Source organism: Ochrobactrum sp. MYb379 (assembly GCF_037479515.1).
Classification (GTDB): Bacteria; Pseudomonadota; Alphaproteobacteria; order Rhizobiales; family Rhizobiaceae; genus Brucella.
In genome coordinates this window covers 1-115,343 of sequence record NZ_JBBGYW010000003.1, presented here as the reverse complement: position 1 = coordinate 115,343, position 115,343 = coordinate 1, and the positions used below count along the sequence as shown (strand labels likewise).

Sequence of the window (115,343 nt, the reverse complement as noted above, 5' to 3'; positions counted from 1 at the left end):
GACACTAATATTTAGTGCTCATATCACTCTTCTGACCCCCAAAAGAGGAGTGACTGATATTGATTTGCCCGTTTTGTGGAACCCATATTCGACAAGGCTTTTTTGTTTGCACAGGGTGCGGAGCATCTCGCAGGCAGAATATCAAACATTTTAAGTGGGGCCTGCTTTTTTTCTTATTTATGCCAATCACAGCGATTAATCTTATTCTCGAATGGTTTAAGTCCGAAATTAGCGACAGGAGTCTAATCGTATTTCTTCTCTTTTTCATATGGGGTTTGTGGCAATTCAGGAAATTTTGGGTGAAAAAGTTTTATTGGGTTCGCCGATTTTAATTTGTTTTTATGTATTAAATATCCCATTTAATTTGTCCTCAAGTCGAGTTTAATAGTAACGATAGTTTTTGAATTGAATAAGTATTTGGATGAACGATTTGAAATGTAATGAATTCAGGATGGAAAATTCATAATATTAACTCGGAATGAGGTTATTATGGGTGATCCGTATATGAAATTCGCAGTTTCGTTGCTATTTCAATTAAGTTCATTATCTCCTCTCCGATATCGGCTGACAAAGACATGGTGTAGGTTGGCTCTATTCCCAGAATGGGCGGTACGTTCCATTTTAAACTGCAACATGCCAATAATCATGGGCTTCGTCCATCTCGCATGCACTATGATATGCCTGAAATGAATGCAGGACAGAACCTAGAGTATTGATCAATTCTGGGCCGAATTCACACACGATAATATGTTGATTCTGCCAGTTGTTCTGGCGAGGATGCTGCTGGTCACTTTTCCTGATGCAGTTGTTGGCTTCGAAAGAGTGGCGAAAGCGACCTGCATGATTGAAGTCCCATATGATGGTCGGTCTTGCATTTGCGACTTTCACAATCGTATCGCTTGAGCTTGTGAATGTGCCGGTTTTCGACGATCAGAAAATACGCATGGACCTATCGCGATTTTGGCCATGCAATCGCCGTTATAAAGCTGATTGCAGTTGTAAAAATGGAGTAACTGGTGAGGTTAGAGAGCGGCGATTAATGAGTGCCGCCGCTATCCTTTGGTGATGCAGATTGGCTATTGGGCCAATGCTTGTTCAATCGTGTCTTTTAGTGCGAGTCGTTGTTTGCGAAGGTTTGTTTCCTCTTCCTGACTGACAGGGGATATCTTCGTTTCAGCACGGTGAATCTGGTCGTTAACCGCGTCATACTCTTCCAGAATGCGCGCGAAACGAGGGTCCGCAGCCTTCAGGGCATGAATAGCAACCAGTTGCCCTGGAAACTCTTCACCCAGTGTGTGAGGTGTGTTTGACATATTTTTCTCCTTCCTTTGATAAGCATAGTTTGTCAGCTGAAGGCGCAAGCCTCATTGATCCCGATCAATATTGAGTATTATCAGTACATACCGATTTTGCATGGCTCATATGCAAAGTGATACCTTCAAATAGAAGTTGCATAGCCCCATCTCAAGAGTGCGGACTAATTCAACAATGTGTCCGTGATGGAGATGAAAATGTTTGCCCGTTTAAGTCGTGGTTTTGCGCAATTTGGTAGTGCTGTGCGCGCCTCTGCTGCACTACGTGTTGGTCATCAGCCGATGGCAAAAGATCTTGAGACACTCGGTATCGACGTGGCTCAGTTCCGCAAGATTCATGAGTAAATTAAAGCCCCGGTTTTCCGGGGCTTTTTGTTATTAATCTTCGTCTGTTGCCATCTGCTTAAGCATATCACCTTTGCCACGGCTGCGCATAATCATTGGCACTACAACTGCGGCGATAGCCAAAGTAATTAGTGTGATGGATACCCATGAATTGACGAGCGTCATTGGGTTGCCCTGGCTAATCTGAAGTGCCTGTCGCAGGCTTTTTTCGGCCATTGGTCCGAGGATCAGCCCGACGACAACTGGAGCTATCGGATATGAGAAGCGGCGCAGCACATAGCCTAGCAATCCGAAGGCTAACAGTAAGCCCAACTCAAACGATACAGGCAGACCGAATAACATCGATGTTGACGCATTTGCGCCAATTGTGCCAAGTGTTGCGAACACGAGAATGCCCGCATAGAGCCAGTGACGTGGGATGGTCAGCATTTTAACCCACAGGCCGATCAGCGGCAGGTTAAGAACCAGCAGCATCAGATTGGCAACAAGAAGACTGGCAACAAGCCCCCATACCAATGATGCATTGGTTACAAACAGCAATGGCCCGGGCTGTAATCCGAATTGCTGAAAGCCTGCAAGCATAATCGCAGCAGTTGCAGTGGTTGGCAAGCCGAGCGTCAGCAAAGGTACCAGCGTACCCGCAGCGGATGCATTGTTGGCTGCTTCCGGTCCTGCAACGCCTTCAATTGCGCCTTTGCCGAACTCTTCAGGATGTTTAGAAAACTGCCGCTCTGCTGAATAAGACAGGAAGCTCGAAACATCAGCGCCACCCGCAGGCATCGCACCGATCGGAAAGCCGATCGCCGTGCCGCGCAGCCATGGCATCCACGAGCGTTTCCAATCATTTTTTGTCATCCAAACAGAGCCTTTGACAGCGATGACTTCATCATCAGGGCTGAGCTTCTTGGAAACAACGGCCAGCGTTTCACCAATTGCAAACAGCGCCACTGCCAGCGTGGTAACGTTGATACCGTCAAGCAGGTTCGGTGTGCCCATTACAAGACGCGCTTGTCCGGTCAGTTGATCAATGCCGATAAGACCGAGCGTCAAGCCGATGAAAAGCGAAGTAAGACCGCGTAATGTAGAATCGCCGAAAGCCGCAGAGACGGTCATAAAGGCGAGTAGCATCAGCGCGAAATATTCGGACGGCCCGAAGGAGAGGGCGAATTTTACTACCCACGGTGCTACAAAGGCGAGAGCGAGGGTGGCAATCAGACCCGCGATAAACGAGCCGATGGCAGCGGTTGCGAGCGCTGGCCCACCGCGTCCCGCTCGGGCCATTTTATTGCCTTCCAATGCCGTGACGATTGAGGCACTTTCTCCGGGCGTATTGAGTAGGATTGACGTCGTCGAGCCGCCATACATGCCGCCGTAGTAAATACCGGCAAACATGATGAGCGAACCAGCAGGATCAAGCTTGTAAGTGACGGGTAAAAGAAGCGCTACGGTAAGCGCGGGGCCTATGCCCGGAAGTACGCCAACCGCGGTGCCAAGCGTGACGCCAATTAGCGCATAGATTAGATTAGCGGGTTCGAGTGCTACCAGAAGACCGCTGGCGAGAAGGCTGACTGTATCCATATACTTTCGCCTTAAACAAAGTGTTCAAGCCAGCCCGATGGTAGGGAAAGCTGAAGGCCGCGTGCAAAAATGAACCAGATTACGAATGCGAAGATGATGCCGACAGGTACGCTTATCCAGAATTTGCGATAACCAAATCCGCGAGCCGTTGCAGCAAAGAGCAATCCCGTCGCAATGGAAAAGCCAAGCGTTTTCATTGTTAGCATCTGAATAACGAGACCGCCAACGATCCACGCCATGGGGGCTATTTCCTGATGCTCACGCTCTGGAAATTCGCGTTTAAAAGCACTGATCACCGTCCAAATCGACAGAATGAACAGTCCGCTCGCTATGATGTAGGGAACCGTTTTTGGTCCAACGGGCGAGTATGAGAGAACATTATTGCCATAGGCGGTTGACCACGCGATGGCTACGGCAACCGCGCCTAGAATAAAAGCTATGACAAGAGCTGCGTAATCAGGCGCCGTTCCACTGGAACGGCGCTCTCCCTCTTTTTCAGTAACTGTCATTTTACGAGGCCAATATCCTTGAGGATGGTTCCCGTTGAGGTGACGTCTTTCTTAAGTTGTTCCTTGAAGTCATCGCCCGCAAGATAGGTATCTGCCCAGCCTTTATCTTTGAGTGCTTTCTGCCAGGATTCAGACTTCACCATCTTTTCTATATCGGCATTGATTGCCGCTTCTTGCTCAGCGGTAATGTCAGGTGCTGCACCCACCATGCGCCAATTCTGGATTGAGACATCAACGCCACCTTCCTTGAAGGTTGGTGAATCTATGCCTTCAATACGCTCGTCGCTGGAAATGCCGATAATGCGTAGCGTGCCAGCTTTGATCTGTGGATCAAACTCGCCATAGCCAGAAATGCCGACTGTCACCTGATTGCCGAGGATTGCGGCAAGGGCTTCACCGCCACCGGAAAATGCGATGTAGTTCACTTTTGTAGGGTCAACACCAACGGCTTTTGCAAAAAGTCCGGCTGTAATGTGGTCAGTACCGCCTGCCGAACCGCCGCCCCATGAGACCGAGCCGGGATCTGCTTTGAGCTTTGTAACCAAATCGCCCAAGTTCTGAATATCAGATCCTGCGGGAACAACGATGGCTTCATATTCGCCGGTCAGGCGCGCAATCGGCGTAATAGCATCAAGATTAACGGGGGAGTTGTTGGTCAAGATCGCGCCGACCATAACGTAGCCGCCAACAATAAGCTGGCTTGGATCACCCTTGTTCTGATTAACGAACTGCGCAAGCCCAATAGTACCGCCAGCACCGGGAACGTTGATGACCTGAACACTGCCGGAAATCTTCTCGTCCTGCAACACGCTCTGCATGGTGCGTGCGGTCTGATCCCAGCCGCCGCCCGGTGCCGCAGGTGCCAAAACCTTATAGTCTTCAGCCGATGCTGCACTGGCGATTGCAAGCACTGCCACCGACGAAATGGCCAAAATCCATTTACGCATAAATCCTCCCAGAATGCACTTTGCGTGCATTGTGCTGCTATCTTTTCGATAGCCCTCCTCAAAAGCCTTCACCTCTCCCAAGGTGAAGACTCTTGATCTGGAGATTACAACAGGGATTTACAATACGCTAGCGCGAGACTGATTGAGACGCGGTCCATTAGCATAAAGTCTAAGCAATTTTTAATCGATGATTTAGTGGCTTGCGTCGCTTGACCTTGCTGATACCAGAACGTAATAGAGTTACGACGGTTCCCCGACCGAGAGCGAAGGGGATTAATAGGGAACACGGTGAGGACGACCCAAAAGGGACCGAGACCGTGGCTGCCCCCGCAACTGTAAGCGGATTGCCGTTCATCCCTGTGACGCCCAAAGGCGTCATGCCACTGAGTTTAGCTCGGGAAGGCAGATGAACAGCGAATATTCGTGAGCCAGGAGACCTGCCGTCTAACGTAGTCCATTGTCACGGGCGGGGATGCCCGGTGCAGGAGTTGGTTATGACAGCTATAAACGTCGCAAGGCGTCGCCTCCCTTTGTCATTCATATCCCCGGATATGTCCGTTCTCTATACGCGCCGGATCACGTCCGCCGTTTGATACGGCTTTTCTCACATCATTTCGGGGATTCAAATGAAACTCATCGGCAAGTTGCCGTTTGGCGCAATTGTTGGCGCTGCAAGCCTTTTCGTAACTGGTTTTGCGGCTGAAGCAGCTGAAACGCAGTATCCGCTAACGTTGAAAAATTGCGCGCGCAACGTGACATTTAAACATGCGCCAGAACGTGCGGTGGCCGTTGGTCAGAGCAGCGCAGAAATTCTGTATCTTCTGGGCCTCGGCGATAAAATGGTCGGCACAGCTTTGTGGGTTGGGCCTGTCCTCAAAGGCTACGAAGAAGCCAATGCCAAGGTAAAGCGTCTCGCGGATAATGATCCGAGCTTTGAGAGCATTCTGGCGGAAAAACCTGACCTTGTTGCCAATCAGTTCCAATGGCAGATTGGACCTGAGGGTGTTGTGGCGAAGGCTGAGCAATTCGAAGAACTCGGCGTTCCGGTTTATACATCCCCAGCCGATTGCATCGGAAAAGACAATTCAGACGGCGGTGATGGCGTTCGTCACGACGCCTTCACCATGGATCAGGTCTATCAGGAAATCGACGAACTCGCGCAGATCTTCAATGTGCAGGATCGTGGAGCAAAGGTTGTTGCTGATCTCAAAGCACGCGAAGACGCAGCACGTAAGAAGATCGCATCTGCCGATGGCAAGCTTTCGGCTGTTGTCTGGTTCTCCAGTGCAGAGCTCGATATTGATCCTTATGTTGCGGGCAAGAATGGTGCTCCAGCCTATATTCTGAAAACACTTGGCATCAATAATATCATTGATAGTGAAGAAGAGTGGCCGACTGTTGGCTGGGAAACCATTGCCAAGTCCAATCCGACAATTATCGTCGCGGGCACTATGGATCGTCGTCGTTTCCCTGCTGATGATGTTGCAGTTAAGCGGGAGTTCCTGAAGACTGACCCGGTCGCAAGCCTGATGCCAGCTGTTAAAGATGGTCATGTGTTCGATATGGACGCACAGGCAATGAACCCGACTATCCGCACCATTGAAGGCATTGAAACACTGGCAGATGCCATTGCAGCTTCAGGCCTGAACAAGTGACAACACGCTTAGCCACAGCCGGAATTCTGACTTCGAGAAGCTCAAGCAGCAGGGTGCTTTTTGGCGCACTGGCGCTTGTCTTATTGCTCGGCGCGCTGTGGCTGGGCGCCGCTATTGGTGAAACGTCAATACCTTTGGACGTGGTGGCAAAGACTATTGCCAATCGCATCTGGAATGCTGGTTATCCGCTCGAACCTATCGATGAGGGCATCGTGTGGAGTTATCGCTTAAGCCGTGCGGTAGTCGCGGCTTGCTGTGGCGCAGCTCTTGCAATATCGGGCGTCGTTCTGCAATCACTTCTGCGAAATTCTTTGGCTGATCCTTATATTCTAGGTATCTCAGCCGGGGCGTCGACAGGTGCCGTCGCTGTTGCAATTCTCGGCATCGGCGCTGGTATGCTCTCGCTGTCAGTGGGGGCTTTCATCGGTGCGATCATTGCATTCTCGCTTGTTTCACTGTTGGCACTTCGAGCAGGGCGGGGAAACAGTGCAATCATCCTCGCAGGCATTGCGGGCTCCCAGCTTTTCAACGCGCTAACCTCATTTATTGTCACCAAGGCCGCAAATGCGGAGCAGGCGCGCGGCATCATGTTTTGGTTGCTGGGCAATCTCTCTGGTGTGCGCTGGCCTGATGTGACGCTTGCGTTGCCTGCTTGCATTGTGGGTCTCGCAATTTGCCTATGGTATGCGCGCGCCCTTGATGCCTTCACGTTTGGCTCGGAATCGGCGGCATCGCTCGGCATTCCCGTGCGCCGCGTCTATGCAGTGCTGATCGGCGTTAGTGCCATGATGACGGCGGTGATGGTCTCTATTGTGGGTTCTATCGGGTTTATCGGGCTGGTCATACCCCATGCGGCACGTATGGTCGTTGGTGTGCGTCACGGGCGATTGCTGCCAGCTTCAGCACTCATTGGTGCAATCTTCATGATTGTTGCCGATATCCTCTCTCGCATCATCATTCCGGGGCAGGTTCTGCCAATCGGGGTCATAACGGCTCTGTTCGGTGCGCCGGCTTTTGCATTCCTTCTCGGGCAGAGGAGGGCGCAGTCATGATGCTTTCAACGCATAATGTTTGCTGGTCGGCAGGCGGTGTCGAAATCCTGCGCGACGTATCGCTCGACGTGAAAGAAGGCGAATTTCTGGGTATTATCGGGCCGAACGGCTCTGGTAAGACCAGTTTCTTGTCGCTTCTTTCTGGAGTTCGCCGCAGCCGTTCTGGCGAGGTAAGGCTGGGCGGAATGCCTATTCATAAGCTCAACCGTCGGGAGATTGCGCGCAAGCTCGCATTGGTTGAACAGCAGGCTGGAACGACGGATCGTATTACTGCGCGGCAAGCAGTCGAGCTAGGACGTACCCCTTACCTTGGCGCTCTTTCTCCATGGTCTATGGAAGACGACGTGATCGTGGATCGTGCGCTTGCCAATGTTGATATGACGCATCTCGCAGATCGATACTGGCATACGCTTTCAGGTGGCGAGCGGCAGCGTGTGCACATTGCACGTGCGCTGGCACAAGAGCCGCAAATCTTGTTGTTGGACGAACCGACAAACCATCTTGATATCGGACATCAGATTGGGTTGCTTGACCTTGTTAGTCGACAGAGGCTGACAGTGGTCGCGGCACTGCATGATTTGAACCATGCGGCAATGTTCTGTGATCGCATTGCGGTCATGGATAAAGGGCAGCTTGTTGCTTTAGGAACGCCGCGTGACGTGCTTCGGGCCGAATGTATCCGTAAGGTTTTCGGTGTTGAGGTCGAAGTGGAATATCAGGGCGTGGATGGCTGCCATATCCGTTATCGCGCACCGAGCCATCCGAAGCTTGAACTTAAACAATCCGCATAAACATGATTGGCATGACAATGAGCAAACGATTTTTCCTGGCCGCTACGTTGATGGTTGCTTCTGCATTTCCAGCTTTTGCTGAGACGTTCGAAGTTAAGATGATGAACCGTGGTGAAAAAGGCTCAATGGTTTTCGAGCCGGACTTCTTGAAGTTGGCGCCAGGCGATAAGGTGAAATTCATTGCAACCCATAAGAGCCATAATGCGGCGACGGTTGATGGGATGGTTCCAGAGGGCAATCCGGGCTTTAAGGGCAAGATCAATGAAGAGATCGAAGTGACTTTCGATCAGGCTGGCTTTTATGGCATCAAGTGCTCGCCGCATTACGGCATGGGTATGGTGATGCTGATTAAGGTTGGTGAAGCTGAGCTTCCACCAAGCTATCGTGAGGTGAAATTTCCGGCACGCGCAAAGACGCGTTTTGAAGATTTGTTTGCCGCATCATCCAATTGATTGTATATTTAAATGCTAAATTAAATAAAAGTAATTTAGCATTTAAACTTAATTATTTTACTTATGATATTCACGCGAATGTTAGGGGCTTATTGTTGACACTCTGTTTACATTTTGTTGACGTTTCTGCTATTAGGGCGATGTCATATTGTTAAGCCGTCCATTTTAAATTGTCTTTTTATTGACTTTCTAAAAAATGAATGCGTCGATTATTTTAGTTCAGCTTATTCTTGCATCTAAATAATCGCTGTTTGCTCTATGATAGATGCAGCAGCTTTGCGGCATCTCTTTTATGACCTGAATGTTAGGATAAGCTCAGTCTGAAGAGGGCAGAAACAAATTCAAGAGCTTTCATAGTCATTTTTAATAAGATTATATTTATATTGATAAAGAACGACGGCATCTTTTTTGGATGTCGTCGTTATTTTGTGGTGCATTTCTACATCGTGATTTTAATAGTTTCGATTACGGAATTGGGGGGCTACATTGCAGCTTTTAAGCGATGCTGCGTTAAATCAAGACCGAGTTCTTTTGCGCGAGCAATGACGGGTGCAAAGCGGCGCTGCTTCTTTTCCGCATGGTTTGAAGCAATGTCCGCAATGCGGTGCTTGAGGAACGGGTTAAGGAAGCGCTCGCGGACAGTATTGACATAGGCTTCCGCCTGTTCGCCCAGACCGTCGGCAGCAAAGACCGGCAGAACCTCTTCGCGCCAAAGCGCTTCAAGTTCATTGCGGATCGTTTCATCCTGCATGGCCTCCAGTACAATTTCATCCTTCGGACGATTGCCGTTCAACCATTGCTCAGCAATGAAAGTGTGGCCGAGATTGAGCAGATAGAGTTTGAGGCGCTCATAGCTTGCGAGGTCATCTGTCACGACGATGTCAGGATGCGTGCAGGGAAGTGTGAGCCCGTCTGTCTGTTCAATGGCCCAGATCGCATAATGTTCGGCAATAGCACCGACCGGGTCGATGGGTTCTGATACAATGCGGTCAACAAGGCTGTTGGCAAAGACGCATTTGCTTTCAATCCATTGTGTGAAAACCTTCGGCAAGCTCCAGCTTTCTGCGAGATCAAGCACGATCGAGCGCAGCTTATCGCCATTGCGCGAGATCAGTTCGCACGGAAAAATCGACAGTGCTGCTTCTGGATTAACCTGCCAGCGATGATGCAGCAGCACAAGCAGCTTGGCGGGAAAGCTTTTTGGCAGACGGTCGGCGTCGCTCAGCAGGGAAACATCATCACTTGCATCCAGCTCAAAGCCTTTGTCGCCAGTATTGGACAGGATCACCTGAACCTGTGTGGCAAGTGCGCGGATTGCTTTCCAATTGGTATGGGCGGAATAGGCCACACTTACGCTTCTTGCCTGATGCGTTTCATCAATAGCCTCGCCATTGGTCAGGCCGCGAATGATGACCGGGTAGCCTTCGCCGCTGTTAAGCGCCTCGATGCGGCGCGCACTCTCAGGATTGGTGGTCGTTTGAACGATTGCAACGGTGCCGATAGCGTCGCCTTTAGCTAAAGCTTCAGAAATGAAGAAGTCCACATGCCCGAGCAGAAAACGGCTGGTGCCAAACTGTAGAATCGATGGCTGATCGGTCATGTAGTCCTCCCTGAATTCCCTAAAATAGCTACGCCAGCCGGTAAAATTGGTCAAGCCACTCTTTAAAATCCATCTAAAAGGTGGTGCGACAAAACTGACATAATTGCATATATTCAGCAATTACAATGATATAGCTAATATTGCACTTTTTGCATCTTCAAAATATGGTAAGGCCAATTTGGGAGAGAGCATGAGTGAGCATATTGGCTCCGTGGAACCGCGGAGGCTTTACCAACAGATTGCCGATCGGGTCCGTCATCTGATCCGTGAAGGCCATTTTCCAGCGGGAAGCAGACTTCCAGCCGAGCGTGAACTCGCGCATCAGCTGGGCGTGTCCCGGCCTTCTTTGCGTGAAGCGCTGATTGCGCTTGAAATTGCAGGCAATGTCGAAATCCGCATGGGTTCGGGGATCTATGTTGCAGCTGAGGAAACACGGCTTCCAGCACAAGGCGGTTCGATTGGCGAAAGCCCGCTCGAAATCATGCAGGCGCGCTCGCTTGTTGAAGGCAGTGCGGTGATTATGGCTTGCAGCCAGATTACCAAAGAGGCGCTGGAGCGTCTGCGCGGCAATCTTGATGCGATGCGTTTGCAGATTGAAGCTAAGCGCAAGCCAATAGAGTTGGATCGACAGTTTCATCTGATTATCGCTGAACAATCGGGCAATTCGGTTGTTGCCCGCATCGTGCGTGATTTGTTTGACGAGCGGCATAGTCCGCTGACCGCGCAAATGCGTACCCGATATGAGAATGCCGAAACATGGACATATGCTTTGGCAGAGCACGAGAAGATTTATGCTGCACTGGAGGCGAGGGATCCGCTTCTGGCGCAGGCAGCGATGCGAACGCATCTGGATACATCAAAGCAGCGATGGATGGAGAACGAGCCCAGATAGTTGGGCTCATGTTTAACGCTGTTGCGATCTTGGGAGTGAGGTCAGAAAAATGAACGACAAGGCTGTCTCGGCTGTGACGCCGGTAATCCTTTTGCATCCGTCCGACGATGTGGCGGTTGCGCGTATTTCGGTTCGCGCTGGTGATCCGATTGGGCTTGGTGGTATTACTGCGCACAATCTTATCGGGCGTGGTCACAAGGTTGCTCTGCACGCTATCCCGCAAGGCAAGGAAGTGCATAAATATGGGCAGGTGATTGGTGTTGCCACGCAGGATATTGCCGTGGGTGAACATGTGCATCTGCACAATCTCGCAATGCTGCCTTCCGAGCATGAGCATCAGTTTTCGGTCGATATTGAAGAACGCGGTATGCTGCCGGAAGCGGAGCGCCGCCAGTTCATGGGCTATGATCGCGGTTTCGGTGGCGTCGGTACGCGCAACTATATCGGCGTCATTTCATCGGTAAACTGCTCGGCAACCGTGTCGCGTTACATTGCCGATTATTTCAACCGCATGGGCGGTCTGGATGGTTTTGAAAACGTGGATGGCGTGGTGGCACTCACGCATGGCAGTGGTTGTGCGCTGAACACCAAGTCGGAAGGTTATCGTCTGCTCACCCGTACCATTCAAGGCTATGCCAAGCACCCAAATTTCGGCGGCATTCTGCTAATCGGCCTTGGTTGCGAAACCAATCAGATCGCGCCGATTATGGAACATTATCGCATGGAAGAGGGCGCGCGCCTTCGCACCATGACGATCCAGCAACATGGCGGCACGCGCAAGACCATCGATCACGCGATTGCCGAGATAAAAGAAATGCTGCCGCTGGTGAATTCTGCCAAGCGTACGCCGCAACCGTTGTCGAAGCTGAAATTGGCGCTCGAATGCGGTGGCTCGGATGGTTATTCGGGCATTTCAGCAAACCCGGCTTTGGGCTATGCATCCGATCTGATCGTACGCAATGGAGGCACAACTGTTCTGGCTGAAACACCTGAAATCTATGGCGCTGAACATCTTCTGACACGCCGCGCAGTTACACCTGCGGTTGCAGAAAAGCTGCTTCAGCGCATCGATTGGTGGCGCGATTATACCGCGCGTAACGGCGACGAACTCAACAACAATCCGTCGCACGGAAACAAGCTAGGCGGTCTCACCACTATTCTTGAAAAGTCGCTGGGTGCGGTTGCGAAGGGCGGCTCCATGCCTCTCAAGGCCGTCTATGAATTTGCTGAAACCGTGACCGAACAAGGTTTCACCTTCATGGATACGCCGGGCTATGATCCGGTTGCCGTGACTGGACAGGTGGCGGGCGGTTGTAACGTCATCTGCTTTACGACAGGACGCGGATCGGTGTCGGGCTTCAAGCCTGCGCCTTGCATCAAGATTGCGACCAATTCCGAAATGTATGAACACATGAAGGAAGACATGGATTTCAATTGCGGTGGCATCGTCACAGGCGATGAAACCATCGAAGAGTCCGGCACACGCATTTTCGAGCATATCATCGCGGTTGCTTCAGGTGAGCAGACGCTGAGTGAAATCTACGATTATGGCGATAACGAATTCGTACCGTGGCAGGTCGGCGCAGTAACCTAAGCTGCCTCGAGCAATAAAAATGACAGGAATATTCTGATGGTCAAAGCTCTGCGTATCGAGAGCGAGAACGTAACTCGTTTTGCTGAGATTCCCGAAACACCACTTTTGCCCGGCCATGTCCGGGTGAATGTGAAGCACGTGGGGCTTTGCGGCAGCGATCTGAATACGTTCAAAGGGCTTAACCCGCTGGTGGAACTGCCACGCATTCCCGGTCATGAAATCGGCGGTGAAATCATCGAAGCGGGCGAGGGCGTGAGTGCGGCCTATGCCAAGGGTAAACGCGTTATCGTGCTGCCTTACACCAATTGCGGCCAGTGTTCTTCTTGCCGCAAAGGACGTCTGAACGCGTGTCGTTACAACAAGACGCTCGGCGTGCAACAGAATGGCGGGCTGGCAGAACAGATCGTGCTGCCAGCTGAAAAGCTCATTCTGAACGATACGCTTGCACCACGTCATCTCGCATTGGTCGAGCCGCTATCGGTTGGTTTTCATGCAGTCGAACGTGGCCGCGTTCAGGCTGGTGATACCGTTGCGGTGCTGGGTTGTGGCATGATCGGCATGGGTGTGCTGATTGGTGCGGTTGCGCGTGGTGCAAAGGTTATCGCCATCGATCCGAGTGCTGAAAAGCGTGAACTGGCGCTGAAATTTGGTGCAACACACGCTCTGCCGGGTGGCGAAGATGTTGTCGCGAAGGTGCAGGAACTCACCAATGATGATGGCGTCGATGTCGCCTTTGAAGCGGTCGGGTTGCCGATCACATTCACGCAGGCTGTTGATCTCGCGGGCTTTGCGGGACGTGTGGTCTATGTCGGCTATTCCAAATCGCCAGTGACCTATCAGACCCAGTTCTTCAATCTCAAAGAACTCGACATCATGGGCTCGCGCAATGCGACGCTCACCGATTTTGAGGCTGTCATCGCCCACCTTGAAAAGCTCGGAAACGATGCAGACCTGCTTATCTCGAAGGTGTTTCCATTTGAGGAAGCAGAACAGGCGTTGCCCTATTGGGATGGCGACCGCAACGTTCTGAAAATCATCATTGAACGCAACTGAATTGAAGCAGGTTTCTCTGCCCGGGAAGGACGGGCAGAGAAATTTTGTGGAGGAAACCGGCCTTTTGGCCAATTCTAAGGACCCTAAAGGGAGGAATATCATGAAGAAACTCGTTACCGGCATGATCGCCGCCAGCATGCTATTGGCTGGAAGCATGGCAGCATTGGCCGCAAATGTGTCGATCAAAGTTGCCTATGAAAACAACCCGGGTGAGCCTTTTGATGAGGTGATGCATTACTGGAAAGACGATCTTGCCAAGCGTAGCAATGGCGAAATCACACTGGAGCTTTATCCAAGCTCGCAGCTCGGCTCCAAGAAGGATGTGACGGAGCAGGCCATGATGGGCCTCAATGTCGTGACGATTTCTGACGTTGGCTTTCTGGCCGAATATGACCCGGACCTCGGCGTGCTTTATGGCCCGTTTCTGACTGATGATCCGGCGCAGCTTTTCAAGGTTTATGACGGTCCTTGGTTTAAGGAAAAGAGCGAAGAGCTGAAGAAAAAGGGCATTCACATCGTAATGCCGAACTATCTTTACGGTATTCGCCAGATCATTTCCAAAAAGCCAGTCCGCACGCCGGAAGACCTCAAGGGCATGAAGATCCGCGTTCCGAACAACGTCATGCAGATTAAGACCTTTGAAGCTATGGGTGCTACGCCAACCCCAATGCCGCTGGGCGAAACCTTCCCGGCGCTTGCGCAGGGCGTGATTGATGGCGTCGAAAATCCGATTTCGGTTCTCTATGGCCAGAAATTTCAGGAAGAAGCCAAGTATCTGAGCAAGGTCGGTTATCTGACCAACGTGGCTCTGATCGTCGGTGGCGAAGCCTTCTTCTCGACACTGCCTGAAGAACAGCTCAAGATGATCCATGAGTCCGCATATGATGCGGGTCTCTACAGCCAGAAGCTGACGATCGAAAAAGACAACGAGATGATCGAGAAAATGAAGGAAGCTGGCGTCGAAGTCATCGAAGTTGACCGTGCTCCTTTCAAAGCTTTGGCTGAAAAAGTCTACACCCAGTTCCCTGAATGGTCGCCAGGTCTTTATGAAAAGATTCAGGCTGAGCTGAAGAACTAATCCTCCCTATTCGGATATTGCCATGTCGCGGTTTTCACTGCGGCATGGCACGGTTATGGAAATTAATCCGATGAAATATTTTGATAAACTGGTCGAGTGGTCGGCAGCTTTGCCGCTTTTCGTTTTGCTGGCAATGTTCAATGTCGCTGTTGTCATGCGCTACTGGATGCATCAGCCATTGCAATGGACCGAGGAAATGGCCGGGCTATTGATGATCTGGATCATCATGCTAGGTAGTGTTGCGGCAGAACGCAGCAACCAGCATCTCGCTATTCCGATGCTTGTGGACCTCTTCTCTGAGAAGATTCGTGATGTCATTAATGCAATCATCTCAATTCTCTCGGGATTGTTCCTGCTTTATGTATCCTATGCCGGTTACAAACTGTCGGTCGCAGCGCAGTTCAAAGTCACTGACGTGCTCCGCGTCTCCTATTTCTGGATCGACATCGCAGTCCCCGTCGGCTTCGTGATTATCTCTATTTATATGTTTGCAGGTGCTTTCAAGTCCTTGCGCGCCGTATTTGCGGGAGGCAAGGCATGAACCTGACGACCATCGTTCTTATCATGCTGGCACTGATTGCGCTTAACATGCGCCTGTATGTGGCCATTTTGATTGCTGTCTTTACCTATTTTATCTTCTTCAACCAGATGCCGATTGCTATTGCTGTGCAGCGCTTTATCAGCCCTGCCCAGAACACATCGCTGTTGGCGATCCCGTTCTTCATTATGCTTGGAACGGTCATGTCGCATACGGGTATTGCCGAGCGTCTGATTAAGGTTGCGGATATTCTGGTTGGCCGTATGCGTGGCGGCATGGCGCTGACCAACATCATGGTTTCGACCCTGATGGGTGGCGTGAGCGCCTCCAACCTCGCCGATAGTGCCATGCTGACGCGCATGATGGTGCCGGAAATGGTCAAGCGTGGCTATGATAAGGCATTTTCCTGCGCAGTTACGGCTGCAGGTTCGCTAATCACACCAATCATTCCTCCGGGTATTGCGCTGATCATCTATGGTTTAATCGCTGACGTATCCATCGGCAAGATGTTTATGGCCGGTGTTGTTCCGGGAATTCTCGGCGCCGTTATTCTGATGATTGCAGCCTACATCACTTCGGTAAAACGTGGTTATAAGCCAAGCCGTGAAAAGCGCATGAGCGGTGCCGAAGTTGCATCGACGCTTGCTTCTGCATGGCCTGCTGTGCTGCTGCTGTTCGCGATCATCGGCGGTATCCGTATGAATATCTTCACGCCGACGGAAGCCGGTGCTGTTGCTGTTACGCTGGTGCTGATTATCGGCTTTGTGATCTATCGCGAAATGCGTGTGTCACACGTGGTGGATTCACTTATTGAAACCGCCAAGTCCACAGCTTCGGTGATGCTGGTTATAATGGCGTCGTCTGCACTCGCCTGGGTGTTTTCGCTTGAGCAGGCCGGCCAGTCGCTGATGCAGCTGATTTCATCATTCACCAGCAATCCCTATGCGTTTTTGCTGGCAGTCAACGTAATCCTTCTGATCCTTGGCGCGCTGATCGAAGGCACTGCTCTGATGATCGTTCTGGTGCCATTGCTCATGCCGACGGTTAAAGCGCTTGGCATTGATCCTGTGCATTTCGGTATTATCGTCATCGTCAATCTTTCGATTGGTACACTGACGCCGCCCGTCGGAACAGTGATGTTGATGGTCTGTAATATAGCCAAAGTACGTGTTGCAGATTTCACGCGTCAGGCATTCAGCATGTATATGGGGCTGTTCATCCTGCTTGCATTGATCACATACGTGCCATTCATCTCGACGTTTTTGGCAAACTAATTGATTAAAGGCGCGGGAAAATCCCGCGCCTTTTATTTTACAGCACCGAGTGACAGTCCTTTGATAAGATAGCGCTGCAACCAAACAAACAGGATTGCAACGGGCAACGTCGCAACCAATGTTGCGGCCATCACATAATGCCACTCAACCGTGTAGCGCCCAGCAACCAGTGAGAATACCTGAATAGGTAGCGTGTAACTCTCCTGACTGCGAAGCATCGTCAGCGCTACAACGAACTCATTCCAAGCGTTAATGAAAGTGAATATCGTGGTGACTGCGATTGCGGGAAGGCAAAGCGGCAGGAATACCTTGGCCAGTGTTTTGAAACGACCTGCACCCTCCATCCATGAAGCTTCTTCGAGGTCCTTTGGTATCGTGTCGAAATAGCTTTGCAGCATCCACACCGTGAAGGCGACGTTGAACGCCATATAGACAGCACCCACTGCTGTAACGCTTTCAATCAATCCATAGGCTGCGAGCAGTCGAAACAGGCCCAGCACCAGAACGATGGGCGAAATCATCTGCGAAATGAGCAAGAACTGCCGAAATGCACCATCACCCGCAAAACGAAAGCGGGACATAGCATAAGCGGCAGGGATTGAGAAAACAATCGCGCCCACTGATGCGATCACCGAGACGTAGACCGAGTTGAGGAGTGCTGTGCCGAAGCCTGTACGGACCCACATTTCCGAGAAATTCTGCCAATGAAATTCGCTCGGCCACCATGTTGGTGACAAAACTTCCTGGGGTGGCTTTACAGCTGTGAGGAACATTACTGCGAAGGGAAACAGTGTCAGCACAATGAGCGGAACAAGAGCCGCCCATGCGAGAATTGTCCGTTTTACTTTTGGCTTGTTCATGCCGGTTCCTTCCGCATGGCAAGGCGAATATAAATCGCGGTAAACACAAGAAGAATGGCGAGCATGATAAGCGATACTGCAGAGGCTTCACCGAGTTTTCCGAGACGGAACGCAAGCTTATAAAGATGCGTGACCAGAATATCTGTTGAGTTGGCCGGGCCGCCCTGTGTCATCACCCAGATAATAGGGAAGGAATTGAAAACATAAATCGTGTTCAAAACGATGGCTATATTCACGAAGGGCTTGAGTAGCGGGAAGGTAATTTCACGAAACTGCTGCCAGGGACTGGCACCCTCAAGCGATGATGCTTCGTAAAGATCATCGGGAATGGACGAAAGGCCACCGAGAAAGATCGTGGTTGTAAAGGGCACAGTGACGAGAATGCCGACAAGTATCTGCATCGGAAATGCGGTTGTTGCGCTCGCAAGCCACTGGATATTGCTATCGATCAGCCCGAGATTACGCAGCGCAGAATTGAGCATTCCGCTTTCGCCATTCAGCGCCCAGCGCCAGACGATTGCGGTCATGGTAAGCGATACGGCCCATGGCAGCATGATGATGACACGTGCAATGGACCGGCCGTAAAAGTCCATATTGAGAATGATCGCAACCGGGATCGAAACAAGCAAAGCGCCGCCAACAACGGCAATCGTCCAGAAAGCAGTTCGCCATATCGCATTAATGAAATCGGGTGACGCGAACAGCGCTGAGAAATTGTCGACACCGTTAAAGTCTCGCAATTGCCCGAAGCGGTTCACGTTGTGGGTGGCAATCTCTATGAGGTTCACAACCGGCCAGAAAATCACAACCGCAGCCAGAAGCAGGCTTGGCAGGATCAGGAAATAGGGCAGTGTGCGATTTTGCATCAGCCATAAACCCCATATCTGTTGAATGAAGAAAGCCCGGCAATGCGCTAATGCACTGCCGGGATGACGGAGGCTTATTTCTTCAGGATTGCATCCGCTTTGGCGGCAGCTTCCTTGAGCACAGCGTCTGGTTCACCCTTGCCGAGATAGATTGTCTGCATGGCATTAGACGTGATGTCAGCGATTTCCTCCCAACCCGGAATGATTGGTGCGAAACGTGCATCTGGCAGAAGTGCGGTGAAGGCTGCGAGATCCGCATTATTGACGTAATAATCCATCTTCGCTTCTTCCTTATTTACAGGAAGGAAACCTTCGCCTTGCGTGAACTTGGCGCGCCAATCTGTTTGGAACAGGAAGTCGAGCACTTTCCATGCCTCCTCCTTGTTCTTAGAGTTCTCAAACATAATGACCGAGTCTGTCACGCCATAAGTTCCACGCGCACCCGTTGGACCAGCTGGAATTGCAGTCACGCCGTATTTAAGATTTGGCGCTTCTTCCTTGATCTGGTTTGACAAAAACGGTGCTGTGATCATCATGCCGACTTTGCCCTGCTTGAACAGGTTTTGCACGTCCTCACGCGCATAAGAGGTGACGCCAGGCTGCGTCAGACCATCATCAATCATCGATTTGTAAAGCTTGGCTGCTTCCAGTGCGCCCGGTGAACTCAGGCCCGATGTGCCGTCCTTGTTGAGGATTTCAGCGCCTTGGGACCACATGGCATAATAATAATAAACATCGGTTTCAATTTCTTTGCCCTGAAGGCCGAAACCATAGTTTTCACCGCCCAATGCCTTGATCTTTTCAGCGGCAGCTTTGACTTCATCCCAGTTTGCTGGAGGATTGGCCACACCAGCTTTTTCAAGCAGATCTTTGTTGTAATACATGGCGCGGGCAGAGGCCGCGATTGGCAAGCCGTAAGTTTTATCTTCGAGTACCGAAGGCGACAGGAATGTTTCGATGAAGCGCCCTTTGAAAGCGTCATCCATATAGCCGTCAAGCGGCTCTGCAATACCCTGTTGTACGAAATCAATCAGCCAGCGGGTGCCGATGATGGAAAGATCTGCGTTGGTACCAGCGGAAATATCGGTTGTGAGCTTTTGTAGCAGCACATCCCATGGCACAACTTCGAAATTGAGCGTTATGCCGGGGTTCTCGGCTTCGAAAGCCTTCTTTACTTCATCAAAATATGGTTTGGTTTTGGAACTGTATTCCGCAACTGTCATGCGCACTTCGCCCGCGTGCGCGAATGAGCTCAGTGGCAGAATGCTCAATCCGGCCAGAAGGCCAGCCTTCCATTTTCCTATCGTCATGTTTCCGTTCCCTTTTTTGGCATTGCCTGATGCAATTTCATGCTTATTTTTGTTATTTTCTTACATTATCGGCAAATCAAACGCTTTCAAGTAAAAAGTTTTGTTGCAAACTTACATTTTCACTTTTACGCTAAAGCCAAATAAGGGCGCGAAAAGCGCCGTATAAAGGGGAATAAATTGGAGAATTCAGGCGAGTTTGCCGGAAAATCCGTATTGATAACCGGCGCTGGCGGTGGCTTGGGGACGGCTCTTGTTGAGCTTTTTACCTCTCGCGGTGCGCGCGTTGTCGGTTGCGATCTGACGCTTGAGGCAATGCAGAGCGATTGTATCTCCAGCCGTCACGTTTTTGACCTTGGTGTTCCTGAAACTGTGGAGCACGCGGCTCAAGGCATTATCGCTTCAGATGGTGTGCCCGATATCGTCATTAACAATGCTGGCTGGACCCGCTCGGATAGTTTTGAGGACCTTGAGCAAAGCAAAATCGCAACTGAAATCGATATAAATCTGACGAGTGTTTCAGTGCTTTCTACGGTTCTGGCAAAGGCAATGGCACGCCGGGGAAACGGGGCTTTTGTCTTCATATCCTCCATCAACTCACTCATGCATTTCGGCAATCCAGCCTATGCGGCTGCAAAGGCCGGCATCAATGCTTTTGCTCGCGCCTTGGCCGTTGAATATGGCCCGAAAGGTCTTCGCGCGAATGTGGTTTGTCCGGGCTCTATTCGAACGGCTGCATGGGATCATCGGATAGGTAAAGATCCAACGGTTCTCGACAAGTTGCGCAAGCTTTATCCTCTGGGACGTATTGTCAATGTTGAGGAGGTGGCGGAGGCGGTAGCATTTTTGGCGTCTGATCGAGCCTCCGGCATCACCGGCACGGTTCTGCCGGTTGATGCTGGCCTGATGGCTGGATGCAGGCCTTTTATTGATGATATTTTAGGTGGGAACTAAGCCATGAAGAATGTCTCTTTGCGCGGAATTACCAAGACGTTTGGCCAGCTTAATGTGCTTGATCGTGTTGATCTTGATATTGAAGATGGCGAGTTTCTCGTTCTGGTCGGCCCATCAGGTTGTGGAAAATCTACGCTTTTAAGAATGGTCGCTGGGCTTGAGCCAATTTCCAATGGTGATCTCATTATCGGTGGTGAACGCGCTAATGAATTGTCGCCGCAAAAGCGCAACATCGCGATGGTGTTTCAATCTTATGCGCTGTTTCCGCATATGACTGCGCGTGAAAATATTGGTTTTGGCCCGCGCATTCGCGGTGAAGATAAAGCAGCGACCGCTGCCAAGGTGGATAAGGCCGCAGGCATTCTCAATCTTCACTCCTATCTGGATCGGTACCCGCGCCAGCTTTCCGGTGGTCAGCGCCAGCGCGTGGCTATGGGGCGTGCCATTGTTCGTGAACCGTCTGTATTTCTGTTTGACGAACCACTGTCTAATTTGGATGCACAGCTTCGAGTGCAAATGCGCACTGAAATCAAGGCTTTGCACCAGCGGCTTAAATCAACAGTCATCTATGTTACCCATGATCAGATCGAAGCTATGACGATGGCAGACCGGATTGTCGTGATGAATCAGGGCAAAATCCAACAGATCGGAGCGCCGCTTGATCTCTATGACCGCCCGGCAAATAAATTCGTCGCGGGCTTTATCGGATCACCGTCCATGAGCTTCATTCCAGGGGCCGTTTCTGAGGCTGGAATATTTAGCAGCAGCGATGGTGAGAGTATTGCTGTGCCCGGACGCGGAACGACCAAAGGCTTGGCCGAATTGGGAATACGGCCTGAAAATTTCGTCGTTGATACTGACGGAAAGGGTCTGTCACTCATGGTCGAAGTTGTCGAGCCGACGGGACCGGAAACGCATGTTTACGGAAAAATTGCCGGTTCCGCCGTGCGAGCCGTGTTTCGTGAGCGTATTCATCTTGCGCCCGGAGAGCGAGTCCCTGTAACGGCAAGGCCTGAACATATCCATCTGTTTGATAAGGAAAGCGGACTACCGCTTTAAAAACTGCATGAGTAAAATCGCCGACATCCTATCGCAGCTTCATGCTGTGGCACAGGACGGATCAAAATCCGATAGGAGATTGGCGGCATTGGTGCTTGTGGAGCCTCATTCCATATCAAAAGCTGCAATCTCAGAAATTGCCCAGCGAGCAGGTGTTAGTGAGCCGACTGTTACGCGCTTTTGTAGATCCCTTGGTTGTGATGGTGTTCGTGATTTTAAGTTTTTTCTTGCACAGGCACTCGCTATTGGCGGTCAATATCTGACCGCGGAAGCACCGACGCGTGATGTACGTGAGGCGCGGATCGCGCTTGCGGTTACCGATGGTGCCATTTCCGCAATTCAGCGCGCCTGCGATAACATCGATATGTCGCTGATCATAAATATTGCAGAGCGAATTGCTGTGTCATCGTCTGTGCTTTGCATCGGGTCTGGCGGTATTTCTTCTATGATGGCAACCGAAATGCAAAACCGGCTTTTCCGGCTGGGTATTCCCGTGGTTTCCCATGTAGACGGGCAGTTGCAGCGGATGTATGCGGCCATTGCCGGGCCCGAAATGACGGTTATCGCCTTTTCGATATCAGGCTATGCGCGCTCGGTAATTGAAGCTGTCGAAATTGCTAAGCAATACGGCGCTGATACGATTGCAATTACTACACCGATTTCAGAGCTTGCGGGAACCGCAAACATGGTTGTGCCGTTTCGAGTTAATGAAGATGGAAATCTTTTTAAACCAACGTCTTCGCGCTTTGCTTTGTTGGCAATCGTCGACTTAATCGCAACTGCGACTGCTGAAACACGCGGTCCTGAAGTGCTTGAACGTCTGCGACGCATCAAACAAAGCCTGAATATGCTTAAAGTAGATGATCCAAGTTTGCCGCTGGGAGACTGAATGAATGGGAATACCTAAAACGATTGGCGAGATTGATACGCCTGCTATCCTTATCGATGTTAACCGCGTGCAGGCCAATATTGTTAAGGCGCAGGCACATGCTGATACGATCGGCGTGAAGCTTCGTCCGCATATTAAAACACATAAGCTTCCATATTTTGCGCGGCGGCAGCTTGAGGCTGGAGCTGTTGGCATTACCTGTCAAAAGCTTGGTGAAGCTGAAGTTATGGCGGATGCGGGCATTATCGATATTTTCTTGCCCTATAATATTCTGGGTAAGGAGAAGCTTGATCGGCTTTATGCTCTGCATCAGCGCATTACAATCTCCGTAACGGTTGATAACGCGACAGCTCTTGAGGGGCTGGCAAAGCGCTTCACCAATGCAGGGCGACCGCTTAAGGTTCTTGTGGAATGCGACACCGGCATGGGGCGCTGTGGCGTGCAAACGGCCGAGGAAGCGCTTAAACTTGCCCGGCAGATCAACGAGAGCAAAGGTCTGCACTTTGGTGGCCTGATGACTTATCCAGCGACTGGCAAGGCTGATCAGGCAGAAAACTGGTTGCGTACAGCGCGTGATCTGCTGGCAGAAAATGGCCTTCAATGCGAAACTATCTCAAGCGGCGGCACGCCTGATATGTGGCTTTCGCCAATCGACAGTGTTGTTACTGAATATCGCCCGGGTACTTATATTTATTTCGACCGTTTTCAGATGGCAAAAGGGGCGGCAACGCTTAACGATTGCGCTTTGACTGTATTATCCACAATTGTCAGCCACCCCACACCAGACCGTGCGATTATCGATGCTGGTTCAAAATCGCTTTCCAGCGATACGCTTGGATTGCCCGATTTTGGCGAACTGGCTGGTAGGACAGACGCACGGGTGACGGGTCTGAGCGAAGAGCATGGCACGCTTAAGGGCGATCTCGCTGGCTTAAAGGTTGGTGACAAGGTGCGGGTTATTCCCGATCATGTCTGTGTCGTTTCTAATCTCTTCGACGAAGTGCATCTGATCTCCGGCGACGATATTGTCGATATTTTGCCGGTTGCCGCACGCGGAAAGCTTCAATGATGACGGATAATCCTTTCGCTGGTGACAATGACCGTGAGCAGATTTGGGAAATGCTGGTTCGTCGCGATATCGAGGCTTTTGTTACTCAGACTTGGTCGTTAGTGGCTGATGACTTTGATGAAGCGCGCTTTCTCGGCATTCATGCACACGGTGAAGTAAACCCGGACAAATGGGATGCTGCTTTCCCGACACTTGCTTCCTATCGCGATGAATGGTTGCGGCAGGCAGCAGGGAGTGCTGCAACAGATTATGCCGAATCTCTTGCCGATGGCGTGCATCGCGCAACACGACTCAATGTGATTGATATCAACGGTGATGTCGCAGTTGCGCGTAAAAAATTTAACGGAACTATCGCCAAAGCAGACGGAACACAGGATATTCTGAACTGGCAAACGCTTTATTTCTGTCGTCGCGATGGGGATCGTTGGCGCATCACTGGCTTTGTCGGGTATATGGTTAACGACTGATTTAATCGCGTTAAATAATCTCGCAAATTTGGGCACGGATCGGTTGATCCGCGCTCATTTTTCTGGCAAATGATGCCATATATTGCACAAGTATAATCATACAAATTCACTGTAATTATGCGGAATTATATTCTGCGAATACTAAATTGTCTCATGTCGCAGCCGATTGCATATTTGTCGCAGCTCGCTCCTGTGCAGCCCTTCCAGCGGATTACTATCGTAGGCAGGTTGACCGATTAAATCCGATAACCGGATAGGTTGGTTAACCTTCATATTTCGTCGCGCAGCCCATCAAAAACAATCAAGGGGACGGGCCGTGCAAAGATGAATCCGTGACTGTGGGTGGACATGTCTGGAAATGGCCTATATAAATAGATCACACCAATCGCTAATCATTCCATGTGGGTATGTCATTGCCCGCAAGTTGCGCATGTCCAATTCGCGCATGAATGAAGAAATAAAAATGATAATAAGGAGATTAAACCCACAAGAACAGTGGGGTTAAACATAATGCATGGTATTTTATACAAGGATGAAAGTATGAAGTCGCCAGCTAAGACAAAGATAAGCTTGAATAGCGTGTTTAAAGTCTTCGGCGACGATCCGAAGCTTGCGATGCAGGAATTGCGTGCAGGTAAGTCAAAGGCCCAGATTCACAGCGATCATGGTGCCACAATCGGTGTAGACAACGCGACCTTCGATATTAAAGAAGGCGAAGTATTCGTGATCATGGGCCTCTCTGGTTCAGGTAAATCAACGTTGTTGCGCCTTCTCAATCGCCTCATAGAGCCCACTGAAGGCTCCATCGAAGTTGACGGCCGCGATATTGTGAAAATGTCGAAGCGTGAGCTTATCGATCTTCGTCGTCGCGATATGAGCATGGTGTTCCAGTCATTTGCGCTTCTTCCAAATAGGAACGTAATTGATAATGCTGCGTTCGGCCTTGAAGTGGCCGGGATGGGCGAGGCTGAACGTCACGAAAAAGCGTTAAAAGCGCTGTCTGCAGTCGGTCTTGAACCCTATGCCAATTCGATGCCAGATCAGTTGTCGGGCGGTATGAAGCAGCGCGTTGGTCTTGCAAGAGCGCTGGCAAGCGAACCCACCATCCTGTTGATGGATGAGGCATTCTCGGCGCTTGATCCGTTGATCCGCACGGAAATGCAGGATGAATTGAAGCGTCTTCAGGCGGAAAATAGTCGTACAATTATTTTTGTAAGCCATGATCTTGATGAAGCCATGCGTATTGGTGATCGTATTTGCATCATGCAGCACGGCAAGGTCGTTCAGGTTGGTACACCAAACGAAATCGTCTCAGCGCCTGCCAATGATTATGTCCGTTCGTTCTTCCGCAATGTTGATGTTTCGCGCGTCTTTAAGGCTGCTGATGTCGTACGCGAAGATGAGCTGATCACCTTCGATCAGGCACAAATGTCTTCTGCACTCGAACGTCTTGATGCAAGCGGTAAGTCGTATGGCGTGTTGCTGGATGCTGACCGTGTTTATCGCGGTGTTGTGACACGCGATGCGCTCGCAAGTGGCAGTTTTAAAGCTGAAAATGACCAGCTAGATGGTGCTGCTGCAATTCAGGCTGATGCACCGCTGTCGGGGCTTCTGGTGCGTGTTGCTGAAAGCCCTTGGCCGGTGCCAGTCACCGACCGGAACAATCGCTATCTCGGCGCTATAAGTAAATCGGCATTGCTTGAAACGCTTGGCCGCGCAGGCTGATCTGCGCGCCTCATTTCTCTCAGGCTTTCGGGATTAATCCCGTTTTGGACGCCCGCAAGGGACACACAAGTCCAGCCATAGGTAACTCGATCTGAAATGGACGGTAAACCATGGATTTCAATTTTAGTATTGGCGGTGGGGCAGATGTAGTGGTCAACTACATTCTCGATCATTTCACGCCTGCACTTGATATTATTGCAGCCACTATCGGCTTTGTAACCGATGGTATTCAAAATGCTCTTCTTGCAATCCCACCATATGGTGGCGTTGCTATTCTCACACTGCTAGCTCTCTGGCGGGTAGGCTGGAAATTCGCGATTTTTGCAGTTCTGGCTCTTGCCCTCATTATTCATATGGGGCTTTGGAGCGGCACGATGGAAAGCCTCTCACTTGTGCTGGCTTCTACAATTATCGCTGTTGTGATCGGTATCCCGCTTGGCATTGCGATGGCGCGTAGCGATGCAGTTGCATCGGTTGTTCGTCCTGTGCTTGACCTCATGCAGACAATGCCTGCATTCGTCTATCTTATTCCAGCGGCTATGTTTTTTGGCCTTGGCGCCGTGCCGGGTACGATTGCAACGGTGATCTTCGCAATGCCGCCCGTTGTGCGTTTGACTAATCTTGGTATTCGCCAGGTACACGCGGAATTTGTCGAGGCGGGTCTCGCATTCGGTTGCACATCAAGGCAGTTGCTTTTCAAGGTGCAGCTCCCAAACGCAATGCCGTCCATCATGGCAGGCATGAACCAGACAATCATGCTGTCGCTGTCGATGGTGGTTATCGCCTCCATGATCGGTGCAGGTGGTCTTGGTAATACTGTCCTGACAGGCATTCAGCGTCTTGATGTGGGCAAGGGCTTCGAAGGTGGGCTCGCTGTTGTCATTCTGGCCGTTATTCTCGACCGCATCACCCAGAGCTTTGGCAAGGGAAATTCTGGCGGCGTGTTGGGCTTTTTCAAAAAGCTTTCATTCATGAAGAAGACAGAAGGGGAGCAGTCCTCATCCTCACTTCGCAATCAACAAGCATAAATAAAAAACGGGAACTCTTTCAATTCAAAGGAGAAGTTATGTTAGGTAAACTGACAAAATTCGGTCTTGCGGCGGTTGTTGCAGGTAGCATGAGTGCCGGTGCAGCCTTCGCGCAGGATAGCAAGACGGTAAAAATCGGCTGGGCTCCATGGTCTGATGCAGAGTTTGTAACAAAGCTTGCTGCAAAGCTGATGGAAGATAATCTTGGCCAGAAGGTCGAGCTGGTACAAACCGATGTTGCGCCCCTTTATCAGGGTGTGAGCCGTGGTGATGTGGATGCGATGATGATGGCATGGCTGCCGGAAACGCATGCTGATTACTACAAGCGCGTGGAAGATAAGGTTGAAAACCTTGGACCGCTTTATGAAGGTGCCAAGCTCGGCTGGATCGTACCGGCTTACATTCCGGAAAGCGAAATCAGCTCTATTGAAGATCTGAAGAAGCCGGAAATTCGTGAAAAGCTGAAAGGCGAAATTCAGGGCATTGATCCGGGCGCAGGTCTGACGCGCCTGTCCGAAGAAGCAATCAAGAAATATGGCTTGGACTACAAGCTGAATGTATCGAGTGAAGCGGCAATGCTCACGACAGTTGATCGTGCGATGCGTTCGGACGGTTGGTTTGTGGCTACCTCCTGGAGCCCGCATTGGATGTTTGGCAAATATAAGCTTCGTTATATTGCTGATCCAGAAGGTGCACTGGGCGGCGCGGAACATGTCGATGCGATTGCGCGCAAGGGTTTCAAGGAAGATAACCCCAAAGCGGCAGCGCTTCTGACCAAGATGAGCATCCCTATCGATGAGCTTGAAACTGCGATGTTTAATGCGCAGGAGACTTCTTATGAGAAGGCCGTTGATAAATACATCGCCGATCATCCAGATCGCATTAAGGAATGGCTTGCTGAATAAGCGTAGCGCTTTCGAGAAGACAAAACCCCGGCATCCGCCGGGGTTTTTGTTTGCAGTGATGCGCTTAGAACGCGTTTCGATCTGATTGAATCAGATCGGCGCTCTAATCATTTGTTTTTACGCACATCTTGGTCCGAAAACCGGTTCCCACTTTTCAGGATGTGCTCTAGAGCATATCGCGTTTATTCGTTTGGGTCGGAATATAGTTGCAATTGAAAAGGAGCAGGCTCCTCCCCAAGAACCTGCTCCTTAATGCATCGCCCCCGCCTGCGGATGGTCGATGCTGTATATATAAGCTATTGATTAGTAATAACTAATTAAAGGCCTCTAATCTTATGATCAACTTTAACGCACAATTGTTTTGCAGTGCAACTTGATTCTGATGTTCGCTAAGGGAATTCTGACATTTTTTAATTGTATTGAAAAAGCTGTCAGATTTTGCAGGCATTTACTCTAGCCCGCATGCGCGCAGAAACAGCGTAGAAACTTCTTTTTCGATGCGATCAAGGTCCAGCGGCTCGTCTTTACTAAGCGACATCATGCTGCGGACCTGTGTTTCAAAGTCGGCATAGTGCTGGGTGACAGCCCATATGTGCATCTGGAACAGCAGCGGGTCGACCGGCTTTATACGGCCATCATCAACCCATGACTGAATGAGTTTCACGGCATTATGGGTTGCAGATACGTGCTTCTTCCAATGGCGGCTCAAGAATGGCGCGCCATTAGCGATTTCTGTCGTGAATAGCCGTGAGGCTTTCGGGTTCTTCTGGCTGAATTCAAGCTTGGCGCGAATATATTGCCGGATCAGCGTTGCAGGGTCTTCCTCATTGCTGACGCCGAGAAATATGTCTTCCCACTCATCAAGGATATAAATGAGAATATCCTCGTAGAGTTCTTCCTTACTGGAAATATAATAATGTAGCTGTGGCTTGGTCAGGCCAGCACGTTGTGCAATCCCTTGTGTGGACGCGCCCGCTAGCCCTTTTTCAGCAAATTCATCGATAGCGGCTGTACGAATGGCACCTTGAATGCGACGCCTGCGGCCGAGAACCTTGTCTCGTCCCGTCAGCTCACTATCGTCATTCTGGTTGTCTGTGGTCATTCGTACCAGCCGCTATTAGAATTGCAGGAGGGTTATTGGCCCAATTGCTTCTTGATGTCGAGACCCGCGCCCTTGTTAACAAAAGCATCGGTTGCAACCTTGGTCATGTCCAACTCGTCGCCGCTGACAATGCCGGACTTGCGTGCGAGTTCGTAGAACTCTTTCACGCGGTTCATGTCGATTGCGCCAATGCCTTTTTCGAGCGTGTCGCCACTGTCGATCAGCTTAAGTTCCTTAAGACGCGCGAGCTCCGCATCCAGCGTTTCCTTGCTCATGTCAGCATTGTCCTTGAGGATCAGCTCATAGGCTTTGCTGTTGTCGCCATAAAGGAAGTTGTTCCAGCCTTCGATGGAAGCCGTTACAAAACGCTGAACCAGCTCAGGATTTTCTTCGATCAGCTTTTGGCGGGTTTCGATGGTGTTGGCGTAGGTGTTGAAGCCCTGATCTGCCAGCAGGAATGTCGTTACCTTCGCGCCTTCTTTTTCAGCATAGATCGGCTCGGCAGTGGCATAGGCCTGCTGCACCGTCTTCTTGTCGCTCAGGAACTGCGCAAGGCTATAGCCATAAGGACGAAGCTGCTCATCTTTGAAGCCGAAGTCTTTGACGAGCCATGGCCAGAACGAGAACTGACCATCCTTGGAAATCAGGATGGTTTCTGCATTGGCGAGGTCTTTGAAGTCCTTGTATTCGCCTTCATGCGCCATCAGTGCTTGCGGGTCTTTCTGGTAGAAAGCAGCCACAACCGTGGTGGGCACGCCATTGGCAACATTGTTGAACGACAAAAGCAGATTGCCGGTCAGCAGGAAGTCGAGACGCCCAGCCGCCAGCATCGGACGGTTGTTGACCTGTGGCCCGCCCATTTCGATCTTCACGTCAAGGCCGTGCTTTTCATAGGTTCCATCGGCAACCGCCTGATAGAAGCCGCCATGACCGGCCTGCGCCAGCCAGTTGGTGCCGAGTGTTACTTTATCAAGTGCATAGGCCATCTGTGCAGAAAGGCCAATGGAGAGAGCAGCGAGCGCTGTAACGAGTGTCTTTTTCATTTTAGTTCCCCTTAGTTAGTCCTGTGCTACCATGTCGGCTGTCCAGCCGCGGGTTTTGCCCGGATTGAGCAAGCCGTATGGGTCAGCTTGCTTCTTGAATTCGATCTGTACGCTGTCGATTTCCTTCATGCCGCCGTCTTCGATGGTGTAGGCGTGCGGATCATAAATGTCGCAACCGTCGACTTTTTCGAGTTCTTCGATCAGGCGATACATTTCATCGCGACCTTCAAAGCGCACGAGCGGCAGTGCAAAAATCTGCAATTCACCTTCAAGACGCGCCATTTCGTGATGCATATATTGCGTCTCGCCATAGCGTGCGATCTGGCGTGTCACCACATCGATGTCGAACGGGCGAGGATAGGCAACCTGCAAGTAAGTCCAGCCCGGCTCAGCTTTGAGTGCCTGAAGCGTCGTGTGGTTCCAGCCGCATTCGTAAGCAGGTTGAAGCCCGGCTTTGTGCAACTCATCAAGCGTCATCGAGAAGGTAACCTTGCCGCCGAATTCGATTGCCAAAGCCTCAAAACGCGCCACTTCTTCCGGTGCGATCATCGCAAAAACTGCATTTTTATCGGACGGGAAAAGATCACCAAACTTTGTGTAAAAACGCGCAAAGCGACGATCAACGGTAGTCAGCAGATAGCAATCGAGGTTTTCTTCAAGTGCTTTGAGACAGAATTTCAGTGTTGCCTCGTAGCTGTCGAAGAGGGCTGCGGTATGTACCCATTCGGTTGCTTTGGTGAGGCCAATTTCAAGCTCAAGAATGATGCCGTTGGTGCCATAGGCGTGCTGCACTTTGTGAATGTCGCGGCCCGTCAGCTCAATGATTTTCGGCTCCGGCTCAACAGTCAGAACCTTGACCGAGTAGACATTGCCGTCATCGCGCAACATGCCGTGGCGCAGCGAACCAATGCCACCCGAACCGCCTGAGAAAAAGCCGCCAATGGTGGCGATGCGGCGTGTGGACGGATACATCAGAAGTTCCTGACCCGTTTCGCGCACGGCATCGTCCAGGCGCGAAATACGGGCTCCACCTTCAACGCGAACCTTGCCCGGTTCGATTGCGATGATGCGGTCGATCTTGGTCATGTCGAGAATGACGCCGCCTTCTAGCGGAACGCACTGGCCGTAGTTGCCGGTGCCACCGCCGCGAACGGTGATTGGAATGCGAAGCTTGGCTGCAGCAGCTGCCACGCGGCGCACTTCATCCTGATCTTTTGGGATGACGACCAGATCGCCAAGGTAGTGACCGATATCTTCCGTCAGGATAGGGCTATACCAGAAATAATCGCGGGACCGCAGTTCGACTTGCTTTGGGTCGTCATAAATGCGGATCCCTTCGATCTCAGTGCGAAACGCTGCCCAGTCATAGATGCGCTGTGGTGCGGCAGAATTCATGGGTTTCTCCGATTAAATGTGTTTGCCATCGCGCCAGATGGTGCGATGCGCCTGCGGGCGGCTGATAAGGTCGTTGATGTCGGTGGCGTCGTGCCAAATGAAGTTTGCGCGTCCGCCTTCCGTCAGCGTCTGGACGCGGTCGCTTCCGATGAAACGCGCGGGCAGGGTCGTGATGCTGTCGAGCCATTCGACGGGCTCTAAGTGGCAGACCGGAGCTGCAAGGCGTAGGGCTGAAAGCGGGTCGTAATCGCCATAAGGATAGAAGGCGTCGCGCACATTGTCGGAGCCAAGCATGGCATCCATGCCCGCCCGACGAGCTTCTTTAAGCGGTGCGACACCACGAAGGCGTGGCGATTTTCCACCAAGCCTGTCTTGCAGATAGAGGTTAGATGTCGGCAGCGATACCAGCGCTGTTCCCGCATCTGCTGCCGCATCGAGAATGCGGCTTAGGTCGTCAGGCGAACGCAGCGAAAGCGAACAGGCATGACCGCAAAGGACGCGTCCCGCCATGTCGTGGCGCTTCGTTGCGGCAACAATCAGCGAAAAGCCATCGGCTTCCAAATCAAGCCCTTCATCGACGTGAAAGTCGAGCTTGAGATCATGCTGCCCCGCGAGACGAAACATCTCTTCAATTTTGGCTTCAAGATCAGCATTACGATAGAAGAATGCGCCGAGAACGCCGCCATCTTTTGCTACCCGCTCGGCAATCGTAGCACCGGCATCGAGCACAATATCGCCATGGATAAGGGCTGCGAGCTCCAGATCAATGCGGTCTTTCCATTCCTGACGCAGCTCGTTCAGCACAGGCCATGCGGTAGGCAGCTCAGGCGTCGTCCAATCAACATGGGTACGCATTGCGCCAACGCCCTGAGCATAGGCCGCTTCAAGGGCACGCGTGGCGCGTGCGCGAATATCGTCGGCATTCCAATGCTGGCGATCAACATTCATCAGATCAATCGCGTCGAACAGGCATTCAACTTTGGCGCTGCCACGCTCGGCAATGCGGCCAATGGTGAATGTCTTGTCGAGATGCACATGCACTTCGGCGAATAGCGGTGTGATAAAGCCGCCATTTTTAGCCTGTGAGGGCGTCAGTGAAGCGATGCGCTCGCCATTGATGCTGATGTCGTAATGACCATCAAGATCAGCAATGGCAACACCTTTTAGCAGATCAACGTTCACGACGGATCTCGCTTTCATGCCAGCGTCCGAGAACAAGGCGCGATAGCCAGCTTGTGATCAGGAAAATCACGATGCCGAGCAGCGAAACGAGGAACAGTGCCGCAAACATGCGCGGGATTTCATTGCGGAAGCTCGATTCCAGAATGCGCGAGGCGAGGCCGGTGCTTTGGCCAGCGCTGCCTGCAACGAACTCTGCCACCACAGCACCGATCAGGGAGAGGCCACCGGCAATCTTGAGCGCTGCCATGAAATAGGGCAGTGCGCTTGGCGCAAGCAGATAGCGCAGACGCTGCCAAGGCGAGGCGCGATAGAGCTTGAACAGATCACGCAGATTATGATCAGCACTGCGCAGGCCGATGACGGTGTTCGATAATATCGGGAAGAAAGCCACAATCCATGCGCAGATCAGCAATGCTGAAAATGTATCGCGCACATAAATCAGGATCAGCGGTGCAATGGCGATAACCGGAGTCACCTGAAGAATGACAGCAAACGGAAAGAACGCCATTTCAATTGGTCGCGACAGTGCAAAGATCATGCCGAGCAGAACGCCGCCGACAATTGCGCAAAACAGCGAAATCAGTGTGAGCTTGACCGTAAACCACATCGACGTCGCCAATGAAGGTCCGTCTTTTATAAGCGTTTCACCGATCAGCGACGGGGCTGGGATCAGGTAATGTGGCACTTCATAAAAGCGCACGAGGCCTTCCCATATGCATAGCGCGATAAGGATCGCGAGCGTCGGCATGATGATACGCAGATTGCGCTCACGACGGGCGAGGCGGTGTTGTTCCGAATTAAGAACAGGCAGTTGATTTTGCATTTTCCCTGTCCTCAGTGGTCAATATCTTGGGATGAAAGCGTCGCGGTGAGCGCATCGGAAACCCGAGCGCAATCTTTTGCGTAAGCTTCGGTGGCGCGATAATTTTCGGCGCGTGGATAGCTGCCTTCGATGCCGATATCGGCAACAACCCGTCCGGGGCGGGCAGCCATGACGATGACGCGATTGGAGAGATAGACGGACTCGTAAACGCTATGCGTGACGAAAACGACCGTCAGTCCATGTTCCTGCCAGAGCCGCAAAACGTCATTGTTTAGCTTGAAGCGCGTCATTTCATCGAGCGCCGCAAAAGGCTCATCCATCAACAAAAGGCGCGGACGCGTGACCAATGCACGGGCAATTGAAACACGCATTTTCATGCCGCCCGAAAGTTCGCGCGGATAAGCGGCAGCAAAACGCGACAGACCAACTTGTGTCAGAGCTTCTTCGACGCGTGGCGTTGCTTCCTTGCGTGATATGCCGGAAAGACGCAGCGGTAGATAAACATTGTCGAACACGCTGGCCCACGGCATCAGGGTTGGTTCCTGAAACACGAAGCCAATGTCCTGCGCAACAACTGGGCCTTTGCCCGGCGCGTGACCATTCACGTGAATGTCGCCAGCAGAGATAGATTCAAGCCCTGCAATCATACGCAAGGCTGTGCTTTTGCCGCAACCCGATGGGCCGAGGAAGCTTACGAACTGACCTTGTTCGATCTTGAGCGACATATCGCTGACCGCAATGACGCCTGTGCCATACTGCTTGTAGACGCCGTTGATATCGATCAGGGAAGGTGAGGTTTGCGAGTTGGGGGCCACGCTTATCGTCCTTACCAGGCTGGCTTATTATCGAGCCAAGAGAGCGGCGCTCGCTCAATCTCAGCCAGCACTTCAACCAACCGTTCGGCGGCGAAATCGATGGTCTTGCGGCCTTTTTCAGCAGTGGCGAGCGATGCGTCACCGGCAGCACCATGTGCGTTGATGTCCTGAACCTGCCATGCAGGTTTTGCGCCACCACTCAGCGAAAGGTGCTTGTAGTCCGAAGCCAATGTTTCAGTCAGCGTGTGGAAATTCTGCGCTTTTGACATATCCACCAGATCGGGGTGGAACTCGAGCATGACAGATGTTTCCATATCACCAGCATGAATGCCGTGCTTAAGTTCGTGCTCGCTATAAACACCGTCCGGCATACCGAGTCCGAACCAGTTTACGCTGAACACCATCATATTGTGTTTGATGCGCAATTCGCGGGCGATGGTATCCATGATTGTGATCTGGCCGCCATGACTGTTCAAAAGCGCCATTTTGCGCACGCCGCTTGCTGCAACGCAGGCACCTATTTCGCACCACATGCGAATGAGCGTCTCTGCAGAGAATGTTAGCGTGCCGGGATAGAGGCTGTGTTCATTGCTTTTGCCAATGGCTTGCGTCGGCAGAAAAAGCGCGTGGCTTTCATCAGGCAGGCGGGCAATGGTTTCTTTGACCATGCCGTCTACGATTGCCGCATCAACTGCCAGCGGCAGGTGTGGTCCGTGTTGTTCAATTGCGCCAACGGGCAAAACCGCCACAATCTTATCGCGGTCGAGGCGTGAAAACGCTTCGCTCGTGTAATCAGACCAATATCTTTTCAATCTATTTGCTCCTAAATGATAGGGAGGCGATTGCCTTTTACTAAACAATCTGACCAATCGGTCAAACTAAATGTTTTAAAAAATTGGGATGCATGTAAATAAGGTGTGAATCCGTGACGAATTCGCCACGCGACAGCCTGCCTCATGTTTATGATGCGCGGAAATTTCCGGAGGTCCTATGGACAACAGTTGTATTATTATTGGCGCGGGGCATGCTGGGTCACAGGCTGCAATCAGTCTGCGACAAGAAGGTTATGCTGGCGAAATCGTTCTCATTAATGATGAGACGGATATTCCTTATCATAAGCCGCCGCTCTCAAAATCTTATCTGAAAGCCCCAGAGGCAGGCATTCTTGTTCTGCGCCCGGAAAGCGCTTATCGCGATAATAATGTTGAGATGCTGTTTGGGCGTAGCGTTGCGCATGTGTCTTTGGCGGACAAGACCGTCACGCTTGATGACGGCAAAGTGCTTCACTGGTCGGAGCTGGTCTTTGCAACCGGCGCTCGTGCGCGAATCCCCGATATGCCGGGTGTTGAGCTTGATGGCGTTGTGACGCTGCGCCGTTTGGAAGATGCACGTCGGATTGCCGAAATGATGCCACGTGTTGAAAACGTCGTGATTATCGGTGGCGGTTTTATCGGTCTTGAAATGGCACATAGTGCAGTTGCGCTTGGCAAAAAGACGGTTCTGATCGAAGCTGCTCAGCGTGTCTTGGGTCGTTCCGTTGCCACGCACATCTCTGCCCATGTTGAAACACGCAGCCGTGCGGCGGATATAACGCTTCTCACCGGCGTTGGCGTTGAAGCAATTCTAGGCGAAGCCGGTCGGGTGACGGGCGTTAAAGCTGCCAATGGCACTGTTTATCCGGCTGATATCGTGGTGCTTGGCACTGGTGCAGTTCCGAATGTCGAGCTTGCGACCGAAGCAGGACTCGTTGTTGAGAATGGCATCGTGGTGGATCAGCATATGCGTGCATCGAGTGAGCATGTTTATGCGATTGGCGATTGCGTGAGCTATGATCATTTCCATGCAGGTCGTCGCGTGCGACTGGAATCAGTGCAGAACGCAACCGATCAGGCCAAGCATGTTGCGCGCGCGATTGTTGGTCGAGGCACGCCGTTTCGCGATGTGGCTTGGTTCTGGTCGGATCAGGGTGACATGAAATTGCAGACGGCGGGTCTTTCGTTTGACGCTGACCGCCATATTCTGTCGGGCAATCTCGAAGACAATGCTTTCTCCGTGTTTCATTTTGCAGGTGACAAGCTGGTGGCGGTTGATTCGATCAATCGCCCGGCCGATCACATGATGGCACGCCGACTGCTCGCTGTTGGAATCAGTCCGAGTGAAGAGGATATTGCAGCGGGTGCCACGCGTTTCAAAGAATTGCTCGCAGCCGCGCCGAAAGCCTGAGGACATAGAATGACTGTTTTAAAACATCTGCTCCCTGCCGATATGGCAGCACCTTTCGCTGCCTATAGTCATGGCGTGAAGGTGGTCGCTGGCGCTGAAATGGTTTTCTGCTCGGGCCAGCTTGGTATTGGGCCAGATGGTTCTGTGCCTGAAGATGCAGGCGCGCAGGCGGAACTTTGCTTTGAGAATATCCGCCGCATTCTGCGTGATGGGGGCATGGACTTTTCAAACGTTGTGCGCATCAATGCCTATGTCACGGATCGTGCGCATATGCGCCCGTACATGGATGTGCGTGATCGTTTGTTTCCGCAGCCTGCACCAGCGTCGACACTGATGATCGTTTCCGGTTTCACGCGGGAAGAATTCAAGGTGGAGATTGAGGTTGTCGCGGCGAAATAGCTATCCATCATTGTGAATTGATCACAATAAAGCGTATCGCCTTCGCTTGCGAGGGATGGTAGGGTTGTCCGACATCCTCCATTCCCTTCAGGCTTATTCATGTCAAATAATCAGACTTCGGCTTTGTCGCCGGAAACTTTGCCGCGCTCGTCTGTGCGACTGGCAGAGCTAGCGCTTGCCCTTGGCGGCTTCGGTATCGGCACCGGAGAATTCGCAATCATGGCGCTTTTGCCGGATATCGCACGTGATCTGCATGTGACCATTCCAAGCGCTGGGCACTTGATCAGTTCTTACGCGCTGGGCGTGCTTATTGGCGCGCCTGTTCTGGCCGTCTTTGGTGCCCGGCTTGACCGTCGCAAACTGGTATTTCTGTTCATGGCGCTATTTGCTTTCGGCAATCTCGCTAGCGCATTTATGCAGAACTATGATGGCCTGATCCTGATGCGCTTCGTTGCAGGCTTCCCACATGGTGCATATTTTGGCGTTGCGTCACTTGTGGCGGCATCAATGGCCGAACCGGGAAAGCGTGCGCAAGCTGTTGGGCGTGTTATGACTGGTCTTACAGTTGCAACACTGGTTGGCACGCCTTTGGCAACATGGCTGGGGCAAATTGCAGGTTGGCGCGCCATGTTTGCAGCGGTTGGCCTGATCGCCATTTTGACGATGGTGATGATTAGCGTTTTCGTCCCGAAGCAACCTGCAGAAGAGGGTGCGTCGCCGCTACGCGAACTGGGTGCGCTGCGCCGCAAGCAGGTTTTGCTCACATTGGCGATTGGCGCTGTAGGAACGGGCGGATTGTTTTCGGTCTTTTCCTACGTCGCAGCGACCATCACTGAAGTATCGCATGTCGATATGAAGTGGATGCCGATTGTATTTGCCATGTTCGGGCTTGGTATGGTGCTTGGCAATATCGTTGGTTCTAACCTGACCGACCGCTCCGTCATGGGTACGGTTGGCGGCGTTCTTCTCTATGACCTCGCCGTGATGCTGGCATTCCCATTTTTGATGCAGCATCCGGCAACGGCATTTCTGAGTGTTCTGCTCGTCGGTGGTGGTTTTGCTCTAGTGCCTGCATTGCAGACACGCCTTATGGATGTGGCCGCTGATGCGCAAACGCTTGCGGCGGCACTCAATCACTCGGCACTTAATCTCGCCAATGCACTAGGTGCATGGCTTGGTGGATTGGCTATCGCGTGGGGATATGGCTGGACCGCGACCGGAACAGTTGGTGCTTTCCTGGCGGTTGCAGGGCTAATTGTGTTTGCAGTCTCGTTGCTGACGGATCGCATAACGCGCCAAAAAGCAGCGCTTGCCACAGAGTAATGCACAAAAAATAACACCCGCCGCGGGAGGAGCGGCAGGTGTCATTTAGGGTAAGACCGGAATGGGAGGAGGAGGTCCGGTCTTTATGTCACCGAGGAAAATGGGAGGAGGGAACACCCCGGTGAAAACTTTGGAAACTGTAGAACCGCGTGAATAAAGCATCGCGGTTCAAATCAAAGGCATCAGCCTTTTGATGGCGCGCTCTTAGCGAGCAGCAGCCTTACGTGCAACGAACGAAATTTCCGAAGGCATAATGCCGAGGTCGTTCAGTTCGCGTGGGCTCAGGCGGCTCAGTTCGTTTACAGTGTTACGGTAACGGCGCCAGTTGTTGTACGAGCGGATCAGGTTCATTTCTCTCACCTAGTGAAAATCAAATCTCTTTGTTGCCACCAGCATATAGGCCCTATGTTTTAGGAAGTGGAGAGCCAGATTTGCATAGCTGCTGTGCAATATAGCCTGTCGATTGCATGGCTTTTACGCAACTTGGCCATTTTATAATCACAATCATGAGGCGCACCGGCCAAATCATTCTTTTCGGGGCGGTTTGCCATCATTTAAAAACATGGGGCCGCGCAGAGCATTTTCCCGCATGCTCTTTGTTATCTCTGCTGAAAAGCCCAGATCTTCATAATCGCAGTTTTCGGTTTTAATGCGCTCAATCGCATTGCTCGCGGTTTGTTCGTTATCGATCTGAAAACTGCTGTCTTTAATGTCATTAAGTGTCGCAGGAAGGTTTTCATTAAACGCAAGTATTTCACCTGCGATTTGATGTTTTGCAATGATCGAAGCGCGCCCGAGATCAAATTCGGGCGATAGTTCCGTGATACCAACCCAGAAATCACGCGGCGTTTTCAGGGCAAAATCCATCTGGTTTATTTTACCGTCTTTCACTGCATCGAAGAATTGTTTGCCGAGTTCAAAGCCTCGCCGCGTAAACTGTATGCCAGTTATATTATGGCCCATAGCAGCTTCATGCAGGTAGCCGCATTGAAAGTGCTTCCATGATCGCTCTGCGAAAGAAAGGTAATCTGTCTTGGATGGTTCACCACTATAAGCTGCCGATCCATACGATGCAGACAGCATGATTGCCAAACTGACTTTAAGTCTACACAAGAGAGCATTCCTTCGAATTAAATGATTGTGTAATGGGCTTGCTGCCTATTGCCGTGTTTGCATGAATTTTAAAATAATTCTTTCGGCCTATCGGAAAAGGGCCGTTTAATTTTGTCGCAAAAACCCCGGGATTTGTCGTCTTGTGACGATAATTCCACATGACTCTGGAAATGGTTTAAGCTAAGTGACGTATGTCGTGTGATGGAGGTTTGCTTCTTGTAAGTATGTTCTGTCACTGTTTGTCTGCGGGAGAGAGCTGGCGAAAGCTGGCCACCGAAGGGGAAATCGCCCGAAATCTCTCAGGTACCATGAACCGCAGATGGGTAAGGCAACTCTGGAAAGTCGGAGGAAACTCCGCGCCGAAGGTGTAAGTATAGCTTTATGGCTATGCGAGTCTCTCAGGCCTGAGACAGAGGGGCACGAAGCAACCGCATTTCGCGGAGGCATACGTGCGACTCTGGAGTTGTTATGGGCGATACCGCACACTTGAATACCCTGCCTTTGCAGGATCTGCATGAAGAAGCTGGCGCACGCTTTGGCGGTTTTGCTGGTTGGAACATGCCGATCACTTACCCGCTCGGCGTGATGAAGGAACATCTTCACACACGTGAGCATGTCGGTCTTTTCGATATTTCACACATGAAGCTGATCGAAGTTTCGGGCGCTGATGCAATTGCGCTTTTGAGCCAGACCTGTCCGCTTGATCCATCAATTCTCAAAACCGGCCAGTCGAAATACACATTTTTTCTGAATGATAACGGCGGCGTTCTTGACGATCTTATCGTTACGCGTCTTGGCGAAGACCGCTTCATGGTTGTTGCCAATGCTGGCAATGCGGAAGCCGATATTGAGCATCTTAACGAGGCGGCATCTGGCAAAGACGTTACCGTCAATCCGCTTGATCGCGTGTTTTTGGCGATACAGGGGCCGGAAGCTGAAAGCGTCATTAATGATCTCGGCCTTGCCGGTGCAGAACTCACCTTTATGAGCGGCTTTGAACCTAATCCCAACTGGTTCATGACCCGTTCGGGCTATACCGGCGAAGACGGTTTTGAAATCGGTCTGCCTGCTGATGAGGCGCGCGCGCTTGCAGCCAAGCTTCTGGCCGACGAACGCGTCGAATGGATTGGCCTTGCTGCTCGCGATAGCCTGCGCCTTGAAGCTGGTCTTTGCCTGCACGGTCAGGATATTACGCCGGAAACCGATCCGGTCTCTGCTGGCCTCACATGGGCAATCACCAAGTCAGTGCGTGAAAAGGCTGCCTTTAAGGGCGCCAAAGCTGTGCTGGACGCGATTGCTAAGGGTGCAACTGCTAAGCGCGTTGGCCTGAAGCCAGAAGGCCGCCAGCCAGTGCGCGGCGGCGCAGAACTTTTCGACGAATCCGGTTTTCAGATCGGCACCGTCACATCGGGTGGCTTCGGCCCATCCGCAGGTTTCCCGGTTGCTATGGGGTATGTCGAGGCAAGTCTCGCAGTTCCCGGCACCCGCATTTTCGCTGATGTCCGCGGTAACAAGGTTCCCGTCGACGTGTCAGCACTTCCCTTCACACCGCATCGCTATCGCAAAGGATGATTTCCATGGCCAATATCCTGTTCACCGAAGATCATGAGTGGATCAGCATTGAGGGTGGCGTTGCCACTGTCGGCATCACAATCCACGCACAGGAACAGCTGGGCGACCTCGTATTCGTAGATCTGCCGGAAATAGGTCGCACCGTTTCCAAGGGCGAAGGCATTGTGGTTGTTGAATCGGTTAAGGCCGCTTCCGACGTTTATGCTCCGGTCGATGGCGAAGTCGTTGAAGTCAACGAAGCTGTTTCAAGCGATCCGGCTCTCGTCAATCAGGCTGCTGAAGGCGAAGGTTGGCTGTTTAAGCTGAAGCTTTCCGATGAAAGCCAGCTTACCGGCCTGCTCGACAAGGCTGGTTACGACAAACTCGTAGGATAATCAGATGACGCAACAGGTTCTCCCTTTTGTTGCCCGTCATATCGGGCCACGCATCGAAGACGAGCGCGCAATGCTTGCAGCGCTCGGCCTTCCTTCTATGGAAACGCTGATCACGCAGGCGGTTCCGGCGTCTATACGCCTTAACCGTGCGCTTGATCTGCCAGCAGCTTTGAGCGAACACGCAGCACTTGCCGAGCTCAATGAAATCATGGACCGCAATGTGGTGAAGAAAAGCTTCATCGGTGCGGGTTATCATGGTGTGCTCACTCCGCCAGTTATTCAGCGTAATCTGTTTGAGAACCCAGCCTGGTACACGGCTTACACACCATACCAGTCGGAAATCAGTCAGGGCCGCTTGGAGCTTCTGTTCCACTTCCAGACGCTCGTTGCCGAGCTTTCCGGTCTGCCGGTTGCCTGTGCGTCGCTGCTGGATGAAGCAACTGCTGTGGCTGAAGCTGTGGGCGTTGCCGTTCGCCATCATCGCGATAAGCGTGAGCGCGTTTTGCTCGCAGGTGATTTGCATCCGCAAACGGTCGATGTGATCAACACCCGCGCCGAGCCACTTGGCTGGCAGGTCGAAGCTGGCAGTACGGTTGACGATAATACCGCTGCGGTCATTGTTCCTTGGCCGGATACACGTGGTGTCTATGGCGACTTTACTGCCGTCATTGCCGATGCCAAGGCCAAGGGCGCTTTGGTGATCGCTGTTGCCGATCCGCTGGCACTGACCATTCTGGAAGCGCCTGCCAAGTGGGGCGCTGACATGGCTGTCGGCTCCATGCAGCGCTATGGCGTTGCCATGGGCTTTGGTGGTCCACATGCTGCATATCTCGCAGTATCAGAGCCACTGACGCGCATTATTCCCGGCCGTATCGTTGGTCAGTCAGTCGATGCACATGGCCGTGCCGCTTATCGTCTGGCTCTTCAGACGCGTGAGCAGCACATTCGTCGCGACAAGGCGACTTCCAATATTTGCACCGCGCAGGCATTGCTCGCCAATATGGCTGCATCCTATGCCATCTGGCACGGTCCTTCCGGTCTTCAGGCGATTGCTACGCGTGTGGCAACGCTCGCGTCACGCTTTGCCACTGGCCTCAAGGCTGCTGGCGTCGAAATCGCAGGCGATAGTCTGTTCGACACAGTGAGCATCAAGGTTTCCGGCAAGGCGCAAGCCATTGCTGACGAAGCTGACAAGGGCGGTCGTCTGCTCCGCATTATCGATGCGGATACGGTCGGCGTGACCTTTGACGAAACCTCGACCGAGGAAGATCTTGCAGCGCTCGCCGTTCTGTTTGGCGCAAAGCCAGTTGGCAATGATGATCTGCTGGTGCCTTCCAAGGGGCGTGGTGAAGGCTTCCTGACACAGGACGTGTTCCATTCGCACCGTTCGGAAACCGAGATGATGCGCTTCCTGCGTCGTCTGGCCGACAAGGACTTGGCGCTTGACCGTGCGATGATCCCGCTTGGTTCCTGCACGATGAAGCTCAATGCGGCAGCGGAAATGATGCCTGTGAGCTGGAACACGGTTGCCAATCTGCATCCGTTCGCGCCTCCCGCACAGACAACCGGCTATGCTAAAATGACGTCAGACGTCGAAGCATGGCTTTGCGAAATCACCGGCTTTGCTGGTGTATCGCTACAGCCAAATGCCGGTAGTCAGGGCGAATATGCGGGTCTTCTCGCAATCCGCCATTATCACCAGTCACGCGGCGAAGGCCATCGCAACATCTGCCTTATTCCATCCTCTGCACATGGGACCAATCCTGCTAGCGCATCGATGGCCGGTATGAGTGTTGTTGTCGTTAATTGCCGTCCTGACGGCGATATCGATATCGACGATCTCAAGGCTAAGGCTGAAAAGCATCGCGATAATCTCGCGGCGTTCATGATCACCTATCCGTCGACTTATGGTGTGTTCGAAGAAGGCATCAAAGCTTTCTGCGAAATCGTTCACGACAATGGCGGTCAGGTCTATTTCGACGGCGCAAACCTCAATGCACTCGTTGGCCTTGCGCGTCCTTGCGATATTGGCGCTGACGTTTGCCATATGAACCTGCACAAGACCTTCTGCATTCCGCATGGCGGCGGCGGTCCGGGTGTTGGTCCGATTGGTGTGGCAAAGCATCTTGTGCCTTACCTGCCGGGCCACGTGGATATTGGTTCCAAGCACGCAGTTTCGGCTGCACCGTTTGGCAGTGCATCCATTCTGGTCATTACGTGGATGTATATCCGCATGATGGGCGGAGCGGGTCTCAAGAAGGCAACCGAGGCTGCGATCCTCAACGCCAACTATATCGCGCATCGTTTGAAGGACGCTTATCCGATCCTTTACACCGGCGCGCATGATCGTGTGGCGCATGAGTGTATCGTGGATACGCGTGTTCTAAAGGATAGCGCAGGCATCACCGTAGAAGATGTGGCTAAGCGCCTCATCGACTATGGTTTCCATGCACCGACCATGTCTTGGCCGGTTGCTGGAACGCTGATGATTGAGCCAACTGAGTCTGAGCCAAAAGCGGAAATTGACCGCCTTTGCGATGCGATGATTGCTATTGCGGGCGAGGCCAAAAAGGTTGCCGATGGGGTTTGGCCAAAGGATGATAATCCACTGGCCAATGCACCACACACGGCAGGCGACACGCTGGCAACGGAATGGACACATCCTTACACGCGTGAGGAAGCAGTGTTTCCAGGAAGCGCTTTGAGCGGTGAGTTTGACACGACGGCGAAATATTGGCCGCCGGTCAGCCGCATCGACAATGTGGGCGGTGACAGAAATCTCATCTGCTCTTGCCCGCCAGTTGCGTCTTACGGCTAGAGCGCATCCCGAAAATTGTGAAACGGTTTTCGGGTAAGATGCGCGTTGAAACAAATATTTAGAGCGACGATCTGAAAAAATCAGATCGAAACACGCTTTAAAAGATTTTGTTAAGCAGCAGAACGGAGCGGTACTCTATCGCTCCGTTTTGGATAGAATTTCTTGTTCTGCGAACCGGTTTTATTTGCCGGTTTAAAGAGCCGGAAATAGATTTTTAGAGCAAAAATGATGATGAGAATCCTGTTCTCATGCGGTTGTTTTTGACGAAAAATACCTGTGATTTTATGAAGCGCTGCGGCAACGCAGCGCTTTTTATTTTTATTCTAAGCTTTTGAAATTTAGGCAAAAAAAGAGCCGGACTAAAAAGTCCGGCTAAGTTATGAAGGTGCCATAAAGGCAAACCTCCAGAGGGGAACACTTACCGCGCGCAATGGGAGGAAGCGCAAGCGGTAAGCAAGTGTCATATGGACCCGTTGCAACTATTCTTCAACCCCTAAAACGCGAAATTTTTGACCATTTCGGAAAATTCTGAAACTTTTCATGAAGCTGTGTAATTCTCCCATTATCTTGATCATAGATATTATGTGATTTTTTGATCTGTCTGACAGCTCGAAGCTGGCGAAATTTCGGTAATATGGCATTAAAATCTAGGTTCTTTCAGGCAGGCCTTACATGAGAGACCCTAGAACTTGCTAAATAAATTATTGAAATCATTAGAATAATTCTAAAACATTACCATCGTGTTCATGTTCATTTCTGTTGCGGAGCTGCATGCAGAGTTATAGAATGAGAAATGATCGATGACGGTATGATGTGCTGTTGTGGGGGCTTAACAGCATTTCCTGCAATAGCACTTGGCGGCTTCGTGTGGGCTGAATGCGATAGGTAAAGATAGAGAGCGATTCCTTTCAAATATTGAATTTGGACATCGTTCTGGTCACCGCATGAGAGACACTCTCGTTCGGTTTCAAGCGACTGGATTGTTTCGTAATGCTCGTGCCATTTCTCATTATGTTCCGTGAAGGCGTGGAAGCTGCGCTGATCGTTGGTATCATTGCGAGCTATCTGCACCAGACCGGACGCAGCGCGTGGATGCCGGTTGTATGGATTGGCGTTTTTCTGGCGCTCGCTTTGTCTCTGTCTGTTGGTGCCATTCTGCAATTGCTGAGTGCTGAATTTCCACAAAAAGCGCAGGAGCTGTTTGAAGCCATTATCGGATTGATTGCCGTATTCGTCCTCACGTCGATGGTTTTCTGGATGCGCAAAGCTGCGCGTTCCATCAAAGCGGAACTGCACCATTCGATTGATGCTGCTTTTGAGACACCAACGCATAAAGGCTTCGGCCTGATCCTGATGGTGTTCTTTGCCGTGGCGCGTGAAGGTCTTGAGTCGGTTTTCTTCTTGCTGGCTGCTTTTCAGCAAAGCGAAGGTGGAGCCGCTCCGCTCGGTGCTTTGCTGGGCGTGCTTCTCGCTGCTCTGGTCGGTTATGGTATTTACCGCGGTGGCTTGAAGCTTAATCTGCGCCGCTTCTTCCGCTGGACGGGCGTGTTCATTTTGATCATTGCAGCGGGTATTCTCGCAAATTCCGTTATGGCTTTGCACGAAGCAGGTATCTGGAACCATTTCCAGACCGTTGTTTTTGATACCAGCGAAGTTCTGCCGCTCGATAGCACACTTGGTTCCGTATTGGCCGGGATATTCGGCTATATCGCAACGCCGACCGTTAGCGAAGTTTTCGCTTATCTGGCCTTCCTTATTCCTGCCCTTATTCTATTTCTGATGCCATCGTCCGCACCAGCGTAAAACGCGCCTGCGAAACGTTCAGCGTGATTAAAGAGATTTCTCATGACCAAGCCGCATGACCCAAAGCCAGCCGCACCATTCTCTCGCAACCTTGTGCGAGCGGTGCTGGTCTTTGCCATTTTGCTGGTATTGGCGGCAGGCGCTGCTTTTTACTACGCGTCTAAAGTTTCAGATAAATCGCGCCACGCGGATGCTGACGGTAAGGTTCAGGTCGTTATTAACGCCAAGAGCTGCGAGCCGAATGAGCTGACAGTGCCTGCCGGACGCTCTGTTTTTGAGATCGTCAACAAGTCGGATCGTTCGGTCGAATGGGAAATTCTTGATGGCGTAATGGTCCTTGAAGAGCGCGAAAACATTGCGCCGGGCTTCAAGCAAACGCTTTCGGCCAAGTTGTCGCCGGGCGAATATCAGATCACATGTGGCCTTCTTTCCAATCCACGCGGCAAACTGATCGTAACACCTTCAGCAACCAGTGAAGCTGAAAAGGGCAAGCTGCCTTTGACCGCTTTCCTCGGCGCACTGGCTGAGTATCAGATTTACCTCGCAACCGAAGTGGCGGAATTCCAGAAAGCGGTTGGCGCGCTTTCAGATGCTATATCAAGTGGTAATCTGGAAGCTGCCCAAGCCGCTTATGCGCCCGCACGCGAAGCTTATGCGCGTATTGCTCCGGTTTCAGAAGCGCTTTCTGATCTTGATACGGCAATCAACGCACGCGCGGATTTCTTTGAAAAGCGCGAGCAGGATCCAGCCTTTGGCGGTCTGCATCGCCTTGAATATGGTCTGTTTGAACAGAAGTCGCTTGATGGTTTTCAGCCTGTTGCAGCCAAGCTTGTAGCGGATGCCGCAGGTCTCAAAGATCGTATTCGCGCGCTGCGTATTTCACCTGACCGAATGCTGGCGGGCACAGCGTCGGCACTTAATCGCTTTGCATCAACTGCGGGTGATACAGGCGATGACCGTTATGCGCATACGGATTTACAGGTATTTGCAGGGCTTGTTGAAGGCTCCGCAAAGACAGCGGACGTTTTGCGTCCGATTATTGTCAAAGTTGACCCCAAGGTTCTCGACGGGGTTGATGCACAGGTGTCTGCCGTGAAGTCGTTGCTCGCGGCTCAAAACGGCAAGGCATATGATACGCTTTCTTCTGATGAGAAGGCAAAAATCAAGGACGGGGCGACTGCTCTCGCCGACCAATTTTCAAAACTCCGCGATCAACTTGGAGTGGATTAATGACCAAGAAATTTTTTAAAAAAGATAATGTAACAGACAATCCAGCATCGCCAGAGCGTCGTGCCCTTTTGCTCGGTGCTGGTGCGGTAAGTGTTGCAGGTGTATTGGCGTCTCAGACAGCCAATGCGCGCTCGTCGAACAATACGCTTTCGTCCGAAAGCGTGACCAATGCGCCTGAGAGCGACAAGCTGCATGAGGCACAGCCATTTTATGGCATTCATCAGCCGGGTATCGTAACGCCACGTCCGGCAACAGGACTTGTTGCCTCGTTCGATGTGCTGGCACGTGATCGAACCGATCTTGAACGAATGTTAAAGCTTCTCACGGAGCGGACAGCCTTCCTTATGAAAGGTGGCGAGCCGCCTGAACTTGATCCCAAATTCCCGCCTTCGGATTCCGGTATTCTCGGACCGCATGTGACACCCGATAATCTGACAATTACCGTCGGGCTCGGTATTTCGCTTTTTGATGACCGTTTCGGATTAAAGCCACATAAGCCAAAGCAATTGCAGCGCATGACTGCATTTCCTAATGATGCGCTGCAGAAAGACCTTTGCCACGGCGATCTGGTCATTCAGTTTTGTTCAAATACTGCAGATACCAATATTCACGCTTTGCGCGACATCGTGAAGAATATGCCAGACCTACTGATGATCCGCTGGAAACAGGAAGGCTCTGTGCCTGTACAGCCGCCGCATTCGCCAAAAGCCAAGGAAAGTGCGCGCAACTTCCTCGGTTTCCGCGATGGCTCGGCCAACCCTGATGCTGCCGACAAAGCGCTGATGGATCGTATTGTCTGGATTCAATCAGACAAGGACGAGCCGGAATGGGCTGAGAATGGCAGTTACATGGCGGTGCGGCTTATCCGTAATTTTGTAGAGCGTTGGGATCGCACGCCGCTGCAAGAACAGCAGACAATCTTTGGTCGCCACAAAGATAGTGGTGCGCCTTTTGATGGCAAAACCGAAGCGGATGTGCCCGACTACGCTAAGGACCCTGAAGGCAAAGTTACGCCGATGGATTCCCACATTCGCTTGGCCAATCCGCGTGATGCTCATGCCGAACAACATTTGATTTTGCGCCGTCCGTTTAACTATTCCAATGGGGTTACGAAGGCTGGACAGCTTGATATGGGGTTGCTGTTCATTGCTTATCAGGCCGATTTGGAAAAGGGCTTTATCACTGTTCAGAAGCGCCTCGATGGCGAGCCTCTGGAAGAGTATATCAAGCCAATCGGCGGCGGTTATTTCTTCACGCTACCTGGCGTGAAAAATCAGGATGACTTTTACGCAAGTGCACTTTTGCAGGTGAGTGGAGCGAATTTGACGTTTGATAAGGGCTAGCCGCGAATGCTGGTTCAAACGTCAAATTCAAAAGCTCCACTCGTTCTAAAAGTTTGCAGTGGCCCATTTGATGCTTACATTTGCTCGGAGTTAAATCCGGCGAAAGGCAAATGTCAGCATCGGGCCACAGGTGGGCCGCAGAATGCACGTGGGTGAAAGTTGTATCACCACGGAGAGGCAACTATGAAATATCGTCTTCCACTGCTTGCGTCGGCTTGTGCTGTCGCTCTTTCGCTCAGCTTTGGCGTCGCAAAAGCCGAAGTTTCCCCACTCGATCTCGTTCAGCCAATTGCTGACTATAAGATCTATGTTCAGGACAACCTTGATGTTCTCGTGAAAGAAACCAAGGCTTTCACTGACGCCATCAAGGCTGGTGATCTGGCAAAGGCGAAAGAGCTTTATCCATCGACACGCGTTTCTTATGAAAGAATCGAACCGATTGCTGAACTCTTTGCTGATCTTGATGCGTCGATCGACAGCCGTGCAGACGATCATGAAGATGCGGAAAAGTCAGACGACTTCACTGGCTTCCACCGCCTCGAATATGGTCTTTTCGACCAGAATTCGACCGAAGGTCTCGATAAATATGCTGATAAGCTTTACGCGGATGTTGTCGAGCTTCAGAAGCGTATCAAGGACATGACCTTCCCACCTGAAAAGGTTGTTGGTGGTGCAGCAGCCCTTATGGAAGAAGTGGCTGCAACTAAGATTTCCGGTGAAGAAGATCGTTATAGCCACACGGATATCTGGGATTTCCAAGCCAATGTTGATGGCTCGCAGAAGATCGTCGAACTCTTCCGTCCGCTGATCGAAAAGGAAAATCCAGAGCTTCTGAAGAAGTCGGATGCCAATTTTAAAACCGTCAATGATATTCTTGTTAAGTACAAGAAGGGCGATGGCTATGAGCTGTACGACAAGCTGACCGAAGAAGATCGCAAGGTTATGGCTGGCGCGATCAACACGCTTGCAGAGGATCTTTCGACACTGCGCGGAACACTTGGCTTGAACTAAGAACTATAAATTCAAATGAAATGGCGGGCTTTGCCCGCCATTTTTATTTGTAATGTACGATACTTATAAAGAGATATTGCCCACTGCGATATCAAGCCATAGGCTGGGTTGTCTGAATTCATCGAGGAGGATCGCAAGTCATGACCAAGCTGTCCCGTGCAACGCTTAAGAGCTTCAACAAAGTTGATAAGCCTGGTTATGATCTGGAGTCGCTGACACCGGGAATCGTGCATTTTGGCGTGGGTAATTTCCATCGCGCGCATCAGGCTGTCTATCTTGATGATCTGTTTGGTCTTGGACTTGATCACGATTGGGCTTTGGTCGGTGCGGGTATTCGGGCGACTGACGACGCAATGCGAGACACGCTCAAAGCGCAGGACTGGCTAACAACGGTTGTCGAGCAGGAAGCTGATTATTCCAGCGCGCGCATTACAGCATCGATGGTTGATTACGTGACCACATCGACCGATGAAGGGCGACAGGCCCTGATGGCCTACCTCGTATCGCCTGATATCCGTATCGTTTCGATGACGATTACCGAAGGCGGCTATTACATCGATCCGGCAAGCCAGCATTTCGATCCAGTGCATCCGGATATTGTCTATGACAGCGTTCATACTGATAAGCCGAATACGGTCTTCGGCCTCATTGTGCAGGGGCTGAAACTGCGCAAGCAAGCCGAAGTTGAGCCGTTCACGGTCATGTCCTGCGATAATATTCCAGGCAACGGTCACGTCACGGAAGATGCTGTTGTGGGACTTGCCAAGCTTAGCGACGTGGAATTTGCGGATTGGATTGCAGCGAATGTCGCATTCCCCAATTCGATGGTTGACCGGATCACACCCGCGACGGGTGCGCGCGAACGCGATATCGCTTTGGATGAGTTCGAAGTCGAGGATGGTTGGCCCGTCTTCTGTGAAGGGTTCAAGCAATGGGTGGTAGAAGATAAATTCCCGACCGGGCGTCCGCGGCTGCAAAAAGTCGGCGTGACCTTCTCCGATCAGGTTGATGCCTATGAGCTGATGAAAATTCGGATACTTAATGGTGGGCACGCGGCGATTGCCTACCCTGGTGGGCTTCTCGATATCCATTTCGTTCATGAAGCGATGGAACATCCGTTGATCCGGCAATATCTGGAAAAGCTCACAAAAGAAGAAATTATTCCCGAAGTGCCACCAGTTCCAAATACGGTTCTCGAAGACTATCGTCTGCTCATCGACAAACGTTTTGCCAATCCAAAGATAGGCGACACAATCCGCCGTCTGTGTCTTGATGGTTCTAACCGTCAGCCGAAATTTATTCTGCCGACAGTTTCAGACCGTTTGGCCAAAGGTAATTCGGTTACGGGCCTTGCACTGGTCTCCGCTCTCTGGTGCCGCTACTGCTATGGAACGACGGACAGCGGTGCGGTGATTGAACCCAATGATCCGTCATGGGATCGTCTGGTGAAGCAGGCGGTGCTTGCCAAAGACGAACCGGCGCGCTGGCTCGAAATGACCGATATTTTCGGCGCATTAGCCACCAATCCGGCCTATACCGATGCTTTTTCGGCGGCGCTCAAGCGTATCTGGCAGGATGGTACAGCCAAAACGCTCGAACGCTATCTGGCAGATCAGCCGCTATAAAACCTACAGCGCGCCCGGATAGACTCTGACCGGGCGGTTGTCTTTGACAGACTCCATCACCACAAAAGTGGACGTGCTTGCCACATTGGGCAGGCTTGAGATTTTTTCGCCCAGCACCTCGCGGTAACGCCGGATGTTGGGCGTTCGCACTTTCAGCAGATAGTCGAACGAGCTTGCTATCATATGGCATTCTTCGACTTCGCGTATCTTGCGGACCGCGACATTGAAGGCCGTGAGGGCCGCTTCGCGTGTGTCCGATAATTTCACGGTCGTAAAAGAGATATGATCGAGGCCGAGTTTTTCCGGATCAATCGCCGCGCGAAAGCCGATAATATAACCTTCATCGACCAACCGTTTGACGCGCGCCTGACACGGCGTCTTGGAAAGCCCGACCTTTTTTGACAACTCGGTCATAGCAATGCGACCATCATCGCTCAGCACTTCAAGAATGCGGCGATCGAACTGATCCAGATCGTCTACAGAGTCTATCTTTCGCATTCAAATCGCCTCTTGAAGTCGCTTTAATAAGATCGAATTGTCTTTATATGGATTAAATGAAGGCAGAATGCAATTTGCGCCAGTGATAGTGTGCCACGATATATAAGCATAGTTGAACTGGGCTTAAGCCTGTTTTTGCGAGCATTGCACCATGACTGATAAAGTATCCACCAACGCTACTCCTGTGTTCCAGAATTTCGCGCCGCCCATCCGCGTTCAGACGCCGCTGCGCAAGGCAATCACCGACGCCTATCGTCTGCCTGAAACCGAATGCGTGACCGCTCTCGTTCAACAGGCGACCCTGCCTGAAGAAACGGTCAAGCAAGTTCGCGAAACAGCGCGCAAGCTGATCGAAGCCCTGCGTGCCAAGCACAAGGGCACGGGCGTTGAAGGTCTGGTGCATGAATATTCGCTGTCGAGCCAGGAAGGCGTGGCGCTGATGTGCCTTGCCGAAGCTCTGCTGCGTATTCCGGATATGGCAACGCGTGATGCGCTGATCCGTGACAAGATTTCCAATGGCGATTGGAAGTCACATGTCGGCGGCGGTCGTTCGCTGTTCGTCAATGCTGCAACCTGGGGTCTTGTTGTCACCGGCAAGCTCACCAACACCGTCAATGACAGCGGCCTTTCGGCAGCGCTTACGCGCCTGATCGCCCGTTGTGGTGAGCCTGTCATCCGCCGCGGCGTGGATATGGCCATGCGCATGATGGGCGAGCAGTTCGTTACCGGCGAAACTATCGATGAAGCATTGAAGCGCGCAAAGTCGCTTGAAGAGCGCGGATTCCGTTATTCCTACGACATGCTCGGTGAAGCTGCTACGACTGCTGCCGACGCAGAACGTTATTACAAGGATTACGAGACAGCGATCCACGCGATTGGTCGCGCTTCCGCCGGCCGCGGCATTTATGATGGTCCGGGCATTTCGATCAAGCTTTCGGCACTGCATCCGCGCTATGTTCGCGCGCAGAGCGAACGCGTCATGACTGAGCTTCTGCCAAAGGTGAAGGCGCTCGCAGTCCTTTCCAAGCAGTATAATATCGGCCTCAACATCGATGCTGAAGAAGCAGACCGTCTCGAGCTCTCGCTCGACCTTCTGCAGAGCCTGATTGAAGATCCTGATCTGGCTGATTGGGAAGGCATCGGCTTCGTGGTACAGGCCTATGGCAAGCGCTGCCCGTTTGTGCTTGATTTCATTATCGATCTTGCTCGCCGCAACAATCGTCGCGTCATGGTTCGTCTCGTCAAGGGCGCTTACTGGGATGCCGAAATCAAGCGCGCGCAGGTTGATGGACTTGAAGATTTCCCGGTTTACACCCGCAAGGTTCATACTGACGTTTCCTACATTGCTTGCGCGGCCAAATTGCTTGGCGCCCGCGATGTGATCTTCCCGCAGTTTGCAACACATAATGCGCAGACGCTTGCCACGATCTATCATCTGGCAGGCCCGGACTTCAAAACCGGCTCTTATGAATTCCAGTGCCTGCATGGCATGGGCGAACCGCTTTATGACGAAGTTGTCGGCCCGTCGAAGCTGGGTCGTCCAGCTCGCATTTATGCGCCAGTTGGTACGCATGAAACGCTGTTGGCCTATCTGGTCCGTCGTCTGCTCGAAAATGGTGCGAATTCGTCCTTCGTCAATCGCATTGGCGACAAGAGCGTGTCGGTTGATGAACTGATTGCCGATCCTGCAGAAGTCGTTCGTTCGATGGCCGTTGTCGGTGCACGTCACGACCAGATCAACCTGCCGGAAGGCCTTTATGGCATTCGTAAAAACTCGGCAGGTTTCGACCTTTCCAATGAAGAGCAGCTGGCAGAATTGAGCGATACGCTCAAAGCCAATGCTACGCGCGCCTGGACCGCGGAACCGCAGGTTGCGGGTGCCAAGGTTAAGGGTGAAAGCCGCCCGGTTCTGAACCCCGGCGATCATTCCGATGTTGTGGGCACGGTTACAGAAATCGCCGCCGACGATGTTGCGCGCGCAATGAAAGCGGCTGAGAAGGCTGTTGCAAGCTGGTCTCAGGTTTCGCCTGCTGATCGGGCAGCCTGCCTTGATCGCGCTGCCGACATCATGCAGCGTGAAATGGCAGAACTGCTTGGCCTCATCATGCGTGAAGCTGGCAAGTCCATGTCAAACGCGATTGCAGAAGTGCGCGAAGCTATCGACTTCCTGCGCTATTATGCCGAACAGACCCGCCGCACGCTGGGCGTTGCGCACAAGCCGCTTGGCCCAATTGTCTGTATCAGCCCGTGGAACTTCCCGCTGGCGATCTTTACCGGTCAGATTGCAGCAGCCCTTGTTGCAGGCAATCCGGTTCTGGCAAAGCCTGCTGAAGAAACCCCGCTCATCGCGGCACAGGGCGTTCGTATTCTGCATGAAGCTGGCATTCCAGTTGATGCTTTGCAGCTTCTGCCGGGTGATGGCCGCATTGGTGCAGCTCTTGTCGCAGCACAGGAAACCTGTGGTGTGATGTTCACCGGCTCGACCGAAGTTGCACGTCTCATTCAGGCGCAGCTTGCGTCGCGTCTGCTGCCTAATGGCAAGCCGATCCCGCTGATTGCTGAAACCGGCGGCCAGAATGCCATGATCGTGGATTCGTCCGCTCTTGCCGAGCAGGTCGTGTTCGACGTGATCGGCTCGGCTTTCGACAGTGCCGGTCAGCGTTGTTCGGCTCTGCGCGTTCTTTGCCTGCAGGAAGATGTTGCTGATCGCATTCTGACTATGCTCAAAGGCGCGCTCAAGGAACTGTCCATTGGCCGTACCGATAAGCTGAAAGTTGATATTGGCGCCGTAATTACTGCTGAAGCCAAGGACATCATCGAAAAGCACGTTCAGACGATGCGCGATATCGGTCGTAAGGTGGAGCAGCTTCCACTTGGACCTGAAACCGGGAAGGGCACTTTCGTTGCGCCAACCATCGTCGAGATAGACAGTCTGCGCGATCTGAAGCGTGAAGTGTTTGGTCCGGTTCTGCATGTTGTACGCTACAAGCGTAACGACATGGACAGCCTGATCGATGACATCAACGCAACCGGCTATGGCCTGACTTTCGGCCTGCATACGCGTCTTGATGAAACGATTGCTCATGTTGCTGATCGCATCCGTGTTGGCAACATATATATCAATCGCAACGTTATCGGTGCGATTGTGGGCGTCCAGCCTTTCGGTGGCCGTGGTCTGTCCGGCACGGGCCCGAAGGCTGGCGGTCCGCTCTATCTCGGTCGCCTCGTTGAAACAGCGCCAATCCCGCCGCGAATGGCTTCGGTTCACACCGATGTCGCGCTTAACGATTTTGCAAAGTGGCTTGGCAATCGCGGCATGAACGAACTGGCGCAGGCCGCTCGTGAAACCGGCAGTGCTTCTGCACTTGGTTTGAATATCGAGCTTCCGGGTCCGGTTGGTGAACGCAACCTCTATGCGCTTCATGCGCGTGGTCGCATTCTTCTGGTTCCACAGAGTGAAACCGGTCTCTATCGTCAGCTGACAGCCGCACTCGCTACTGGCAACGAAGCGGTAATCGACGAGGCTTCAGGCTTGCGCAATGTTCTGAAGGACTTGCCTTCAAGCGTCGCTGCGCGTGTTGTCTGGACAAAGGACTGGCAGGCAGATGCGCCTTTCGCCGGTGCGCTTGTTGAAGGAGAGGGCGAACGCCTGACCGACGTCAACAAGAAGCTGGCAGCTCTTCCAGGTCCGCTTGTGCTGACACAGGCAGCCACTGCGACGCAGCTTGCCGAGAGCGCTGATTGCTATTGCCTGAGCTGGTTGCTTGAAGAGGTTTCGACCTCCATCAACACAACGGCTGCAGGCGGCAATGCCAGCCTGATGGCTATCGGCTGATAAGGCTTCACATGGATTGAAAAGAGGCGGTCTTCGGGCCGCCTTTTTTGTTGTTTGAATTATTGCAAGGCTGTGCAAATTTAGAACGAAGTGATTATTTTACTGATTTTCAGAATGAAATATTTAAATTATGATTGACACATAAATTTAAAAAACAAAGAGTATGCACAGCTTTGCAATATCTCAGATATTGCCGGTATTAGACTACCTAGTGTGGTGGATTTGAAGTTCCTATCATTTGTGTTGCATTCGCGTTTAGGAACTTCAAATCCTTAAACCACACTAGATACAATATTTTACTCGTATGGCTTGGAACCCGAAGTTCGCTCTGAGAACTGCTTCAAAGTGATACGAATTTCGGGTTCGCCATACTAGACCATGCATCTTCATTCCCGCTGACTGGAAACCAAGCATGACATCAGACATTTCAAAAGAGCTTGAAGCACGGTTTGAGCTTGCGCAGGACATTGCGCGCGAGGCTGGTGCGCTAGCACTTGATTACTTCAATCGCCGCGAGACGCTAGTGATTGAAACCAAGCGCGATCCTCAGGATGTGGTGTCCATTGCTGACCGCAATGTAGAACAGCTGATCAATGAACGTGTATCGGCAGCTTTCAGCGACGATGGCTTTCTGGGCGAAGAGTATGGGCTGAATGAGGGCATCTCAGGGTATACATGGGTGGTTGATCCCATCGATGGCACCAGCCCATTTGTCAACGGAATGCCGAACTGGTGCGTTTCCATTGCCGTGCTGAAAGATGGCGAGCCGGTGATCGGTGTTATTCAGGCACCTTGCTTTGATGAGCTTTACGCATCAGCCAAGGGGCAGGGTGCAACACTTAATGGCAAAAAGCTTTTGCTTGATGAAACGCGTACAATTCGCAACGCGGTGACGGGCATTGGTGCCAATAATTACGTAACGCCGCAGGTGGTTGCGAGGATCGTTGAAGATTTGCTTGAAGCAGGCGGCACATTCATTCGCAATGGCTCTGGCGCGCTGATGATTGCCTATGTGGCCGCAGGGCGTCTGGTGGGCTATTACGAGCCATATATGCACGCTTGGGATTGCATGGCAGGTTTTTGCCTGGTGCGTGAAGCAGGCGGCTACACGCACCCATTCCCAACGGAAGGCGAGCAACTGACCAAGGGTAGCAAGGTTTTTGTTGCTGCACCCGGCGCGGTGGACGATTTGAAAAAAGTGGCAAAACTATAAGAAAAAAGCCCCGGAAACCCGGGGCTTATCTTTATGACGACGGATTATCGCGCTTATAAATCCAGTCATGATCTGGATGGTTTTTAAATCGCCATTTGCGGATCGGTCCGGCCATGACGTTGAGATAATACATCTCATAACCATATGGCACGCCGCAGGGATGGTGTCCTTTCGGCACCAGAACGACATCGCCGTCAGAAACGGCCATGGTTTCATCGAGACTGCCATCTTCGGTAAAGACCCGCTGAATACCATAGCCCTGCGATGGGTTTAGGCGATGATAATAGGTTTCTTCCAGATAGGTCATATCCGGGAAGTTATCTTCATCATGCCGGTGCGGCGGGTAGGATGACCAGTTGCCCTGTGGCGTGAAAACTTCCGTCACCAAGAGGCTGTCGGCGACATCGCGGCCTTCCATGGCAATATTAAAGATGTTGCGGGTGTTTGCACCTTGTCCACGCGTGTCGAATGTCAGCCCTTCCGGTCCTAGTTTCTGTGCCTTGCGGCCCGGTTTGCCAGGTGCTGCGCAAACAGCAAGCACGCAATCAGTTGTCGCGACAGCATTCCAGTCGCTTTCAGCAGGCACATAAAGACAATGCGGAGCGAGTTTTTCAAACACGCTCATTCGCTCGCCCATTTCGCCGAAATCTTCTCCAGAGGCTTTGAGCTTTGCCTTGCCTTCGACCAGAACCAGAATGACTTCCCGGTTGCCGGTTTTCTCGGTTGCGGTTTCACCTGCTTTAAGATGATAAAGGCCAAAGCCAACATAGCCCCAATTGGCGCTTTCCGGCGTGATGTCGTGCACCTTGCCATGCTTGCCATTGGGTTTGCGTAACAGATTGGCCATATCTCAGTTTCCTTTGTCTAACCCTGCTTCGCGCGCAAATGCTTTGAGCGATTTCAGCCCCAGCGACTGATATTCGAATGGATTGCGCACATCAGGGTCCTGTTCGGCTTCAATCACCAGCCAGCCCTGATATCCATGCTGGGCTGCGACCGTAAGCACCGGTACAAAATCGACGCCGCCTTCATGATCGCCGGGAACCGTGAAGACTCCACGGCGCACAGCTTCCAGAAAGGAAAGACTCTGGTCGCGTACCTGTACCGCAATCGTGGGGCGCACATTCTTGGCATGGATATGCCGGACACGCCCCATATGGTTCTTTGCAACGCGCTCAGGATTACCGCCGCCAAACAGACAATGACCTGTATCAAGCAGCAATTTGGAATGTGGGCCGCTATGTTTCATCAGAAGGTCGATCTCGTCTTCGCTTTGAACAATCGTACCCATGTGATGGTGATAGACGAGTGCAATACCCTCCGCGCTCGCATGTTCGGCCAGTGCTTCGACACCCGCACCAAACTCAGCCCAGCGTGCTTCTTCCAACACCGGACGTTCGGAGAGCGACTTGCTATCGTCGCCATGAATGGCGTTCGACGTTTCGCAAACGATGATGACCTTGCAGCCCATTGCGTTCAGAAGATCAAGCGCCGGCTGCATAGCAGCCTTCTCATCCTCTACGGAATTGGTAAGAAGGTTCAGCGAATGCCAGCCAGAAACGTAGCCCAGATTGCGTGGTTCGAGTACTGCTTTAAGTTCCGCTGCAACTTGCGGAAATTTATGACCTTTTTCGATTCCATCGAAGCCGATTTTTGAAGTCTCATCAAGGCATTGTTCAAGGCTTATATGCGCGCCAAGGCTGCGATCATCATCGTTCGACCAGGCAATCGGGTTGGTGCCATAGAGGATCATCGGTCAGTTTCTTTCTTTGATCTGAGCTTCATAATTTTCACGCGCGGCGCGTACTTGTTCGCGGTCCGAGACTTCCGGCACAGCCACGTCCCACCACCAGCCGCCGGTTTCAGGCGTCGGGTAAGGGTCGGTATCGATGACGATAACTGTGGTGCGCGGGCTGTTGCGCGCTTCCGCCAGCGCATCTTCCAGTTCACGGATAGAACCGACTTTCTTACTCTCGGCACCCATCGCACCTGCATGGGCCGCGAAGTCGATATTCGATGCATTCACATGGGTTGTGTGGTCGAGCAGATTGTTGAACTCGGCACCGCCCGTTGCCATCTGCAACCGGTTGATACAGCCATAACCGCGATTGTCGGTAAGCACGACCGTGATCTTGATGCCCATCATCACAGAGGTCGCAAGCTCTGAATTCGCCATCATATAGGAGCCGTCACCGATCATCACGATCACGTCGCGATCCGGTTCCGCCATCTTGATGCCAAGCCCACCTGCAATCTCATAGCCCATGCAGGAGAAGCCATATTCCATGTGATAGGACATCGGGCGACCGGCTTTCCAGAGCTGGTGCAATTCCCCCGGCATGGTGCCAGCCGCGCACATGACGACGGTATTTTCTTTGGATTGACGCTGCACTGCGCCGATCACCTGCATGTCTGTGGGAAGCTGGTTGGCGTCACCGGGGGCAGCCGTGCAACGGTCTGCTGCTTCAAACCAGCGTGTTTTCAGCGTGGTGTCAAGTGTGGTGCGCTTATAGTCTTTCAGACCAGCTGAAAGTGCTAACAGCCCAATTTTCGCATCTGCAACAAGTGAGATCGAACCTTGCTTGTGCGTGTCATAGGGCTGAACGTTCAGCGAGAGCAGTTTTCGGCCCGGATGTTTGAACAATGCCCACGAGCCGGTGGTGAAATCCTGAAAACGTGTACCCACCCCAATGACCAGATCAGCGCTTGCTGCAACGGCGTTTGCACTGTCTGCACCAGTAACGCCGACCGGACCGAAATTTAGCGCGTGATCCCACGGCAAAGCCGATTTGCCGGCCTGTGTTTCGATAACCGGAATGTTGTGGGTTTCCGCAAAGCTTTTCAGCGCTTCATGGGCGCCTGAATAATGTACGCCGCCGCCCGCAACGATAACCGGGGTCTTGGCAGCTTTGATTGCTGCAACCGCGGTTGCCAGCTCATGTTCATCGGCTGGCGGACGCCGCCAATGCCATATCTTTGGCGCGAAGAATTCCTCTGGCCAGTCATAGGCTTCGGCCTGCACATCCTGACAGAATGACAGCGTTACGGGTCCGCAATCCGCAGGATCGGTCATTGTGCGGAAAGCGCGCGGCAGGGCAGTGAGAAGCTGCTCGGGGCGGGTGATGCGATCAAAATAACGGCTTACAGGGCGGAAACAGTCATTGACGGTCACTGTGCCATCGTTGAAATCCTCGATCTGCTGCAACACTGGATCGGGGCCGCGATTGGCAAATACATCGCCGGGAATGAACAGGACCGGCAGGCGGTTTACATAAGCGAGTGCTGCCGCTGTGACCATATTGGTTGCACCGGGGCCGATAGAGGAGGTGACAGCGCAAGCACGTTTGCGACCGAGCTGTTTGGAATAAGCAATTGCCGCATGCGCCATGGTTTGCTCATTATGGCCGCGCCAGGTCACGAGCTGATCACGGATGCCATGCAAAGCCTCGCCAAGCCCCGCCACATTGCCATGACCAAAAATTGCCCAGACGCCAGCGATGAAGGGGTCTCCTTCCGGCGTCATCTGATTGGCAATATAGCGCACAAGAGCCTGTGCCGCGGTCAGTCGAACAGTCGTCATATTTCCTCCCGGCGGAATCCCGCCTCATCGCAATCTAAGATACAGGCCTCCACCCGTTGCTGAGATGCGTTTATTTCTGGCGCAGCCTGTCCCACAGATCGCAGAAACTGCGGTAGCGTTCCGCCATTTCCGAAACAGCATCGGCATCGCTCATTTTGCCTGCAAGCCATTGGCGTGCGACTTCACCTAAAATGGTGCGACCGATAGCAAAGCCTTTCACGAGATCAAAACCGCCTGCAACTTTAAGGCTCGCTTCAAGTTCTTCGGCTGGGGCATCGAGGCCCAGCACGACAATCCCGCGCGTGTGCGGATCATTGCGCGTGATCGCATCGCAGGTATTTTGCCATGCTTCTTCTGTGGTCAGAGGCTCTAGTTTCCACCAGTCGGGATAGACGCCGATCTCATAGAAACGCTCGACGACTTTCGCCGTGCTCATATCATCGACAGGTGCGACTTTCGATGGAATGACTTCCAGAAGGAATTCAAGACGGTTGCGGCGTGCGGCTGTATAGAGCCGTTTTACGGTGGCTTCCTGTTGAGCTTTTACATCGTCGCTGTCATCTGGATGATAGAACGAAAGTACTTTGACGACATGTTCAAGCGGCCATTCAACAAGGCCGCCGCAATCGGGACCGAGTTCCGGTTCAAGCTCTAACGGCCGCGAACTTGGCCATTCCGTGGGCCGTCCGATCCAAAGACCAGTTCCAGCGGCGCGGTAAAGTGCATCGCGACCAAGCCGACTGTCACAGAGGATGCCATAGCCATTTTGACCGCCGGAAACCTCCAATGCAGCATTCAGGCATAATTCTTTGAATTGTCCGATTTTTTCATCACTCGCGCCAGCTTCCCTTGCCATTTCTTCAAGCTGAATACGGTGGTCGAAAGCGAAGACTCGCATATGCGGCCAGTCACCATTACGATTGGTCGACCAGTGAATTTGCTCGAGTGCCTCATCATTGCGGAGCGCCGTGTTGCGAATGCCGGTTTCGAAAAAATATTTAAGCTCTTCCCAGCTCGGATAAGCGGGCGTACAGCCATGGCGCGACACTGCGAAGGCTCCGCAGGCATTGGCGAGTTTCAAGCTGGTCGGCCAATCTTCATCCTTGAGCCAGCCGCGCAAAAGGCCGGACATGAAACCGTCACCAGCACCAAGCACGTTGAACACTTCAATGGGAAAACCTTCACCAGATTTTCCATCGTCGAGGCGATCAGGAATATCGTCTTCAAAGACCACTGCGCCCATCGGCCCGCGCTTGCAGACCAGAACTGCTTTGGTGATATCGCGGACGGCTTTGAGGGATTCAACCGTACCAGTCGTTCCACCGGCAATGTGAAACTCTTCTTCCGTTCCGACGATGAGATCAAACAGGTTCAACGTAGTTTGCAGTTTCGCAGTAACGGCAGCAGATTCGATAAAGCGGTTCTCACCATCGCCGTGACCCGCTAGTCCCCAGAGGTTCGGCCGATAGTCAATATCGAGCACTGTACGGCTGCCATTTTCCCGCGCAAGCTTCAAAGCTTTGAGAACTGCAGCTTCTGTAGACGGATGCGAAAGGTGCGTGCCGGTTGCGAGTACACATCCGGCCTGAGCAATAAAGTCTGGATCGATATCATCTTCGCAAAGTGCCATGTCAGCGCAGTTCTCACGATAGAAGATGAGCGGGAACTGTTGCTGGTCACGGATGCCGAGAATGACCAGTGCTGTGAGGCGTTCAGGATCGGTGACGATGCCACGCGTATCTACACCTTCGCGTGCAAGTTCATTCAGCAGAAAGCGCCCCATATGTTCATTGCCGACACGCGTAATGAGCGCCGATTTTAGCCCCAGGCGAGCGGTGCCGGTTGCGATATTGGTAGGGGAGCCGCCAACATATTTGTTAAAGGAAGACATATCTTCCAGTAAGCCACCGATCTGTGCGCCGTAGAGATCCACCGAAGACCGGCCAATCGTGATCAAATCCAGCCGCTTCATTCCATCCTCCATCGGTGCATGCGTCTTTCATTCTATTTGTGATTAAAATGGATTTAATATTCTATTTCAACTGAAAAATGGAATGTCGTGTTCTTTTATGATTGGCGTTTTGTGCCGACGGCGACAGCGAGCGTAATTGCCAGGCAGAGCGTTGCAGAAAGCGAGCGGAATGCACCGAAATCTACCTCAGAAACGAGCAATGATTGTTGTGCCAGCTTGCTCATCGGACTGACAATTGTGTCGGTGATTGCGATGACATCAATGCCGCGTGCGCTGGCATTTTCCGCCATTGCAATGGTTTCGGGCGAGTAAGGTGAGAAAGAAATGGCAAGTACAACATCGCCTTTGCGAATGGCATGCTGGTTTTCGAGCTTGCCAACTGCGCTGTGTAGCATCGCCGGAACTTGCATTTTTTCAAAAGCATAGGCCAAATAGCTTGCAACAGGGAATGCACGCCGGACCCCGATAATATGAATGGTCTCCGCCGTTGCCAGCAGGTGGACAGCCTTGTCCAATGCCTGCGGTTCGATGGTCTTAAGCAAGCTTTCGAGTGATGTTCGCCCGGCTTCAGCGAATTCGGCTAACAGGGCAGGAGCACTTCCTGCCGCAGTTTCGCGTAAATGTTCGATCCGCGTGGAATAATCTGGCCAGCCACCAGCATAGGAGTCGCGGAAAATCTTTTGCATTTCCGAAAAACCTGAAAAGCCAAGAATTTGACAAAAGCGCATGAATGCCGAACTTTGAACACCTGCGCCATCCGCCATTTCTGCAACCGTTGAAACCGCGATTCTGTCCTGATTGGCCGCAACGTAATCGGCGCATTGCTTCAAGCGCTTGGGCAAGCGATCTGCAATTTCGAGTAGCTTCGCTTCAAATTCTTTGACATTGCCTGGCGCTGTTGCAACCTGTTCGACGTCCATTGCGGTCCTTTCAGAAACACTCTCTTGACTTATATTATATCGCAATCTAGCAAAATAGAATAAATATTCTATTGCGCATTGTGTCCTTGCACAAAGTGGAGTGGCGAAACTGTTTTGTCGGTCAATCGAGGATGACCGTTTTGGGAGAATGAAGGCAATGGTTACACGTCTTGCTCTGCTCGGTGCTGGCCGTATCGGTAAGGTTCATGCGGGTGCAATCGCTTCTGATAAGCGTGCAAAACTTGTTGCGGTGGCCGATGCCAATCAGGATGCTGCACGTGCAATCGCTGATGCCGCTGACGCAGAAATTCGTACCGTCGAAGAAATTGAAAACTCGTCAGATGTTGATGCGGTGTTGATTTGCACACCAACCAACACCCATGCCGATTTGATCGAGCGCTTCGTGCGAGCTGGCAAAGCCGTGTTCTGCGAAAAGCCGATTGATCTGAATATCGAGCGTGTGCGCGCGTGTCTCGCTGTCATCAAGGAAACCGGCGGCAGGGTTATGCTTGGTTTCAATCGCCGCTTTGATCCACATTTTGCAGCTGTCCGCAAAGCGATTGATGATGGTCGCATCGGCAAGGTTGAAATGGTCACGATTACCAGCCGTGATCCGGGTGCGCCCCCTGCTGAGTATATCAAGGTTTCTGGCGGTATCTTTCGCGATATGACGATCCATGATTTTGATATGGCACGTTTTCTGCTGGGTGAAGAAATTGCAACGGTTTCTGCATCGGCGACGGTTCTTGTTGATCCTAGGATCGGCGAGCTTGGCGATTTTGACAGCGCCAGCGTGATTCTGACCACGGCTTCCGGTCGTCAGTGTGTGATTTCCAATTCGCGTCGGGCTTCTTACGGTTACGACCAGCGCATCGAAGTGCACGGATCAGAAGGAGCGGTGTCTGCTGAAAATGAGCGTCCGGTGTCCATCGAGGTGGCATCAAAGGATGGCTATACCCGCCCGCCGCTGCATGATTTCTTCATGACGCGCTATACGGATGCTTATGCGGCTGAAATTGCCGCATTCATTGATGCGATTGATAATGGGAATGCACCCACACCTTCTGCTGAAGATGGATTGCAGGCTTTGGCACTTGCCGAAGCTGCACTTCTTTCGGTTAAAGAAGGTCGTGCTGTGAAAGTTGCGGAAGTTCTCGCCTAAGCATCGGCCCAAAAATCTAACCAGATTTTTGGAAAGCACGATGCGAAGATAAAATAGTTTATTTAAAGCGCTTTTTATGCGTCTAAAACGACGCAAGGCGCTTTAAACGGCTATTTTCATTTGCCTTTTTCCGCAATCGGTTGCGATATGCCGAACATGGCTTATGAATTTGACAAGTTGCCGCTCGATGAGCTTTTTGTGCCTGTGGCGAATGCCACGGCCGCATTGACCAGGCTCGACGAGCGGCTTGCCCGTTCACCAATCCGCGATGGAATGTTGGAGCGCATGCATATGCATGACGCTGTTGCGTCTATGTGGCTTGAGGGCGAACTTGTTCATCTGGAAGATCTGGTTTTGCATGACGCCGTGATGGATACGCGTATGCCGAGCCATGCGCTGACGATTGCGCATTCCGTGCTGCGATTGCGTCGGCAAGTTGCTGGACGCGCAGCAGGTTGGGCTTTGAGCAACTCAGGCATCCAGCAATTGCTTGGTCGAAATGTCGAGATTCAAACTGAACCCGTGAAACATTATCATGAGCCGGAAGAGGGCGAGGCCGACGCACTTCTGGATGATATTGACGCTCTGCTTGCACGCACTGATGCACTCTTGAAAGGCATCGTTCAGGAGAAGCCCAAGCCTCAGGTCGCAGAAATCGATCCACTTCTGAATGATGAAGATTGGAATGAGGATGAGCGCTTGCAGCAGTGGCGGGACATCTTTGAAAAGTCTGCCTATCTGCCTCCCTTAATGCGTGCTGCAATCATGTATGATGCCTGGTTTGATATTGAGGTTGTGCAGCGTTCTTCATGGGTAGGACGGCTGCTCGCTGCGGCTTATCTACGACAGTCAGGACTAGCCTCTGCACATTTGCCAGCGCTAAGCATCGGTTTGCGAACCAAAAGGCCTGATGAACGCCGCTCGCAGAACCGCCTTGTTCGTCTCAAAACCTTCTTTGCTGCCATTGAGGAAGGTGCTGAGACAGTGATGAAAGAGCATGACCGTTTGATGCTGGCGCGAGAGCAGATGCAGCGCAAGCTCAAAGGGCGTCGCTCTAATTCCCGCTTGCCACAACTCGTGGATATGATGATGCGCAGTCCGCTTGTATCGAGCCCAATGGTGGAGAAGGAGCTTGATGTCACGCCACAGGGTGCGCTCAAGCTGATCGCTGAGCTTAACCTTAGGGAGATTACCGGGCGCGGTCGTTTCCGCGCATGGGGTGTTCTTTAGCTCATTTATTCATGCAATGATTGCGCAGATGCGTTGCAAATAGCTGGTATTCATTGCGTCTCGCTGCTTTGGCGCGCCAGACCAAAGCAAGTGAGCGATAATTGTTCTGTCCTTCATAAGGAACAATACTGATTTCGCTGCCACGGCTGACGCCTGCTTTAATCGCGACTTCTGGCAGTAACGTTACTCCCATGCCAAACTCCACAAGCTGTACCAGCGTCATGATGCTTGTCGCATGAACATCGCCACTCGTCTGGGTAGGCTTTGAGCCAATGGCAGCCATGACGTGTTCACGTAAGCAATGGCCGGTTTCCAGCAGCAGAAACGGCTGGTCCTGAAGGTCGCTTGCATCAATGTGGTCGCGATTGGCCAGCGCATGATCGCGTCGCACAGCGAGAAAGAATGGGTCTTTCCCGATTTCGGCGACTTCAAAATCATCGAGTTCATAGGGATGAGCGACAAGCGCCACATCAAGCGAACCTGAGCGCAGGTTGTCGAGAAGGGTGCGCGTCAGCCCTTCGCGCACACTTAATTGCAGTTCAGGAAAAGCTTTGGCTGTCGTCGGCAGCACTTTAGGCAATAAAAACGGAGCGATTGACGGGATGACACCCAATCGCAGACGCGTGGTTAGAGGTCGCTCTGCTTGACGCGCATGTTCTGGTAGTTCCTCAATGGAAGCAACGATTTCCTGCGCACGATTGAGGAAATCCTCGCCCGCTGGCAGCAGTTGCATGCGTCGTCCGGTGCGGTCGATCAGTGTGGCACCGATCTCCGCTTCAAGCGCCTGAATGGCAGCGCTTAGTGTCGACTGCGTAACACCGACGGCCTCGGCTGCGCGTGAAAACGAGCCTGCTTTTACAAGAGCGATAAAATAATGGAGTTGGCGAACACTGATATTGAGCATGAGAGCAGGCTGGACTTATCCCCATCGTTAAAATCGATGGATTTGATCGTTTTAATCGCTTTGACCGATTGTATTAGAATCTCTATATATGTCTAGCAAGTAGAGAGTTCTGAAACTTCTGAACTTTCTGCACAACAACGAATTCACAGGCAGGTATGAGATGCTCGGTATTGGTGACAAGCTTCCTTCTTTCAAAGTAACCGGCGTAAAGCCTGGTTTTAACTTCCACGAAGAAAACGGCGTTTCGGCTTTTGAAGAAGTCACCGAAGCAAGCTTCGAAGGCAAGTGGAAAGTTATTTTCTTCTATCCTAAGGACTTCACATTCGTTTGCCCAACAGAAATCGCAGAATTTGCACGTCTCGCTTCGGACTTTGAAGACCGTGATGCAGTTGTTCTCGGCGGTTCAACCGACAACGAATTCGTGAAGCTCGCTTGGCGCCGAGATCATCAGGATCTCAACAAGCTGCCAATCTGGTCGTTTGCTGACACCAACGGTTCGCTGGTCGATGGCCTCGGCGTTCGCTCGCCAGATGGCGTTGCTTACCGCTACACCTTCGTTGTCGATCCTGACAACACGATCCAGCACGTTTACGCAACCAACCTCAATGTTGGCCGTGCTCCTAAGGACACGCTGCGCGTTCTCGACGCTCTGCAGACCGATGAGCTTTGCCCATGCAACCGCGAAGTCGGTGGCGAAACGCTTAAGGCTGCCTAATCGGCATCAACTATATGACACGAGGCGGGTTGAGACCCGCCTTTTGTTTATCCAGAACTGACACATGACATTTAAAGAGGGTTCCATGTCCATTGATGATCTGAAGTCTAAAATCCCGGATTTTGCCAAGGATGTTCGCCTTAACCTTTCGTCCATGGCGAGCGATGAAACGCTGACGCCACAGCAGAAATATGGTCTTTTTATTGCTTGCGGTATCGCTTCGCGCAATGCTGATGTGCGCAAGGCGCTGACTGCTGAAGCAGCAGGTAAGGTTGATGCAAGCGTTGTGCAGGCCGCAAAATCGGCTGCTTCGATAATGGGCATGAACAACGTCTATTATCGTTTCGTGCACCTTGCCACCAACAAGGAATATCGCACGCTTCCAGCCAAGCTGCGCATGAACGTGATTGGCAACCCGGGCGTCGACAAGGTTGATTTTGAGCTTTGGTCGCTGGCCGTTTCAGCAATCAATGGCTGCGGCATGTGCATCGATGCGCATGAAGATGTTCTGCGCAAGGCTGGCGTTTCGACCGAAGTGATCCAGACTGCTGCGCGTTTCGCTTCGATCATTCAGTCCGTTGCGATTGCGCTTGAAGCTGCTGACACCGAATAAAGTTGTCGAACTTACATAAAGAAAAGCCCGCGTGGATTGCTCCACGCGGGCTTTTTGTTTGACGCTTATTACTAATTATTCACCGCGCTTGAACGAGATGAATGCAAAGCCGATCAGAGAAATCACGGCGGCAGCAGTCATGTAATAGCCAACATAAGCGAAGCTATAATGGGTCGCGAGCCAGGTTGCGATGTAAGGTGCAACTGATGCGCCGAGAATGCCAGCCAGATTGAATGTCAGCGAAGCGCCGGTGTAGCGAACCGAAGTCGGGAAAGGTTCTGCAAGTGCTGCACCAATCGGGCCATAGGTTAGACCCATCAAGCCAAAACCAAGTATAAGGAAAGCGAGAACGCCGACAGTTCCGCTGAGGAATAGCGGGGCCATCAGGAAGCCGTAGATACCGATCAGAACGGTTACGACGATCATGATTGGACGCATGCCGTACTTATCTGAAAGCAGTGCTGCAATCGGAATGGTGAGGCCGAAGAAAATAACGCCAACCATCTGTAGGATAAGGAACTGTTCACGGCTGTAGCCGAGCGCACGTGTACCCCAACCAAGCGAAAATACGGTCATCAGGTAGAACAAAACGAAAGTTGCAACAGCGCCAATAGTACCGAAGAACAGGCTCGACTTGTACTTTTTGAAAAGCGTTGCGACAGGAACTTCAACGCGCTCAGCTTTGTCGATAGCCTTCTGGAACTCCGGCGTCTCAGCAATTTTCAGACGAATGAAGAGGCCTACGCCAACCAGCAGAGCACTTGCGATGAAAGGAATACGCCAGCCGAACGACATGAACTGTTCTTCGGTGAGAAGTTCAGCGAGGATCAGGAAGATGCCCGTTGCAAGGATAAAGCCAACAGGCGCACCGAGCTGTGGGAACATGCCGTACCAGGTACGCTTGCCTTCCGGTGCATTTTCGGTTGCGAGCAGAACTGCGCCGCCCCATTCACCACCAAGGCCAAGGCCCTGACCCAGACGGCAGAGTGCGAGCAGGAGAGCCGCCCATACGCCGATGGATTCATATGTTGGCAGGAAGCCGATAGCGACCGTAGAAATACCCATGGTCATAAGAGCTGCAACGAGCGTTGCCTTACGGCCAACCTTATCGCCGAAGTGACCGAACAATGCGCCGCCGATTGGACGTGCAAAGAAGGCGATAGCGAAAGTTGCCAAAGATTGGAGTAGCGCCGAGTTACCGTCACTTGCGGGGAAGAAGAGGTGCGGGAAAACGATTACCGCAGCGGTGGCATAAATATAGAAGTCGAAGAATTCGATTGTTGTTCCGATCATGCTCGCGGCCAAAACGCGGCGTGCAGAATTTTTCTTCGGAACAACTGCTTGAGCAACAGTCATTGTTTCATATCCATACTTGTGGGCTTTTCATTGTGGGGGGGGAAGCCCAAGATGCTGCCTTCTTAGTGCCACAAAATACGAAACCGCAAGCTTAAAAGGTGTTTCACGTAATTTTCTGATTTCGAATGTGTCGTTTTCGAAACAAAATGAATGTGAAGGGTGTTTTGCGGAGTCGAAACCAGGATGAAACACAGCCAAATGATAAGGAATCAAACAGGCGCGTGGGTGATTTTCGATTGAGTCGAAGGGTAAAAAGAATTTGACCGTTAAAAAGCAAAAATCCCGGACGAAGCCGGGATTTTGATACCTATCGTTAAACTGAAAAACTGGAGCGGGCGAAGGGATTCGAACCCTCGACCCCAACCTTGGCAAGGTTGTGCTCTACCCCTGAGCTACACCCGCTCGCGCCAGTTTTCAGCGTGGAAACTGTTCTCTAGGAGAAGTCGTTTCCGTTAGGCAAGCGCTATATGGACCAACGCTTTTGAGATTGCAACAGGGAATTTCATGTTTCGACTAAGTTATTTTCAAAGATTCACAGGGTAATTCACCGCTTGCGTCGGGTGATGCTGATAATCGATGCAAAAGCGGCAAAGCCAGCTGCGACAAGTAAGATATTGGGGATTTTGGTTAGTCCCCAATGTCCTAGCAGAAATGCGACGAACGCAGCACCCAGCGACTGCCCCATCAACCGCGCGGTTCCTAACATGCCGCTTGCCGCACCGCTTCTGGCGCGCGGGGCAGATGTTATAATCATGCGATTGTTTGGCGCTTGAAAAAAGCCAAATCCAATTCCGCAGATTGCCATACGCCAGCAGATGTCCTGAACTGTTGGTTGTTCGGGTAAAAGTCCCATCAGAGCAAGGCCAGTTGCGAAAATGATCAGCCCGATAAGGCCGAGCGTTGCAGGCGAATATTTGTCTGAGAGTTTACCAGATATAGGTGCGACAATTGCCAGAGCAATTGGCCATGGCATCATCAGAAAACCGACTTCGATGGGCTGGAAACCATAAACCGATTGCAACAGGAAAGGCAGTGAAATGAAAGCCATCATCTGTGCCAAAAATGACATGATAGAGGTACAGAGTGAAAGGCTGAATACTGGAATTTGTAGCAGATCGAGTGGTAATAGTGGATCAGTTTTGCGCATTGAGCGGCGGATAAGCCACGTTGCAGCGGCAATGCACGCCAAAGCCTGTAACAGAAGCCACAATCCATCAATTTCGCTACCAGCACTGTCAACCACTGTCACCAAAAGCCCAAGCGTAAGCGCGCTTAGCACAGCGCTCAGGTAATCGAAACGGCGTGACGAGCGTTCATTATCGGGCAGGCTTTTCAGTCCCATAGCAACAGCCAGAACGCCCAGCGGAATGTTAATGACAAACAGCCACGGCCAACTCAATGAATGCAGAATCACACCTGCAAGCGTCGGCCCGATTGTTGAAGAGGCCGCAACAAACAGTGCATTTAGCCCGATAGCAGTACCGAATTTTGCCTGTGGCACTGTATAGCGCAGGAGCGCGGTGTTGACGCTCATCAAGCCCGCAGCGCCAAAGCCTTGAATGACGCGTGCGATGGTAAGAGCTTCAAGCGAGTTGGAAAAAACGCATGCAATGGATGCGAGCGTGAACAACGATACACCCAGAAGATAAATGCGACGATAGCCGTAAATCTCACCCAAGGCTGCGAGTGGCAAAAGCGTGATCACGATTGCAAGCTGATAGCCATTGACGATCCAGATCGATGCTGATGGCCCGGCAGAAAAGTCGGCCGCAATCGTTGGAAGTGCAACATTGGCTATGGTGCCGTCGATGACAGCGAGCGTAAGCCCGACCATCAGCGTCGCCCAGGCCCAGTATAAACGCGGCTTTGGCAGGCCATCCGGTGCTACGAACGTACCTTCTTGAATAACCTTTTCATGCTTCATTTCATCGACCACTGACCAGTACCGCACTAGCAGACCAGCGCGCGGCGAATGTTTAAGAGGGTTTTGGAAACCTTATCCAGACGGGCAAGGTTCATATGTCATGTAAAGCATTAGCTCCAGAAAAGCACCGGTTGTCGTGGTTAAACCAAGCGTAGTCACGCTATTGTGTGGGGTTTTCGTTCATATCCGGCAGTTTCATCACGCGCCCATAGTGGCGGGGATTGAAGCTTAGATAAAGTGGACAGATGCTGGCAACCAGAATGAGATGCATGATCCAGCCCGATGCAAACGTTCCCGTCAAATTGTGCAAGAAAGCTGTTGCAACAGGGCCCAGCGCTGCAATTAGGAAGCCGCCGCCCTGCATCATGGCTGCAAGAGCGCCGGCCTCCTCAGGCTTTGGTAGATGATCAAGCGATGTAATCATGGCGAGCGCAAAGCTGCCACCAAGTCCGGCACCACATATCGCCGACCAGAACATCGGCGAGAGTTGCGGCAGAAACGCAAGACCTGCAAAACCGGCAGATTGCATAGCCAGCGTCAGCAACAACCACGGTCGGCGGTCAAGATTGCGCCGGGCAAGAAGTGGAAGAATAAAAGCCGAAAGCGCCTGAGCAATCGCCATTACTGCAACCAGATTGCCGGTAGCCGCAGCACTGACACCGATTGCCTGATAATAAGGTGCCAACCACGCAACCATCGAAGAGTAGCCCGCATTCACAAGGCCAAATGCGATCATCAATATCCATGTGCGCGGACGGCGCAGCAATTTGCCTGCTATGTTCGATTTTGGGCCGGCAGCTTTCGTTTCCTGAAGAATCGGAATTGCGGTGAGCAAGGCTAGAACTGCTGGAATTGCAAGAACTGCGAGTGCGAATCGCCAGTTATGATCGGTACCCGCAAGCCACGGCGTGAGACGAGCACCAAGTGCACCGCCACCCATGATCATAGCGGAATAAAGTCCGGTCACGGTGGCAATGCTTGTTGGAAACTTTGCCTTAATGAGGCCCGGCATGATTGCCTGAATCATGGCCACACCCGCACCGCAGAGAATCGCCGTGAGGATCAGGGACAGCCCATCGGGAACGAAACCTCGCAAAAGTGAGCCTATTGCCAGGATGACAAGTGCTGCAAACATGCTGCGCCGTGTTCCGACAACGGACTGGATATGCGGTGCAACAAACGCACCAAGCCCCATCAGCAGCATCGGCAGAAAAGTCAGCAATGACAGTGCACCGAAACCCATGCCAGTGTCGCTTGCAATATAGCTAAGCACAGGTCCGGGAGCCGTCAGAAATGGCCTCAGATTGAGGCCAATAAGCACGACGAGAACAATAAGCGCTACAGGCGTTGCCTTTTCGCCTACGGATGGGGCTGAGGTTGAAGTCATTTTACCGTCTGGCGCTCGGATATTTGTTTTTGTTGCCATGCGCGATAGAGTTGAGCTTCATCACGTGGGGAACAGTGTTCGAACCTTATTTCGGTCTGCTCACTGACTGGCTTGGAAAGCTCTTTCGCGATCTTTGCAGTCGAAAGATTGAAAGGCTCTGCCTCATCGTTTGAGTAGGCAAAGATGATTTCTGTGATGCCTGACATACGCATGGCGGCAAAACACATAGGGCAGGGCTGACCACTCGCATAAACCGTGCAACCATCGAGACGCACGGATTGCAAGGCTTTACCCGCTGCACGTAATGCAAGCAGTTCGGCATGCGCGGTTGGATCGCAATCAGCCTGCATACGGTTGATACCGGTGGCGATAAGCTTTTCATCTTTCACGACAACGGCACCGAATGGGCGTCCGCCCTGTTCGGCGTTTTCAAAAGCAAGCGCAATTGCCTGACTGAGAAAAGCATTGCTGGTGCTCATTTTGCACCAGCCTTTTCAAGCATCGCTACCATCGGTGCAAACCCGCGCTGACGTGCATGCTGCAATGGTGTTACTCCATCCTTATCGGCAAGATTAACGTCTGCACCGGCATCAATTAGCAATTTCATAATATCAATATGTCGCTGACCGCCATCACCAAGAATGATAGCTTCGAGCAACGCAGTCCAGCCAAGATTGTTGACGTGATCGACCTCAACACCCGCTTTAATCAGCGTGCGAACGGTCTCGACATGGCCGCGCTCGGAAGCGGGGATAAGGGCCGTACCGCCGTAGCGATTCGTGCTTTTCAGGTCCGCGCCGTGAGCAAGTGTCAGCTTGAGGATTTCGAGGTGGCCGCGTGCGCCAGCATAAAGATAGGGGCTATCCTTGATCGAATCCTTTGCATTCACGTCAGCACCGGCATCAATAAGTGCGCGGGCTACATCCACGTGATTGGCATGTGTTGCGGCAAGCAGAGCTGTTTCGCCCGCTTTTCCAGGCGTATCAAGATTGACACCTGCTTTGATTGCTTCTTTGACAGCAGAGAGGTTCCCCGCGCTAGCCGCATCAATAAGCGAAGTCTGCGCATATGCTGTGGCTTGATGACCCGGCAGTGACGGTTCTAACATGACAATTGCTCCTGCAATTAATGCCAAGGCATTCAAGCGGATTAAGGTTTGACGCATGGCTGTTCTCCTATTTCTTGCTAAAATAGTTGCAGTGAGACATATTTAAAAATTAAATGTTCAACTGGCGTCCATTCATAAAATGAATAATATTTTTAGTCTCGATCTTTTGCGCGCGTTTGTAGCTGTCGTGGATACGCGCAGTTTTACTGCTGCGGCACAGCAATTACATTCAACGCAATCAACTGTGAGCCAGAAGATATTGCGCCTCGAGGACGCTGCGAAGCAACCTTTGCTAGAGCGCGCCAGACATGATGTCCGGCCAACTGACGCAGGCGAAAAGCTGCTCGGCTATGCGAGACGCATGCTGCATCTTCATGACGAAGCGACTGCTGCGATGACCGGCAGTTCATTGGCAGCGGTGTTTCGCCTCGGTTTGGCAGAAGACTTTGCGGCGAAACTTGTTACGCCGGCACTAGCAGCATTCCTTCGCGCACATCCCAATATGAAGCTGGAAGTCACTAGCGGGATGAGCCGTGATTTACAGAAGGGGTTTGAGACCGGCGAATATGATCTGGTGATGGTCAAGCAAAAGCAGGGTGATACGCGGGGTGTGATACACTGGCCTGAGCCACTTTCATGGTTGGAAAGCGCTGATTACCCAGTGTCTCATATGAATCCTTTGCCGCTTGTGGCGTTCCCACCAAATGGTCTTTATCGTAGCGATATGATGGAAGCCCTCGATCATATAGGGAGGCCGTGGCATGTGGTATTTACGAGTTCCAGTCTTGCCAGTGTTCAAAGCGCTCTGGCAGAGGGCTTGGGTGTAAGCCTGTTACCTGACCGGGTGGCGTTGTCCACGCATCGCATTGTTCCCGAAGCTTCGGATCTCCCCCTTATCAGTCCGATGGAAATCGTTATCCAGCATACAGACAATGGCTCTGATCGAATGCTGCAATTGGTTGAAATGCTCAGCGCGCTCGTCAGCGAATAGAAATCTCCGCATATGTAAGCGCCAATTTTGGACAAACAAATGTCAGTTTATGTTGCTTGACGAATTTTGTATCCAGGATATTGTACTCAAAAAAGTTGGGAGGCTTTTCTTTTGGCGGCTTTTGAATGGCGCAGTCAGACCCGTTTGCTGGACGAAGTTGCAGAAGCGCTTCGTGAGAGAATTTATGCGGGTGTTTATGCGCCGGGTGCCATTCTTCGACAGGAACATATAGCTGCGGAGTTTGGCATTAGCCGCACGCCCTTGCGCGAAGCCTTGCGTGTTCTGGAACGTGACGGGCTGGTTATCCACTTGCCTGGCAGGGGCGTTCGTGTGGCCTCCGCTGATCTCACACGCCTGATTGATGCTTATGCTGTGCGAGAAGTTCTCGATGGCGTTGCTGCACGTTTTGCGGCTGAACGCGCAACAGATGAGGATATTGCAAAGCTGCGCGCCCATGTTGTGGGGCAGAGCACAGTCGTCGATCCATGGGCTCCCAAAGCTTACACCCAGACGAATGTCGATTTTCACATGGCGGTGATGAACACCGCGGGCAATGCCTCGCTGATAGCATTTGTTCCGCTGTTGCGCATGACGTCGCAGGTTTTCGCGCCATCTTTTTCGTTATCGGTAGATCGTGCACGCGAAGCAATCCGCGAACATGGAGCAATTGTTGAAGCCATCGCTTCGCGTGATGGGGAAGAGGCCGAACGGCTGGCGCGGGCACATATCCGCGCGACCACGGCAAGACTGGAGGCTGAAATGCCTCTGCGGGAGCATGAAAATGAAGCATGAAAACAAGTCGGGTGGTTCAGGCCTTCTTCGTTATCGCAATTTCATTGCTGGTCAATGGCAGGACGCTTTGGGTGGCGAGCACATTATGCTTCGCAATCCTTCCGATGGTAGCGATCTGGCTGCGGCTGCAGTCCGTGCCGCACTTTCCAGTGAGTGGGGAAACCTGACCGCGACCGAGCGCGGTCGCGCCTTGCACCGCATTTCGGAAGAAGTGTTGAAAAACATCGACTTGTTGACTGATCTTGAATCGAAGGATGTTGGCAAGCCCTTAACTCAGGGGCGCGCCGATGTTGTGGCGCTGGCGGCGGTATCGAATTGCCATTCGGCTGCGTCAAAAGGGTTTTGAGGCGTTCTACGGATTTGCCTCGCTGAAGACGATTTCCGTGTATCACGGCTAAAATAGCATTTTCAGGGAAAGTGGGAACCGGTTTCCCGTCCGAAAATGTGCTGAAGTTTGAATTTGGGAGAATTGCAGTGTCGCTTGAAGGTAAGGTCGCGCTCATCACTGGAGCAGGTTCAGGGTTTGGTGAGGGCATGGCAAAGCGCTTTGCCAGAGGCGGCGCCAAGGTCATCATCGTTGACCGCGACAAGGCAGGTGCCGAGCGCGTTGCAGGCGAAATTGGAGATGCAGCGCTGGCTGTCGCTGCCGATATTTCCAAGGAAGCAGATGTTGATGCAGCGGTAGAAGCCGCCCTGTTGAAGTTCGGTAAAGTCGATATTCTCATCAACAATGCTGGCATCGGCCATAAGCCACAAAATGCTGAGCTGGTTGAGCCGGAAGAGTTTGATCGCATTCTTGGCGTCAATGTGCGTGGCGTTTATCTGATGACGCGCAAGCTCATCCCACATTTTAAGAGCAATGGTGCCAAGGGAGAGGAATGCGTCATTCTCAATGTCGCTTCGACAGGTGCAGGTCGTCCGCGCCCGAATCTCGCTTGGTACAATGCGACCAAGGGCTGGGTGGTTTCTGTGACTAAGGCGCTCGCTATCGAGCTTGCGCCGGCAAAGATTCGTGTGGTTGCTTTGAACCCGGTTGCGGGTGAGACACCGCTTCTCACCACTTTCATGGGCGAGGATACCGAAGAAATCCGTAAGAAGTTCCGCGATTCCATTCCGATGGGCCGCCTGTTGAAACCTGATGATTTGGCTGAAGCTGCGGCTTTCCTTTGCTCGCCTGCTGCCTCTATGATTACAGGTGTTGCGCTCGACGTGGATGGCGGGCGTTCGATTTAAAAAATTGATAAGGGGAGCCAAAGAGAAACGATGAGTAAACTGCTGAAAGCCGGGCTGATTACAGCCACGATGCTTGCATCGATCAACGGTGCCTTTGCAAAGGATACGCTGGTGGTCGGCGAAGTGCTGGAACCGCCGGGCCTTGATCCGACGGCAAATGCTGCTGCCGGTATCCGGCAGGTTACTTACGCCAATCTCTATGAAGGGCTGGTTCGTATTGTCGAAGACGGCACAGTAAAGCCACAACTGGCCGAAAGCTGGACAGTTTCTGATGACAAGAAGACTTACACCTTCAAACTTCGTCAGGGCGTGAAATTCCACGATGGAACTCCGTTTGATTGTTCGGTTGTAAAGTTCTCCTATGAGCGTGCGGTGGCTCCAGATTCCACCAATGCGCAAAAGGGCCTTTTTGAACCAATCGCCAGCACCGAGTGTCCTGATCCAGCGACTGCCGTTGTAACGCTGAAGCGGCCAACCTCGAACTTCCTGTTCAATATGGGGTGGGGCGACGCGGTTATGATCGCTCCGAATTCGGCAGCCGATAACAAGACTAAACCTGTCGGAACGGGTCCGTTTAAGTTCAAACGCTGGGTGCAGGGTGATCGTGTCGAGCTCGACCGTAACCCGGACTATTGGGGCGAGCCGGCAAAGCTTTCTGCGGTTACTTTCCGCTTTGTGAGCGATCCTTCGGCTGCAGCCGCTGCAATCCTTGCTGGCGACATTGATGTCTTCCCGATGTTCCAGGCGCCGGAATTGATTAGCCGCTTCAAGAGCGATGATAAGTTGCAGGTCGAAGTCGGTGATACTGCAGGCAAAGTTCTGCTTTCGCTTAACAATGCCAAGGCTCCATTCGACAATGTGAAGGTGCGTCAGGCACTGGCCCATGCCATTGATAGCAAGAGCCTGATTGAAGGCACGTATTCCGGTTTTGGCACACCAATCGGCTCGCATTATGCGCCGGTCGATCCGGGTTATGTCGATCTTTCGGAAACCTATCCGTATGATCCGGCAAAGGCGAAGCAGCTGCTGGAAGAGGCGGGCGTTCCGGCTGGCACGTCAATCACCATCACGCTTCCACCTCCGGCCTATGCGCGTCGCGGTGGTGAAATCATCGCAGCCATGCTGGCGGAAGTGGGCATTCAGGCCAATCTCGCTCCAATCGAGTTTGCGCAATGGCTGGATCAGGTATTCAAGCGCTCGGATTTCGATGCCACGATTATTGCACATACAGAAGCGCGTGATCTCGATATCTATGCTCGCGACAAATACTACTTCAACTACAACAACCCGGAATATAAGGCGCTCTATAAAGCTTATGCCGAGGCCGGTAGCGACGAAGAACAGCTCGAATTGGTGAAGAATCTTCAGGAAAAGCTTGCTGCAGACGAGCCGAATATCTTCCTTTATGCGCTGCCAAAAATCGGTGTGTGGAATAAGAACGTAAAAGGTCTGTGGAAGAACATGCCGATCCCCGCTGATGATCTGACACAGGCTTACTGGGCCGAATAAGAACATTTCCGCCCCGGCTTTTTTGGCGGGGCGGTTTTACGCGAATAGCCGTGCAGCGATAACAATCAAGGGGCTGCGGCACGGCTAGAAATGGAATGTGGAGTGAATGGCGTGAAGCGCTCATTCCTGCATTTTTATGACGCACAATCTTGTCCGAAAAGCCGGATAAGTTTTCGGGATTGTGCTTAGGAGGTCGTTTTGCTGGCTTATATATCCGGGCGATTAGCATCGCTCTTGCTTACGACGCTTGCGGCCTCCGTCATCGTCTTCCTGTTGATGCAGGTGCTGCCGGGCGACCCTGCGGCAGTTATCCTCGGCATCAACGCACAGCCTGAAACACTGGCAGCGCTTCACAAACAGCTTGGCCTCGATCAGCCGCTTTGGTGGCGGTATCTTTCGTGGATTGGCGGCTTTCTGAAAGGTGATTTCGGCACGAGCTATACCTATTCTGTGCCAATCAGTGAATTGCTCGGACCGCGCATTATGGTCACGCTGCCGCTCGCACTTCTGTCAATGGTCCTGTCGGTCGCGGTAGCTATTCCCGTGGGCGTTTATGCGGCCTCCAAACGTGGCAAAACCGGCGATGTGCTTTCCATGGGGGTGGCGCAGGTGGGTGTTGCTATCCCGAATTTCTGGCTCGGCCTGCTTTTGATCCTCCTGTTTGCTTTGCAGCTCGGTTGGTTCCCCGCGTCTGGTTTCGCGGGCTGGGAAAGTGGTTTCTGGAATGGTATCCGTTCGCTGTTTTTGCCCGCGCTGGCTCTTGCCTTGCCGCTTGCCGCTATTCTTGCTCGCGTGACGCGTTCCGCCGTCATCGAAACGCTGGGTGAGGATTTCGTGCGGACCGCGCGCGCAAAAGGTCTTACCCGTAACGCGGCACTCTGGCGCCATGCGGTGCCAAATGCGCTGATCCCGGTTGTCACAATTATTGGCCTGCAATTCTCATTTCTGTTGGCTGGAACGATCATCATCGAAAATGTCTTCAATCTCCCCGGCCTTGGAAGGCTGGTGTTTCAGGCAATCGCCCAGCGCGATCTGATAACGGTGCAGTCTCTGGTGACGCTGCTTGCGGCTTCCGTGATTACGGTCAATTTCATTGTCGATCTTGTCTATGGCTTCATTGATCCGCGTCTTTCGACGGGAGGCAGTCGATGAGTGAGGTTCAGACAATTGCAAAGCCAAACCGCTTTCGGGCGTTGTTTTTAAGCCGCAGCCTTGTGATCGGTTCGCTTGTTACCGCTATTCTGGTGGCTATGGCTCTCGTCTCCTATTTCTGGACGCCTTATTCGCCCACCGCCATGAACTTCCGCGACAAGCTGCAGGGGCCGAGCTTCAGTCATCTGTTCGGAACGGATAATTTCGGTCGTGATGTGTTTTCCATGATTATGGTCGGTGCGCGTAATTCCATTGCCGTGTCGATTATTGCTGTGCTTGTTGGCGCGGGTATAGGTATCCCTCTTGGTGCCTTTGCTGCAGCGCGCGGTGGATTGGTCGATGGCTTTGTCATGCGTATGACCGATCTGGCCTTTGCATTTCCGGCGTTGCTGACCGCAGTCATTATCACCGCTATTTTTGGCCCCGGTGCGGTCAACGCCATGATTGCAATCGGTATTTTCAATATTCCGGTCTTTGCCCGCGTTACGCGTGGTGCATCGCTTGGGCTTTGGAAGCGCGAATATGTGCAGGCAGCGCGTTGCGCAGGGCGCGGCGATATCTCAATCACATTGCTGCATGTTCTGCCCAACATCAATCACGTGCTGATCGTACAAGCGACTATCCAGTTCGCACTCGCCATTGTGGCGGAAGCAGGCCTCTCCTATGTGGGGCTGGGCACACAGCCGCCAATGCCGAGCTGGGGCAAGATGCTCAACGATGCACAGACCTTTATCTATGATGCTCCATGGCTGGCAATCTTCCCTGGTCTTGCCATTACACTCGCAGTCCTTGGCCTCAACATGCTGGGTGACGGTCTGCGCGACATACTTGATCCGCGCGTAAGGAGGCAGAGATGATAAAAGCTTTGCCAAAAACACCTCTTCTTGAAATGGACAATATGTCTGTCGAGCTGCCATTTGGCACGCGCACTGCAGATATCGTGTCGGGTATTACGTTAACCCTCAACCGTGGTGAACGCCTGGGCGTTGTGGGTGAATCTGGCAGTGGCAAGTCGATTACCGCGCTTGCTGCCATGGGCTTGCTGCCTGACAGGATGCGCGTGCGCGGAACCTTGCGTTTTGATGGGGAGGATCTGGCAAACAAGCCAGAAGCCGAACTCTGCAAAATGCGCGGTCGTCGCATGGCAATGATCTTTCAGGAGCCAATGACAGCGCTTAATCCGGTTAAAACCATTGGTGCACAAATTGCCGAAGGCCGCCGTCTGCATCTTGGCGAAAGTCGCACTGATGCCGAACGCAAAGCGCGTGAGTTGCTGGATCGCGTGGGTCTGCCTGCACCGCGCTTTAATCTCGATCTGTATCCGCACCAGCTTTCCGGCGGGCAGCGCCAGCGCGTGATGATCGCCATGGCGATTGCCTGCGAGCCTGATCTGTTGATTGCTGATGAACCGACCACGGCACTCGATGTCACTGTTCAGGCACAGATTCTTGATCTCATGGATGAGCTGATCGACGAAACTGGAACAGCGCTGATGCTCATTACCCATGATCTCGGCGTTGTGTCGGAAATGACTGATCGTATCGCAGTGATGTATGCTGGGCGGATCGTGGAAACGGGGCGAACCGAAGCCGTGTTCAATCGTATGGCGCATCCTTATGCGCGGGGGCTGTTTCAGGCTTCTCCACATGGGGCTAATCTGGTTCGCGATCATACGAAGCCGCGTCAGCGCCTCGCTGCAATTCCCGGCGTTGTACCGGATCCGCTGGCCCGCCCGCCATATTGCAGCTTTGCTGATCGTTGCGCATTCGTTGAAGGCGATTGTCGAAAACTCATTCCGGCGCTCGATCTGATCGGTGAAAGCGAAGGCATTGCCCATCGCGCTGCCTGTCTACATCCACGCGATGGCGGGGTGCTGGCATGAGCAAGATGATTTTGCAGGTTCGTGATGTCGTGCGTGAATATCAGCTCCCGCGCCCATCATTCCTTTCAAAGCCGGGATCGTTACGCGTTCTCCACGGTGTCAATGTCGAGATCGAAGCAGGGCAAAGCCTTGGTATCGTGGGCGAAAGTGGGTCGGGCAAATCAACACTTGCGCGTGCTGTTATGGGGCTGGAACGACCGCAGTCTGGCCAAATTCTTATCAATGGTCAGGATATCTATGCGCTTGACCGTTCAGGACTGCGTGAAGCGCGTAAAGGTTTTCAGGCGATCTTTCAGGACCCTTATGGTTCGCTCGATCCGCGCCACACGGTTAAGCGGATCATTTCGGAGCCGATTGTTTCACTGGAGCGCGGGACAAGCAGCAAGGAACGGGACGAGCGCGTGTCAGAAGTGCTGGAAGCTGTCGGCCTCCCAAAAGCATCTGCCGAAAAATATCCACATGAGTTTTCCGGGGGGCAACGCCAGCGTATCGCTATTGCTCGCGCCCTAATTACCAAACCGGCGCTCATCGTTGCTGACGAACCTGTTTCAGCTCTTGATGTATCCATTCAGGCGCAGGTTCTCAATCTGATGATGGATCTGCAGGAAAAATTCGGCCTTTCCTATCTTTTCATCAGTCATGATCTCGGTGTCGTGCGCGCGATTACTGACCGTGTGGCGGTGATTTATCACGGCAATATCGTCGAGCAGGGAGAGACCAACGCGGTCTTCGATAATCCGCAACATGAATATACGCGCGCATTGGTTGATGCTGTGCCTAAGCCATTCTCGGGACGGCGCAAACGTGCCCGCAAGCTCAATTCTACAATCAAACTACCAGAATGAAATAAGGGAACGCCATGTCTTCACTTGCCGATTTGTCAGCTGTCGATCTTGTTTCTGCCTATAAGGCGAAATCGCTTTCGCCGGTTGAAGTTACGGAAGCTGTAATTGAGCGCATCGAGGCCTATGAGCCGAAACTGAATGCGCTTTGGGCTTATGATCCGGAAAACGCGAGGGCATCTGCGAAGGCATCGGAAGGACGTTGGTCAAAAGGTGAGCCTGCTGGCCCCATTGACGGTGTGCCGCTGACGATTAAGGAAAATATTGCCACGAAAGGTACAGCTGTTCCGCTGGGCTGTGCAGCACTGCCTCTCAATCCCGCAGCCATTGATGCGCCGCCCGCAGCCCGAACCCGCGAGGCTGGTGGCGTGCTTTTGGCTAAAACAACCATGCCTGATCTCGGTATGTTGTCCTCTGGGCTTTCGAGCTTTCATAAGCTTGCGCGCAACCCGTGGGACTTGAACACCAATCCGGGCGGTTCAAGTGCTGGTGCAGGCAGCGCTGGTGCTGCTGGTTACGGGCCACTGCATATCGGTACGGATATTGGTGGCTCTATTCGATTGCCGGCAGGCTGGTGCGGTCTGGTTGGCCTGAAGCCGTCCTTCGGACGTATTCCAATCGATCCGGCGTTTCTTGGCCGCGTTGCAGGGCCAATGACGCGCACAGTTGCCGACAGCGCGCTTTATATGTCGGTGCTTTCCCGTCCTGATCGCCGTGACGCGATGAGCCTGCCATATCAGGATATCGACTGGATGAACCTTGATATTGATGTAAAAGGTCTCAAAATCGGCCTTTGGCTCGATGCTGGTTTTGGCGAGCCAACGGGCGATGAAACACGCGAAGCTGTGGAAGCCGCCGCGAAGCTGTTCGCGGGTGCTGGCGCAATTATTGAGCCGGTTGCTCCATTCCTCAATCGCACCATGATCGATGGACTTGATCGCTTCTGGCGGGCGCGTTCCTGGGCCGACGTCTCTAAGATGACACCGGAAAACCGTGCGAAAATCTTGCCATACATCTATCAATGGACTGAAACCGCTGAAGGTTTGACTGGCGAGGAAGTCTATTCCGGCTTTTCCCAAATAGATGTGATGCGCCATGCAGCGCTTGCGGCATCGAAGGATTTCGATTTCATCATTTCCCCAACCGCTCCAATGCCGACCTATCCGGCGGAATGGGCCTCTCCGGTCAATGATCCGCAACGCCCTTTCGAGCACATCGCGTTTACCGTTGCGATGAATATGTCGGAACAGCCTGCAATCTCGCTCAATTGTGGCTATACGTCCAAGGGGCTGCCTATTGGCTTGCAGATTTTTGGCGAGCGCTTTGATGATCTGGGCGTGCTACGACTTGCAAAGGCCTATGAGGACATGCGGCCTGTCCAGCGTCCTTGGCCCATCATTGCATAAGAATAAAGGCCGCGTGATGCGGCCTTTTCTTTATTTTGATCTGAGTGGCGCTCGCTCTTTGTAACGATCAACAGCGGTGAGTTTCTGAACCAGAGGTTCTGCATCGCGCCAGCCGTATATCTCGGTGCGCAGATATTCGAGTTCCGTATCAAGCTCGTCTTCGCCGACTTCCGACCACCAAGACTTTGGCCGTCCGTCTGTGCCATCGGACCAGCGATAGCGACGCTCCTTCAGCTTGTCTTTCATTTCAAAAGGGCTGTTTTCTGCATAAATGCGAAGGCGCGATTTCTGACTCGCTTGAAGCAATTCTGCAAATGGAGTGGTTTTGCCTGATTGTTCTTTCAGAACCGCCAGCAGCGCCTGACAATCATCTTCTGCACGGTGGCCATTATGGAAATAACCGCTTTGGCCGATCAGATAACCAAGTTTAGTGCCTTCAAAGCCGCGTGCCGTCCAGTCAATCTCCTTGACCGAACAAGCCCATGGCTTGTTTTCAAAGATGGGCGAAAAACGCTCAAGAAATGGCCGGTCAAAACCAGCATTATGTGCAATGATGATGTCGGCTTCAGCAATCAGTGCTTCGAGTTTGGCGCGCGGGATTATCTGCCCGGCGACCATCTCATCGGTGATACCTGTGATACGGGTAATATCCGCGGGGATAGGTTTCGAGGGCTCCTGCAACGCACCAAAAGTTGCACAGACGTCTCCGATTGAACCGTCATCAGCATAACGGAAGGCCACCGCACCGATTTCAATGATTTCTTCCTGAGCAGCACTCAGGCCGGTGGTTTCAGTATCGACCACAACGCCAAGTCGTGGGAAATTAATCTTATCAGCATTCGCGACTGTTCGCGGAGGATCAAGTCTCTGCAAAATACGATAACGCCCGCTGTCTTTCAGGCGCTGTACCATTTCCGCTTCATCAATAGGGGCTGATTTCCCAACTTTGGTTCGGATAGGACGCAGTTCTGCCTGTTTTTCAACCTCCGATGAGGAGGCGTTAAAAAGGTCAAACTGTTGTCGCATATAACGTCTCCACCTCATAATAAATTGGCTTCAGAATGCCATTTCAGCAACATCTTACCAAGTGGCGAAATTAATTAGTAACAGATAATGTTACGATCCATGTGTCTCAATATTCTTGAATTATTTGATATTGTTATAAAAAAATATTTTAAGAGTGGATCACCTTTAATTGTTTATATTGTGTCTTTGTATTTCGTCCCTGTAAAAAACGAGGAGGGGCTGAAAGCTACTACTTACAAGAAAAACGGGCCGCTCATCCGGCTAACTGTCGGTTTTTAGCTCTTCAGGCGTATCTATAGTCGGGAATGTGACGAGCGCGTCGTTGATTGAATCATATCACTTATCGAGTGAATTATTTATTTTCGTAGATGAGGATGGGCGCGTAAAGAATTTGGTTACCATAATTTTGCATAATTAGAATGTCTTATCAGCGGTTCATTGAGATTACGGGTGTTTGTTTTTTGACGAAATCCTAGCTTCGATGACTTTCTGAATTCTATTTTCCATGCGGGTTAAGAGTTATGGCGCTGGTAACTGATACATTCGATTTTAGTTTTGATACCGCATTCAGTTTTCGGTATAAATTTTCCAATAAGAAGAATTATAGATTTCCTCAAATTGCTACGATTTTAGCAGTTGGCTTGTTTGCATTTAGTGGTGTTTTAAGTGCGATAGGTGTCGCTGAGACTGTTTTGCCCATTTTTGCTTCCGTTGCCCCTGTAATGCGGCGCTTGCCTGGGGATTTTCCGCAGAAATTTGCGACTGTAAATCATAGCCTTGGTATAGATAATGTCATTCGGCAGCGTTTTATTGCGGCTTATACCGCTGATACGCGTTATTCAAATGTCGATTGGCATCGCAACAAAGTCGATGGTGACAGAGATATCATTTCGGATATCGGACCAGATAGCGTCATTGAAGAGAAAGTGGCAATTTCAGAAAAGATAGTGGAGCCACGTGCAGAACGTGTTCCTTACACGCCGATTAAAGCTGAAAGAGTCGCCGAAATAGACGCCTCACATCTGGGGCCTGACGTTGCTCCACAGATACCGATCATAAAAAATGCGCCAGAAACATTAATGCCTGACGAAGTTCCGTTACCTTCGCGTAAGCCTGTAATAAGCCGCTTACCTGCACAGACAACTCGTTATGCTACGGAAGCAACACGGGATGACGAACCAAAGCATGACGGACTTTTGAAGAGACTGTTCAGGTCTCCAATTAATAGCCGTACTGCCATTTATGATATTTCGGCTGCGACCGTTTATTTACCAAATGGCGAACGTTTGGAAGCGCATTCGGGTATAGGGCCGATGCGCGATAATCCGAACTCTGTTACCCAAAAAAATCGTGGTGCGACGCCACCTCATACATATAATTTGCGCATGCGCGAAAGTCTTTTCCACGGCGTCGCAGCAATTCGGTTGACGCCCGTCGACGGTCGTAATCCACATAATCGGGATGGTCTTCTTGCGCATACATATATGTTGGGCAAAAGTGGAAACTCGAATGGCTGCGTTGTTTTTAAAGACTATCCGCGGTTTCTGAATGCCTTCAAACGTGGTGAGTTCAATCAGCTCGTCGTTGTATCTAGTATGACATCCAAGACACCACGAGTTGCTTCTATTTTTTGATGGAAAAGTTACAGGTATTTTAAAGATATAGATCGGCGACTTCATAGAATGCCATATTTAATATTTTGAGATGCAATTGTATGTTTAGCGAAACCGAATAAGGGTTGCAGGGCTTATGCAAGGGCCAAAGCAATATCGCCGAACGTGGTGTTGGTGAAGGTGCACAATAAGCCGCTGTTCTTGATCGAATATGTGCAGAAGATAAAAGTGAAGAAGCGCATTTTAAAAATACGGAATGAAACAGAATTAATTTGCCTGAATACAGTATATTTCAGTCGTTGGATCTTTGAGATTTTATGTCAGCGCCGGGAAAATAAGCTCGGCTGATCGCATCTATGTGCTTCGCATAATGGGAAAGCTCTGCCTGGCAAATCAGGCGGTTTCAATTTCTCAATGAAAGCGGATACGTCGATGCCCTATCAGTTAAGCCTTCTCGACAAGAGCCCTGTGGTGCCGGCAGGACACGCGGAAACTGCACTTGCTAATACCGTGTCTTATGCGCAAGCGGCAGAGAAGGCTGGATATAAGCGTTTCTGGGTTGCAGAGCATCACCATGCAGATGAGTTGGCCGGGCCATCGCCCGAAGTTCTTGTGTCCTATCTCCTCGCACTAACCAAACGTATTAGAATAGGTTCTGGTGGCGTTATGCTTCAGCATTACAGCCCCTATAAGGTTGCCGAGAATTTTAACCTGCTTGCAGCACTCGGGCAGGGGCGTGTCGATCTTGGCGTGGGGAAAGCGCCCGGTGGGTTGCCGCTATCAACCAAGGCTTTGCAGCAGGAGTTCGGCGCCGAAAAGCGGCTCGATTTTAACAGCAAGATTGAACAACTCAGTGCTTTCCTTGGCGGCGACAAAATAGCTTCCGGCCCATTTGAGGGATTGGCGGCGACGCCAAAACCGCAGGTTCCGGCCGAAAAATTTGTGCTTGGTGCAAGCCCTGATAGCGCGTTGCTCGCCGCTCGTTCAGGCTGGGATTTCGTTTATGCAGGCCATCTCAACGGCGATACCGCCAATCTGCAGAAAACCTTTGACGTCTATCGTGATGCGACTGGAAAAGTGCCCGTCCTAGCATTGGGCGCTGTGGTGGCTGAAAGCAAAGACGACGTCGATGCGGCCGTCAGCAAAATCAAGATTTTTAAAGTCCATCTGGCGTCGGGTGTATCTGTTTCCGTTGGCACGCCGGAGGCGGCAGCGGAGTTTGCGCGGCAGGCTGGTGAGACTGATTATCGTGTTGAGGAAAAGCACCCAAGCGTGCTTTCAGGTTCTGCAAAGCAGGTGAAGCAGAAGCTCGATGAATTGCACGCGCAATATGGGGTTAAAGAGTTTGTACTCGAGTTCCCTGCTGTTTCCCATGAGCAAAGACTGGCTGCGATTGAAAGCCTCGCGGGCGAACGTCTAGCTATTGCCGCCTGATTAAAAGCCATTGGCTATAAGGAAAATCTCAAATGAGTTCCAGACAGATTAGATTTGGCGTGATGCTGCAAGGAGCAGGCGGAAATATGAGCGCCTGGAAGCATCCGTCCGGCCCTGCCGATGCCAGTGTCAACCTCCAATTCGTTATTGATACGGCGCGCAAGGCCGAAGAGGCGGGCATTAGCTTCGCTTTCATCGCAGACGGGCTTTATATCAATGAGATTTCCATTCCACATTTTCTCAATCGCTTCGAGCCTTTGACTGTTTTGTCGGCGCTGGCAGCGCATACAAAACGTATCGGCCTCGCAGGTACCGTTTCGTCGTCCTATAGCGACCCGTTTACGATTGCGCGTCAGTTTGCATCGCTTGATCTAATTTCAGGTGGACGAGCTGGCTGGAATGTTGTGACAACCCCGCTGGAAGGATCGGGCCGGAATTACGGCAAGCCGCATCCCGATCACGCACTGCGCTATGAAATTGCCGATGAATATCTCGACGTCACCAAAGGCCTTTGGGATTCATGGGACGATGACGCTTTTGTTCGTGATCGCGAAACTGGTCAGTTTTACAAGCCGGAAGGCTTCCACCGTCTTGACCACAAAGGTCGGTTCTTCTCCGTTGAAGGTCCGCTCAACATTCAGCGTTCACCGCAGGGGCAGCCCGTTATCTTTCAGGCCGGCGCATCGGAAGCGGGTATTGGTCTGGCCGGTAAACATGCGGATGCTGTTTTCACCAATGCAGGCACGATTAAAGACAGCCAGATATTCTATGCGCAGATCAAGGCCAGTGCTGTAGCGCATGGGCGCTCACAGGATGATATCGGTATTTTCCCCGGCATTGGTCCGATTGTCGGGCGAACGGAAGTGGAAGCCGAAGAAAAATATCAGGCAATCCGCAATTTGGTAAGCGTCAACGAGGCTCTCGCCTATCTTGGCCGTTTCTTCGATCATCATGATTTTACGACCTATGATCTCGACGCGCAGTTCCCAGAATTGGGTGATATCGGTAGAAACAGTTTCCGCTCGACAACAGATCGTATCAAGCGTGATGCGGCTGAACAGAAGCTGACTTTGCGTGAGGTGGCTCTTAATGCTGCAACGCCGCGCACTTCTTTCATCGGCACGGCAGAGCGGATTGCTGACGAAATTATCCGCTGGAAAGAGCAGAAGGCTGCAGATGGCTTTATCCTCGGCTTTCAGGTCATTGCTGAAGGGCTTGATGATTTCACTGCGCATGTTCTGCCAATTCTGGAAAAGCGCGGCTATCATGAAGGCACGCTGAAACACGATACGTTGCGTGAAAATCTGGGCCTGATCCTTCCGCAGAGCCGTTATGCGGCGCCTGCGCAGGAAGGTGATCAGAAGGGCGCGGCATGACTGTTCAACCGTCGCCAGAGATAAACCGAAAACTCGAAATCGAGGCAGGTCTTGCCTCGTTTATCGACGAGTTTATCGCTCTGCGTCGCGAAATTCATGCTCATCCAGAACTGGCTTTCAAAGAGGTTCGGACCTCTGCACTTGTCGCCGATTATCTCAGCCAATGGGGCTATGAGGTTACAAACGGTATTGGCGGTACTGGTCTCGTGGGAAGTTTGAAGCGTGGTGACTCCGGCAAGACCATCGGCATCCGGGCGGACATGGATGCGCTGCCGATCATCGAGGCGACTGGCCTTGAATACGCAAGCAAAAACTCCGGCGTCATGCATGCATGTGGTCACGATGGGCATACGAGCATTCTTCTAGCCGCTGCGCGGTATCTCGCCGAGTTTGGTCGTTTTTCAGGCACGCTGCATGTGATTTTCCAGCCCGCGGAAGAGATTGGGGCAGGGGCGAAGCGTATGATCAATGATGGCCTGTTTGAGCGCTTTACCTGCGATGCCGTCTATGGGCTGCATAACTGGCCGGGCGTACCTACCGGGCAATTTGGCTTTGTGAGCGGGTCTGCAATGGCATCCGTGGATCGTGCACGAATCCGCGTTAATGGTCGCGGCGGTCATGGTGCGGAGCCACACAAGTCGGTTGATCCAGTTGTGGTTGCTTCGTCGATTGTTCTGGCTTTACAAACTATCGTTGCGCGCAATCTTGATCCGCTCGATATGGGGGTGGTCACGGTGGCTTCTATTCATGGCGGCGATGCACTCAATGTCATTCCAGCGCATGTTGATCTTGGTCTAACTATTCGCTCGTTCTCACAAAGCGTGCGTGAAGATCTGCGGCGTCGGATTGAAGCCGTTGCCCGTGCGCAGGCTGAGAGCTATGGCGCGGTTGCGGATGTCGATTATCAATGGGGTTTCCCGGCGCTGATTAATGCAAAAACTGAGACCGAATTCGCAAAACAGGTCGCGCTTACAAGCTTTCCCAAAGGCACGGTGATCGAAGATTTTCGGCCGCGCACGGCGAGCGAGGATTTTGCTTTCATGCTTGAGCAAAAGCCGGGCTCTTATCTCTTCGTCGGCAATGGCGACAGCGCCGGTCTGCATAGCCCGGACTATAATTTCAACGATGACATCTTACTGCCAGCAGCCCTGTTTTGGGTGCGTCTGACCGAAGCTTCTCTCAACTGATACGGAAGTCCATATCATGGCGGATGAATTTCTCTACACCACAACACTTGATAGTCGTGCAGTGCCTTTGATCGAAGCGCTGACAATTGAATATGACACGCGCTACGGCAACTATTTCAGCGATGAAGGTGCCGCTGCGGAAATGAACAAATATCCACCGGAAGCCTTCGCGCCGCCGCATGGTAATTTCCTTTTGTTGTTGCGCGACGGTCAGACCATCGGCGGTGGTGCATTCATGCGTTATGACGATGAGACCGCTGAGTTCAAGCGCATCTGGACTCATGGCGATCTGCGTCGTCAGGGATTGGCGAAAAAGGTACTGCAAGAGCTTGAAACGCAGGCTCGGCTTCAAGGTTACAAACGCGTCTATCTGACTACCGGTTTCAGGCAGCCAGAAGCCAAGGAACTTTATCTGCGCAACGGATATACGGCACTTTTTGATGTGGCCGCTGATCCGGAAATTTACGGCACACTGCCGTTTGAAAAGCACATTGCAAATATTTCTGAGCTCGGTTTTGAATCAACTAAAACTCCGCAGAAGCAGCCGGTTTTTGGCTAAGTAAATGCATGGCGTTTAAGTGGGTGTTGTAGAAAAAACATCCACGTCAGCTCGATTAAATAGACTTATTTGTTTTGAAAACCGGTCAATCTTCTCCGAATATTGCAACATATGACTTCCATGACAGACGCCTTCGCTTCTCGTCATAAGTTGAATGACCAATCGGAGCAGCGTTGATCATGGCCATTGCTACAGACTTTGTCGGCACCGAACGCGAGGCTAAACCTCGCGTCAGTCCCGGTGATTTTAAACATTACCGCATCGTGCCAGCACGTTATCCAGCGCGTGTTGTAGGTACAATTATTGCGGCAGTTCTTATCATCGCGACGGCGCAATCGGTTCTGACAAACCCCAAATGGGGCTGGTCGGTTTTTGCAGAATGGTTCTTTGCTGAACCCGTTCTTGTCGGTCTGATGCGCACACTTTGGCTGACTGCCCTTGCAACGGTGCTGGGTTTTGCACTTGGCACCGCACTTGCACTGGCGCGCGTTTCACGTTCTCCGCTTTTGTCGGGATTATCGTGGGCTTATATTTGGCTGTTGCGTTCTATTCCGTTGATCGTTCTGCTGCTCGTACTTAACAATCTTGGCTATTTGTATGAGACCGTGCGTTTCGGTGTGCCTTATACAGATATTACATTCGCTGAATATCCGACCGTGCAGATATTGAGCCCTTTTGCAGCAGCACTTCTTGGGCTTAGTCTTAATCAGGCAGCATTTTCATCCGAGATCATTCGCGGCGGTATTCTGTCAGTTGATCAGGGTCAGCTTGAAGCTGCTGCTGCTCTTGGTTTGCCGCGTCGTCGTCAGGCTTTCCGCATTGTGCTTCCACAAGCCATGCGCACGATCCTGCCGACGGGCTTTAACGAGATCATCGGTCTCGCGAAAGGCACGTCGATGGTCTACGTACTGGCACTCCCGGAGCTCTTCTATACTGTTCAGGTCATCTATCGCCGCAATCTTGAAGTCATTCCACTGCTGATGGTTGCGACCGTCTGGTATTTGATCATCATGACTGTGCTGTCGATTGCTCAATATTATACGGAACGGTATTATTCACGTGGCGCTCTGCGCAACCCGCCACCGGCTCTGTTTGGTCGTCTGTTCTCCCGCTTAGTTCCATCACAGCCTAAAGCATCCGCTGAAGTGCAGAATGTTGTCAGCCGTGAGAAGAATTCACAGATTACCGAAGCGCTGACTATTGGCGGGTTCACAGGTGGACGACGCGGCTCAGTCGATATTCATGGCGTATCAAAAAGCTTTGGCGATAATCTGGTTCTCGACAATGTTAGCCTTCATATCAAGTCAGGCAGTGTAACGGCGATCCTCGGGCCGTCGGGCTCCGGTAAATCAACGCTTCTTCGCTCGATCAATCATCTGGAGCGCGTTGATGATGGTTTCATCGCGATTGATGACGAACTATTGGGCTATCGCCAGAGCGGAAACACTCTCTATGAACTCAAGGAAAAGGATATTCTGAAAAAGCGTGTCGATGTCGGCATGGTGTTTCAGAACTTCAATCTCTTCCCTCATCTGACTGTGCTGGAAAATATCATCGAAGCACCGATGATTGTCCGTGGTCTGAGCCGCAACGCCGCAACCGTGATCGCAAAGCGTCTGCTGGCCCGTGTTGGCCTGAGCGAAAAGATAAATGCCTATCCGCGTCAACTCTCCGGTGGTCAGCAGCAGCGTGTCGCCATCGCCCGCACACTGGCTCTTAATCCAAAAGTCATCCTGTTTGACGAGCCGACCTCTGCGCTTGACCCGGAACTGGTTGGCGAAGTGCTTGACGTGATTAAGGAGCTTGCGCGCTCTGGCACCACACTTGTGATCGTAACGCACGAAATCGGTTTTGCGCGTGAAGTGGCAGATACTGTCGTCTTCATGGAAGAGGGCCGTATTCTCGAAACCGGCAGGCCGGAACAGCTGTTTAACGCGGCCACGCATCCAAGAACCCGGGAGTTTCTCGCCAAAGTTCTCTGACGCAGGAACACCCATCTAATTCAACCAAAATTCAGACAGCAGCAATCGCCTTTGCACAGGCGATTGACGGGAGCTGTTTGTCGAAAATTCAGATCAATCTCGGGAGTTATTCAGTGAAACCATCTCATTATAAAAATGCAATTCTGGGTGGCTTGTTTGCAGCAGCCACCCTGTTGAGCGCACCAGCCTTTTCCGCAGAGCTCGATTTTAGCCCGGAGCAGCCAAACCGTCTGCGCACGGAAAAGAGTGACGCTGTCATCAATGCCGTGCCGAAAGATTTCAAATTCGTGCAGAACGATAAGTTCGTCGTCGGCATCAATCCATGGGTCCCTCCGATCAGCACCTATGCAACGGACGCAAAGACTGTCGTGGCTTTTGATCCTGATCTCATTCAGCTCGTTTCCGACACATTGGGTCGTGAACTGGTGCTTGTGCCGATTGCGTGGGCTGACTGGCCGCTTTCGCTTCAGTCCGGCAAGTTCGATGCTGTTATTTCCAATGTGACCGTAACCGAAGAGCGTAAGGAAAAGTTCGACTTCTCGACCTATCGCAAGGATGAACTCGGCTTTTATGTGAAGGCTGGCAGCGCAATCACGTCGCTGAAAGAGCCGAAGGACATTGCGGGTCTCAAAATCATCACCGATCCAGGCACCAATCAGGAAAACATCCTTGTGCAATGGGACAAGCAGAACGTTGAAGCGGGTCTGAAGCCTGTTGAAATTCAGTATTACGACGATGATGCGGTCAAGAGCCTTGCAATTGATTCCGGTCGCGCGGATGCGGTGTTCAGTGTCAACGCCGTGCAGGCCTATGCAGCATCGCAGCATGGCAAAACCAAGCTTGTCGGAACTGTGAGCGGTGGCTGGCCACAGACAGCAGAAGTGGCAATCACCACACGCAAGGGCAGCGGTCTGGCCGATGCGCTCACGCTTTCACTCAACGAACTTATCAAAAATGGCAAGTACCAGCAGGTGCTTGAACGCTGGAGCTTGAGCTCAGAAGCTGTTGATCAGGCCAAAACGAATCCGGCTGGCCTGCCAAAAAGCGGATCGTAAAATCCGCTCGTAAAGAGCCAGAATATCGAGAAATCAGGTCATTACATGGAGCTTTAAGCTCAAGGAGATGGGAATATGACATATATCAGAAAAGCGGGATACTTCACTGCAGGCCTGATTTCGATGGCTGTGCTGACTTCGGGGACAGCGTGGAGCGAGGGTAAGTTTGACCTTAGCCCCGAACAGCCAAACCGCTTGCGGGTTGAGAAAAGCGATAATCGTATCGATGAGGTTAAGAACTTCAAATTCGTCAAAGATGGTGTTCTGACAATCGGTATCAGCACCAGCGGACACTTACCGCTGCATGATTATGCGTCTGACTCCAAGACCGTTATTGGCTACGATGTCGATCTGGCTCAGATCGTTGCAGACAGTCTTGGACGGGATTTGGAACTGGTTTCTGTTGCCTGGGCTGATTGGCCGCTCGGTCTTGCTTCCGGCAAATTCGACGCTGTGATTTCCAACGTTACAGTGACGGAAGAGCGCAAAGAGAAGTTTGACTTTTCTACTTACCGCAAGGATGAGCTTGGCTTTTACGTCAAGTCAGACAGCGCAATTGGCGAGTTGAAGCAGCCAAAAGACATTGAAGGTCTCAAGATCATTACTGATGCTGGCACCAATCAGGAAAAGGTGTTGCTTGAGTGGGATCGTCAGAATGTTGCAGCTGGTCTGAAACCGATTGAGGTACAGTATTACGACGATGATGCCGTAAAAGATCTCGCGATCCAGAGCGGCCGCGCTGATGCAGTGTTCAGCGTGAATGCGACACAGGCCTATTCGGCTGGTATCAACGGGAAGACCAAGCTTGTTGGCACCGTCAGTGGTGGCTGGCCGATTACCGCTGAAATTGCAGTGACAACGCGCAAAGGCAGCGGGCTTGCGCAGCCGCTGACCAATGTCCTCAACGATCTGATTGCAAGCGGTGCCTATACCAAGGTTCTCGAAACATGGAACCTTGGACCAGAAGCCATCACCGAGGCACATACAAACCCGCAGGGTCTGCCAAAAAGCGGATCGTAAGGGTTTGGGCTGGCGCATGAGGGGTGCTTGCGCCAGCCCACAAGTTTTCAAACAGATGGAGAATGGTTTATGAGAGCAAGTGCTCTGTTGTTCGCTACATGGGCGGCGTTCGCGGCTTCGTCTCTGCCAGCATTCGCGGCAGACGATTTTGATTTGTCGCCTGAACAGTCAGGGCGCATTCACGTCCAGAAAGATGCCGTAGCAATTGCCGCCATCCCCGCCGATTTCAAGTTCGTAACGCCGGGCAAGTTGACTGTGGCGGTTGCACCCGGAGGACCACCACTTGCAGCCTATGCAACAGATGCCAAAACGGTCGTTGGGGCTGATCTGGATTATGCATCGGCCATTGCTGAGAGCCTCGGCCTTGAACTGGAAAGCGTGCCGGTTGCGTGGATTGACTGGCCGCTAGGTCTTGCATCTGGCAAGTATGACGCGGTGATCTCAAATGTTGGCGTTACAGAGGAACGCAAAGAGAAGTTCGATTTTTCGACCTATCGGCAGGGTCTACATGGCCTGTTTGTGAAAACTGACAGTGCCGTTACGTCCATTAAAGAACCCAAAGATGCTGCTGGTTTGCGCATTATCGTGGGAGCTGGAACCAATCAGGAGCGTATCCTCGTCAAGTGGAGTGAGGAAAACGAAAAGGCCGGGCTAAAGCCGCTTGAACTGCAATATTATGATGATGAGGCCGCGAGCCTTTTGGCTGTGCAGTCGGGACGTGCCGATGTGATTGTGCAGCCTCATGCACAGCTTGTGTTCATTGCCTCGCGTGACGGAAATATCAAACGTGTGGGTACGCTGAGCGCAGGTTGGCCAGATCGGTCCGACGTGGCGATCACTACACGTAAAGGCAGCGGTCTGGCTGATCCGCTGACTGTGGCCACCAACACTCTGATTAAGAGCGGCGACTACGCTCGTATTCTTGATCGCTGGCATCTGAGTGAAGAAGCCTTAGAGCGATCTGAAACCAATCCGCCCGGATTACCAAAGTTTAAATAACCTTCCCAATGCAGCATTTATCGAAGGACACAACGTGCCAAAAACGATTGATTACTTCTTTTCCATCGGATCGCCATGGTCTTACTTGGGGCTTGATACGCTTGAGGAACTGGCAGAACGGCATGTGGTCGAAATAAAGCCTTATCTTGCAACTGTGATTGAAGAGAACGGTGGCATCTTCTCGCGCAACCGGCCGGAAGCCCGGCGCGCTTATGGCACGCAAGATCTTAAGCGTTGGGCCAGATTTCGTGGCAAGCCACTTTTGATTGATGATAGGCCCGCTCTGAGCGATCCGACCCCTGCATCCTTCAGTGTAATCGCGGCCTATCTGGATGGTCAGAACTGGCTGCAACTCACCCGCGTTCTGCAAAACGCCTTCTGGTCCGAAGCGAAAGATATTGGCAATCCAGAGGTCCGCAGGGCGGTCGCGGATGAAGCGGGCTTCGATGGCGCGTATCTTGTCGGGCGCGAAAATGATCACGATGTTCAGGCCAAGTGGAAGGCTGATCGTGAGCGTGCTGTCGATAAGGGTGTGTTCGGTTTCCCGACCTATATCTATGACACTGAGACTTACTGGGGGCAGGATAATCTCCGATTTCTAGCAAGCCATCTTCGGGGAGAAACGTTTTAAATTCAAATGGCTGCATTAGAAGTTTCAGATAATGCAGCCAGTTGTTAAATCGTTTTTCAGCGAAGCGCGTAGCCCCCATCCGGATAGAGCGTTGAGCCTGTTACAAAGCGGTTTTCCATAAGATAAAGCACTGTATCAGCGATCTCCTGCTCAGTTCCGGGACGTCCAACGAGTGACGCTCCGCGATAATGCTCAAAGGCCATCTCGCGTATTTCTTGCGGGCGATTTTGCCATAAATGGCCATCAATTGTGCCCGGTGAAATCGTATTCACACGGATGGGGGCAAGGTCAATTGCCAGTCCACGGCCAAGTCCTTCAATCGCACTGTTACAGGCGGCATAGATCGCTCCACCCTTGATCGGTCTCGCACCGGCAGCACCAGCCATCAATGTGATGGACCCCGCTTTATCGAGATAAGGTAATGCCTGCTTTACGGCCCAATACTGCCCCCAGAATTTGGAGCGAAAGGGGCTTTCGATTGCCTGCTCATTGTTGCTGTCGATACCAGCGATTGTATAGGTCGCGGCAGAAATAAACAGATGATCGAATTTACTCGCTGTTTTGAAAAAGGCTGCAAGCAATTCATGGTCAGATGTATCGACCTCTAAAGCTTTTGCGCGTTCGCCAAGTTTTGCCGCTGCCGCTTGTAATTTCTGGGCGTCGCGTGCGCCAATAATGACATTGGCACCCTTCGCTATGGCAGTTTGAGCAACCGAAAAGCCGATGCCTGTGCTTCCACCAATCACAACGATAGTCTTATCTTTCAACGCATCTGACATTTTTTTGCCCTTTGCAGACTGGATTTCTGTGTGAGGCAATTTATCATGGATAAAATTTCGCATTTCTGGCATTTTATATAGTCATATAAGACACATAGTATCGAATAATGATCTCAAACGAACGATTTAATGGTATCAGAGCTTTCGTTCAGGCGGAGCAGTCGGGTAGTTTTGCTGCTGCATCTTTAGTGCTTGGGTTGTCGCAATCTGCAGTTAGCAAGGCTGTTGCACGACTTGAAGAGCGTCTCGGTGTCCGGTTGTTTCAACGTACCACCCGCAGCTTAAGCCTAACGGACGAGGGACGTGTCTATCTTGAAAGCTGCCGCCGTGCGCTTGAAGAACTCGCCAATGCAGAGACGGTACTTTCTTCGCGTCAGGAAGTGCCTACAGGTCGGGTCAGGATTAATCTGCCGGACCTGTTCGGGCGCAAACGCATTGCACCAATTCTGATGCAATTGGCTAGAGAGCATCAAAACATTCATTTTGAGGTGTCGTTTGAGAACCGCATTGTAAACCTTATCGAAGAAGGGTTTGATTTCGCGGTTCGTATTGGCCATTTGCCGGATAGCACAGATCTATTTTCAAAATGCATCGGCCAGCAAGATGTCATTATTTGCGCAGCGCCTAGCTATATCGCTTTGTATGGCGAACCACTGAAGCTGGAACAACTACTTGAGCATAGCTGTATCACGCAGTTTCGGGGTAGGCAGAGTGACGCATGGCTTACATTGAACGCTGAAGGAGAGGCTGTTCGATGCGAGATGCGCGCAAAGCACAGTTTTGCAGCCTACGATATGATTGTAGATGCGGCAGCGGCCGGTCTTGGCCTCGCACAGGTACCGCAATGGCTCGTTGAAGATCAGCTCTCATCTGGTGCGCTGGTTCAGGTCTTATCAGCTGTTAAAATGCCGGTGCTTCCCATCCATATCCTGTGGCCCGGCGGACGTGTTCTCGCTTCGCGCGTGCGGGTAACAATTGACGCTATAGCAGAGGATTTGAGATGGATCGCACCGCGCTGAATTTGATAAGCGCGGCGCAAGTGATGTCATTGGCTGGGAAGACTGTTTCCTGCCGGGGCGCTAAGCTCGAAGAGATGCGCTCCATTCTCACCGCTGATTTCTCGATAGCCAATGATGCGAAACCATTTGACGACGTCAGGTCGATCAAGCCAGCTTCTTGAATGGATGGGGCGGTCGCCAGAAAGAGCCTGAATTTGTCTTATGTGCTTGCGACAGAACCTGACTGACCGTGCATTGAAAAAGTCTTCTTTGGCTGCAAAAAGTGTGTCTGTAGCCTCGTCAGCTTCCTGCCATGCAATAATGGCGACGACTTTGTCGCCTTCAATCAACGCATGCGCACGGCCCTCACTGAGATTCATTGTGAAATTATCATGGGCAGCTTTTACGTCTTTTCCGGCAGAGCTATATTCAGTCGCCATACGCTCTGAAAGGTCGTGAAAAACGCTCTCAAGATCACCGACACTCGCTGTGCGTGCTTTCATTTTTCTGACCTCCCTTTGTTGTTTTCCTCAAGGCCCAGAAGCGAAACCATTTTGCCTCCGAGGCTGATCGGAACCACATCTTCAACGTCAAAACGCCGATGTCGGTTCCACTCAGAAATTATGCCATGTCGCGTTTGTCGATAAAACCCAATAAAGATGACGCTATATGTTGGGGTGAAGTTTATCATCTCTATGTGACAGATGATGAGCATGATGATGCATGAATCACGGAAATATGAAGCGTAAATTCCTTGAGTAGCGCAGGCTGCGCAACCATATTTCTTAGCTCAATGAACCTGTAGTCGTAAAATCATTGATCTGATCAGCACTCATCAAGACGATCCCACATTTCGCAATAGCCTCAGGAACAATCAATTGACAAAGTCACTTCATCTTACGGCGTTTATGCGCCCTGTAAGTCTCCATACTGGCGCTTGGCGATATCCGGGCGCCTATGCCGACGCGAATTTCAATTTTCAGCATCTGAAAGCCTTTGCGCAAAAGCTAGAAGCGGCCAAGTTCGACGCATTTTTCATGGCAGACCACCTTGCAGTCCTGAACATGCCTGTCGAGGCACTGAAGCGCAGTCACACCGTTACGTCGTTTGAGCCATTTACGTTGCTTTCGGCTTTGGCTGCGGTGACTGATAAAATTGGTCTGGCCGCGACCGCCTCCACAACATTTGAAGAGCCGTACCATATTGCTCGCCGCTTTGCGTCGCTCGATCATATCAGTCAAGGGCGTGCTGCATGGAATATCGTGACGACGTCAAACCCAGATTCAGCTTTGAATTTTGGCAAGGATGAGCACGCTGAACATGGAGAACGTTATAAGCGTGCGCGTGAGTTCTATGATGTTGTAACTGGCCTGTGGGATAGCTTTGCGGATGATGCCTTCATTCGCGATCAGGAAAGCGGTATCTTCTTCGATCCATCTAAAATGCATGTTTTAGACCATCATGGCGATGATTTTAACGTGCGTGGACCACTCAATATCGCGCGCCCCGTACAAGGATGGCCAGTTATTGTTCAGGCAGGCCAATCAGAGCCGGGTCGCAAGCTGGCGGCAGAAACTGCGGAAGTGGTATTTTGTGCGCCGCGCGACATTGGTGAATCGAAAAAGCTTTATGCTGATTTGAAGTCGCGCTTGGCTACTGCCGGTCGCGCGCCAACGTCGCTGAAGATATTGCCTGCAGCCTTCATCGTCCTTGGTGATAGCATTGAGGAAGCCAAGCAGAAGCGTGCGAAGCTCGATAGTCTTGTTCACTATGATAGCGGTATTGCATCTCTATCTATAGCTCTTGGCCATGATGTATCAGGCTTCGATCCCGACGCCTATCTGCCTCAAATTCCCGAAACCAATGCAAGCAAGTCTGGCAGGGCGCAAGTGCTTAAATTGGCTGAAGAGGAAAAGCTGACTGTCCGTCAGCTCGCTCAGCGTTATGGCGGCTATTCAGGCCTTGCTTTCGTCGGAACCGTCGAAAGCGTTGCCGATGAAATGCAGAAATGGCTGGAAGAGGATGCGAGCGACGGCTTCACGGTTGTATTCCCGTTTCTGCCGGAAGGCCTTGATGATGTAGCGGATAAATTGGTGCCGGAATTACAACGTCGTGGCATTTTCCGCACCGATTACGAGGGCGCCACGCTGCGTGAACACCTGGGTCTCCCACGCCCTTCAAACCGCTTTTTTAATGGCAGCTAAGGTGTCTGAACTCTGAACCGATGTCGCGGGATGGATCGGTATTTTCAAACCGAGATTGTCCCGCAATGTCGGACCATCATAATCGCTGCGGGCAAGCCCGCGGCGACGAAGCTCCGGCAGCACCAGCTCGGCAAAGTCTTCCAGACCTGCCGGAAAGATAGGCGGCATCACATTGAAGCCATCCGCGCCATAGGTTTCAAAACGCTCTTCGAGTGCGTCAGCCACGTCCGTCGCCGTGCCGATGATTTGCAGATGACCACGCGCACCTGCAACCCGTAGATAAAGTTCGCGAATGGTCAGATTTTCGCGCCGCGCCAATTCAAACAGAAGCTCTTGTCTGCTTTTGCTGCCTTGAGTTTCCGGCAACTCCGGCACGGGACCGTCGAGATCGAACTGAGAAAGGTCGGGGCCAGACCAGCCCGAAGACAGAATATTGAGCCCCACAGACGGGTGAATAAGGTTCTGGAGCTGATCGAACTTATCCTGGGCCTCTTGCCTCGTGCGGCCAACAACCGGAAAAATGCCTGGCATGATTTTTATATCGTCGGCATCACGGCCATAGTGCGCTGCACGCTGTTTGACATCTTTGTAGAAAGCGGAAGCTTCCTCAACCGTCTGCTGTGCTGTGAAAACAACATCTGCACTTTTTGCTGCCAGTTCCTTTCCAGCTGCCGATGAACCGGCCTGCACCGTTACCGGATGTCCTTGCGGCGAACGCGGCACATTTAACGGTCCCTGAACGGAAAAGTGCTTACCCTTATGATCAAGCACATGCCGCTTGTTAGGGTCGAAGAACCGTGCCTGCTCCTTGTCATAAAGAAAGGCATCATCTTCCCAGCTATTCCATAGCCCCGTGACGACATCGGCAAATTCTTCCGCCCGTTCATAACGGTCGGCATGTTCATAATGACGGTCGAGATTGAAATTGCGCGCCTCAAAGTCGCTGGCCGAAGTGACAAGGTTATAGCCTGCGCGACCACCGCTTAAATGGTCAAGTGAGGCAAATTTTCGTGCGATGTGAAAAGGCTCATTGAAGCTCGATGAGGCTGTTGCAACAAGACCGATATGGCTGGTGACAGCCGAGAGCGAGGACAAAAGCGTGAGTGGCTCAAACTGTGCTACGTAGCTATGCGCTGTGCGGCTCAGAATTTCGAGATTGTCGCCGCGAGTTCCTGCACCATCAGCAAGAAACAGCAGATCGAATTTGGCTGCTTCTGCCAGCGAGGCAACGTTGCGGTAATAGTCGAAATTGATGCCAGCATTTGCAACAGCATCCGGGTGCCGCCATGCCGCAATATGGTGGCCGACCGGATAGACGAACAAGCCAAAACGCAGAAAACCCTCACGCTTTGCCATTTCAGGCGCTCCGGGCTTGAGATGGTGTTGCAACGGATAAGGCTGGCAGTTCCAGATTGGCTCGGAAGTCAGAACCGATATAATCCGTATCAATCAACGACCGGCGTCGAAGCTCCGGGATCAGACCATTGAGAAGCAAATCTTCCTGATCGGGATTACCAATGCCGTGCAGCGTGAGAACATCGACAGCACCCGTATTGAAGCGTTCTTCAATCGCATCAACGAGTTGCTCCGGCGTGCCAGCCACCGACCAGTGACCGGTTTCCTGTGCCTCAATAATCAACTGACGCAGCGTCAGGCCTTCACGCGCATAGCGGCGGAAGACTTCAACACGGCCCCGGCGGCGGTTAATGCTGGTGACTTCCGGCAGCAGGTTTTCCGGTAGAGACTTGTCGAGCGGCAGATCGCTCAGATCAATATGACCGCCGAGCATATCTGCAAGTTTGACACGCCCCTGATCATAATCGATAGCCTCATGCTTATCCTTCACACGGCGTGCAACATCGGCTTCCGATGAGCCAATGAGCGAATGAAGCGAGTTCATGATGAATGGCAGATTGTTGCCGCGGCCAAACTGTGCTGCTCTGCGGCACAGCTCGGTGGCAAAGGCCACAGCGTCTTCAAGCTTTGGCTGCGATGTATAAACAACCTCCGCATAGCGTGCGCCAACTGTGACACCGGCGTCGGATTGGCCGGCCTGAAACTGAACCGGACGACCCTGCGGCAGAGGTGGCACATTCAGTGGCCCTTCTACGCTGAAATGCTTGCCACGATAGTTGATGGGGTGAAATTTCGACGGATCAACCGCGATATTCCCCGAAGCTTTGCGGGTGATTGCATCGCGTTCATTTGCATCATAAAGCGCGTTGACGATCTCGATAAATTCCGCAGCCCGTTCATAGCGCTCTTCCGGACTTGGCAGATCGCCGCCGAAATTTTCTTCGCCGACCGAAGAGGTAACGGCATTCCAGCCCGTTCTGCCACCGCTCAAATGATCCAGCGTTCCGATCTGGCGTGCGAGATTATAAGGATGCAAAAATGTCGTTGAGACGGTCGCAATAAGCCCGATATGCGATGTGGCATGTGCCAGCGCTGCAAGCGCGATAACCGGGTCTTGCGTGCCAGTGGTGCCTGCAAGACCCGCCGGATCAAGTTGCAGAAGGTCGGCAGTAAAAAGACCGGTGATTTTCTCGGCTTCCGCCTTCTTTGCCAACTCTATTGCGCGTTTGAACCCAAAGGTCTTGTCCTGGTCATTGTCTGCGGAAACAACGTTGCTGGCACCGAACAGGGTTTTCAAGCGGCGGGTACGTGTTTTGGTCATGGTAATGTCCTTGTAAATTAAGCGGCGCTTATCGTTGGAACCGCATCCAGCAGGGCGCGTGTGTAATTGTGCTGTGGTTGGGAAAAGACGCGTTCAACAGCGCCGCTTTCAACGATGCGACCGTCCTTCATCACCAGAACGCGGTCTGTCAGATGATGGACGACGCCAAGGTCGTGGGAAATGAACAGAAGCGATGTGCCTGAAGCTGCTTGTAGCTCGGCCAGAAGGTCGAGCACCTGAGCCTGCACCGATACATCGAGCGCGCTTACAGGCTCGTCGGCCACCAAAAGTTTCGGGCGCGGTGCAAAGGCACGCGCGATGGCGACACGCTGGCGCTGACCGCCCGACAATTCACGGGGATAGCGCTTGAGAAACTGCGCCCCCAGACGCACGGCATCCAGCACTTCCACCACGCGCTTGCGGCGTTCATCGCCATAGATATGAACGGAATCAAGGCTTTCACCGACGATCTTTTCAACCGTGTAACGCGGATCGAACGAACTGAGGGCATCCTGTGCAATCAGTTGCATATGCGCACGTTGTTCGCGGCGCTGCTCCTCGCGCAGATTGCTCCATAGCCTGCTATCAATATGCACTGTACCCTGGTCGGGTTCTGTGAGTCCTAGAACGATCTTTGCGGCGGTGGTTTTGCCAGAGCCGGATTCCCCAACAATGCCGAGCGCTTCGCCAGCTTTCAGCGAGAATGAGACATCATTGACGGCCAAAGGCGTGTTGGCTTTGCCATAATGTTTGAAAAGCCCTTTGGCTTCCAGAACATTGGTGCTCTCATCGATGCGCTTTGCTGGCAGAGCCACCCTGACTTGAGCTTGGTGCGGCTGTGCTGGCGATAGCCGGTAGCCCCGCGACCCGGCCGACGGTACGGCTTCAAGCAAATGTCGGGTATAGGCTTCCTTCGGCGCATTGAGGATCTGGTTAGTCGGGCCTTCCTCAACGATGCGGCCATTGTGCATGACCAGAACGCGATCGGCCAGCCGTGATACAACAGCAAGATCATGGCTAATCAGCAGAAGTGTGTGTCCCGCCCGGCGACGCTCCGCAAGAAGATCGAGGATCTGTTTCTGAACCGTCGCGTCAAGCGCTGTGGTCGGTTCGTCGGCAATGAGCAGTGACGGCGAACGTGCAACTGCTGTTGCGATCAGTGCGCGTTGCCGCAAACCGCCGGAAAGCTGATGTGGATATTGCAACAATCTGCGATCAGGGTCGGGAATGCCGACCGAGCGCAGCAGTGCCTTGCTGCGGTCCGTGCCATCCGGCCTTCGGAAGAAGCCCTTGACGCCGAAGGCATCGGAAAGCTGTTGCGAGATACGACGTAGCGGATCGAGCGAAACCAGCGCGTCCTGCAGGACAAAGCCGATTTTGTTGCCACGAAGACCGCGCCATTCCTTATCGCGGTAATCAAGGACATTCAGACCATCGACTTCAAAGCGGTCGGCTTTGACGATTGCGCTTGGGCCTGAAAGTCCGATTAGTGCTCGTGCCGTCACTGACTTGCCCGAACCGGACTCTCCAACAAGCGCTACCGTCTCACCGGGGTGAATGGTCAAATTGATGCCTTCGACGACTTTGACCAACTGGTCATCGCGTTGAAAGCTGATGGATAGATTGCGGATTTCAACAAGGGGCGTTGTCATGACTGTCTCCGGCCTTCAAAGGCAAGCTGCCAGCGTCGTCCGAGAATGCTGATGGAGATAACGGTGAGTGTGATGGCCAGACCGGGCCAGACGCCAATCCACCATGCGACACGCAGATAATTGCGCGCTTCTGAGAGCATCGCGCCCCATTCGGGAGCTGGCGGCTGCGGTCCCATGCCAAGAAAGCTCAAGCCCGCAGCGCTGATGATTGCTGTGCCAAGCCCGATTGTTCCAAGGATTGGTACCTGCGCAATGGCGTGGGGCAATACGTGCCGCAACACGAGGATGTGACGCTTCAGCCCAAATGTTTTCGCCTGCTCGACATAACCGCTTTGCGCGATAACAAAGGTCTGCGCGCGCACGACGCGGGCAAAACGCGGAATGATAGCAACCCCAAGCGCAAAGATCAGATTGACGGTGCCCGGTCCTGTGAACGAGATGAAAACAAGAGCCAGCAGCAGATCGGGAAACGAGGACACCACATCGAGAAAGCGGGAAATTGCTTCATCAACCAAGCCGCGCGATAGTCCAGCCAGCAGCCCCAAAATCGAGCCAGCGATAGCACCGATCGCTACAGCGCTAAAGCCGATCAGAACGGAATAGCGCGCACCGTGAACCACGCGTGAAAACACATCGCGGCCCAAATGATCGGTGCCAAACCAATGTTCTGCAGAAGGCGGTAATTGTGCTTGTAGCGGATCCGCGAGCAATGGATCGGCTGTTGTAAGTAAACCCGGCCAGAGTGTTGCAACGGCAATGAGCGTTAGAAAGAGTGATGGTAGTGCCAGTGACGGGCGCGAAAGGATCAATCGGGTCAGATCACGTAAGCTTGTACCAGCCGGTTTTGCCGTCGAGTGCGTTTCAAGTGCGGGGGTGACACTCATGATTTATCTCCGGCCTTCGGTTCTCAGGCGCGGATCAATCAGCAGATAGAGCACATCAACGATGGTGCTCATCACCACATAGATAAACGCCGAGAAAATAGCGACAGCCAGCACCACCGGTAGGTCGTGATAAAGCACTGCATCAACCGTGATGCGCCCAAGACCGGGACGTCCGAAAACGGCTTCGGTGATGACTGCGCCTGAAAGAAGTCCACCAATCAGCCAGCCGGTGAGTGTCACGGCTGGCAGCGACGCATGGCGCAAACCATGTCGAAGCCGCAACACGAGATCGCTGGTTCCCCAACTACGAACGGTGAGCGCGAAGGGTTCTTCCAGTGCGCGTTCCAGACCTTCGCGTAGGACCTGTCCGATCACCGCGCCTAAAGACAAACCAAGCGATAGAGCTGGAAGAACGAGTGCTGCGAAATTCCTGTCGCCCGACACAGGAAACAGCTTGAGTGTGAAGGAGAAGACGAAGAGAAGAACGATGCCAAGCCAGAAGGATGGCGTTGAAATCAGCACAAGTTCTGTGCCGGCCGCGATTGAACGCGGCAGCTTTTTACCAGCAGTCAGGACCGCGCTACTCACCGCAAAGACGATTGCCACAAAAAGCGAGGCCCCTGCGAGCTTTAGCGTCGGCCACATCTGCGAATAAAGCAGCTCAGAAACATCTGTTTGCAGATAATAAGAGCGGCCAAAATCGCCATGCAGAATGCGTCCGAGATAGGACAGGTATTGTACGAATATCGGTTCACCTAGACCCCATTCTGCACGAATGGCGGCCTCTACTTCAGGCGTGCGTAACTGCTCGCCAATCAATATGCTGACGATATCGCCCGGCGCGAGGTGGACGCTGATGAAGCTCAGGGTGATCGCCGCCCAAAGCACCAGTAGACCTGAGCTTATGCGCAGGGTGATTTGTCCCGTAAGACTGTTACGCGGAACTCCGAAACGCCGGGGCAACCAGCTTGCGGGTGCGCGACCGATGGTCGTGGTATTTTCAGCATCCATGATCTGTAGCTCCTTTGTGTCGAAGTCCGCGAAAAAGCGTGCTTATTCGCTGCGCCAGATATTGTGCGCGCTTTCTGGAAGTTGCTTGAATGGGCGGAAGCTGATGCCTTTGACGTAGCTTGCTGCCGCAACCTGATCTTCTGGCTCGTAAAGCGGCAGGGCATAGGCCTGATCCAAAATGGCGAAGTTTTGCAGCTTGCTGTAAAGCTCAAACCGCTTGGCCTGATCGAGCGTCGAAGCGGCTTCGTTTAGCAATTGCGCCAACTCAGGCGCGGATGCGCGGCTGTAATTGATGTAGCCGCCCTTATCGAGTGGCAGGTAATGCAGCTCGATATCGATAGCGTCGGTTGGCGTGTTGGAATTGGCAATCGAGCCAAATTCGCCGGTCTTTCGGCGATCTGTGTAGGTTCCGGCATCCACATAAACGATCTTGAGATCAATGCCCGCACTCTGGCGCGCCTGCGCCTGCAAAGCCTGCAAGAGAACGTCCCGCTGGTCACGCACTGTTGCCTGTGCCTGAATAACTTCGATGGTCAGCGGCTTGCCATCCTTGGTGCGGAAGCCTTCCGCATTGCGTTCCGTCCAGCCCGCTTCATCAAGAAGCTTATTGGCAAGCTCTGGATTTGCACCGTATTTTCCCTCGATGCTTTTATCGTAGAACTGCGGATCAATAGGCGAAGTGATGCCCCATGCGCGGGTGCGTTCCCCGCGATAGACAGACTTGAGAACGGCATCGACATCAATCGCGGCAACCAGCGCTTTGCGAACATTCAGCTCCTGCGTTGGCCCCCATTCGACATTGAGGAAAAGCGAATAAGGTGTGCCGGTATTCAAGGCCGTCTGATAGGTGAAGTCAGGATTGTCCTTGAACAAGGCCGCATCATTGCCGGAAACACCTTCAATGACATCAACCTGACCAGACGTAAGGGCGCCGGTTCTGACCGAGGACTCGCCCAGGAAACGGTAGGTCACTTCATCCAGATAGGCTGGCCCCTGATGAGCAGCATTTGCTGGTGCCCAGTTGTAATCCGGGTTTTTTGCGAAGTTGAGTTCCTGTCCTTTGGCATAGCGCTTCAAAATGAAAGGACCGGTTCCTGCAATCTGAGGTCCGCCGGATTTGATTTCTTCAGATTTGAATGCAGCAGGCGAGAGAATTTCCAGGCTGGCAATATAATCGAGAAATGGCGCGTAAATGCCTTTGAGTGTGAAACTGACGGTGTTTTCGTCAAGCGCCTTCGCTTCTGCAATGCGCGACACTGGCCCGGTGCTTGTGCTGCCGGAATAGGCTGGGTCTTTGAGCGCCGTAATGTTGGCTACGACCGCTTCCGCATTGAATTTTTCGCCGTCCGTAAACTTCACATCATCGCGTAGCGTGAATGTGTAGGTTTTACCGTCGTCCGAAATCTTATGATCTTTCGCAAGCCAAGATACATAACCGCCGTCAGCGGTACGTGCGAGCAGCGATTCATAAGCATTGCGCAGCAGAAGTTTGGTTTTGTCCTGACCATTGAGTTGCGGATTGAGCGTTGCAGGCTGTGTTTCAACGCCCCAGACCAGCTTGCCACCTTCAACGGGTTTGGCATCTTCCGCGAATGCGATTTTTGGCAGTGCGACCGCTGCGAAAACTGCGGTTCCGAGTGTCAGGAAATATCGGCGATTAAGCATGTATCGGTCTCTCGTAAGAAGGATGAAATTAATCTTGAAGCCAGATGTCGTAGGCGTTTTCCGGAAGCCGCTTGAAAGCGCGGAAACCAATGCCTTGAACGCGGGATGATGCGACGATTTGATCGGCAGGCACGTAGAGCGGCAGGCCATAGGCCTGATCAAGCAACGCAAAACGTTGCAGTTCTGCGTAAGTCTCAAAGCGCTTTTTGGGATCGAGCGTGGAAGCGCCTTCGTCCAGCCATTGGGAGACTTTGGGGTCTTCTGTCCGGCTATAGTTGATCGAGCCGCCCTTATCGCGTGGCAGATAATGGAAATAGATGGTGACGCCGTTTTCCTGCGTCGTGGTCGAGTTTGGAATGATGCCGTATTCGCCGTCTTTCTGACGGCTGGAATAGGTGCCCGCATCTACATATTGCAGCGCAATATCGATGCCTGCATTCTGCCGCGCCTGTGCTTGCACGGCCTGCAACAGAATATCCCTCTGATCACGCACGGTGGATTGCGACTGCACAACCTCGATTGTCAGACGTTTGCCGTCTTTGGTGCGAAAGCCGTCCGCATCACGTTCTGTCCAGCCAGCTTCATCGAGAAGCTTATTGGCAAATTCTGGATTAAACCCGTAAGTGCCTTCAATCGACTTGTCGTAAAAGTCAGTGTCAGCGGGCGTAAGAATGCCCCAAGCACGTTCGCGTTCACCGCGATAAACCGACTGAATAATGCGTTCGACATCGACGGCAGCCAGCACTGCTTTACGGACATTGACGTCGGAAGTGGGTTCGCGGGTGATGTTGAGATAGAGTGTGTAGGGTGTTCCGGTATTGAGCGCAGCCTGATAGGTAAATTCCGGATTATCCTTGAAAAGCTGTGCGTCATTGCCCGAAATACCTTCTGCGGCATCAATCTGCCCGGAAGTGAGTGCGCCGATACGCACTGAGGATTCAGGCAGGAAACGATAGGTCACATCATCAAGATAGGCCGGGCCTTGATGCGCGGCATTTTGGGGCGCCCAATTATAATCAGGGTTTTTAACGAAACGGATTTCCTGACCCTTGATATAACGGTCGATAACGAATGGCCCGGTTCCTGCGACTTCTGTTCCACCAGCCTTCAGCTGTGTAGACTCGAATGCTTTGGGCGAGATCAGTTCAATGCCGGCCGCACCATCCAGAAAAGGTGCGTAAACGCGGTCGAGTTTTATAACGACAGTTAGTGGGTCAACGGCGGTTACTTCGCTGACACGCGCGACATGCCCTGCACTGATGCTTCCCGAATAAGTGGGTTCTTTGAGTTTGCTAAAGTTGAGAGCAACAGCCGCCGCATCGAATTTTTCACCATCCGAAAACTTCACGCCGTCGCGTAGTTTAAACGTGTAGGTTTTGCCGTCTTCAGCAACTTCATAGCTCTTGGCGAGCCATGGCACATAACCACCCTCCGGTGTGCGGGCCAAAAGGGATTCATAGCTGTTGCGCAAGATGAGCTTGGCTTTGGCCTGACCGTTCAAGTGCGGATTGAGCGTGCTTGGCTCTGTCTCAACGCCCCATGTGAGAGAGCCGCCACTGACTGGCTTGGCTTCTGTTTGAGCGTAAGTTGTTGTTAAGCCTGCAGCGATGGTGAAAGCAATAGCGCTGGCACCTGTAAGAAAAATTCGTCTTGTTACCACGTTGATCATCCAGTGTCGGGAGATTGGGAAAACTTATGCCGCGATTGCCGGGCGATTGTTGGCGAGCAGCTCAATGGTTTTGAGACGATGGCTGCCCTCTGAAACTGGACAGTCGATAACGAACTCAGCGATGCCAAAATCATGATGCAGGCGTTGAAGTTCGGCGTGAACATGGCGGGCCGTGCCGCGAATGACATGCGGTATGCGCTCTTCGATTGTGTATTCCGTGGCGCCTGCCTGCCTTACATATTCCAGTGCTTGCTCACGGCTGCCGACATTGACAGGCTGCGAGCCTTTAGCGGTTACGCGGAAACGACTTGTGTTAACGGCCAGTTTTTCCGCCTCAGCATCGTTCTCAGCAACAATAACGCTGACCGCTAAAATTGCAGGGCGGTTCGCAATTGACTGATAGGCTTCTACCGCTTCTTTGATCGCTATCGGATCGCCTTGAATGTGGCCAGCATAGACGAAATCCCAATTGAGGCGCGCTGCAAGCTGAGCGCTTTCAACACTGGCACCCAGCAAGAAACGGTCAGGCTTTTGCGGTGGAACCGGATAGGCCGCCAGATGATTTTCGTCGTCAGCCGTTTTGATGGGATGGCTTAGGTAATGGTCAAGCTCTTTCAGTTGTTCTTCAAAGGATAGCTTTTGGTCCGGATCATAAGCCCCTTGCAGTGCGCGCGTTGAAAGCGGCAGGCCGCCCGGCGCTTTTCCGACACCCAAATCGACCCGTCCTGGAGCAAGAGAGGCAAGGAGATTGAAGTTTTCAGCAACCTTGTAAGCACTATAGTGCTGCAACATCACGCCGCCCGAGCCGATACGAATATGTTTCGTATGTGCCAACAAAAAGCTGATCAGCACTTCCGGCGAAGAACTGGCGAGTGCTGGCGAATTGTGATGCTCGGCCACCCAGAAACGATGAAAACCTGCGGCTTCCGCTTTCTGTGCAAGCTTTATTGTGCGGCTGAGAGCCGTTTGGGCATCTTCGCCATCATGAATAGGGCTTTTGTCGAGAAAGCTAAGCGCATAAGGCATGTTGTCCCCATCAGTAAAATCAATGAAGATATAGCCTATGTTTTTTGTAGAGTTTTAATCTAGCAATGTTCTTCTAATATTTGTTGTTTGATTAAACGTTCATGCCGTGCAAATCATAAAACAAAGATGCACCGTATAGAAAATATGCTTTTCCATGTTTTGGTTTTGCTGTCTGAAAACCGCTCATGAAAAAGTATTTGTTTCTATAGAGGTCTCTTATGGTAGATATTATTACCCAATCCTCACTTTTGGACCCAGCTGCGCAGCCACTTATTGATGGCTTGGTTCAAGAGTATGACAGCCGCTACGCGAACTTAGATCGTCCCGGTGGTGCGCGCACGGAAATCCTTCGCTACCCAACGGAGGCATTCGCGCCGCCGCTTGGAGGTTTTTTGCTGTTGCAGCGCGATGGAGAGACTATCGCCGGTGGTGCGTTTATGAGCCAGGATGATGAGACAGTGGAGCTCAAACGCATCTGGACTGCATCGCATTTGCGCAGACAGGGACTGGCGCGCCGCATCGTCGTCGCTCTTGAGGAAGCTGCTGGAGAGTTGGGTTATACGCGGGCCTATCTTTCGACAGGCTTCCGCCAGCCGGAGGCGACTGCCCTCTATATCTCGCTCGGCTATCGACCGCTGTTTGATACATCAGTCGATGTTCAGCGCTATCGCTCACTGCCTTTTGAAAAGCATATCGGACCCAAGTTGGGGCATCCAATTGCTACGCCAATTTATCCGGCCGCAGCTTCGTTTGAAGAGGCAACACAACGTGTGCAGGAACGCAAAGCGGTGCAGGAAGCAAAAATCCTGGCGCGACTTCAAAGCTATCGCGAAACAGCTGCTTAAAGGGGGCAGAATATGCCATTTTCCAATATTGAACATTTTGCTTTTCTCATTCCCGGCAGTCACCGTGAGGACAATCCGGCCCAAGGCATTGAAGATACGTTGCAACTTTTCGAGCATGGAGAGCGACTAGGCTATGACAGTGGCTGGGTGCGCCAGCGTCATCTGGAGCGTGGCATTTCTTCTGCATCGACCTTCCTTGCAGCTGCATCGCAGCGAACAAAACGCATTGGCCTAGGCACTGCGGTTATTCAGCTTGGCTATGAAAATCCATTTCGTCTTGCTGAGGATTTGGCGACCGTCGATCTGCTTTCACATGGCAGGCTAAATGTTGGTGTCTCGGTTGGTGCACCGCCTTTTGCGCATCTGATTGAGGACTTTGTTGATACGGTTCCAATTGCTGATTACAGCCATGCGCGGGCTGAAAAACTGGCGCGAGCCTTACGCTCAGAGCCGCTTTCGGGTGAGACCGAAGCGGGCAATGCTGCTGGCGCACAAATTCCACGTTTAAGGCCGTTCGCTGAGGGACTGACAGACCGCTTGTGGTATGGCGGTGGTTCACAAAACTCCGCAAAATGGGCGGGGCAGGCTGGCTTCAACCTTTTAACCGGCAACATTGTCAGCGGCGAAAACACAGATGATTTTCTGACCGCGCAGAAAGCGTTGATTGAGCGATTCCGGCAAGAGTGGGCGCATGAACGCGCGCCGCGTGTTGCTCTGGGTCGTGTGATCTTGCCAACCGATAGCGCTAGCCCAGATGCACGTCGTCGCTATGCTGAATTTGTTGCTGAGCGCGATAAAAGGACTGGTTTTGCTCACGGTCCGCGTCGCACGCTGTTCTTGCCGGATATCGTCGGTACGACTGATGAGATTCTGGAAACACTATCCAAAGATCCGGTTTTGCCGTTGGTGTCAGAGTTTCGGCTTGAGCTACCTTATGAGTTCTTTGCTGAGGATTATGCGCAAATTTTGAGCGATTTCGCAAAGATCATCCCAGCCTCCGGCGCTTCTCGTCCAGAACTCAGCGCCCTTCGTGCTGGCTAGCCATCAATCAATTTTTGACGATCGGAATAAAGACATGACGCAATCCAAAGGTCTACTCTTCGGTGTGGGTATCGATGTGGCTACCGCTTCGCAGAACAGTGACAAGCCATCGCGAGAGTTCTGGACCGAGCTGACAAAGCCGTTTGACGACGAGTTCGCATTTCTGACGCTGGAAGATAGTTTTGCTAACGAAAATGGCGACGGGTTGGATGCCATATTGCTTGCAAATTGGTTGGCTCCACGTTTGTCAAATATCGGAATTATCGCTGGTGCGGCGGTGAATTTTCTGGAGCCGTTTCACGTCTCAACTGCCATTGCAACGCTCGATTATGTCAGTGAGGGACGGGCAGGCCTTTTGGTGCAAAATCTTGCAAAAGAACGCAATATCGAGGCGAACGAAGCTCTAGGCGTTTTGAACGGCTACCCTTCGCTAGAACAAGAAGTACTTGATCGCGATGCGCAAGACGCAATCGAAGTGATCCGCAGGCTGTGGGATAGCTGGGAAGATGATGCGGTCATTCGCGATAAGAAAACCCAGCGTTTTCTTGATGCTTCCAAGCTTCACTATATCAAGTTTGAGAGCGATAATTTTAAGGTTCTTGGGCCGTCGATTACACCGCGCCCACCGCAGGGACAGCCTGTCGTTGCGACCACAATCACCAACCATAATGACATTGTCAAAGCACGCGGCGCTGACGTCGTTTTTGTTCCCGTGGATGAACCACTTTTCAAAGCGATAGGTGGTACTGCGCCCGTAATCGTCGGAGATATCGAGCTTTCAGAAGTGCCAAATGTAGAGCGAGTGATTGAAAATATTCTCCGAAGCGAAGCGCTGTGCGCGAAGGGGATAAGGTTGGTTTTGTCCGATCCGAAATCACAAAGCGATTTTGTTCTGAATGAGCTGCTGCCAGCACTGCGTGAGCAAAAGCTTATTCGCGATGTGGAAGGCTCCACGCTGCGTGCGCGCTTTGGTCTGCCTGAAGCAATTAATCGTTACGAAACAGCCGCTTGAGCGAAGGAGAAACCACAATGACAAAGCTTAAGCAGGTTATTCTTGGAGCGCAGTTTCCGGGCGTCAACAATTTCACCGTTTGGAGCGACCCGGCAGCAGGGAGCCAGATTGAGTTTTCATCGTTCCGGCATTTTGCCGAAACAATTGAACGTGGAAAATTTGATTTTATCTTTCTGGCGGAGGGGTTGAGGGTACGCGAGCAAAAAGGCAAACTGCACGAACTCGATGTTGCAGGCCGTCCGAATACGCTGGCCATTCTCACCGCATTGTCTTCAATCACCGAGCATGTCGGGCTGATCGGTACGCTCACCACCACATTTAACGAGCCTTATGCACTGGCTCGTCAGCTCGCGACATTTGATATTCTCTCAGGTGGCCGTGCTGGTTGGAATGTGGTGACGTCACCTGGCGCATTTACGGGCGCAAATTTCCGGCGGGGTGATCATCTGCCTTTTAAGGAACGCTATGAGCGTGCGCGCGAGTTTCTGGATGCCGCGCAAAAAATCTGGGGCGGTGGTGAGTTTGCTTTCAAGGGGAAGCACTTCGATATTAAGGGGCATTCTGATTTAGCACCTCTGCCGCAAGGTGCGCCTGTAATTGCACAGGCTGGGGACTCGCAGGAAGGGCGGGAGCTGGCTGCGAGTCATGCCGATGTTATTTATTCGCGGCATGGCACACTTGAAGCCGGTCAACAGTTCTATCACGATGTGAAGCAGCGCCTTGCGCATTACGGACGTAGCCCAGATTCACTCAAAATCTTACCGGGCGCAAATTTTGTTTTGGGTGATACGCTAGAGGATGCTCAGCACAAGCTGCGTCAGATACGTCTACAGCAAGTTAGCCCGAAATCGGCGATTACGTTTTTGGAACAGGTTTGGAACCGTGATCTTTCAAGCTATGATCCGGACGGTCCTCTGCCGGAACTTGAACCGGATGTTGCACATGAGCAATTGGCTTTGGGGCGTGCCAACCGTTATGATGACCGCATTGATACGGCGCGGGCATGGCGTGAGCTTGCTGACCGAGATAAGCTCAGCATACGTGATTTAATTATCAAGGTAACAGCGCGACAGGAATTTGTGGGCACGCCGCAAACAATTGCGGATGAAATCAACACATACGTGCAAGCCGATGCTGCTGATGGCTTCGTTTTTGCACCACATCTCACGCCGGGCGGCTTTGATGAGTTTGTCGAAAAAGTAATCCCTATTTTGCAGGATAAGGGCGTGTATCGTGAAGAATATTCGACAAGCACGCTAAAAGGCAATCTGGGTCTAAGTTTTTAACATTTGATCTTGGGAACGTATTGCTAAGTGCATCATATCTATGATCACGGTATCTGATATGCTTTTACTATCAAAAGAAGCCTAGGCTTTCGCAGATGTCTTAAGTTTAAGACATCTGCACGCGTTCGCATCGAGATTACGGGCGACGACTGTCGAATCCGACTGGGGTATTTGTGACAGATGTCCGTTGCTTAATCATGGCTCTACTAACACCGTATCAGTTGTCGATTTTGCTAAGGTTATCGTCTTGTTTGTTTATGACTTCTCGACAGGCGGAGTCGCTCAAATTTTGCATGCCCAGTTCAAAAGTGTTGCCAAGGTGTAAATTAATAAATCAAGGAATGGTAAATCAACGTAAGAAATAAGACGTTAGCCATCAATTTATGTATTTTAAAATGAAATCAAAATGATAGTTATGATTAGAAAATTAATATGCATTCATTTGATCAGGTAATAATTCCTAATGCGCTATATATTATTTCAATATGTTAAAA

Annotated in this window: 101 protein-coding genes, 1 tRNA gene, 1 pseudogene and 2 riboswitches; of the genes and pseudogenes, 62 read left to right on the top strand and 41 right to left on the bottom strand. The window is 52.0% G+C overall.

Going from position 1 to position 115,343, the window contains the following annotated elements:
• Positions 1-1,076: 1,076 nt before the first annotated feature.
• Positions 1,077-1,313, bottom strand: a complete 237-nt coding sequence (locus tag WH356_RS07775; RefSeq protein ID WP_339509623.1) for a YdcH family protein — start codon at positions 1,311-1,313, stop codon at positions 1,077-1,079.
• Positions 1,314-1,511: 198 nt separating this feature from the next.
• Between WH356_RS07775 and WH356_RS07770 the strand changes: the two genes are divergently transcribed.
• Complete coding sequence (locus WH356_RS07770; protein WP_339509622.1) at positions 1,512-1,658, top strand: hypothetical protein; 147 nt, start codon at positions 1,512-1,514, stop codon at positions 1,656-1,658.
• A 33-nt stretch (positions 1,659-1,691) separates the two neighbouring features.
• Here the strand turns inward: WH356_RS07770 and WH356_RS07765 are convergent, their stop codons facing one another.
• Genes WH356_RS07765 through WH356_RS07755 form a run of 3 tightly spaced genes read right to left on the bottom strand, consistent with a single transcriptional unit; the run spans position 1,692 to position 4,692 of the window.
• Positions 1,692-3,236, bottom strand: coding sequence for a tripartite tricarboxylate transporter permease (locus tag WH356_RS07765; protein ID WP_339509621.1), 1,545 nt, complete (start codon positions 3,234-3,236; stop codon positions 1,692-1,694).
• 11 nt (positions 3,237-3,247) lie between these two features.
• The gene (locus WH356_RS07760; RefSeq protein WP_339509620.1) at positions 3,248-3,745 is read right to left on the bottom strand and encodes a tripartite tricarboxylate transporter TctB family protein; all 498 of its coding nucleotides are present in this window, start codon (positions 3,743-3,745) and stop codon (positions 3,248-3,250) included.
• Positions 3,742-4,692: a Bug family tripartite tricarboxylate transporter substrate binding protein gene (locus WH356_RS07755; protein ID WP_339509619.1), complete on the bottom strand. Its 951-nt coding sequence runs from the start codon at positions 4,690-4,692 to the stop codon at positions 3,742-3,744. Before WH356_RS07755 ends, WH356_RS07760 begins: the two co-directional genes overlap by 4 nt.
• Positions 4,693-4,921: 229 nt before the next feature.
• A riboswitch (cobalamin riboswitch) is annotated at positions 4,922-5,151 on the top strand.
• Between the two features lie 167 nt (positions 5,152-5,318).
• Here WH356_RS07755 and WH356_RS07750 point away from each other — a divergent pair.
• The 4 genes from WH356_RS07750 to WH356_RS07735 are packed head-to-tail and all read left to right on the top strand — an operon-like array spanning position 5,319 to position 8,642.
• Positions 5,319-6,347, top strand: a complete 1,029-nt coding sequence (locus WH356_RS07750; protein WP_339509618.1) for an ABC transporter substrate-binding protein — start codon at positions 5,319-5,321, stop codon at positions 6,345-6,347.
• Positions 6,348-6,370: 23 nt separating this feature from the next.
• Entirely contained in the window at positions 6,371-7,399 is a 1,029-nt protein-coding gene (locus WH356_RS07745) for a FecCD family ABC transporter permease (protein WP_445253648.1), read from the top strand.
• Complete coding sequence (locus WH356_RS07740) at positions 7,396-8,190, top strand: ABC transporter ATP-binding protein (protein WP_339509617.1); 795 nt, start codon at positions 7,396-7,398, stop codon at positions 8,188-8,190. The genes WH356_RS07745 and WH356_RS07740 overlap by 4 nt, the downstream gene beginning before the upstream one ends.
• 17 nt (positions 8,191-8,207) lie before the next feature.
• On the top strand, positions 8,208-8,642 hold the full coding sequence (locus WH356_RS07735) for a pseudoazurin (RefSeq protein WP_339509616.1): 435 nt from the start codon (positions 8,208-8,210) through the stop codon (positions 8,640-8,642).
• Positions 8,643-9,123: 481 nt separating this feature from the next.
• Here WH356_RS07735 and WH356_RS07730 read toward each other — a convergent pair whose 3' ends face one another.
• A complete protein-coding gene (locus WH356_RS07730) occupies positions 9,124-10,242 on the bottom strand; it encodes a mannitol dehydrogenase family protein (RefSeq protein WP_339509615.1) in 1,119 nt (372 codons plus the stop codon).
• Between the two features lie 190 nt (positions 10,243-10,432).
• On the opposite strand from WH356_RS07730, the gene WH356_RS07725 reads away from it, so the two are divergent.
• From WH356_RS07725 to WH356_RS07700, 6 genes are all read left to right on the top strand, one after another.
• Positions 10,433-11,134 carry a FadR/GntR family transcriptional regulator gene (locus WH356_RS07725; protein ID WP_339509614.1) on the top strand — a complete coding sequence of 234 codons (702 nt, stop codon included), beginning with the start codon at positions 10,433-10,435 and terminating at the stop codon, positions 11,132-11,134.
• 49 nt (positions 11,135-11,183) lie between these two features.
• Entirely contained in the window at positions 11,184-12,728 is a 1,545-nt protein-coding gene (locus WH356_RS07720; protein ID WP_339509613.1) for a UxaA family hydrolase, read from the top strand.
• A 36-nt stretch (positions 12,729-12,764) separates the two neighbouring features.
• A complete protein-coding gene (locus WH356_RS07715) occupies positions 12,765-13,781 on the top strand; it encodes a zinc-binding alcohol dehydrogenase family protein (RefSeq protein WP_339509612.1) in 1,017 nt (338 codons plus the stop codon).
• Between the two features lie 100 nt (positions 13,782-13,881).
• Positions 13,882-14,859, top strand: a complete 978-nt coding sequence (locus tag WH356_RS07710; protein WP_250040591.1) for a C4-dicarboxylate TRAP transporter substrate-binding protein — start codon at positions 13,882-13,884, stop codon at positions 14,857-14,859.
• Positions 14,860-14,881: 22 nt separating this feature from the next.
• Entirely contained in the window at positions 14,882-15,400 is a 519-nt protein-coding gene (locus WH356_RS07705; protein WP_339509611.1) for a TRAP transporter small permease, read from the top strand.
• Positions 15,397-16,671: a TRAP transporter large permease gene (locus tag WH356_RS07700; protein ID WP_339509610.1), complete on the top strand. Its 1,275-nt coding sequence runs from the start codon at positions 15,397-15,399 to the stop codon at positions 16,669-16,671. Before WH356_RS07705 ends, WH356_RS07700 begins: the two co-directional genes overlap by 4 nt.
• A gap of 32 nt (positions 16,672-16,703) precedes the next feature.
• On the opposite strand, the gene WH356_RS07695 is transcribed toward WH356_RS07700, so the two are convergent.
• The 3 genes from WH356_RS07695 to WH356_RS07685 form a co-directional block, all read right to left on the bottom strand.
• Complete coding sequence (locus WH356_RS07695; protein WP_339509609.1) at positions 16,704-17,531, bottom strand: carbohydrate ABC transporter permease; 828 nt, start codon at positions 17,529-17,531, stop codon at positions 16,704-16,706.
• Entirely contained in the window at positions 17,528-18,397 is an 870-nt protein-coding gene (locus WH356_RS07690) for a carbohydrate ABC transporter permease (protein WP_339509608.1), read from the bottom strand. The genes WH356_RS07695 and WH356_RS07690 overlap by 4 nt, the downstream gene beginning before the upstream one ends.
• 74 nt (positions 18,398-18,471) lie before the next feature.
• A complete protein-coding gene (locus WH356_RS07685) occupies positions 18,472-19,707 on the bottom strand; it encodes an ABC transporter substrate-binding protein (RefSeq protein ID WP_339509607.1) in 1,236 nt (411 codons plus the stop codon).
• A 177-nt stretch (positions 19,708-19,884) separates the two neighbouring features.
• On the opposite strand from WH356_RS07685, the gene WH356_RS07680 reads away from it, so the two are divergent.
• The 8 genes from WH356_RS07680 (at position 19,885) to WH356_RS07645 (ending at position 27,800) form a co-directional block, all read left to right on the top strand.
• Entirely contained in the window at positions 19,885-20,658 is a 774-nt protein-coding gene (locus tag WH356_RS07680) for an SDR family NAD(P)-dependent oxidoreductase (RefSeq protein ID WP_339509606.1), read from the top strand.
• A gap of 3 nt (positions 20,659-20,661) precedes the next feature.
• The gene (locus WH356_RS07675; protein ID WP_339509605.1) at positions 20,662-21,717 is read left to right on the top strand and encodes an ABC transporter ATP-binding protein; all 1,056 of its coding nucleotides are present in this window, start codon (positions 20,662-20,664) and stop codon (positions 21,715-21,717) included.
• Between the two features lie 7 nt (positions 21,718-21,724).
• The gene (locus WH356_RS07670; protein ID WP_339509604.1) at positions 21,725-22,606 is read left to right on the top strand and encodes a MurR/RpiR family transcriptional regulator; all 882 of its coding nucleotides are present in this window, start codon (positions 21,725-21,727) and stop codon (positions 22,604-22,606) included.
• A 4-nt stretch (positions 22,607-22,610) separates the two neighbouring features.
• On the top strand, positions 22,611-23,675 hold the full coding sequence (locus WH356_RS07665) for a D-TA family PLP-dependent enzyme (protein ID WP_339509603.1): 1,065 nt from the start codon (positions 22,611-22,613) through the stop codon (positions 23,673-23,675).
• Positions 23,672-24,142, top strand: coding sequence for a hypothetical protein (locus WH356_RS07660; protein ID WP_445253645.1), 471 nt, complete (start codon positions 23,672-23,674; stop codon positions 24,140-24,142). The genes WH356_RS07665 and WH356_RS07660 overlap by 4 nt, the downstream gene beginning before the upstream one ends.
• A gap of 540 nt (positions 24,143-24,682) precedes the next feature.
• On the top strand, positions 24,683-25,867 hold the full coding sequence (gene proV / locus WH356_RS07655) for a glycine betaine/L-proline ABC transporter ATP-binding protein ProV (RefSeq protein WP_339509602.1): 1,185 nt from the start codon (positions 24,683-24,685) through the stop codon (positions 25,865-25,867).
• Between the two features lie 110 nt (positions 25,868-25,977).
• Positions 25,978-26,895, top strand: a complete 918-nt coding sequence (locus WH356_RS07650; protein WP_339509601.1) for an ABC transporter permease — start codon at positions 25,978-25,980, stop codon at positions 26,893-26,895.
• Positions 26,896-26,933: 38 nt separating this feature from the next.
• On the top strand, positions 26,934-27,800 hold the full coding sequence (locus tag WH356_RS07645; protein ID WP_339509600.1) for a glycine betaine ABC transporter substrate-binding protein: 867 nt from the start codon (positions 26,934-26,936) through the stop codon (positions 27,798-27,800).
• A gap of 448 nt (positions 27,801-28,248) precedes the next feature.
• On the opposite strand, the gene WH356_RS07640 is transcribed toward WH356_RS07645, so the two are convergent.
• From WH356_RS07640 to WH356_RS07610, 7 genes are read right to left on the bottom strand one after another with little or no spacing between them, the layout of a single operon-like run.
• Positions 28,249-28,902 carry a TetR family transcriptional regulator C-terminal domain-containing protein gene (locus WH356_RS07640; protein WP_310011697.1) on the bottom strand — a complete coding sequence of 218 codons (654 nt, stop codon included), beginning with the start codon at positions 28,900-28,902 and terminating at the stop codon, positions 28,249-28,251.
• A gap of 32 nt (positions 28,903-28,934) precedes the next feature.
• The gene (locus WH356_RS07635) at positions 28,935-29,945 is read right to left on the bottom strand and encodes an ABC transporter substrate-binding protein (protein ID WP_339509599.1); all 1,011 of its coding nucleotides are present in this window, start codon (positions 29,943-29,945) and stop codon (positions 28,935-28,937) included.
• 15 nt (positions 29,946-29,960) lie between these two features.
• A complete protein-coding gene (locus tag WH356_RS07630) occupies positions 29,961-31,340 on the bottom strand; it encodes an FAD-binding oxidoreductase (RefSeq protein ID WP_339509598.1) in 1,380 nt (459 codons plus the stop codon).
• A gap of 12 nt (positions 31,341-31,352) precedes the next feature.
• Positions 31,353-32,540, bottom strand: coding sequence for an amidohydrolase family protein (locus WH356_RS07625; RefSeq protein WP_339509597.1), 1,188 nt, complete (start codon positions 32,538-32,540; stop codon positions 31,353-31,355).
• A complete protein-coding gene (locus tag WH356_RS07620) occupies positions 32,512-33,345 on the bottom strand; it encodes an ABC transporter permease (protein ID WP_339509596.1) in 834 nt (277 codons plus the stop codon). Before WH356_RS07620 ends, WH356_RS07625 begins: the two co-directional genes overlap by 29 nt.
• Positions 33,346-33,356: 11 nt before the next feature.
• Positions 33,357-34,166, bottom strand: a complete 810-nt coding sequence (locus tag WH356_RS07615; protein WP_339510307.1) for an ABC transporter ATP-binding protein — start codon at positions 34,164-34,166, stop codon at positions 33,357-33,359.
• 5 nt (positions 34,167-34,171) lie between these two features.
• Positions 34,172-34,972: a creatininase family protein gene (locus WH356_RS07610; RefSeq protein WP_339509595.1), complete on the bottom strand. Its 801-nt coding sequence runs from the start codon at positions 34,970-34,972 to the stop codon at positions 34,172-34,174.
• 178 nt (positions 34,973-35,150) lie between these two features.
• On the opposite strand from WH356_RS07610, the gene WH356_RS07605 reads away from it, so the two are divergent.
• The 3 genes from WH356_RS07605 (at position 35,151) to WH356_RS07595 (ending at position 38,105) form a co-directional block, all read left to right on the top strand.
• A complete protein-coding gene (locus WH356_RS07605; RefSeq protein ID WP_339509594.1) occupies positions 35,151-36,383 on the top strand; it encodes an NAD(P)/FAD-dependent oxidoreductase in 1,233 nt (410 codons plus the stop codon).
• Positions 36,384-36,392: 9 nt separating this feature from the next.
• Positions 36,393-36,782 carry a RidA family protein gene (locus tag WH356_RS07600; protein WP_339509593.1) on the top strand — a complete coding sequence of 130 codons (390 nt, stop codon included), beginning with the start codon at positions 36,393-36,395 and terminating at the stop codon, positions 36,780-36,782.
• A 99-nt stretch (positions 36,783-36,881) separates the two neighbouring features.
• The gene (locus tag WH356_RS07595; protein ID WP_339509592.1) at positions 36,882-38,105 is read left to right on the top strand and encodes an MFS transporter; all 1,224 of its coding nucleotides are present in this window, start codon (positions 36,882-36,884) and stop codon (positions 38,103-38,105) included.
• Positions 38,106-38,309: 204 nt separating this feature from the next.
• On the opposite strand, the gene WH356_RS07590 is transcribed toward WH356_RS07595, so the two are convergent.
• Both WH356_RS07590 and WH356_RS07585 read right to left on the bottom strand, forming a co-directional pair.
• Entirely contained in the window at positions 38,310-38,456 is a 147-nt protein-coding gene (locus WH356_RS07590) for a DUF1127 domain-containing protein (RefSeq protein ID WP_339509591.1), read from the bottom strand.
• A 174-nt stretch (positions 38,457-38,630) separates the two neighbouring features.
• Complete coding sequence (locus WH356_RS07585) at positions 38,631-38,996, bottom strand: hypothetical protein (RefSeq protein ID WP_339509590.1); 366 nt, start codon at positions 38,994-38,996, stop codon at positions 38,631-38,633.
• Positions 38,997-39,454: 458 nt separating this feature from the next.
• A riboswitch (glycine riboswitch) is annotated at positions 39,455-39,544 on the top strand.
• Positions 39,545-39,686: 142 nt separating this feature from the next.
• On the opposite strand from WH356_RS07585, the gene gcvT reads away from it, so the two are divergent.
• The 8 genes from gcvT to WH356_RS07545 all read left to right on the top strand — a co-directional run bounded on the left by gcvT (position 39,687) and on the right by WH356_RS07545 (position 50,994).
• On the top strand, positions 39,687-40,790 hold the full coding sequence (gcvT, locus tag WH356_RS07580) for a glycine cleavage system aminomethyltransferase GcvT (protein ID WP_339509589.1): 1,104 nt from the start codon (positions 39,687-39,689) through the stop codon (positions 40,788-40,790).
• A gap of 5 nt (positions 40,791-40,795) precedes the next feature.
• On the top strand, positions 40,796-41,164 hold the full coding sequence (gcvH, locus tag WH356_RS07575) for a glycine cleavage system protein GcvH (protein WP_339509588.1): 369 nt from the start codon (positions 40,796-40,798) through the stop codon (positions 41,162-41,164).
• A 4-nt stretch (positions 41,165-41,168) separates the two neighbouring features.
• The gene (gene gcvP / locus WH356_RS07570; RefSeq protein ID WP_339509587.1) at positions 41,169-43,982 is read left to right on the top strand and encodes an aminomethyl-transferring glycine dehydrogenase; all 2,814 of its coding nucleotides are present in this window, start codon (positions 41,169-41,171) and stop codon (positions 43,980-43,982) included.
• A gap of 990 nt (positions 43,983-44,972) precedes the next feature.
• On the top strand, positions 44,973-45,785 hold the full coding sequence (gene efeU / locus WH356_RS07565) for an iron uptake transporter permease EfeU (protein ID WP_339509586.1): 813 nt from the start codon (positions 44,973-44,975) through the stop codon (positions 45,783-45,785).
• 42 nt (positions 45,786-45,827) lie between these two features.
• Positions 45,828-47,015, top strand: coding sequence for an iron uptake system protein EfeO (efeO, locus tag WH356_RS07560; protein ID WP_339509585.1), 1,188 nt, complete (start codon positions 45,828-45,830; stop codon positions 47,013-47,015).
• Entirely contained in the window at positions 47,015-48,358 is a 1,344-nt protein-coding gene (efeB, locus tag WH356_RS07555; protein WP_339509584.1) for an iron uptake transporter deferrochelatase/peroxidase subunit, read from the top strand. Before efeO (WH356_RS07560) ends, efeB begins: the two co-directional genes overlap by 1 nt.
• 183 nt (positions 48,359-48,541) lie before the next feature.
• On the top strand, positions 48,542-49,369 hold the full coding sequence (gene efeO, locus WH356_RS07550) for an iron uptake system protein EfeO (protein WP_339509583.1): 828 nt from the start codon (positions 48,542-48,544) through the stop codon (positions 49,367-49,369).
• A 140-nt stretch (positions 49,370-49,509) separates the two neighbouring features.
• A complete protein-coding gene (locus WH356_RS07545) occupies positions 49,510-50,994 on the top strand; it encodes a mannitol dehydrogenase family protein (RefSeq protein WP_339509582.1) in 1,485 nt (494 codons plus the stop codon).
• Positions 50,995-50,997: 3 nt separating this feature from the next.
• On the opposite strand, the gene WH356_RS07540 is transcribed toward WH356_RS07545, so the two are convergent.
• Entirely contained in the window at positions 50,998-51,492 is a 495-nt protein-coding gene (locus tag WH356_RS07540) for an Lrp/AsnC family transcriptional regulator (protein WP_339509581.1), read from the bottom strand.
• 151 nt (positions 51,493-51,643) lie between these two features.
• Between WH356_RS07540 and putA the strand changes: the two genes are divergently transcribed.
• Together putA and WH356_RS07530 are read left to right on the top strand one after the other, a co-directional pair.
• The gene (putA, locus tag WH356_RS07535; protein WP_339509580.1) at positions 51,644-55,327 is read left to right on the top strand and encodes a trifunctional transcriptional regulator/proline dehydrogenase/L-glutamate gamma-semialdehyde dehydrogenase; all 3,684 of its coding nucleotides are present in this window, start codon (positions 51,644-51,646) and stop codon (positions 55,325-55,327) included.
• Positions 55,328-55,739: 412 nt separating this feature from the next.
• Entirely contained in the window at positions 55,740-56,540 is an 801-nt protein-coding gene (locus WH356_RS07530) for an inositol monophosphatase family protein (RefSeq protein ID WP_339509579.1), read from the top strand.
• A gap of 31 nt (positions 56,541-56,571) precedes the next feature.
• Here WH356_RS07530 and iolB read toward each other — a convergent pair whose 3' ends face one another.
• From iolB to WH356_RS07505, 5 genes are all read right to left on the bottom strand, one after another.
• Positions 56,572-57,387, bottom strand: coding sequence for a 5-deoxy-glucuronate isomerase (gene iolB / locus WH356_RS07525; protein WP_339509578.1), 816 nt, complete (start codon positions 57,385-57,387; stop codon positions 56,572-56,574).
• 3 nt (positions 57,388-57,390) lie between these two features.
• Positions 57,391-58,293, bottom strand: a complete 903-nt coding sequence (gene iolE / locus WH356_RS07520; protein WP_339509577.1) for a myo-inosose-2 dehydratase — start codon at positions 58,291-58,293, stop codon at positions 57,391-57,393.
• Positions 58,294-58,296: 3 nt separating this feature from the next.
• Positions 58,297-60,120 (bottom strand): 3D-(3,5/4)-trihydroxycyclohexane-1,2-dione acylhydrolase (decyclizing), encoded by a 1,824-nt coding sequence (iolD, locus tag WH356_RS07515; protein ID WP_339509576.1) that lies wholly within the window; start codon positions 60,118-60,120, stop codon positions 58,297-58,299.
• 70 nt (positions 60,121-60,190) lie between these two features.
• A complete protein-coding gene (locus WH356_RS07510; RefSeq protein WP_339509575.1) occupies positions 60,191-62,092 on the bottom strand; it encodes a bifunctional 5-dehydro-2-deoxygluconokinase/5-dehydro-2-deoxyphosphogluconate aldolase in 1,902 nt (633 codons plus the stop codon).
• A gap of 95 nt (positions 62,093-62,187) precedes the next feature.
• Positions 62,188-63,012, bottom strand: coding sequence for a MurR/RpiR family transcriptional regulator (locus WH356_RS07505; protein ID WP_339509574.1), 825 nt, complete (start codon positions 63,010-63,012; stop codon positions 62,188-62,190).
• A 157-nt stretch (positions 63,013-63,169) separates the two neighbouring features.
• Between WH356_RS07505 and iolG the strand changes: the two genes are divergently transcribed.
• Positions 63,170-64,174 (top strand): inositol 2-dehydrogenase, encoded by a 1,005-nt coding sequence (gene iolG / locus WH356_RS07500; RefSeq protein WP_339509573.1) that lies wholly within the window; start codon positions 63,170-63,172, stop codon positions 64,172-64,174.
• A gap of 156 nt (positions 64,175-64,330) precedes the next feature.
• Positions 64,331-65,404, top strand: coding sequence for an RHE_PE00001 family protein (locus tag WH356_RS07495; RefSeq protein ID WP_339509572.1), 1,074 nt, complete (start codon positions 64,331-64,333; stop codon positions 65,402-65,404).
• A 1-nt stretch (position 65,405) separates the two neighbouring features.
• On the opposite strand, the gene WH356_RS07490 is transcribed toward WH356_RS07495, so the two are convergent.
• Positions 65,406-66,308 carry a hydrogen peroxide-inducible genes activator gene (locus tag WH356_RS07490; RefSeq protein WP_339509571.1) on the bottom strand — a complete coding sequence of 301 codons (903 nt, stop codon included), beginning with the start codon at positions 66,306-66,308 and terminating at the stop codon, positions 65,406-65,408.
• A gap of 160 nt (positions 66,309-66,468) precedes the next feature.
• Between WH356_RS07490 and WH356_RS07485 the strand changes: the two genes are divergently transcribed.
• Both WH356_RS07485 and WH356_RS07480 read left to right on the top strand, forming a co-directional pair.
• Positions 66,469-67,023: a peroxiredoxin gene (locus WH356_RS07485; RefSeq protein WP_064321814.1), complete on the top strand. Its 555-nt coding sequence runs from the start codon at positions 66,469-66,471 to the stop codon at positions 67,021-67,023.
• 85 nt (positions 67,024-67,108) lie between these two features.
• Positions 67,109-67,636: a carboxymuconolactone decarboxylase family protein gene (locus WH356_RS07480; RefSeq protein ID WP_339509570.1), complete on the top strand. Its 528-nt coding sequence runs from the start codon at positions 67,109-67,111 to the stop codon at positions 67,634-67,636.
• Between the two features lie 75 nt (positions 67,637-67,711).
• Here WH356_RS07480 and WH356_RS07475 read toward each other — a convergent pair whose 3' ends face one another.
• From WH356_RS07475 to WH356_RS07450, 6 genes are all read right to left on the bottom strand, one after another.
• Positions 67,712-68,992, bottom strand: coding sequence for an MFS transporter (locus tag WH356_RS07475; RefSeq protein WP_339509569.1), 1,281 nt, complete (start codon positions 68,990-68,992; stop codon positions 67,712-67,714).
• Between the two features lie 327 nt (positions 68,993-69,319).
• Positions 69,320-69,394: transfer RNA gene (locus tag WH356_RS07470), tRNA-Gly, on the bottom strand.
• A 142-nt stretch (positions 69,395-69,536) separates the two neighbouring features.
• Positions 69,537-70,916 (bottom strand): MFS transporter, encoded by a 1,380-nt coding sequence (locus WH356_RS07465; RefSeq protein WP_339509568.1) that lies wholly within the window; start codon positions 70,914-70,916, stop codon positions 69,537-69,539.
• Between the two features lie 160 nt (positions 70,917-71,076).
• Positions 71,077-72,303: a cyanate transporter gene (locus tag WH356_RS07460; protein WP_339509567.1), complete on the bottom strand. Its 1,227-nt coding sequence runs from the start codon at positions 72,301-72,303 to the stop codon at positions 71,077-71,079.
• Complete coding sequence (locus WH356_RS07455; protein ID WP_339509566.1) at positions 72,300-72,782, bottom strand: nucleoside deaminase; 483 nt, start codon at positions 72,780-72,782, stop codon at positions 72,300-72,302. The genes WH356_RS07460 and WH356_RS07455 overlap by 4 nt, the downstream gene beginning before the upstream one ends.
• The gene (locus tag WH356_RS07450; RefSeq protein WP_339509565.1) at positions 72,779-73,468 is read right to left on the bottom strand and encodes an ankyrin repeat domain-containing protein; all 690 of its coding nucleotides are present in this window, start codon (positions 73,466-73,468) and stop codon (positions 72,779-72,781) included. The genes WH356_RS07455 and WH356_RS07450 overlap by 4 nt, the downstream gene beginning before the upstream one ends.
• 82 nt (positions 73,469-73,550) lie before the next feature.
• Here WH356_RS07450 and WH356_RS07445 point away from each other — a divergent pair, with 82 nt between their 5' ends.
• From WH356_RS07445 to WH356_RS07400, 10 genes and pseudogenes are all read left to right on the top strand, one after another.
• A complete protein-coding gene (locus WH356_RS07445) occupies positions 73,551-74,402 on the top strand; it encodes a LysR family transcriptional regulator (protein ID WP_339509564.1) in 852 nt (283 codons plus the stop codon).
• 111 nt (positions 74,403-74,513) lie between these two features.
• Positions 74,514-75,194: a GntR family transcriptional regulator gene (locus WH356_RS07440; protein WP_339509563.1), complete on the top strand. Its 681-nt coding sequence runs from the start codon at positions 74,514-74,516 to the stop codon at positions 75,192-75,194.
• A pseudogene (locus WH356_RS07435) lies at positions 75,184-75,528 on the top strand (aldehyde dehydrogenase family protein); the annotation flags it as partial. The gene WH356_RS07440 and the pseudogene WH356_RS07435, both read left to right, overlap by 11 nt.
• Positions 75,529-75,668: 140 nt before the next feature.
• Positions 75,669-76,427, top strand: a complete 759-nt coding sequence (locus tag WH356_RS07430; protein WP_339509562.1) for a glucose 1-dehydrogenase — start codon at positions 75,669-75,671, stop codon at positions 76,425-76,427.
• Between the two features lie 30 nt (positions 76,428-76,457).
• Positions 76,458-77,936: an ABC transporter substrate-binding protein gene (locus WH356_RS07425; RefSeq protein ID WP_339509561.1), complete on the top strand. Its 1,479-nt coding sequence runs from the start codon at positions 76,458-76,460 to the stop codon at positions 77,934-77,936.
• Between the two features lie 198 nt (positions 77,937-78,134).
• A complete protein-coding gene (locus WH356_RS07420) occupies positions 78,135-79,088 on the top strand; it encodes an ABC transporter permease (RefSeq protein ID WP_339509560.1) in 954 nt (317 codons plus the stop codon).
• Positions 79,085-79,945, top strand: coding sequence for an ABC transporter permease (locus WH356_RS07415; protein ID WP_339509559.1), 861 nt, complete (start codon positions 79,085-79,087; stop codon positions 79,943-79,945). Before WH356_RS07420 ends, WH356_RS07415 begins: the two co-directional genes overlap by 4 nt.
• Positions 79,942-80,970, top strand: coding sequence for an ABC transporter ATP-binding protein (locus WH356_RS07410; RefSeq protein ID WP_339509558.1), 1,029 nt, complete (start codon positions 79,942-79,944; stop codon positions 80,968-80,970). The genes WH356_RS07415 and WH356_RS07410 overlap by 4 nt, the downstream gene beginning before the upstream one ends.
• Positions 80,967-81,815 (top strand): ATP-binding cassette domain-containing protein, encoded by an 849-nt coding sequence (locus WH356_RS07405; RefSeq protein WP_339509557.1) that lies wholly within the window; start codon positions 80,967-80,969, stop codon positions 81,813-81,815. The genes WH356_RS07410 and WH356_RS07405 overlap by 4 nt, the downstream gene beginning before the upstream one ends.
• Positions 81,816-81,829: 14 nt before the next feature.
• Positions 81,830-83,218, top strand: coding sequence for an amidase (locus WH356_RS07400; RefSeq protein ID WP_339509556.1), 1,389 nt, complete (start codon positions 81,830-81,832; stop codon positions 83,216-83,218).
• 30 nt (positions 83,219-83,248) lie between these two features.
• Here WH356_RS07400 and WH356_RS07395 read toward each other — a convergent pair whose 3' ends face one another.
• Positions 83,249-84,244: a 3'-5' exonuclease gene (locus tag WH356_RS07395; protein WP_339509555.1), complete on the bottom strand. Its 996-nt coding sequence runs from the start codon at positions 84,242-84,244 to the stop codon at positions 83,249-83,251.
• Positions 84,245-84,765: 521 nt separating this feature from the next.
• Between WH356_RS07395 and WH356_RS07390 the strand changes: the two genes are divergently transcribed.
• From WH356_RS07390 to WH356_RS07345, 10 genes are all read left to right on the top strand, one after another.
• Complete coding sequence (locus WH356_RS07390; RefSeq protein WP_339509554.1) at positions 84,766-85,878, top strand: DUF2778 domain-containing protein; 1,113 nt, start codon at positions 84,766-84,768, stop codon at positions 85,876-85,878.
• Positions 85,879-86,289: 411 nt separating this feature from the next.
• Positions 86,290-87,291, top strand: a complete 1,002-nt coding sequence (locus WH356_RS07385; RefSeq protein ID WP_339509553.1) for an MsnO8 family LLM class oxidoreductase — start codon at positions 86,290-86,292, stop codon at positions 87,289-87,291.
• 32 nt (positions 87,292-87,323) lie between these two features.
• Positions 87,324-88,667, top strand: coding sequence for an LLM class flavin-dependent oxidoreductase (locus WH356_RS07380; RefSeq protein WP_339509552.1), 1,344 nt, complete (start codon positions 87,324-87,326; stop codon positions 88,665-88,667).
• Positions 88,664-89,854: a M20 aminoacylase family protein gene (locus WH356_RS07375; RefSeq protein WP_339509551.1), complete on the top strand. Its 1,191-nt coding sequence runs from the start codon at positions 88,664-88,666 to the stop codon at positions 89,852-89,854. Before WH356_RS07380 ends, WH356_RS07375 begins: the two co-directional genes overlap by 4 nt.
• Before the next feature lie 16 nt (positions 89,855-89,870).
• Complete coding sequence (locus WH356_RS07370) at positions 89,871-90,413, top strand: GNAT family N-acetyltransferase (RefSeq protein WP_339509550.1); 543 nt, start codon at positions 89,871-89,873, stop codon at positions 90,411-90,413.
• Between the two features lie 179 nt (positions 90,414-90,592).
• A complete protein-coding gene (locus WH356_RS07365) occupies positions 90,593-92,395 on the top strand; it encodes an amino acid ABC transporter permease/ATP-binding protein (RefSeq protein WP_339509549.1) in 1,803 nt (600 codons plus the stop codon).
• 113 nt (positions 92,396-92,508) lie between these two features.
• Positions 92,509-93,450 (top strand): ABC transporter substrate-binding protein, encoded by a 942-nt coding sequence (locus WH356_RS07360; RefSeq protein WP_445253644.1) that lies wholly within the window; start codon positions 92,509-92,511, stop codon positions 93,448-93,450.
• A gap of 75 nt (positions 93,451-93,525) precedes the next feature.
• The gene (locus WH356_RS07355; RefSeq protein WP_339509548.1) at positions 93,526-94,470 is read left to right on the top strand and encodes an ABC transporter substrate-binding protein; all 945 of its coding nucleotides are present in this window, start codon (positions 93,526-93,528) and stop codon (positions 94,468-94,470) included.
• 69 nt (positions 94,471-94,539) lie between these two features.
• Complete coding sequence (locus WH356_RS07350; protein ID WP_339509547.1) at positions 94,540-95,469, top strand: ABC transporter substrate-binding protein; 930 nt, start codon at positions 94,540-94,542, stop codon at positions 95,467-95,469.
• A gap of 34 nt (positions 95,470-95,503) precedes the next feature.
• Positions 95,504-96,100, top strand: coding sequence for a 2-hydroxychromene-2-carboxylate isomerase (locus WH356_RS07345; RefSeq protein WP_339509546.1), 597 nt, complete (start codon positions 95,504-95,506; stop codon positions 96,098-96,100).
• Positions 96,101-96,156: 56 nt separating this feature from the next.
• On the opposite strand, the gene WH356_RS07340 is transcribed toward WH356_RS07345, so the two are convergent.
• A complete protein-coding gene (locus WH356_RS07340) occupies positions 96,157-96,879 on the bottom strand; it encodes an SDR family oxidoreductase (RefSeq protein ID WP_339509545.1) in 723 nt (240 codons plus the stop codon).
• A 107-nt stretch (positions 96,880-96,986) separates the two neighbouring features.
• Between WH356_RS07340 and WH356_RS07335 the strand changes: the two genes are divergently transcribed.
• Entirely contained in the window at positions 96,987-97,898 is a 912-nt protein-coding gene (locus WH356_RS07335; RefSeq protein ID WP_339509544.1) for a LysR substrate-binding domain-containing protein, read from the top strand.
• A gap of 26 nt (positions 97,899-97,924) precedes the next feature.
• Here WH356_RS07335 and WH356_RS07330 read toward each other — a convergent pair whose 3' ends face one another.
• Positions 97,925-98,380: a hypothetical protein gene (locus WH356_RS07330; protein WP_339509543.1), complete on the bottom strand. Its 456-nt coding sequence runs from the start codon at positions 98,378-98,380 to the stop codon at positions 97,925-97,927.
• Between the two features lie 375 nt (positions 98,381-98,755).
• On the opposite strand from WH356_RS07330, the gene WH356_RS07325 reads away from it, so the two are divergent.
• Positions 98,756-100,081 carry an LLM class flavin-dependent oxidoreductase gene (locus WH356_RS07325; protein WP_339509542.1) on the top strand — a complete coding sequence of 442 codons (1,326 nt, stop codon included), beginning with the start codon at positions 98,756-98,758 and terminating at the stop codon, positions 100,079-100,081.
• On the opposite strand, the gene WH356_RS07320 is transcribed toward WH356_RS07325, so the two are convergent.
• The 8 genes from WH356_RS07320 to WH356_RS07285 are packed head-to-tail and all read right to left on the bottom strand — an operon-like array spanning position 100,055 to position 110,665.
• Positions 100,055-101,437, bottom strand: a complete 1,383-nt coding sequence (locus WH356_RS07320) for an LLM class flavin-dependent oxidoreductase (protein ID WP_339509541.1) — start codon at positions 101,435-101,437, stop codon at positions 100,055-100,057. The genes WH356_RS07325 and WH356_RS07320 overlap by 27 nt on opposite strands.
• 1 nt (position 101,438) lies before the next feature.
• Positions 101,439-102,758, bottom strand: coding sequence for an NtaA/DmoA family FMN-dependent monooxygenase (locus WH356_RS07315; protein ID WP_339509540.1), 1,320 nt, complete (start codon positions 102,756-102,758; stop codon positions 101,439-101,441).
• Between the two features lie 17 nt (positions 102,759-102,775).
• Complete coding sequence (locus WH356_RS07310; RefSeq protein ID WP_339509539.1) at positions 102,776-104,410, bottom strand: ABC transporter ATP-binding protein; 1,635 nt, start codon at positions 104,408-104,410, stop codon at positions 102,776-102,778.
• The gene (locus WH356_RS07305; protein ID WP_339509538.1) at positions 104,407-105,294 is read right to left on the bottom strand and encodes an ABC transporter permease; all 888 of its coding nucleotides are present in this window, start codon (positions 105,292-105,294) and stop codon (positions 104,407-104,409) included. Before WH356_RS07305 ends, WH356_RS07310 begins: the two co-directional genes overlap by 4 nt.
• Positions 105,295-105,297: 3 nt before the next feature.
• Positions 105,298-106,305: an ABC transporter permease gene (locus tag WH356_RS07300; RefSeq protein ID WP_339509537.1), complete on the bottom strand. Its 1,008-nt coding sequence runs from the start codon at positions 106,303-106,305 to the stop codon at positions 105,298-105,300.
• A 42-nt stretch (positions 106,306-106,347) separates the two neighbouring features.
• Positions 106,348-107,970, bottom strand: coding sequence for an ABC transporter substrate-binding protein (locus WH356_RS07295; protein WP_339509536.1), 1,623 nt, complete (start codon positions 107,968-107,970; stop codon positions 106,348-106,350).
• Between the two features lie 28 nt (positions 107,971-107,998).
• Entirely contained in the window at positions 107,999-109,630 is a 1,632-nt protein-coding gene (locus tag WH356_RS07290; protein ID WP_339509535.1) for an ABC transporter substrate-binding protein, read from the bottom strand.
• Between the two features lie 33 nt (positions 109,631-109,663).
• Complete coding sequence (locus WH356_RS07285; protein ID WP_339509534.1) at positions 109,664-110,665, bottom strand: LLM class flavin-dependent oxidoreductase; 1,002 nt, start codon at positions 110,663-110,665, stop codon at positions 109,664-109,666.
• Positions 110,666-110,883: 218 nt separating this feature from the next.
• Here WH356_RS07285 and WH356_RS07280 point away from each other — a divergent pair, with 218 nt between their 5' ends.
• The 4 genes from WH356_RS07280 to WH356_RS07265 are packed head-to-tail and all read left to right on the top strand — an operon-like array spanning position 110,884 to position 114,849.
• On the top strand, positions 110,884-111,510 hold the full coding sequence (locus tag WH356_RS07280; RefSeq protein ID WP_339509533.1) for a GNAT family N-acetyltransferase: 627 nt from the start codon (positions 110,884-110,886) through the stop codon (positions 111,508-111,510).
• A gap of 12 nt (positions 111,511-111,522) precedes the next feature.
• A complete protein-coding gene (locus tag WH356_RS07275; protein WP_339509532.1) occupies positions 111,523-112,551 on the top strand; it encodes an LLM class flavin-dependent oxidoreductase in 1,029 nt (342 codons plus the stop codon).
• Between the two features lie 34 nt (positions 112,552-112,585).
• Positions 112,586-113,563 (top strand): LLM class flavin-dependent oxidoreductase, encoded by a 978-nt coding sequence (locus tag WH356_RS07270; protein ID WP_339509531.1) that lies wholly within the window; start codon positions 112,586-112,588, stop codon positions 113,561-113,563.
• A 17-nt stretch (positions 113,564-113,580) separates the two neighbouring features.
• Positions 113,581-114,849: an NtaA/DmoA family FMN-dependent monooxygenase gene (locus tag WH356_RS07265; protein WP_339509530.1), complete on the top strand. Its 1,269-nt coding sequence runs from the start codon at positions 113,581-113,583 to the stop codon at positions 114,847-114,849.
• Positions 114,850-115,343: the final 494 nt, after the last annotated feature.

What these genes read in the sequence shown, in the direction of transcription:
- WH356_RS07465 (WP_339509568.1), bottom strand. Translation starts at nt 70,916, where the DNA reads ATGAAGCATGAAAAGGTTATTCAAGAAGGTACGTTCGTAGCACCGGAT.
- WH356_RS07340 (WP_339509545.1), bottom strand. Translation starts at nt 96,879, where the DNA reads ATGTCAGATGCGTTGAAAGATAAGACTATCGTTGTGATTGGTGGAAGC.
- WH356_RS07280 (WP_339509533.1), top strand. Translation starts at nt 110,884, where the DNA reads ATGGTAGATATTATTACCCAATCCTCACTTTTGGACCCAGCTGCGCAG.
- WH356_RS07695 (WP_339509609.1), bottom strand. Translation starts at nt 17,531, where the DNA reads ATGAACAAGCCAAAAGTAAAACGGACAATTCTCGCATGGGCGGCTCTT.
- WH356_RS07390 (WP_339509554.1), top strand. Translation starts at nt 84,766, where the DNA reads ATGGCGCTGGTAACTGATACATTCGATTTTAGTTTTGATACCGCATTC.
- WH356_RS07730 (WP_339509615.1), bottom strand. Translation starts at nt 10,242, where the DNA reads ATGACCGATCAGCCATCGATTCTACAGTTTGGCACCAGCCGTTTTCTG.
- WH356_RS07350 (WP_339509547.1), top strand. Translation starts at nt 94,540, where the DNA reads ATGAGAGCAAGTGCTCTGTTGTTCGCTACATGGGCGGCGTTCGCGGCT.
- WH356_RS07460 (WP_339509567.1), bottom strand. Translation starts at nt 72,303, where the DNA reads ATGACTTCAACCTCAGCCCCATCCGTAGGCGAAAAGGCAACGCCTGTA.
- WH356_RS07425 (WP_339509561.1), top strand. Translation starts at nt 76,458, where the DNA reads ATGAGTAAACTGCTGAAAGCCGGGCTGATTACAGCCACGATGCTTGCA.
- gcvP (WP_339509587.1), top strand. Translation starts at nt 41,169, where the DNA reads ATGACGCAACAGGTTCTCCCTTTTGTTGCCCGTCATATCGGGCCACGC.
- WH356_RS07705 (WP_339509611.1), top strand. Translation starts at nt 14,882, where the DNA reads ATGTCGCGGTTTTCACTGCGGCATGGCACGGTTATGGAAATTAATCCG.
- WH356_RS07620 (WP_339509596.1), bottom strand. Translation starts at nt 33,345, where the DNA reads ATGCAAAATCAACTGCCTGTTCTTAATTCGGAACAACACCGCCTCGCC.
- WH356_RS07355 (WP_339509548.1), top strand. Translation starts at nt 93,526, where the DNA reads ATGACATATATCAGAAAAGCGGGATACTTCACTGCAGGCCTGATTTCG.
- WH356_RS07270 (WP_339509531.1), top strand. Translation starts at nt 112,586, where the DNA reads ATGACGCAATCCAAAGGTCTACTCTTCGGTGTGGGTATCGATGTGGCT.
- WH356_RS07510 (WP_339509575.1), bottom strand. Translation starts at nt 62,092, where the DNA reads ATGAAGCGGCTGGATTTGATCACGATTGGCCGGTCTTCGGTGGATCTC.
- WH356_RS07700 (WP_339509610.1), top strand. Translation starts at nt 15,397, where the DNA reads ATGAACCTGACGACCATCGTTCTTATCATGCTGGCACTGATTGCGCTT.
- WH356_RS07645 (WP_339509600.1), top strand. Translation starts at nt 26,934, where the DNA reads ATGTTAGGTAAACTGACAAAATTCGGTCTTGCGGCGGTTGTTGCAGGT.
- WH356_RS07530 (WP_339509579.1), top strand. Translation starts at nt 55,740, where the DNA reads ATGACATCAGACATTTCAAAAGAGCTTGAAGCACGGTTTGAGCTTGCG.
- WH356_RS07480 (WP_339509570.1), top strand. Translation starts at nt 67,109, where the DNA reads ATGTCCATTGATGATCTGAAGTCTAAAATCCCGGATTTTGCCAAGGAT.
- WH356_RS07725 (WP_339509614.1), top strand. Translation starts at nt 10,433, where the DNA reads ATGAGTGAGCATATTGGCTCCGTGGAACCGCGGAGGCTTTACCAACAG.
- WH356_RS07365 (WP_339509549.1), top strand. Translation starts at nt 90,593, where the DNA reads ATGGCCATTGCTACAGACTTTGTCGGCACCGAACGCGAGGCTAAACCT.
- WH356_RS07660 (WP_445253645.1), top strand. Translation starts at nt 23,672, where the DNA reads ATGATGACGGATAATCCTTTCGCTGGTGACAATGACCGTGAGCAGATT.
- gcvH (WP_339509588.1), top strand. Translation starts at nt 40,796, where the DNA reads ATGGCCAATATCCTGTTCACCGAAGATCATGAGTGGATCAGCATTGAG.
- WH356_RS07690 (WP_339509608.1), bottom strand. Translation starts at nt 18,397, where the DNA reads ATGCAAAATCGCACACTGCCCTATTTCCTGATCCTGCCAAGCCTGCTT.
- WH356_RS07450 (WP_339509565.1), bottom strand. Translation starts at nt 73,468, where the DNA reads ATGCGTCAAACCTTAATCCGCTTGAATGCCTTGGCATTAATTGCAGGA.
- gcvT (WP_339509589.1), top strand. Translation starts at nt 39,687, where the DNA reads ATGGGCGATACCGCACACTTGAATACCCTGCCTTTGCAGGATCTGCAT.
- WH356_RS07335 (WP_339509544.1), top strand. Translation starts at nt 96,987, where the DNA reads ATGATCTCAAACGAACGATTTAATGGTATCAGAGCTTTCGTTCAGGCG.
- WH356_RS07330 (WP_339509543.1), bottom strand. Translation starts at nt 98,380, where the DNA reads ATGAAAGCACGCACAGCGAGTGTCGGTGATCTTGAGAGCGTTTTTCAC.
- iolE (WP_339509577.1), bottom strand. Translation starts at nt 58,293, where the DNA reads ATGATCCTCTATGGCACCAACCCGATTGCCTGGTCGAACGATGATGAT.
- WH356_RS07710 (WP_250040591.1), top strand. Translation starts at nt 13,882, where the DNA reads ATGAAGAAACTCGTTACCGGCATGATCGCCGCCAGCATGCTATTGGCT.
- iolB (WP_339509578.1), bottom strand. Translation starts at nt 57,387, where the DNA reads ATGGCCAATCTGTTACGCAAACCCAATGGCAAGCATGGCAAGGTGCAC.
- WH356_RS07720 (WP_339509613.1), top strand. Translation starts at nt 11,184, where the DNA reads ATGAACGACAAGGCTGTCTCGGCTGTGACGCCGGTAATCCTTTTGCAT.
- efeB (WP_339509584.1), top strand. Translation starts at nt 47,015, where the DNA reads ATGACCAAGAAATTTTTTAAAAAAGATAATGTAACAGACAATCCAGCA.
- WH356_RS07295 (WP_339509536.1), bottom strand. Translation starts at nt 107,970, where the DNA reads ATGCTTAATCGCCGATATTTCCTGACACTCGGAACCGCAGTTTTCGCA.
- WH356_RS07300 (WP_339509537.1), bottom strand. Translation starts at nt 106,305, where the DNA reads ATGGATGCTGAAAATACCACGACCATCGGTCGCGCACCCGCAAGCTGG.
- WH356_RS07375 (WP_339509551.1), top strand. Translation starts at nt 88,664, where the DNA reads ATGACTGTTCAACCGTCGCCAGAGATAAACCGAAAACTCGAAATCGAG.
- WH356_RS07455 (WP_339509566.1), bottom strand. Translation starts at nt 72,782, where the DNA reads ATGAGCACCAGCAATGCTTTTCTCAGTCAGGCAATTGCGCTTGCTTTT.
- WH356_RS07675 (WP_339509605.1), top strand. Translation starts at nt 20,662, where the DNA reads ATGAAGAATGTCTCTTTGCGCGGAATTACCAAGACGTTTGGCCAGCTT.
- WH356_RS07320 (WP_339509541.1), bottom strand. Translation starts at nt 101,437, where the DNA reads ATGGCAAAGCGTGAGGGTTTTCTGCGTTTTGGCTTGTTCGTCTATCCG.
- WH356_RS07735 (WP_339509616.1), top strand. Translation starts at nt 8,208, where the DNA reads ATGAGCAAACGATTTTTCCTGGCCGCTACGTTGATGGTTGCTTCTGCA.
- WH356_RS07755 (WP_339509619.1), bottom strand. Translation starts at nt 4,692, where the DNA reads ATGCGTAAATGGATTTTGGCCATTTCGTCGGTGGCAGTGCTTGCAATC.
- WH356_RS07640 (WP_310011697.1), bottom strand. Translation starts at nt 28,902, where the DNA reads ATGACCACAGACAACCAGAATGACGATAGTGAGCTGACGGGACGAGAC.
- WH356_RS07715 (WP_339509612.1), top strand. Translation starts at nt 12,765, where the DNA reads ATGGTCAAAGCTCTGCGTATCGAGAGCGAGAACGTAACTCGTTTTGCT.
- efeO (WP_339509583.1), top strand. Translation starts at nt 48,542, where the DNA reads ATGAAATATCGTCTTCCACTGCTTGCGTCGGCTTGTGCTGTCGCTCTT.
- WH356_RS07495 (WP_339509572.1), top strand. Translation starts at nt 64,331, where the DNA reads ATGGCTTATGAATTTGACAAGTTGCCGCTCGATGAGCTTTTTGTGCCT.
- WH356_RS07750 (WP_339509618.1), top strand. Translation starts at nt 5,319, where the DNA reads ATGAAACTCATCGGCAAGTTGCCGTTTGGCGCAATTGTTGGCGCTGCA.
- WH356_RS07545 (WP_339509582.1), top strand. Translation starts at nt 49,510, where the DNA reads ATGACCAAGCTGTCCCGTGCAACGCTTAAGAGCTTCAACAAAGTTGAT.
- WH356_RS07380 (WP_339509552.1), top strand. Translation starts at nt 87,324, where the DNA reads ATGAGTTCCAGACAGATTAGATTTGGCGTGATGCTGCAAGGAGCAGGC.
- WH356_RS07305 (WP_339509538.1), bottom strand. Translation starts at nt 105,294, where the DNA reads ATGAGTGTCACCCCCGCACTTGAAACGCACTCGACGGCAAAACCGGCT.
- WH356_RS07400 (WP_339509556.1), top strand. Translation starts at nt 81,830, where the DNA reads ATGTCTTCACTTGCCGATTTGTCAGCTGTCGATCTTGTTTCTGCCTAT.
- WH356_RS07775 (WP_339509623.1), bottom strand. Translation starts at nt 1,313, where the DNA reads ATGTCAAACACACCTCACACACTGGGTGAAGAGTTTCCAGGGCAACTG.
- WH356_RS07600 (WP_339509593.1), top strand. Translation starts at nt 36,393, where the DNA reads ATGACTGTTTTAAAACATCTGCTCCCTGCCGATATGGCAGCACCTTTC.
- WH356_RS07275 (WP_339509532.1), top strand. Translation starts at nt 111,523, where the DNA reads ATGCCATTTTCCAATATTGAACATTTTGCTTTTCTCATTCCCGGCAGT.
- WH356_RS07445 (WP_339509564.1), top strand. Translation starts at nt 73,551, where the DNA reads ATGAATAATATTTTTAGTCTCGATCTTTTGCGCGCGTTTGTAGCTGTC.
- WH356_RS07590 (WP_339509591.1), bottom strand. Translation starts at nt 38,456, where the DNA reads ATGAACCTGATCCGCTCGTACAACAACTGGCGCCGTTACCGTAACACT.
- WH356_RS07405 (WP_339509557.1), top strand. Translation starts at nt 80,967, where the DNA reads ATGAGCAAGATGATTTTGCAGGTTCGTGATGTCGTGCGTGAATATCAG.
- WH356_RS07665 (WP_339509603.1), top strand. Translation starts at nt 22,611, where the DNA reads ATGGGAATACCTAAAACGATTGGCGAGATTGATACGCCTGCTATCCTT.
- proV (WP_339509602.1), top strand. Translation starts at nt 24,683, where the DNA reads ATGAAGTCGCCAGCTAAGACAAAGATAAGCTTGAATAGCGTGTTTAAA.
- WH356_RS07385 (WP_339509553.1), top strand. Translation starts at nt 86,290, where the DNA reads ATGCCCTATCAGTTAAGCCTTCTCGACAAGAGCCCTGTGGTGCCGGCA.
- WH356_RS07670 (WP_339509604.1), top strand. Translation starts at nt 21,725, where the DNA reads ATGAGTAAAATCGCCGACATCCTATCGCAGCTTCATGCTGTGGCACAG.
- WH356_RS07490 (WP_339509571.1), bottom strand. Translation starts at nt 66,308, where the DNA reads ATGCTCAATATCAGTGTTCGCCAACTCCATTATTTTATCGCTCTTGTA.
- WH356_RS07395 (WP_339509555.1), bottom strand. Translation starts at nt 84,244, where the DNA reads ATGCGACAACAGTTTGACCTTTTTAACGCCTCCTCATCGGAGGTTGAA.
- WH356_RS07740 (WP_339509617.1), top strand. Translation starts at nt 7,396, where the DNA reads ATGATGCTTTCAACGCATAATGTTTGCTGGTCGGCAGGCGGTGTCGAA.
- WH356_RS07505 (WP_339509574.1), bottom strand. Translation starts at nt 63,012, where the DNA reads ATGGACGTCGAACAGGTTGCAACAGCGCCAGGCAATGTCAAAGAATTT.
- iolD (WP_339509576.1), bottom strand. Translation starts at nt 60,120, where the DNA reads ATGACGACTGTTCGACTGACCGCGGCACAGGCTCTTGTGCGCTATATT.
- WH356_RS07265 (WP_339509530.1), top strand. Translation starts at nt 113,581, where the DNA reads ATGACAAAGCTTAAGCAGGTTATTCTTGGAGCGCAGTTTCCGGGCGTC.
- WH356_RS07370 (WP_339509550.1), top strand. Translation starts at nt 89,871, where the DNA reads ATGGCGGATGAATTTCTCTACACCACAACACTTGATAGTCGTGCAGTG.
- WH356_RS07685 (WP_339509607.1), bottom strand. Translation starts at nt 19,707, where the DNA reads ATGACGATAGGAAAATGGAAGGCTGGCCTTCTGGCCGGATTGAGCATT.
- iolG (WP_339509573.1), top strand. Translation starts at nt 63,170, where the DNA reads ATGGTTACACGTCTTGCTCTGCTCGGTGCTGGCCGTATCGGTAAGGTT.
- WH356_RS07410 (WP_339509558.1), top strand. Translation starts at nt 79,942, where the DNA reads ATGATAAAAGCTTTGCCAAAAACACCTCTTCTTGAAATGGACAATATG.
- WH356_RS07595 (WP_339509592.1), top strand. Translation starts at nt 36,882, where the DNA reads ATGTCAAATAATCAGACTTCGGCTTTGTCGCCGGAAACTTTGCCGCGC.
- efeO (WP_339509585.1), top strand. Translation starts at nt 45,828, where the DNA reads ATGACCAAGCCGCATGACCCAAAGCCAGCCGCACCATTCTCTCGCAAC.
- putA (WP_339509580.1), top strand. Translation starts at nt 51,644, where the DNA reads ATGACTGATAAAGTATCCACCAACGCTACTCCTGTGTTCCAGAATTTC.
- WH356_RS07475 (WP_339509569.1), bottom strand. Translation starts at nt 68,992, where the DNA reads ATGACTGTTGCTCAAGCAGTTGTTCCGAAGAAAAATTCTGCACGCCGC.
- WH356_RS07485 (WP_064321814.1), top strand. Translation starts at nt 66,469, where the DNA reads ATGCTCGGTATTGGTGACAAGCTTCCTTCTTTCAAAGTAACCGGCGTA.
- WH356_RS07635 (WP_339509599.1), bottom strand. Translation starts at nt 29,945, where the DNA reads ATGAAAAAGACACTCGTTACAGCGCTCGCTGCTCTCTCCATTGGCCTT.
- WH356_RS07315 (WP_339509540.1), bottom strand. Translation starts at nt 102,758, where the DNA reads ATGACCAAAACACGTACCCGCCGCTTGAAAACCCTGTTCGGTGCCAGC.
- WH356_RS07770 (WP_339509622.1), top strand. Translation starts at nt 1,512, where the DNA reads ATGTTTGCCCGTTTAAGTCGTGGTTTTGCGCAATTTGGTAGTGCTGTG.
- WH356_RS07625 (WP_339509597.1), bottom strand. Translation starts at nt 32,540, where the DNA reads ATGAAAGCGAGATCCGTCGTGAACGTTGATCTGCTAAAAGGTGTTGCC.
- WH356_RS07540 (WP_339509581.1), bottom strand. Translation starts at nt 51,492, where the DNA reads ATGCGAAAGATAGACTCTGTAGACGATCTGGATCAGTTCGATCGCCGC.
- WH356_RS07765 (WP_339509621.1), bottom strand. Translation starts at nt 3,236, where the DNA reads ATGGATACAGTCAGCCTTCTCGCCAGCGGTCTTCTGGTAGCACTCGAA.
- WH356_RS07760 (WP_339509620.1), bottom strand. Translation starts at nt 3,745, where the DNA reads ATGACAGTTACTGAAAAAGAGGGAGAGCGCCGTTCCAGTGGAACGGCG.
- WH356_RS07415 (WP_339509559.1), top strand. Translation starts at nt 79,085, where the DNA reads ATGAGTGAGGTTCAGACAATTGCAAAGCCAAACCGCTTTCGGGCGTTG.
- WH356_RS07285 (WP_339509534.1), bottom strand. Translation starts at nt 110,665, where the DNA reads ATGCCTTATGCGCTTAGCTTTCTCGACAAAAGCCCTATTCATGATGGC.
- efeU (WP_339509586.1), top strand. Translation starts at nt 44,973, where the DNA reads ATGCTCGTGCCATTTCTCATTATGTTCCGTGAAGGCGTGGAAGCTGCG.
- WH356_RS07605 (WP_339509594.1), top strand. Translation starts at nt 35,151, where the DNA reads ATGGACAACAGTTGTATTATTATTGGCGCGGGGCATGCTGGGTCACAG.
- WH356_RS07630 (WP_339509598.1), bottom strand. Translation starts at nt 31,340, where the DNA reads ATGAATTCTGCCGCACCACAGCGCATCTATGACTGGGCAGCGTTTCGC.
- WH356_RS07650 (WP_339509601.1), top strand. Translation starts at nt 25,978, where the DNA reads ATGGATTTCAATTTTAGTATTGGCGGTGGGGCAGATGTAGTGGTCAAC.
- WH356_RS07310 (WP_339509539.1), bottom strand. Translation starts at nt 104,410, where the DNA reads ATGACAACGCCCCTTGTTGAAATCCGCAATCTATCCATCAGCTTTCAA.